102 protein-coding genes, 1 tRNA gene, 1 rRNA gene and 1 riboswitch (1 of these 105 running past the window's edge) are annotated in these 109,938 nt (G+C 69.9%); of the genes, 89 read left to right on the top strand and 15 right to left on the bottom strand.

Annotated features, from left to right (window positions below):
- Positions 1 to 4: 4 nt before the first annotated feature.
- The 5 genes from rrf to G9U51_RS04550 all read left to right on the top strand — a co-directional run bounded on the left by rrf (position 5) and on the right by G9U51_RS04550 (position 3,109).
- Positions 5 to 122, top strand: a 5S ribosomal RNA gene (gene rrf, locus G9U51_RS04570).
- 235 nt (positions 123 to 357) lie between these two features.
- Positions 358 to 759 carry a hypothetical protein gene (locus G9U51_RS04565; protein ID WP_166193800.1) on the top strand — a complete coding sequence of 134 codons (402 nt, stop codon included), beginning with the start codon at positions 358 to 360 and terminating at the stop codon, positions 757 to 759.
- 50 nt (positions 760 to 809) lie between these two features.
- Positions 810 to 1,604, top strand: coding sequence for a tetratricopeptide repeat protein (locus tag G9U51_RS04560; RefSeq protein ID WP_166193797.1), 795 nt, complete (start codon positions 810 to 812; stop codon positions 1,602 to 1,604).
- A gap of 128 nt (positions 1,605 to 1,732) precedes the next feature.
- Positions 1,733 to 2,068, top strand: a complete 336-nt coding sequence (locus G9U51_RS04555; RefSeq protein WP_328823309.1) for a single-stranded DNA-binding protein — start codon at positions 1,733 to 1,735, stop codon at positions 2,066 to 2,068.
- Positions 2,069 to 2,092: 24 nt separating this feature from the next.
- Positions 2,093 to 3,109 (top strand): HAD-IIA family hydrolase, encoded by a 1,017-nt coding sequence (locus G9U51_RS04550; RefSeq protein WP_166193791.1) that lies wholly within the window; start codon positions 2,093 to 2,095, stop codon positions 3,107 to 3,109.
- Between the two features lie 206 nt (positions 3,110 to 3,315).
- Here the strand turns inward: G9U51_RS04550 and G9U51_RS04545 are convergent, their stop codons facing one another.
- Together G9U51_RS04545 and G9U51_RS04540 are read right to left on the bottom strand one after the other, a co-directional pair.
- Positions 3,316 to 3,690 carry a hypothetical protein gene (locus tag G9U51_RS04545; RefSeq protein WP_166193788.1) on the bottom strand — a complete coding sequence of 125 codons (375 nt, stop codon included), beginning with the start codon at positions 3,688 to 3,690 and terminating at the stop codon, positions 3,316 to 3,318.
- Positions 3,691 to 3,821: 131 nt separating this feature from the next.
- Positions 3,822 to 4,934, bottom strand: coding sequence for a hypothetical protein (locus G9U51_RS04540; protein WP_166193785.1), 1,113 nt, complete (start codon positions 4,932 to 4,934; stop codon positions 3,822 to 3,824).
- Here G9U51_RS04540 and G9U51_RS17260 point away from each other — a divergent pair.
- The 8 genes from G9U51_RS17260 to G9U51_RS04510 all read left to right on the top strand — a co-directional run bounded on the left by G9U51_RS17260 (position 4,933) and on the right by G9U51_RS04510 (position 12,586).
- Positions 4,933 to 5,286, top strand: a complete 354-nt coding sequence (locus G9U51_RS17260; protein WP_235945447.1) for a hypothetical protein — start codon at positions 4,933 to 4,935, stop codon at positions 5,284 to 5,286. The genes G9U51_RS04540 and G9U51_RS17260 overlap by 2 nt on opposite strands.
- Positions 5,283 to 5,582 (top strand): hypothetical protein, encoded by a 300-nt coding sequence (locus tag G9U51_RS17255; RefSeq protein ID WP_235945446.1) that lies wholly within the window; start codon positions 5,283 to 5,285, stop codon positions 5,580 to 5,582. Before G9U51_RS17260 ends, G9U51_RS17255 begins: the two co-directional genes overlap by 4 nt.
- Positions 5,579 to 6,370, top strand: a complete 792-nt coding sequence (locus G9U51_RS17250) for a TlyA family RNA methyltransferase (protein WP_328823308.1) — start codon at positions 5,579 to 5,581, stop codon at positions 6,368 to 6,370. Before G9U51_RS17255 ends, G9U51_RS17250 begins: the two co-directional genes overlap by 4 nt.
- Before the next feature lie 2 nt (positions 6,371 to 6,372).
- Entirely contained in the window at positions 6,373 to 7,266 is an 894-nt protein-coding gene (locus tag G9U51_RS04530) for an NAD kinase (protein ID WP_166193779.1), read from the top strand.
- An 11-nt stretch (positions 7,267 to 7,277) separates the two neighbouring features.
- Positions 7,278 to 8,975: a DNA repair protein RecN gene (gene recN / locus G9U51_RS04525; RefSeq protein WP_166193776.1), complete on the top strand. Its 1,698-nt coding sequence runs from the start codon at positions 7,278 to 7,280 to the stop codon at positions 8,973 to 8,975.
- A gap of 94 nt (positions 8,976 to 9,069) precedes the next feature.
- Complete coding sequence (locus G9U51_RS04520) at positions 9,070 to 10,773, top strand: CTP synthase (protein WP_166193774.1); 1,704 nt, start codon at positions 9,070 to 9,072, stop codon at positions 10,771 to 10,773.
- Positions 10,770 to 11,438 carry an NUDIX domain-containing protein gene (locus G9U51_RS04515; RefSeq protein ID WP_235945445.1) on the top strand — a complete coding sequence of 223 codons (669 nt, stop codon included), beginning with the start codon at positions 10,770 to 10,772 and terminating at the stop codon, positions 11,436 to 11,438. The genes G9U51_RS04520 and G9U51_RS04515 overlap by 4 nt, the downstream gene beginning before the upstream one ends.
- Positions 11,411 to 12,586: a pyridoxal phosphate-dependent aminotransferase gene (locus tag G9U51_RS04510; protein ID WP_328823307.1), complete on the top strand. Its 1,176-nt coding sequence runs from the start codon at positions 11,411 to 11,413 to the stop codon at positions 12,584 to 12,586. Before G9U51_RS04515 ends, G9U51_RS04510 begins: the two co-directional genes overlap by 28 nt.
- Positions 12,587 to 12,766: 180 nt before the next feature.
- Here the strand turns inward: G9U51_RS04510 and G9U51_RS04505 are convergent, their stop codons facing one another.
- From G9U51_RS04505 to argG, 3 genes are all read right to left on the bottom strand, one after another.
- The gene (locus tag G9U51_RS04505) at positions 12,767 to 14,254 is read right to left on the bottom strand and encodes a peptide MFS transporter (RefSeq protein WP_166193772.1); all 1,488 of its coding nucleotides are present in this window, start codon (positions 14,252 to 14,254) and stop codon (positions 12,767 to 12,769) included.
- A 72-nt stretch (positions 14,255 to 14,326) separates the two neighbouring features.
- A complete protein-coding gene (locus G9U51_RS04500; RefSeq protein WP_328823306.1) occupies positions 14,327 to 15,277 on the bottom strand; it encodes an aldo/keto reductase in 951 nt (316 codons plus the stop codon).
- A 327-nt stretch (positions 15,278 to 15,604) separates the two neighbouring features.
- On the bottom strand, positions 15,605 to 17,020 hold the full coding sequence (gene argG, locus G9U51_RS04495) for an argininosuccinate synthase (protein ID WP_166193770.1): 1,416 nt from the start codon (positions 17,018 to 17,020) through the stop codon (positions 15,605 to 15,607).
- A gap of 174 nt (positions 17,021 to 17,194) precedes the next feature.
- Between argG and G9U51_RS17600 the strand changes: the two genes are divergently transcribed.
- From G9U51_RS17600 to G9U51_RS04480, 4 genes are all read left to right on the top strand, one after another.
- Entirely contained in the window at positions 17,195 to 17,329 is a 135-nt protein-coding gene (locus G9U51_RS17600) for a hypothetical protein (RefSeq protein WP_268921469.1), read from the top strand.
- A gap of 81 nt (positions 17,330 to 17,410) precedes the next feature.
- Positions 17,411 to 17,716, top strand: a complete 306-nt coding sequence (locus G9U51_RS04490; RefSeq protein WP_166193768.1) for a hypothetical protein — start codon at positions 17,411 to 17,413, stop codon at positions 17,714 to 17,716.
- Positions 17,717 to 17,936: 220 nt separating this feature from the next.
- Complete coding sequence (gene aspS / locus G9U51_RS04485; RefSeq protein ID WP_166193766.1) at positions 17,937 to 19,823, top strand: aspartate--tRNA ligase; 1,887 nt, start codon at positions 17,937 to 17,939, stop codon at positions 19,821 to 19,823.
- Positions 19,816 to 20,667, top strand: a complete 852-nt coding sequence (locus G9U51_RS04480) for a phosphotransferase family protein (protein WP_166193929.1) — start codon at positions 19,816 to 19,818, stop codon at positions 20,665 to 20,667. Before aspS ends, G9U51_RS04480 begins: the two co-directional genes overlap by 8 nt.
- A gap of 208 nt (positions 20,668 to 20,875) precedes the next feature.
- On the opposite strand, the gene G9U51_RS04475 is transcribed toward G9U51_RS04480, so the two are convergent.
- The 3 genes from G9U51_RS04475 to G9U51_RS04465 all read right to left on the bottom strand — a co-directional run bounded on the left by G9U51_RS04475 (position 20,876) and on the right by G9U51_RS04465 (position 23,842).
- The gene (locus G9U51_RS04475; RefSeq protein ID WP_166193764.1) at positions 20,876 to 22,078 is read right to left on the bottom strand and encodes an NAD(P)/FAD-dependent oxidoreductase; all 1,203 of its coding nucleotides are present in this window, start codon (positions 22,076 to 22,078) and stop codon (positions 20,876 to 20,878) included.
- A 52-nt stretch (positions 22,079 to 22,130) separates the two neighbouring features.
- Complete coding sequence (locus G9U51_RS04470) at positions 22,131 to 22,952, bottom strand: thioesterase family protein (protein WP_166193762.1); 822 nt, start codon at positions 22,950 to 22,952, stop codon at positions 22,131 to 22,133.
- 128 nt (positions 22,953 to 23,080) lie between these two features.
- A complete protein-coding gene (locus G9U51_RS04465; RefSeq protein ID WP_166193760.1) occupies positions 23,081 to 23,842 on the bottom strand; it encodes a GNAT family N-acetyltransferase in 762 nt (253 codons plus the stop codon).
- A gap of 18 nt (positions 23,843 to 23,860) precedes the next feature.
- Here G9U51_RS04465 and G9U51_RS04460 point away from each other — a divergent pair, with 18 nt between their 5' ends.
- From G9U51_RS04460 to aroB, 13 genes are all read left to right on the top strand, one after another.
- Positions 23,861 to 25,216, top strand: a complete 1,356-nt coding sequence (locus tag G9U51_RS04460; protein WP_166193758.1) for a replication-associated recombination protein A — start codon at positions 23,861 to 23,863, stop codon at positions 25,214 to 25,216.
- A gap of 498 nt (positions 25,217 to 25,714) precedes the next feature.
- Positions 25,715 to 26,752, top strand: a complete 1,038-nt coding sequence (locus G9U51_RS04455; protein ID WP_235945443.1) for an ABC transporter permease — start codon at positions 25,715 to 25,717, stop codon at positions 26,750 to 26,752.
- Positions 26,753 to 26,830: 78 nt separating this feature from the next.
- Positions 26,831 to 28,588 carry an ABC transporter substrate-binding protein gene (locus G9U51_RS04450; RefSeq protein WP_166193756.1) on the top strand — a complete coding sequence of 586 codons (1,758 nt, stop codon included), beginning with the start codon at positions 26,831 to 26,833 and terminating at the stop codon, positions 28,586 to 28,588.
- A gap of 88 nt (positions 28,589 to 28,676) precedes the next feature.
- The gene (locus G9U51_RS17755) at positions 28,677 to 29,669 is read left to right on the top strand and encodes an ABC transporter permease (RefSeq protein ID WP_166193753.1); all 993 of its coding nucleotides are present in this window, start codon (positions 28,677 to 28,679) and stop codon (positions 29,667 to 29,669) included.
- An 11-nt stretch (positions 29,670 to 29,680) separates the two neighbouring features.
- Entirely contained in the window at positions 29,681 to 30,760 is a 1,080-nt protein-coding gene (locus tag G9U51_RS04440; protein ID WP_166193751.1) for an ABC transporter ATP-binding protein, read from the top strand.
- Between the two features lie 112 nt (positions 30,761 to 30,872).
- Positions 30,873 to 31,943, top strand: a complete 1,071-nt coding sequence (locus tag G9U51_RS04435) for an ABC transporter ATP-binding protein (protein ID WP_166193923.1) — start codon at positions 30,873 to 30,875, stop codon at positions 31,941 to 31,943.
- A 316-nt stretch (positions 31,944 to 32,259) separates the two neighbouring features.
- The gene (gene alaS, locus G9U51_RS04430; protein WP_166193750.1) at positions 32,260 to 34,962 is read left to right on the top strand and encodes an alanine--tRNA ligase; all 2,703 of its coding nucleotides are present in this window, start codon (positions 32,260 to 32,262) and stop codon (positions 34,960 to 34,962) included.
- Between the two features lie 8 nt (positions 34,963 to 34,970).
- A complete protein-coding gene (gene ruvX / locus G9U51_RS04425) occupies positions 34,971 to 35,459 on the top strand; it encodes a Holliday junction resolvase RuvX (protein ID WP_328823305.1) in 489 nt (162 codons plus the stop codon).
- Positions 35,456 to 36,697, top strand: a complete 1,242-nt coding sequence (mltG, locus tag G9U51_RS04420) for an endolytic transglycosylase MltG (RefSeq protein ID WP_166193746.1) — start codon at positions 35,456 to 35,458, stop codon at positions 36,695 to 36,697. The genes ruvX and mltG overlap by 4 nt, the downstream gene beginning before the upstream one ends.
- Positions 36,670 to 37,527 (top strand): shikimate dehydrogenase, encoded by an 858-nt coding sequence (locus tag G9U51_RS04415; RefSeq protein WP_328823304.1) that lies wholly within the window; start codon positions 36,670 to 36,672, stop codon positions 37,525 to 37,527. The genes mltG and G9U51_RS04415 overlap by 28 nt, the downstream gene beginning before the upstream one ends.
- 146 nt (positions 37,528 to 37,673) lie before the next feature.
- Positions 37,674 to 38,894, top strand: a complete 1,221-nt coding sequence (gene aroC, locus G9U51_RS04410; protein ID WP_166193744.1) for a chorismate synthase — start codon at positions 37,674 to 37,676, stop codon at positions 38,892 to 38,894.
- A complete protein-coding gene (locus G9U51_RS04405) occupies positions 38,888 to 39,385 on the top strand; it encodes a shikimate kinase (protein ID WP_166193742.1) in 498 nt (165 codons plus the stop codon). The genes aroC and G9U51_RS04405 overlap by 7 nt, the downstream gene beginning before the upstream one ends.
- A complete protein-coding gene (gene aroB / locus G9U51_RS04400) occupies positions 39,382 to 40,458 on the top strand; it encodes a 3-dehydroquinate synthase (RefSeq protein ID WP_166193740.1) in 1,077 nt (358 codons plus the stop codon). The genes G9U51_RS04405 and aroB overlap by 4 nt, the downstream gene beginning before the upstream one ends.
- A gap of 60 nt (positions 40,459 to 40,518) precedes the next feature.
- On the opposite strand, the gene G9U51_RS04395 is transcribed toward aroB, so the two are convergent.
- Complete coding sequence (locus G9U51_RS04395) at positions 40,519 to 42,072, bottom strand: FMN-binding glutamate synthase family protein (RefSeq protein WP_166193738.1); 1,554 nt, start codon at positions 42,070 to 42,072, stop codon at positions 40,519 to 40,521.
- A 147-nt stretch (positions 42,073 to 42,219) separates the two neighbouring features.
- On the opposite strand from G9U51_RS04395, the gene efp reads away from it, so the two are divergent.
- The 24 genes from efp to G9U51_RS04275 all read left to right on the top strand — a co-directional run bounded on the left by efp (position 42,220) and on the right by G9U51_RS04275 (position 66,778).
- Positions 42,220 to 42,780, top strand: coding sequence for an elongation factor P (efp, locus tag G9U51_RS04390; RefSeq protein WP_166193736.1), 561 nt, complete (start codon positions 42,220 to 42,222; stop codon positions 42,778 to 42,780).
- Entirely contained in the window at positions 42,777 to 43,232 is a 456-nt protein-coding gene (gene nusB, locus G9U51_RS04385) for a transcription antitermination factor NusB (RefSeq protein ID WP_166193916.1), read from the top strand. The genes efp and nusB overlap by 4 nt, the downstream gene beginning before the upstream one ends.
- Before the next feature lie 51 nt (positions 43,233 to 43,283).
- A complete protein-coding gene (locus G9U51_RS04380) occupies positions 43,284 to 44,054 on the top strand; it encodes a heparan-alpha-glucosaminide N-acetyltransferase (protein ID WP_166193735.1) in 771 nt (256 codons plus the stop codon).
- Positions 44,055 to 44,413: 359 nt separating this feature from the next.
- Positions 44,414 to 45,424 carry a hypothetical protein gene (locus G9U51_RS04375; protein ID WP_166193733.1) on the top strand — a complete coding sequence of 337 codons (1,011 nt, stop codon included), beginning with the start codon at positions 44,414 to 44,416 and terminating at the stop codon, positions 45,422 to 45,424.
- Positions 45,425 to 45,660: 236 nt separating this feature from the next.
- Positions 45,661 to 46,266: a bifunctional pyr operon transcriptional regulator/uracil phosphoribosyltransferase PyrR gene (pyrR, locus tag G9U51_RS04370; RefSeq protein WP_166193731.1), complete on the top strand. Its 606-nt coding sequence runs from the start codon at positions 45,661 to 45,663 to the stop codon at positions 46,264 to 46,266.
- Positions 46,263 to 47,192: an aspartate carbamoyltransferase catalytic subunit gene (locus G9U51_RS04365; RefSeq protein WP_166193729.1), complete on the top strand. Its 930-nt coding sequence runs from the start codon at positions 46,263 to 46,265 to the stop codon at positions 47,190 to 47,192. The genes pyrR and G9U51_RS04365 overlap by 4 nt, the downstream gene beginning before the upstream one ends.
- 1 nt (position 47,193) lies before the next feature.
- Positions 47,194 to 48,480: a dihydroorotase gene (locus tag G9U51_RS04360; protein ID WP_166193913.1), complete on the top strand. Its 1,287-nt coding sequence runs from the start codon at positions 47,194 to 47,196 to the stop codon at positions 48,478 to 48,480.
- Positions 48,477 to 49,664 carry a glutamine-hydrolyzing carbamoyl-phosphate synthase small subunit gene (carA, locus tag G9U51_RS04355; RefSeq protein WP_166193727.1) on the top strand — a complete coding sequence of 396 codons (1,188 nt, stop codon included), beginning with the start codon at positions 48,477 to 48,479 and terminating at the stop codon, positions 49,662 to 49,664. The genes G9U51_RS04360 and carA overlap by 4 nt, the downstream gene beginning before the upstream one ends.
- 3 nt (positions 49,665 to 49,667) lie before the next feature.
- Positions 49,668 to 52,973 carry a carbamoyl-phosphate synthase large subunit gene (gene carB, locus G9U51_RS04350; RefSeq protein ID WP_166193724.1) on the top strand — a complete coding sequence of 1,102 codons (3,306 nt, stop codon included), beginning with the start codon at positions 49,668 to 49,670 and terminating at the stop codon, positions 52,971 to 52,973.
- Between the two features lie 3 nt (positions 52,974 to 52,976).
- Positions 52,977 to 53,798 carry an iron-sulfur cluster-binding protein gene (locus tag G9U51_RS04345; protein WP_328823303.1) on the top strand — a complete coding sequence of 274 codons (822 nt, stop codon included), beginning with the start codon at positions 52,977 to 52,979 and terminating at the stop codon, positions 53,796 to 53,798.
- Positions 53,795 to 54,748, top strand: a complete 954-nt coding sequence (locus tag G9U51_RS04340; RefSeq protein WP_166193707.1) for a nitronate monooxygenase — start codon at positions 53,795 to 53,797, stop codon at positions 54,746 to 54,748. Before G9U51_RS04345 ends, G9U51_RS04340 begins: the two co-directional genes overlap by 4 nt.
- 10 nt (positions 54,749 to 54,758) lie before the next feature.
- Positions 54,759 to 55,628, top strand: a complete 870-nt coding sequence (gene pyrF / locus G9U51_RS04335) for an orotidine-5'-phosphate decarboxylase (protein WP_328823302.1) — start codon at positions 54,759 to 54,761, stop codon at positions 55,626 to 55,628.
- Between the two features lie 308 nt (positions 55,629 to 55,936).
- Positions 55,937 to 56,251, top strand: a complete 315-nt coding sequence (mihF, locus tag G9U51_RS04330) for an integration host factor, actinobacterial type (RefSeq protein WP_166193700.1) — start codon at positions 55,937 to 55,939, stop codon at positions 56,249 to 56,251.
- Positions 56,251 to 56,817, top strand: coding sequence for a guanylate kinase (gene gmk / locus G9U51_RS04325; protein WP_166193697.1), 567 nt, complete (start codon positions 56,251 to 56,253; stop codon positions 56,815 to 56,817). Before mihF ends, gmk begins: the two co-directional genes overlap by 1 nt.
- Before the next feature lie 34 nt (positions 56,818 to 56,851).
- Positions 56,852 to 57,115 carry a DNA-directed RNA polymerase subunit omega gene (gene rpoZ / locus G9U51_RS04320; protein WP_166193694.1) on the top strand — a complete coding sequence of 88 codons (264 nt, stop codon included), beginning with the start codon at positions 56,852 to 56,854 and terminating at the stop codon, positions 57,113 to 57,115.
- Positions 57,116 to 57,127: 12 nt separating this feature from the next.
- The gene (locus G9U51_RS04315) at positions 57,128 to 58,456 is read left to right on the top strand and encodes a bifunctional phosphopantothenoylcysteine decarboxylase/phosphopantothenate synthase (RefSeq protein ID WP_166193691.1); all 1,329 of its coding nucleotides are present in this window, start codon (positions 57,128 to 57,130) and stop codon (positions 58,454 to 58,456) included.
- A 67-nt stretch (positions 58,457 to 58,523) separates the two neighbouring features.
- Positions 58,524 to 59,744 carry a methionine adenosyltransferase gene (gene metK, locus G9U51_RS04310; protein ID WP_166193688.1) on the top strand — a complete coding sequence of 407 codons (1,221 nt, stop codon included), beginning with the start codon at positions 58,524 to 58,526 and terminating at the stop codon, positions 59,742 to 59,744.
- 63 nt (positions 59,745 to 59,807) lie between these two features.
- Positions 59,808 to 61,832: a primosomal protein N' family DNA-binding protein gene (locus G9U51_RS04305; protein ID WP_166193685.1), complete on the top strand. Its 2,025-nt coding sequence runs from the start codon at positions 59,808 to 59,810 to the stop codon at positions 61,830 to 61,832.
- Positions 61,833 to 61,918: 86 nt separating this feature from the next.
- The gene (locus tag G9U51_RS04300) at positions 61,919 to 62,602 is read left to right on the top strand and encodes an HAD family hydrolase (RefSeq protein WP_166193682.1); all 684 of its coding nucleotides are present in this window, start codon (positions 61,919 to 61,921) and stop codon (positions 62,600 to 62,602) included.
- A 5-nt stretch (positions 62,603 to 62,607) separates the two neighbouring features.
- Positions 62,608 to 63,153, top strand: coding sequence for a peptide deformylase (def, locus tag G9U51_RS04295; RefSeq protein WP_166193679.1), 546 nt, complete (start codon positions 62,608 to 62,610; stop codon positions 63,151 to 63,153).
- A 2-nt stretch (positions 63,154 to 63,155) separates the two neighbouring features.
- Positions 63,156 to 64,082, top strand: a complete 927-nt coding sequence (fmt, locus tag G9U51_RS04290; protein ID WP_166193676.1) for a methionyl-tRNA formyltransferase — start codon at positions 63,156 to 63,158, stop codon at positions 64,080 to 64,082.
- A complete protein-coding gene (locus tag G9U51_RS04285; RefSeq protein WP_166193673.1) occupies positions 64,075 to 65,679 on the top strand; it encodes an RsmB/NOP family class I SAM-dependent RNA methyltransferase in 1,605 nt (534 codons plus the stop codon). Before fmt ends, G9U51_RS04285 begins: the two co-directional genes overlap by 8 nt.
- The gene (gene rpe / locus G9U51_RS04280; protein ID WP_166193670.1) at positions 65,679 to 66,335 is read left to right on the top strand and encodes a ribulose-phosphate 3-epimerase; all 657 of its coding nucleotides are present in this window, start codon (positions 65,679 to 65,681) and stop codon (positions 66,333 to 66,335) included. The genes G9U51_RS04285 and rpe overlap by 1 nt, the downstream gene beginning before the upstream one ends.
- Positions 66,335 to 66,778 carry an AAA family ATPase gene (locus G9U51_RS04275; protein WP_166193667.1) on the top strand — a complete coding sequence of 148 codons (444 nt, stop codon included), beginning with the start codon at positions 66,335 to 66,337 and terminating at the stop codon, positions 66,776 to 66,778. The genes rpe and G9U51_RS04275 overlap by 1 nt, the downstream gene beginning before the upstream one ends.
- A gap of 3 nt (positions 66,779 to 66,781) precedes the next feature.
- Here G9U51_RS04275 and G9U51_RS04270 read toward each other — a convergent pair whose 3' ends face one another.
- Positions 66,782 to 67,036: a DUF2630 family protein gene (locus G9U51_RS04270; protein WP_166193664.1), complete on the bottom strand. Its 255-nt coding sequence runs from the start codon at positions 67,034 to 67,036 to the stop codon at positions 66,782 to 66,784.
- 175 nt (positions 67,037 to 67,211) lie between these two features.
- Between G9U51_RS04270 and G9U51_RS04265 the strand changes: the two genes are divergently transcribed.
- From G9U51_RS04265 to G9U51_RS04220, 10 genes are all read left to right on the top strand, one after another.
- The gene (locus tag G9U51_RS04265; protein WP_166193661.1) at positions 67,212 to 67,556 is read left to right on the top strand and encodes an antibiotic biosynthesis monooxygenase family protein; all 345 of its coding nucleotides are present in this window, start codon (positions 67,212 to 67,214) and stop codon (positions 67,554 to 67,556) included.
- Positions 67,557 to 67,673: 117 nt separating this feature from the next.
- Complete coding sequence (locus G9U51_RS04260) at positions 67,674 to 69,197, top strand: HNH endonuclease signature motif containing protein (RefSeq protein WP_235945442.1); 1,524 nt, start codon at positions 67,674 to 67,676, stop codon at positions 69,195 to 69,197.
- A 141-nt stretch (positions 69,198 to 69,338) separates the two neighbouring features.
- Positions 69,339 to 69,476: riboswitch (FMN riboswitch) on the top strand.
- Between the two features lie 127 nt (positions 69,477 to 69,603).
- Positions 69,604 to 70,617 (top strand): bifunctional diaminohydroxyphosphoribosylaminopyrimidine deaminase/5-amino-6-(5-phosphoribosylamino)uracil reductase RibD, encoded by a 1,014-nt coding sequence (gene ribD, locus G9U51_RS04255; RefSeq protein ID WP_166193658.1) that lies wholly within the window; start codon positions 69,604 to 69,606, stop codon positions 70,615 to 70,617.
- Positions 70,617 to 71,219 carry a riboflavin synthase gene (locus G9U51_RS04250; RefSeq protein WP_166193655.1) on the top strand — a complete coding sequence of 201 codons (603 nt, stop codon included), beginning with the start codon at positions 70,617 to 70,619 and terminating at the stop codon, positions 71,217 to 71,219. Before ribD ends, G9U51_RS04250 begins: the two co-directional genes overlap by 1 nt.
- Entirely contained in the window at positions 71,216 to 72,535 is a 1,320-nt protein-coding gene (gene ribB / locus G9U51_RS04245) for a 3,4-dihydroxy-2-butanone-4-phosphate synthase (protein ID WP_235945441.1), read from the top strand. Before G9U51_RS04250 ends, ribB begins: the two co-directional genes overlap by 4 nt.
- Positions 72,532 to 73,005, top strand: a complete 474-nt coding sequence (gene ribH, locus G9U51_RS04240; protein WP_166193652.1) for a 6,7-dimethyl-8-ribityllumazine synthase — start codon at positions 72,532 to 72,534, stop codon at positions 73,003 to 73,005. Before ribB ends, ribH begins: the two co-directional genes overlap by 4 nt.
- 24 nt (positions 73,006 to 73,029) lie before the next feature.
- A complete protein-coding gene (gene pnuC, locus G9U51_RS04235) occupies positions 73,030 to 73,767 on the top strand; it encodes a nicotinamide riboside transporter PnuC (RefSeq protein ID WP_166193649.1) in 738 nt (245 codons plus the stop codon).
- Between the two features lie 91 nt (positions 73,768 to 73,858).
- Positions 73,859 to 74,122, top strand: a complete 264-nt coding sequence (locus tag G9U51_RS04230; protein WP_166193646.1) for a phosphoribosyl-ATP diphosphatase — start codon at positions 73,859 to 73,861, stop codon at positions 74,120 to 74,122.
- A 7-nt stretch (positions 74,123 to 74,129) separates the two neighbouring features.
- A complete protein-coding gene (hisG, locus tag G9U51_RS04225) occupies positions 74,130 to 74,975 on the top strand; it encodes an ATP phosphoribosyltransferase (protein WP_166193643.1) in 846 nt (281 codons plus the stop codon).
- The gene (locus G9U51_RS04220; RefSeq protein ID WP_166193640.1) at positions 74,972 to 75,412 is read left to right on the top strand and encodes a PH domain-containing protein; all 441 of its coding nucleotides are present in this window, start codon (positions 74,972 to 74,974) and stop codon (positions 75,410 to 75,412) included. Before hisG ends, G9U51_RS04220 begins: the two co-directional genes overlap by 4 nt.
- Here the strand turns inward: G9U51_RS04220 and G9U51_RS04215 are convergent.
- Positions 75,409 to 75,945, bottom strand: coding sequence for a nucleoside/nucleotide kinase family protein (locus G9U51_RS04215; protein ID WP_166193637.1), 537 nt, complete (start codon positions 75,943 to 75,945; stop codon positions 75,409 to 75,411). The two genes, G9U51_RS04220 and G9U51_RS04215, sit on opposite strands and share 4 nt — an antisense overlap.
- Before the next feature lie 23 nt (positions 75,946 to 75,968).
- Between G9U51_RS04215 and hisF the strand changes: the two genes are divergently transcribed.
- On the top strand, positions 75,969 to 76,724 hold the full coding sequence (hisF, locus tag G9U51_RS04210) for an imidazole glycerol phosphate synthase subunit HisF (protein WP_166193634.1): 756 nt from the start codon (positions 75,969 to 75,971) through the stop codon (positions 76,722 to 76,724).
- On the opposite strand, the gene G9U51_RS04205 is transcribed toward hisF, so the two are convergent.
- Positions 76,721 to 77,362 carry a TIGR03085 family metal-binding protein gene (locus G9U51_RS04205; RefSeq protein WP_166193631.1) on the bottom strand — a complete coding sequence of 214 codons (642 nt, stop codon included), beginning with the start codon at positions 77,360 to 77,362 and terminating at the stop codon, positions 76,721 to 76,723. The genes hisF and G9U51_RS04205 overlap by 4 nt on opposite strands.
- 80 nt (positions 77,363 to 77,442) lie before the next feature.
- On the opposite strand from G9U51_RS04205, the gene G9U51_RS04200 reads away from it, so the two are divergent.
- From G9U51_RS04200 to G9U51_RS04105, 21 genes are all read left to right on the top strand, one after another.
- Positions 77,443 to 79,353, top strand: a complete 1,911-nt coding sequence (locus G9U51_RS04200; RefSeq protein WP_235945440.1) for an ABC transporter ATP-binding protein — start codon at positions 77,443 to 77,445, stop codon at positions 79,351 to 79,353.
- A complete protein-coding gene (locus G9U51_RS04195) occupies positions 79,350 to 81,128 on the top strand; it encodes an ABC transporter ATP-binding protein (RefSeq protein WP_166193628.1) in 1,779 nt (592 codons plus the stop codon). The genes G9U51_RS04200 and G9U51_RS04195 overlap by 4 nt, the downstream gene beginning before the upstream one ends.
- 306 nt (positions 81,129 to 81,434) lie before the next feature.
- A complete protein-coding gene (gene hisI, locus G9U51_RS17050) occupies positions 81,435 to 81,794 on the top strand; it encodes a phosphoribosyl-AMP cyclohydrolase (protein WP_407941421.1) in 360 nt (119 codons plus the stop codon).
- Complete coding sequence (locus G9U51_RS04190; protein WP_407941417.1) at positions 81,791 to 83,329, top strand: anthranilate synthase component I; 1,539 nt, start codon at positions 81,791 to 81,793, stop codon at positions 83,327 to 83,329. Before hisI ends, G9U51_RS04190 begins: the two co-directional genes overlap by 4 nt.
- Positions 83,326 to 83,889, top strand: coding sequence for a Trp biosynthesis-associated membrane protein (locus tag G9U51_RS04185; RefSeq protein WP_166193626.1), 564 nt, complete (start codon positions 83,326 to 83,328; stop codon positions 83,887 to 83,889). The genes G9U51_RS04190 and G9U51_RS04185 overlap by 4 nt, the downstream gene beginning before the upstream one ends.
- Positions 83,890 to 83,932: 43 nt before the next feature.
- Entirely contained in the window at positions 83,933 to 84,199 is a 267-nt protein-coding gene (locus G9U51_RS04180; protein ID WP_166193623.1) for an HGxxPAAW family protein, read from the top strand.
- Positions 84,200 to 84,215: 16 nt separating this feature from the next.
- The gene (trpC, locus tag G9U51_RS04175; protein WP_328823301.1) at positions 84,216 to 85,016 is read left to right on the top strand and encodes an indole-3-glycerol phosphate synthase TrpC; all 801 of its coding nucleotides are present in this window, start codon (positions 84,216 to 84,218) and stop codon (positions 85,014 to 85,016) included.
- A complete protein-coding gene (trpB, locus tag G9U51_RS04170; RefSeq protein ID WP_166193620.1) occupies positions 85,013 to 86,260 on the top strand; it encodes a tryptophan synthase subunit beta in 1,248 nt (415 codons plus the stop codon). Before trpC ends, trpB begins: the two co-directional genes overlap by 4 nt.
- Positions 86,257 to 87,051, top strand: a complete 795-nt coding sequence (gene trpA / locus G9U51_RS04165) for a tryptophan synthase subunit alpha (protein WP_166193617.1) — start codon at positions 86,257 to 86,259, stop codon at positions 87,049 to 87,051. The genes trpB and trpA overlap by 4 nt, the downstream gene beginning before the upstream one ends.
- Positions 87,051 to 87,938, top strand: coding sequence for a prolipoprotein diacylglyceryl transferase (gene lgt, locus G9U51_RS04160; RefSeq protein WP_407941420.1), 888 nt, complete (start codon positions 87,051 to 87,053; stop codon positions 87,936 to 87,938). Before trpA ends, lgt begins: the two co-directional genes overlap by 1 nt.
- A gap of 156 nt (positions 87,939 to 88,094) precedes the next feature.
- Positions 88,095 to 92,630, top strand: a complete 4,536-nt coding sequence (gltB, locus tag G9U51_RS04155; RefSeq protein WP_166193611.1) for a glutamate synthase large subunit — start codon at positions 88,095 to 88,097, stop codon at positions 92,628 to 92,630.
- Entirely contained in the window at positions 92,623 to 94,080 is a 1,458-nt protein-coding gene (locus tag G9U51_RS04150; RefSeq protein ID WP_166193608.1) for a glutamate synthase subunit beta, read from the top strand. The genes gltB and G9U51_RS04150 overlap by 8 nt, the downstream gene beginning before the upstream one ends.
- A gap of 77 nt (positions 94,081 to 94,157) precedes the next feature.
- Complete coding sequence (pyk, locus tag G9U51_RS04145) at positions 94,158 to 95,612, top strand: pyruvate kinase (protein ID WP_166193605.1); 1,455 nt, start codon at positions 94,158 to 94,160, stop codon at positions 95,610 to 95,612.
- A 79-nt stretch (positions 95,613 to 95,691) separates the two neighbouring features.
- Positions 95,692 to 95,774: transfer RNA gene (locus G9U51_RS04140), tRNA-Leu, on the top strand.
- A gap of 275 nt (positions 95,775 to 96,049) precedes the next feature.
- Entirely contained in the window at positions 96,050 to 96,649 is a 600-nt protein-coding gene (locus tag G9U51_RS04135) for an ANTAR domain-containing response regulator (protein WP_166193892.1), read from the top strand.
- Between the two features lie 174 nt (positions 96,650 to 96,823).
- Positions 96,824 to 98,044, top strand: a complete 1,221-nt coding sequence (locus tag G9U51_RS04130; protein ID WP_166193602.1) for a branched-chain amino acid ABC transporter substrate-binding protein — start codon at positions 96,824 to 96,826, stop codon at positions 98,042 to 98,044.
- Positions 98,045 to 98,116: 72 nt separating this feature from the next.
- On the top strand, positions 98,117 to 99,106 hold the full coding sequence (locus G9U51_RS04125) for a branched-chain amino acid ABC transporter permease (RefSeq protein ID WP_407941419.1): 990 nt from the start codon (positions 98,117 to 98,119) through the stop codon (positions 99,104 to 99,106).
- 55 nt (positions 99,107 to 99,161) lie between these two features.
- Positions 99,162 to 100,322, top strand: coding sequence for a branched-chain amino acid ABC transporter permease (locus G9U51_RS04120; protein ID WP_166193596.1), 1,161 nt, complete (start codon positions 99,162 to 99,164; stop codon positions 100,320 to 100,322).
- Positions 100,322 to 101,323 (top strand): ABC transporter ATP-binding protein, encoded by a 1,002-nt coding sequence (locus G9U51_RS04115; protein WP_166193593.1) that lies wholly within the window; start codon positions 100,322 to 100,324, stop codon positions 101,321 to 101,323. The genes G9U51_RS04120 and G9U51_RS04115 overlap by 1 nt, the downstream gene beginning before the upstream one ends.
- Positions 101,310 to 102,026, top strand: a complete 717-nt coding sequence (locus G9U51_RS04110; protein ID WP_166193590.1) for an ABC transporter ATP-binding protein — start codon at positions 101,310 to 101,312, stop codon at positions 102,024 to 102,026. Before G9U51_RS04115 ends, G9U51_RS04110 begins: the two co-directional genes overlap by 14 nt.
- 100 nt (positions 102,027 to 102,126) lie before the next feature.
- Positions 102,127 to 102,705, top strand: a complete 579-nt coding sequence (locus tag G9U51_RS04105; protein ID WP_166193587.1) for a GNAT family N-acetyltransferase — start codon at positions 102,127 to 102,129, stop codon at positions 102,703 to 102,705.
- A gap of 14 nt (positions 102,706 to 102,719) precedes the next feature.
- Here the strand turns inward: G9U51_RS04105 and G9U51_RS04100 are convergent, their stop codons facing one another.
- The gene (locus G9U51_RS04100) at positions 102,720 to 103,157 is read right to left on the bottom strand and encodes a PaaI family thioesterase (RefSeq protein ID WP_166193584.1); all 438 of its coding nucleotides are present in this window, start codon (positions 103,155 to 103,157) and stop codon (positions 102,720 to 102,722) included.
- Between the two features lie 19 nt (positions 103,158 to 103,176).
- Between G9U51_RS04100 and polA the strand changes: the two genes are divergently transcribed.
- The gene (gene polA, locus G9U51_RS04095) at positions 103,177 to 105,849 is read left to right on the top strand and encodes a DNA polymerase I (RefSeq protein ID WP_171715563.1); all 2,673 of its coding nucleotides are present in this window, start codon (positions 103,177 to 103,179) and stop codon (positions 105,847 to 105,849) included.
- Positions 105,850 to 105,974: 125 nt separating this feature from the next.
- Positions 105,975 to 106,451: a tetratricopeptide repeat protein gene (locus G9U51_RS04090; protein ID WP_166193558.1), complete on the top strand. Its 477-nt coding sequence runs from the start codon at positions 105,975 to 105,977 to the stop codon at positions 106,449 to 106,451.
- A 95-nt stretch (positions 106,452 to 106,546) separates the two neighbouring features.
- Here G9U51_RS04090 and G9U51_RS04085 read toward each other — a convergent pair whose 3' ends face one another.
- On the bottom strand, positions 106,547 to 107,485 hold the full coding sequence (locus G9U51_RS04085; RefSeq protein WP_166193555.1) for a nucleotidyltransferase family protein: 939 nt from the start codon (positions 107,483 to 107,485) through the stop codon (positions 106,547 to 106,549).
- Entirely contained in the window at positions 107,482 to 109,443 is a 1,962-nt protein-coding gene (locus G9U51_RS04080; protein ID WP_166193552.1) for an acyltransferase family protein, read from the bottom strand. The genes G9U51_RS04085 and G9U51_RS04080 overlap by 4 nt, the downstream gene beginning before the upstream one ends.
- 137 nt (positions 109,444 to 109,580) lie before the next feature.
- Between G9U51_RS04080 and G9U51_RS04075 the strand changes: the two genes are divergently transcribed.
- Positions 109,581 to 109,938, top strand: the 5' portion of a protein-coding gene (locus tag G9U51_RS04075; protein WP_166193549.1) for a hypothetical protein. The gene runs 233 nt beyond the window's last position; 358 of the gene's 591 nt are visible here — the first part of the coding sequence; the start codon lies at positions 109,581 to 109,583; its stop codon lies off the right edge, out of view.

Raw genomic sequence — 109,938 nt, 5'->3', positions numbered from 1 at the left:
GCGTTACGGCGGTCATAGCGAAGCGGGAAACGCCCGGTCACATTCCGAACCCGGAAGCTAAGCCCTTCAGCGCCGATGGTACTGCACCCGGGAGGGTGTGGGAGAGTAGGACACCGCCGGACAACTCTCAGGCCGAGCCTGGGTGCTCCTGCCGCGAAAGCGGCGGTCGAGCCCCAGGCTCGGTTCATTTTCAGCTCATTTCACCCGACGGCGAGGCGCTCCTATGCTGGGAGCCGACGAGGTCGTCATACATCGATGCACAGTGGGAGCAGGTCGTGTCGCCGAAGGACAACAACGACGAGTCGCGCGAGCGACCGCAGGATCGCGCCAGCCGGTGGGCTCGGGCCGAGTCTCCCGGTGACAACACCAGCTCGGACGCTGCGTCGGCCGGGTCCGGTGAGCGGCGGCCCGGTCGAGACGACACTGGCCGAAGCGGCGACGATCGGCGCGAGGGGCGTCCGCAGCGCGACCGTGGTGACGGTCCGGCGCGGGGCCGGAGCTACAGCAGCGGTGACCGGCGTAGCAGTGATCGACGCGATGACCGACGTGGCGGGGACCGTCGTGGCAGCGGTCGCGGGGATCAGCGCGGCCGCGGGGTGCGGTCCGACCGGTCGGACCGCAGCGGGGGTGCACCTCGCCGCGGAGCCGGCGGGCGTCCGGCACGCGGCGGCGACCGGCGCGATGACCGTCGCGACGAGCAAACCCGCGGACCCCGTAGCTGGGACCGTGGCCCCGCCGGAGACAAGCCGACTCGGCTGACTGAGCCGCCGCTGCCGGAGGACATCACCGGCAAGGAACTCGAGCGCGAGGTGTGGACCCAGCTGCGCACGCTGTCCAAGGAGAATGCCGAGGGCGTCGCCAAGCACCTGGTCGCCGCGGCTTCTGCCCTGGAGGAGGACCCCGACCTCGCTCTCGTGCACGCCGAGCATGCCGCCCGACGCGCCGGACGAGTGCCGGCCGTGCGTGAGGCGCTGGGCCTGGTGCGCTACCGGCGCGGGGAGTTCACCGACGCGCTGCGGGAGTTCCGCACGGCGCGGCGACTGTCCGGCTCCGACCACCTGTTGCCCTACATGGTCGACAGCGAACGCGGCCTCGGCCGGCTCGAGCGCGCGCTCGATCTGGCGAATTCGCCTGAGGCGGGACGCCTGGGCACCGACGACGCGATCGAGCTCGCGATCGTTGTCTCCGGTGTTCGGCGCGACCTCGGTCAGCCGGAGGCGGCACTGGTGGGCCTGCGCATTCCGGCGCTGCAGCACGCGAAGAACCAGCCGTGGGCGGCGCGTCTGCTCTATGCGTATGCCGACGCGCTCCTGGACGCCGGTCGCGAGGATGAGGCGAAGGAGTGGTTCGCCAAGGCCGCGGAAGCTGACGCGACCGGCCAGACCGACGCGGACGAGCGGCTCGCTGCTTTGCATGGCTTCGAGGCCGGTGAGGTGGTCGACCTGCTGGCGGACGAGGATGAGCCGGACGCGCCGATCGATGGCAATGCTGCGCAAGCAACGGACGAGCACGGTGCTGGTCCGGGCATCGCTGACCCGCAGCCGGTGGAGCAGGATGCAGCCGAGGGTGAGCCATCGACCGGAAGCACCGACCCGCAGCGGTGAGAGCGAGGTTGTCCACAGCGGGACTGTGTCGCTAAGTCGGGTTATCCCCACCCGGCCTGGCCTCTGCTAGCGAGGGTCCCGCTGAGCCTCGACGCTGGGACTCCAATGGTCAATCCGGAGGAGGCATGGTGGATGACGTCAACGAGATCAGGCTCGTCGGCCGGGTGAGCGGGGAGCCGCTGGTGCGCGAGCTGCCGAGCGGGGACGAGGTCGTGACCTTCCGTCTCGTGGTGCGACGTGATGGCAAGCGTCGGCCGGGCGCGCCGACTTGCGACACCCTCGATGTGGCGTGCTGGAGCGCGAGTTCGCGGCGAACAGCACGAGCGTTGGCCGACCAGCAGGTCGTCGAACTCAGCGGAGCACTGCGCCGGCGCTTCTGGCGCACGCCGGGTGGACCGGCGAGCCGTTACGAGGTCGAGGCCTCGAGCCTGCGGGCCCGCAAGGGTGCCGTCGTGTCGAGCTGATCGGCGGCCCGGGACAATGGCGGCATGGCTGCTGCTCTGCTTGCTTCCTACGACGGTCTGGTCTGTGACCTGGACGGTGTCGTCTACCGCGGTCCCGATCCGGTGCCGCATGCCGTGGAGTCTCTCGACAACGCCCGCACTCAGGGCGTGCCGACGATCTATGCGACGAACAACGCCTCACGTCCGCCGGCTGCGGTCGCCGCCCATCTGCGCGAGCTCGGCCTCACGCTGACCGACGACGAGGTGATCAACAGCTCGGTGGCCGGCGCGGAATACCTCCGGACGCAGCTGACCGACGGTGCGACAGTGCTTGCCGTCGGGGGAGTGGGTGTCGCGGAAGCGTTGCGGCACAACGGCTTCGAACCCCTCACCCCTGCCCAGACGATCGAGGGGGGCCGGCCGAAGCTGGCCGCCGTGCTGCAGGGCTACGGCCCGGAGGTCACGGCGACCGATCTGGCCGAGGCGGCCTACGCCATCCAATCTGGGGCGCGGTGGGTCGCGACGAACTCGGACCTCACCTTGCCGACGGCGGTGGGCACGGCTCCGGGCAATGGCTCACTGGTGGCGGCGGTGCGCAACGCCGTCACGGTCGATCCGGAGGTCGTCGGCAAGCCGGGACCGTTGATGTATCGACTGGCTGCCGACCGGTTGGGCACGACACCGGCGCGCACTCTCGGCATCGGCGACCGGCTGGAGACTGATGTTGCGGGTGCGTCGGCGGCGGGAATGTCCTGCCTGCACGTGCTCACCGGTGTGCACGGCCCGCGCGACCTCGTCGCGGCGACGGCCGACCTTCGCCCGCGATATGTCGCCGAGGACCTGCGCGCCCTGCACGAGCCGTATGACGAGCCGCAGCGCGATCGCGGCGGGTATGCCGTCGGGTCGCTGCATGCTCGCTTGACCGGCTCGGGCGACACGGCGCGGGTCGAGTTCGAGGGTGAGGGCGGGCGCATCGAGCGGCTGCGGGTGGCGTTGCGGGTGTTGTGGGACGCGATCGACGCCGGCCAGGTCACTGCCGAGGACGCCTGCGGCCTGGTCTGACCCGGCAGTACGGTGTGGGGCAACCACAACGTTCGGTCCGAGGAGACGACATGGCTGCAGAAGGTGTGCGCGCTGCACTCCAGTTGGTGACAGGTGCAGGCGAGCTGACCCGCGCGAAGGCGGTGGAAGCGGCGAACACCCTGCTGTCGGCCTCCGGTCTCGGCGGCCCGGCCGCAAAGGCGTCGCAGGTGGCCGGACAGGTTAGTTCACTCGCCGACGAGTTGTTCGCCGCTGCCGAGGCGAACCGCGAGTTGGTGCGCGACACCATCCGGGCCGAGGTGCAGGCCCAGCTCGAGCGGGTCGGCCTGTCCACGGCCGGCGAGTTGGCAGTGGCGCGGACGGAAATCGATCGGCTGAGCAAGGAGGTCGGTGGGCTGCGTCGCTCGCTCGCCGACCGTGGCACGGCGGTCGTTGCCGGCGCGGGTCGCGCGGTGAGCCGCGCTGTGCCGGGTCGTCGGAGTGAGGAGCAGCGCGTCACCTCCACGGCCGCGCCGAGTCGGCCGCGCGGAGCGGGTCGCGCCACCGCCGCCGCCCCGTCGCGGGCCACCGTCGCCAGCAATGCGGCGGCCGCGAAGCGGCAAGCGGTGAATCCCGCGCAGGCCGCGGCCGAGAAGGGATCGGCCAAGCAGGCCGCAACGTCGGCACCCGCCGCCACGACGAAGAAGACTGCGTCGAAGGCTGCGAAGAAGGCTGCCGCGAAGAAGACTGCTGCTCAGGGGTCCAAGAAGTCCACGGCCAAGAAGTCCACGGGGAAGAAGTCTGCGGCCGCGAAGTCGACGGCGAACAAGTCTGCGGCGGCGAAGTCGACGGTCAAGAAGTCCACGGCGAAGAAGTCTGCGGCGGCGAAGAAGTCGAGCACGAGCGCCTCGGCCCCCGCGGCGAAGAAGTCAGTGGCCAAGAAGTCGACGGCGTCGAGCCCGACCACCAAGAAGACCACGGCCAAGAAGTCGAGCGCGAGCAAGAGCACGTCGGCACCTGCGGCGAAGAAGTCGAGCACGAGCAAGAGCGCCTCCGCCCCCGCGGCGAAGAAGTCCACGACGCAGAAGACGGCTGCCACCACGTCCGCGGCCAAGAAGTCGGCAGCGTCGAGCCCGAGCGCGGCGACCAGGAAGACGACGACCGGCAAGAGCGCTTCGCCGTCCCCGGCGAAGAAGTCGAGCGCGAGCAAGAGTCCCTCGCCGTCGGCTGCCAAGAAGTCGACGGCGTTGAGCCCGGCCACCAAGAAGACCACGGCCAAGAAGTCGAGCACGAGCAAGAGTGCCTCGCCGACCACGGCAAAAAAGACTTCGACTGCGAAGAAATCAGCCGCCAAGCAGGCCGCCGCGAAGAAGACGTCACCAACGACGACCGCTGCGAACACGGGTGCCACGACGTCCACCACGTCTGCCACAACGACCCCGGCGAACAAGAGCGCCGCGAGGAGCACCGCCAAGAAGTCGGCCGCGAAGAAGAGCGCCGCGAAGAAGAGCGCCGCGAAGAAATCGGCTGCGAAGAAGAGCACGGCGCAGAACCCGACGACCAGGAAGACGACCGCGGCGAAGAAGAGCGCTGCGCAGACGTCAACCCCGAATCCGGCCAAGAAGGCGGCGAGCAAGAGTGCCGCCACCACGCCGGCGACTCCGAGCCACGCGTCCTCGACCCCCGCGACCAAGACCGCGTCCTCGAGTCCCGCGACTAAGACCGCGTCCTCGAGTCCCGCGACTAAGACCGCGTCTTCGAGTCCCGCGACTAAGACCGCGTCCTCGGGCCCCGCGACCAAGACCGCGAGCTCGACCCCGACCGTCGAGTCGTCGGCTCGTGGCGCTGCCCCCACGCCGGCGAGCATGTCGCGCGCGACCGGCGACGACGCCCGCACCCCGGACGCCCCACTGAGCTCGCCCTCCTTGCCTGCGGACAGCCCGGTCGAATCCACTCCGGCCTCGTCGGCGACTAACACCCCGGCGGCCACGCCAGACGCGGCCACCCGAGAAGCCGCCGCTGCGCGGGAAGCCGCCGCCGACACCGCCGTGCCCGGTATGCCGGCGACCGGCACCGATGCGGGCGACACCACCGCCGCTGGTGCAGCCGCTGCTGGCACTGGTGCGGCACGTACCACCGAGAGCGCGGACACCCAGACCGAGACCGTGCCGAGCAGCTCCGGCTCCGGTGCGACGCGCCCGTCGGGGAGCGATTCGTGAGCGACGGCACCTCGGACGCGCAGATCGACCAGGCGCTCGCCGACCTGCGCCCGGTCCCTCCGGGCGACGCACCCGCGCACGCGAGTGGCCAGGGCGACGCACCAGCGCACGCGAGTGGCCAGGGCGCGGCAGCCACGAGTGGGATCGACGCGGAGGTCGCAGCCACGAGCGCGACCGACCCGGAGGCCGCAGCCACGAGCGGGACCGACCCGGACGACGAGCTCGACGCCGCGATCGAGCAGGCGAGCAAGGCCCACGACGTCCTGCGCGAGCGGCTGTCCGCCATCCAGCAGTGACCCGGCTGGACGCCGAACTCGTTGCCCGCGGCCTGGCCAGGTCGCGCGCCGTTGCGGCAGAGCTCATCGCCGCGGGCCGGGTGTCGGTCGACGGGACGGTCGTGCACAAGGCCGCAGCCAAGGTCACCAGCACCCAGCGGCTCGACGTCTCCGGTGAGCAGGACCCGTGGGTGGGGCGGGCGGCATACAAGCTGATCGCGGCACTCGAGGCGTTCCCCCAGGTGCGGTTCGACGGGCGGCGGGTCATCGACGTCGGCGCCTCGACCGGCGGCTTCACGCAGGTGGCGCTGCACCACGGCGCGACCCGGGTCGAGGCAATCGACGTCGGGCACGGCCAGCTCGCGGCCGAGGTGCGGTCCGACCCGCGAGTCACCGACCGCAGCGGGATCAACGTGCGCGACCTCGATCCGCACGAGGTGGGCGGCCCCGCGCCCGTCGTTGTCGCCGACCTCAGCTTCATCTCGCTGCACCTGGTGCTCGACCGCCTCGGCGCGCTGCTCGCGGAGGGCGGCGACCTCGTCATACTCATCAAGCCGCAGTTCGAGGTGGGCAAGGAGCGGCTCGGTCGAGAGGGCGTCGTGAAGTCTGTTCAGCAGCGACGCGAAGTCGTCGAGGCCGTGCTCGCCGATCTGCCGACCCACGGCCTGCACGCCCACGGCCTGGCTCACAGTCCCGTCGCGGGCAGCAATGGCAACCGCGAATACCTGCTGTGGGCCCGGCACGAGCAGGCAGGCAAGATGGGCTCGGCGCAGATCGCCGAGTTCTTGTCCTCGATCGAACGGGAGTGACCGTGACGCGACGCATCCTCCTGATCGGCCACCCGCGCCGGCCGGAGGCGCAGCACATCGCCCGCACCCTCGTGCGCGAACTCGCCGCCAACGACATCCAGGTCACCGGCTGCGAGGACGAGCTCGCTGCCTTCGGCGTCGTCGACGAGCCCAATGTGTATGACGGCGACGCGGACCCCGCGGGGTGCGAGCTGGCGGTGGTGCTCGGCGGCGACGGCACGATCCTGCGCGGCGCGGAGCTGGTCCGCGAGGCCGGTGTGCCCCTGCTGGGCATCAACCTCGGTCACGTCGGCTTCCTCGCCGAGGCCGAGCCGGAGGACGTGCACCGCACCGCGCGCGGCATCGTCGAGCGCACCTGGACGGTCGAGGAGCGTGAGACGCTCGAGGTCGAGGTGAGCCACCAGGGGGAATCGCTCTGGACCAGTTGGGCGCTCAATGAGGCGTCGGTCGAGAAGGCCGCCCGCGAGCGGATGATCGAGCTCACCGTCGAGATCGACGGTCGGCCGCTGTCCACCTGGGGCTGCGACGGCGTGGTGATGGCGACGCCCACCGGCTCCACCGCCTACGCCTTCTCCGCCGGTGGCCCGGTCATGTGGCCCGGCGTCGAAGCGATCTTGATGGTGCCCCTGTCCGCGCACGCGTTGTTCTCTCGCCCGCTGGTCTTCAGCCACGACGTGCGGATCGCCGTCGAATTGCTCTCCCAATCGGCCGGCGGTGCGGTGCTGTGGTGCGACGGCCGACGCAGCACCGACCTGCCGCCGGGCGCCCGCATCGAGGTGCGCCGCAGCCCACTGCCGGTGCGCCTGGCACGGCTGAGCCCCGCCCCGTTCACCGACCGGCTGGTCGCGAAATTCGACCTGTCCGTCTCCGGCTGGCGCGGCACCGGCGATCGGTAGGCAGCCCAAAAGTGTTGCAAGAACTGCGGATTCGCTCTCTCGGCGTGATCGACGACGCCCTGCTCGAGTTGTCACCCGGGCTCAATGTCGTGACCGGTGAGACCGGCGCCGGCAAGACCATGGTCGTCCAGGGCCTGGGCCTGCTGCTCGGCGGCCGCGCCGACCCGGGGCTGGTGCGCGAGGGCAGTCCGCGCGCGGTGATCGAGGGCGTGCTGGATCTGCCGAAGGACCACATCGCCCGGCAGCGCGCGGTCGACGCCGGCGGTGACGACGATCCCGAGGAACCCCTGCTGCTCGCCCGCACCGTCGCCGAGAAGGGGCGTTCGCGGGCCACCGTCGCCGGGCGCAATGCGCCGGTCGGCGTGCTCGCCGAGATCGGCGAGGCCGTCGTCGCCGTGCATGGCCAGGCCGACCAGTGGCGGCTGAAAAGCCCCGATCAACACCGCGAAATGCTCGACAAATTCGGAGGGGACACGGTCGGCGAGGCGCTCGCGGCATACCGCACGGCGTATGCCGAGTGGCAGGCCGCGCGCGCCGAACTCGAACGCCTGCGCGGCGCGTCCCGCGAACGGGCCCAGCGCCTCGACCAGCTCACCGCCGCGCTGGAGGAGATCGAGGCGATCGATCCGCAGCCCGGAGAGGATGACGAGCTCGCCGCGGAGGCCGGGCGGTTGGAGCACCAGGACCAGCTGCGCGAGGCTGCCGCGCGCGCTCACAACGCGCTCGTCGGGGAGGATGATGCGACCGGTGGCACCGACGTGCTCAGCCTGGTTGCGTCGGCGCGGCAGGCGCTCGAGCAGGCGGCCGCGCTCGACCCGCGAGCCGACGAACTGCGTGCGCGGGCGCACGAGGTGGCCGTGCTGGTCACCGAGCTCGCGACCGATGTGGCGTCCTATCTCACCGATCTCGACGCCGACCCTGCCCGCCTGCAGGTCGTGCAGGAGCGGCGGGCCGATCTGGGCCGGCTGCTGCGCAAGTATGGCGATTCGGTCACCGAGGTGCTCGCCTGGTCGCGTGACGCGGCTGCCGAGGCTGCGACCCTGGCCGGCTCCGACGACCGGATCGCCGAGCTCACCACCCAGCTGACTGCGCTGGACGATGCCCTGGCGGCTGCGGCGGACGAGCTGTCCCAGCGGCGCCGGCACGCGGGCGAGCAACTCGCCAGCCAGGTGAGCGAGGAACTCGCGCATCTGGCGATGGGCAAGGCGGTGCTCGGCGTGGGCGTCGAGTCCACGCCCGGTCACTACACGGTGCACGGCATCGACCAGGTCGAGATCACCCTCGCCGCCACACCGAGCGCCAAACCGCGCAATGTGGCGCGGGCCGCGTCGGGCGGTGAACTCTCCCGAGTGATGCTCGCGTTGGAGGTCGTCACTGCCGACGGCACGATCCCGACCTTCGTTTTCGACGAGGTCGACGCCGGTGTGGGCGGGCGGGCCGCGCTCGACATCGGGGCCCGGCTGCACCGCCTGGCCGCGCACGCGCAGGTCATCGTCGTCACCCACCTCGCGCAGGTCGCGGCGTATGCCGATCGCCACCTGGTAGTGCACAAGCAGGACGACGGCCATGTCACCCACAGCGACGTGCGCGCGGTGGAGGGCGAGGAGCGGGTGGCCGAGCTGGCCCGCATGCTCGGCGGGGGCACCGGCAAGGCGGCGCTGGCCCACGCCCGCGACCTGCTCGCCGAGGTGCGGTCGACGGCCGGGTGACACGCCGGCATACGGGAGAATTTTTCGTTGTGTGACAACGGCATTCGCGGGTGGTGGTGACCGAGGGTCTGTGGATGACCTAGACTGGCAGTCCGTGGCGGACCAGACCAAGCACATCTTCGTGACCGGAGGCGTCGCCTCTTCGCTCGGCAAGGGCCTGACGGCCTCCAGCCTCGGACATCTCCTGCGAGCTCGCGGCCTTCGGGTGACGATGCAGAAGCTCGACCCCTACATCAATGTCGACCCCGGCACGATGAACCCCTTCCAGCATGGCGAGGTCTTCGTCACCGAGGACGGCGCCGAGACCGACCTGGACATCGGGCATTACGAGCGCTTCCTGGACGTGAACCTCGCCGGCAGCGCCAATGTCACCACCGGCAAGGTCTACAGCCGGGTGATCGCCAAGGAGCGGCGCGGCGAATATCTGGGCGACACCGTCCAGGTGATCCCGCACATCACCAACGAGATCAAGGAACAGATGCGGGCGCAGGCCGGCCCGGACGTCGACCTGATCATCACCGAGATCGGCGGCACCGTCGGCGACATCGAGTCGCTGCCCTTCCTCGAGGCCGCCCGCCAGGTGCGCCAGGACCTCGGGCGCGGCAATGTGTTCTTCCTGCACGTGTCGCTCGTGCCCTATCTCGCGCCCAGCGGGGAGCTCAAGACCAAGCCGACGCAGCACTCGGTGGCGGCGCTGCGCCAGGTCGGCATCCAGCCCGACGGGCTGGTGCTGCGCGCCGACCGGGAGATTCCGCAGCCGATCAAGGACAAGATCTCGCGGATGTGCGATGTCGACTCCGAGGCATGCGCCGCGGCCGTGGATGCGCCGAGCATCTACGACATCCCCAAGGTGCTGCACCGGGAGGGGCTCGACGCTTATGTCGTGCGCCGTCTCGACCTGCCGTTCCGGGATGTCAACTGGTCCAGTTGGGACGGGCTGCTCGCCCGGGTGCACGACCCCGAGCACGAGGTCGAGATCGCGCTCGTCGGCAAATACATCGACCTGCCCGACGCCTATCTGTCGGTGACCGAGGCGATGCGTGCCGGTGGCTTCCACCACGACGCCAAGGTGCGCATCCGCTGGGTGCAAAGCGATGAGTGCATCACCGACGCCGGCGCGGCCAAGGCGCTCGGTGGCGTCGACGCCGTGCTCGTGCCCGGTGGTTTCGGTGTGCGCGGGATCGAGGGCAAGGTCGGCGCGCTGAAATGGGCGCGTGAGCGGCAGGTCCCGACCCTCGGCATCTGCCTCGGCCTGCAGTGCATGGTGATCGAGTTCGCCCGCCACGTCGCCGGCATCGAGGGCGCCTCCTCGACCGAGTTCGACCCGCAGACGCCCGACCCGGTGATCGCCACGATGGAGGAGCAGAAGGCCTTCGTCGAAGGCGCCGGCGACCTCGGTGGCACGATGCGCCTCGGCGCGTATGACGCTGTGCTGCAAGACAATTCAGTGGTAGCAACGGCGTACGGCTCGACCCAGGTGGCCGAGCGGCACCGGCACCGCTACGAGGTCAACAATGCCTATCGCGACCAGCTGGCAGCAGCCGGTTTGTCGATCTGCGGCACCTCGCCCGACGGCACCCTGGTGGAGTTCGTGGAGCTGCCGCGCGATGTGCACCCCTATTACGTCTCCACCCAGGCTCACCCGGAGTTCCTCTCGCGGCCCAACCGGGCCCACCCGCTCTTCGCCGGGCTGGTCGGCGCGGCGATCGACGCCCAGAAGGCCGCCCGCCTGGTCGAGGTGGAGCGGCCCAAGCCGGCGGAGTCGGACGAGGAGTCCGGCGTGACCTCGAAGGCATGACCGAGTCCGGTATGCCGCACGGCCGGCTCCCAGCGGATCTCGCCGACCGCTTTGCTCCCGCCCGCGTTGTGTCGCGGTCGACGGCCTTCGAGGGGCGGGTTTGGGATGTCGTCACCGACCGGGTGGACCTCGGCGCTGCTGGTGAGGTGACGCGGGACTATGTGCAACACCCGGGTGCGGTGGGTGTCGTGGCCATGCGTGGCGCCGGCGGGACGGAGGAGGTGCTGCTGATCCAGCAGTACCGTCACCCGGTCGGCACTTATGACTGGGAGGTCCCGGCCGGGCTGCTGGACGTGCCGGGGGAGGACCCGCAGGCGGCGGCCGCGCGCGAACTGTCCGAAGAAGCCGACCTCGCGGCCGACACCTGGCACGTGCTGGTGGATCTGTTCACCTCACCCGGCGGCCTCTCGGAGAACATCCGCTACTACCTCGCACGCGACGTCAAGCCTTGTGTCGCAACGGATTTCGAGCGCGCCGGGGAAGAGTCGGATATGCCGACCGGCTGGTTGCCGCTCGACGATGCGGTGACCGCCGCGCTCGCCGGGCGGATGCACAACGGGCCGGGCATCGCCGCACTGCTGGCAGCCGCCGCGGCCAGGGCGCGCGACTGGCGCGACCTGCGACCGGCTGATGCCCCGTGGCCGGTGCACCCGGCATACCGCTGATGCACGTCTCCTCGCGTTCGCAGGTCGCGCCGTTCCACGTGATGGAGCTGATCGCGGCGGCGACCCGGCGGCAGGAGATCCATGGGGATGCGCTGCTGCTGTGCGTCGGTCAGCCGTCGACGGCCGCCCCCCAGGTGGTGCTGCGCTCGGTTGAGCGAGCGCTGCGCGAGCAGACGCTCGGTTATACGCCGACGGTCGGCATCCGGCCGCTGCGTGAGGCCGTCGCCCGGCACTACGGCGAGTGGTATGACGTGGACGTCGACCCGGACTCGGTGGTGATCAGCACGGGATCGTCGGGTGGTTTCAGCACGATCTGCCTCGCCGCCTTCGACCCGGGAGACGTCGTGGCGATGACCAGGCCGGGCTATCCGGCATACCGCAACACGTTGCAGGCCCTCGGGTGCACAGTGCTGGATCTGGAGTGTGGTCCGCAGACGCGGTTTCAGCCGTCGGTGGCCCAGCTGGAGGCGCTGCCGGAGCGTCCGGCCGGGCTGATCGTGGCGAGCCCGGCCAATCCGACCGGCACGGTCATCGATCCGAATGAGCTTGCGGCACTTGCGGATTGGTGCGCCGCGCATGACGTGCTGTTGCTGTCGGACGAGATCTATCACGGGCTGAGCTTCGGCCGGCAGTGCGCGACCGCGTGGCAGTTTTCGCGGGACGCCGTGGTGATGGGCTCGGTCAGCAAGTACTGGTCGATGACCGGCTGGCGGGTGGGCTGGAACCTGCTGCCGCCCCGCCTGGCCCGCGCGGTCGACCTGTTGCAAGGCAACCTGGCGATCTGTGCGCCGGCGGTGTCGCAGGTGGCCGCCGTGTCGGCCCTCGGCCCGGACGCGCGGACCGAGCTCGACCTGCACGTGGCGCGCTATGCCCGCAACCGTGAGGTCGTGCTCGAGCGGCTGCCGGAGCTGGGCGTGACCTCGTTCGCGCCGCCGGACGGCGCGTTCTATGCGTGGTGCGATATCGGGCATCTGACGTCGGACTCGCAGCGCTGGTGCCACGAGGTGCTGGCGCGCACTGGGGTCGCCCTGGCGCCCGGCATCGACTTCGACCCGGTGGACGGTCACCGGTTTATGCGGCTGAGCTTCTGCGGATCGACCGAGGACCTGCACGAAGCCTTCGACCGCCTGCGAGCCTTCCTCGGCTAGCTCATCCTCGGCGTGTCGCGGTCAACGGGCGACGGGGACGCGCCGGGGGTGGGGTGTTCTTCGGCGTGTCGCGGTCAACGGGTGACGGGGACGCGCCGGGGGTGGGGTGTTCTTCGGCGTGTCGCGGTCAACGGGCGACGGGGACGCGCCGGGGGTGGGGTGTTCTTCGGCGTGTCGCGGTCAACGGGCGGCGGGTTCGGCGTCGACGATGTGGCGGTTCACCCAGGGCGCGGCGATGAAGAGCAGCACGCCGACGACGAGCGCCATCAGCCCGAGCGTCAAATAGAACTGCGTGTCGGAGAATCCCGCCATCGCCCGAATCAGCTGTGCCGCAAGGGATTGCCCGGTCGCGGAGGAGAGATACCACAGCGACATCGCCTGGCTGCCGAAGGCCACGGGGGCGAGCGCACTGGTCGCCGACAGACCCACCGGTGACAGGCACAGCTCGCCCAGCGTCTGGATCAGGAAGACACCCGCCAGCACGAAGACCGGTGCGCTCGGACCGCGATAGTGGGCACTGGCAGCCGACAACACCACGAACGACAGACCGCCGAGCGCGACGCCGATCGCGAACTTCGCCGGCGTCGACGGGAAGCGGCCCGCGCGCCGCGACCAGAGGGCCGCCATGACCGGCGCGAGCAGCACGATCGCCACCGGGTTGACCGACTGGAACCACTCCGGCTGCACGTGCAGGCCGCCGAGCGACAGGTCGGTGCGGTTGGCGGCGAAGTCAGCCATCTTGCCCGCCGCCTGCTCGAAGATCATCCAGAAGAACACCGCCGCCAGCCACATCGGCAGGTAAGCCCGCAGGTGGCTGCGCTCGCGAGGTGTCACCTTGGGGCTGCGGAACATCGCCACGAAATAGCCGACCGAGGCGATGACGCTCAACAACGAGATGGCGTCGATCGACGCCTCAAGGAGGCTGGACCGCCATAGTCTGGCCAGCCCGACCAGGGCCACGACCAGCAGGATCGAGCCACCGATCAGCAGGGGTACACGCCGTCTTTCGTTGTCCTTCAACGGATTCGGTATGACGTCGCTCTCGCGAGCCACCGACCGCCGCCCCACCACGAAGAGCGCCAGCGCGATCGCCATACCGACGGCGGCAGCAGTGAAGCCGGCGTGATAGCCCCAGTGGTTGCGCAGGAAGGACACGACGAAGGGCGCGAAGAAGGCACCGAAGTTGACCGACATGTAGAAGATCGAGAAGCCGCTGTCGCGACGCGGATCGCGCGCGGTGTAGAGGTGGCCGACCATCGTTGCGGTGTTCGGCTTGAGCAGGCCGGTGCCGAGGGCGACCAACGCTATGCCCAGCCAGGAGAAGGCCGCCACGGGCACGGCGAGGCACAGATGACCGGCCATGATGACGACCCCGCCATACAGCACGCAGCGCCGCGCACCGATCAGCCGGTCGGCCGCCCAGCCGCCGACGATCGACAACAGATAGACGGCCGCGCCGTAGATCGTGACGACGGCCTGGCCGAGCGAATCCTCAACTCCCAGACCACCATTCGCGACCGTGTCGACCAGGTAGTAGAGCAGGATCGCGCGCATCCCGTAGTACGAGAAGCGCTCCCACAGCTCGACATTGAACAGGGTCGCGAGGCCCCGGGGATGACCCAGGAACGTGGCGCCCTGCCGATTCGGCGAGGTGGTCGCCGACGACATACGGACTCCTCTGTCAGCACAAAAGACGGAGGGTCCACCTTGACAAACGACGGTGCGGGCTCGCCCACCGGGTCAGTGTGCGGCGTCCAGCCTGGCGAGGTGATCGGCGCTCAGCGGCAGCTCCGCGGCGGCCAATGCCTGGTCCAGTTGCTCAAGCGTGCTCACTCCGACGATCGGGCGCGCCTGCGGCGTGGAGTGCAGCAGCCAGGAGAGCACGACCTGGCCGCGGGTGGCGCCGAGTTCGCTTGCGACAGAAGAGAGTTCGGCGAGCCGAGCCGTCGTGCCCGGGTGGTCGTAGACGTCCGGGAACGGCCGGTCGGCTCGGTCGTAACTGCCCTGCACGAGCGGGGAATAGGCCCACAGTTCCAGCTCCGGATGGGTCTGCAGGTAGTCGATCGTCTCGTCGGTGACGAACCCGAACCGATGATCCTTGCCCGGCACCTGGGTGTCCGGACGCGGTCGCACGTATGACGTGGTCAGCTGCAGCGCGGTGAAGGGCTCGACACCCTGCTCGCGGGCGAGGGCGCGCGCCTGCTCGACCCGCCAGGTGGGGTGATTGGAGATGCCGAGGCGATCGACCTGGCCAGCACGCACCGCGGCGCCCATGGCGGCGACCGTCTCGGCCAAATCGACGCGGCGGTCCTCACCGTGCGCCCAATAGAGGTCGACCCGGTCCAGGCCGAGCCGCTCCAGCGACGCCGCCAGTTGCCGCTCGATCACCGGTGCCGAAAGTCCTTGTGGCACATCGAATTTGCCAGGCACCTGGGGCTCCATGCCGACCTTGGTCGCGATGACCAGCTCCTGCCGTATGCCGGGGTTCGCGGCGAGCCACCTGCCGAGGACCGCCTCACTCTGGCCGCCCGCACCGGTGCCGCTGGCCCAAAAGGCGTAGCAATCGGAGGTGTCGATAGTGCGTCCGCCCCGCTCGACGAAGCGGTCGAGCAGCGCGAAGGACTCCTTGTCGTCGTTGCGGGTGCCGAAGTACATCGCTCCGAGCACAAGGTCAGCAGTGGAAACAGTCACCCGCCGATCGTAATCAGCCCGCGCGCACGTCGCCCCGGCTGCCGTCGCTCCGGCCGCCGTCGGTCCCTCAAGGCGTGGTCGGAGGGGCGAGAGGGTCGCTATAACAACCGCTGCCCTCTACTACCGATGTAGAAGTCGCTACATCGGTAGTAGGGGAATCCGGCGGCAATAGCGACCGGATTCCTCTACTACGGGTGTGGGTGCGCGTCGGCGTCTCTACAACGGTAGTAGAGGGATTCGGCGGCTGTAGCGAGCGGATTCCTCTACTACGGGTGTGAGGTGCTCAGGCTGTGAGGCGCACGGGGACGCCGGGAGCGGGTGTCAGGGTCAGTCGGTGCCGAGGTCGAACGCCGCCCGGTCGAGGGCGTCGTCGTCGGCGTCGGCCGAGGGGTTGCTTGAAATCGCTTGTGCCCCACCGGATTCCAGCTCACCGACCAGCTCGCTCTCGCGGGCTGGGAGCGAGCCCTGCTCGGCATACAGCTCGAGCTTGGAGCGGGTGTCGGCGATGTCGAGGTTGCGCATGGTGAGCTGCCCGATGCGGTCGGTCGGGCCGAAGGCGGCGTCCTCGGTGCGTTCCATCGACAGCTTGTCCGGGTGATAGCTGAACGCCGGCCCGGTGGTGTCGAGGATGGAGTAGTCCTCGCCACGGCGCAGCCGCAGCGTGACCTCGCCGGTGACCGCCGACGCGACCCAGCGCAGCAAACCCTCGCGCAGCATCAACGACTGCGGGTCGAACCAGCGACCTTCGTAGAGCAACCGGCCGAGGCGCCGGCCGTCGTTGTGATAGGCCGCGACGGTGTCCTCGTTGTGGATCGCGGCGACCAGCCGCTCGTAGGCGATGAACAGCAGCGCCATACCCGGCGCCTCGTAGATGCCGCGCGACTTGGCCTCGATGATGCGGTTCTCGATCTGGTCCGACATGCCCAGGCCGTGCCGGCCACCGATGGTGTTGGCCTCGTGCATGAGGGCGACCACATCGTCATACGACTGCCCGTTGATCGTGACCGGGCGGCCGCGCTCGAAACCGATGGTGACGTCCTCGGTCGGGATCGCGACGCCCTCGTCCCAGAACGCCACGCCCATAATCGGCTCGACGATCTCCATCGAGGTGTCGAGGTGCTCCAGGCGCTTGGCCTCGTGCGTCGCGCCGAGGATGTTGGCGTCGGTGGAGTAGGCCTTCTCGGTGCTGTCGCGGTACGGAAAGTTATGTGCCACAAGCCATTCCGACATTTCCTTGCGGCCGCCGAGCTGGGTGACGAAGGCGTCGTCCAGCCATGGCTTGTAGATGCGCAGCTGCGGGTAGGCGAGCAGGCCGTAGCGGTAGAACCGCTCGATGTCATTGCCCTTGAAGGTCGACCCGTCGCCCCAGATGGACACCGCGTCGTCGGCCATCGCGCGCACCAGCAGCGTGCCGGTCACTGCGCGGCCCAGGGGAGTGGTGTTGAAGTAGGTGCGGCCCGCGCTGCGGATGTGGAAGGCGCCGCACGCGACCGCGGCCAGCCCCTCCTCGACCAGCAGCCGCTTGCAGTCGACCAGGCGGGCGAGTTCGGCGCCATACTGCGTCGCGCGACCCGGGACGCCGTCGATGTCCGGCTCGTCATACTGGCCGAGGTCGGCGGTGTAGGTGCAGGGGATGGCGCCGTTCTCGCGCATCCAGGCGACCGCGCAGGAGGTGTCGAGACCTCCGGAGAAGGCGATGCCGACGCGCTCGCCGACGGGCAGGGAGTTCAAAACCTTGGACACGCCGCCAGGGTAGTGGGCGGCTGGTATGCCGGGCCGGTCGCGTCTGCGCTTTAGTCGCCGTCGATCAACGCGCGGTAGCGGCGCCGGTCGTGCGCCATCTGCCAGCCCGGGTCGTCGTCCCGCGGTCGCCAACTGCCAGGTTCGCCCCGGAAGTCGTAGGGACCAGCGTGGATCGTGAGCGGCGTCCGCGACACCTTCGGCGGCGAGCTCGGCTCGAGCAATATCGCCTGGGGTCTGGGGTGGTCGGTCGTGCTCTTCGTCCTCGGCATGTGGTGGGCCACCAGCGTCTTCCGCAAGGAGAACGCCTGACGGTCCTTCCCCGGGCGGTCGCGGGGGTCTACATTTCGTCTCACGATCCGCCTCGCGGATCGCTCGATCGGGGGAGTCACGATGAACAAGGTCACCAGGGAGGCGGCGGGCGTCGGCGCGTTGGTCGCCTGTCTCATCGGGTATGGCGCGCTGCAGGGCGGCGACTCCACCGAGGGCGTCGGGCAGTTATTCGGTGGCTCGAGTAGCGCGTCGCAGTACAGCGACGGCCGGCCGATCACCGACCCGGTGCTCGCGTCGGCGGTGGTGCAGGCGATGAAGGCCGGGATGAGCTACGAGGCGGCGGTGGCCAACTTCGCCGACATGGACCCGGGCACCCCGCCGCCGACCAAGGCCGAGGCGCTCGCGGCTCTCGCTCGCGCGAAATAGCGGCCGGGCGCCTGCGGGCGGTCCGGCCACTCGCATGCCTGGGGCTCCACTTGCATGCCACGCACCCACTTGCATGCGGTGATCACGGCATGCAAGTGGGGTTTCGGCATGCAAGTGAGGTTGGGGTCTGCAGGTGCCGCATCAGGCGACCGCGGAACCCCCGTAGACTGCACGGTCGGGCGACCAGACCGCCATACCCGCTGATTCGAAGGAAATCCACGTGCTTCGCACCCACCAGGCCGGGACGCTGCGTGCGTCCGACGCCGGCACCACCGTCACCCTCACCGGCTGGATCGGCCGCCGTCGTGATCACGGTGGCGTGGCCTTCCTGGACCTGCGCGACGCGAGCGGGATCGTGCAGGTCGTGGCGCGCGACGAGGTGCTGACCGGGGGAGCGCACGACCTGCGCAACGAATACTGCGTGCAGGTGACCGGCACCGTGCAGCCGCGCGACCCCAAGGACGTCAACCGCGACCTGCCGACCGGTGAGGTCGACGTCGTCGCCGACCGGATCGAGGTGCTGTCGCCCTCGGCGGCGCTGCCCTTCCAGATCGACGAGCGGGTGACCGTGGGTGAGGAAGCGCGGCTGAAGTACCGCTATCTCGACCTGCGCCGTCCGGCCCAGGGTGACGCAATTCGCTTGCGCAGCAAGGTGAATGCCGCTGCCCGCTCCGTTCTGGCCGACCGTGACTTCGTCGAGATCGAGACCCCGACGCTGACCCGCTCGACGCCCGAAGGCGCCCGCGACTTCCTGGTGCCCGCGCGGCTGTCGCCCGGCTCGTGGTACGCCCTGCCGCAGAGCCCGCAGCTGTTCAAGCAGCTGCTCATGGTCGCGGGGATGGAGCGCTACTACCAGATCGCGCGCTGCTATCGCGATGAAGACTTCCGCGCCGACCGGCAGCCGGAGTTCACCCAGCTCGACATCGAGATGAGCTTCGTGGAGCAGGAGGACATCCTCGAGCTCGGCGAGGCGATTGCGGTGGCGCTGTGGCGAGTCATCGGAGTCGAGCTGCCGACGCCGTTCCCGCGGATGACCTATGCCGAGGCGATGGCGAAATACGGCTCGGACAAGCCCGACCTGCGCTTCGGCAACGAACTCGTCGAGTGCACGGATCTGTTCTCGGACACCACTTTCCGGGTTTTCCAGGCGCCGTATGTCGGTGCCGTGGTGATGCCCGGCGGAGCGTCGCAGCCACGTCGCCAGCTCGACGCCTGGCAGGAGTGGGCCAAGCAGCGCGGCGCCAAGGGGCTGGCCTATGTGCTGGTGCAGGACGACGGCGAGCTCACCGGCCCGGTCGCCAAGAACCTCTCCGACGCCGAGAAGGCCGCGCTGCCCTCGCACGTCGGCGCCAAGCCCGGCGACTGCATCTTCTTCGCCGCCGGCGAGACCAAGCCGTCGCGTGCGCTGCTCGGTGCCGCCCGGCTCGAGATCGGCCGTCGCTGCGACCTGATCGACACCTCCGCCTGGTCCTTCCTTTGGGTGCTCGACGCGCCGCTCTTCGAGCCGGCCGCCGACGCGGTCGCCTCCGGTGACGTGGCGGTCGGGTCGGGGTCCTGGACGGCCGTGCACCACGCCTTCACCATGCCGAAGAAGGAGTTCATCGACACCTTCGACACCGACCCCGGCTCGGCGCTCGCCTATGCCTACGACATGGTCTGCAATGGCAACGAGATCGGCGGCGGCTCGATCCGCATCCACCGCCGCGACATCCAGGAGCGCGTCTTTTCGGTGATGGGCCTGTCCCCGGAGGACGCCCAGGAGAAGTTCGGCTTCCTGCTCGACGCCTTCCAGTTCGGCGCCCCGCCGCACGGCGGCATCGCCTTCGGCTGGGACCGCATCGTCGCGCTGCTCGCCGGCACCGACTCGATCCGCGAGGTCATCGCCTTCCCGAAGTCCGGTGGTGGCTACGACCCGCTGACCGCCGCGCCCGCCCCGATCACGCCGGAGCAGCGCAAGGAGGCAGGGGTGGACGCCAAGCCCCGCGTCGTGAGCGCCGACCCGAACGAGGACACGAACGCAGTGAGGGGAAGAGGCGCGACAGAAAACATCACGACGGACGCCCCGAACACCAGCGCCGACCTGCCCTCGGGTAACTCTCCTGCCTGATCCCTCGTCGCGGCGCCCCGAGCCGACCGACCCGCGCGGGCTGCTGCCCGACCGGTATGCCGGGCTGCCGCTGCGCCGTCTCGGTGCGGGCTGGGACAACGTCGGCTACGCCCTCGGCGACGACCTGCTCATGCGAGTCTCGCTGTTGGTCACCCCGTCTGCCCGGGCCGCGGCTGTCACGCGAGATCGCTTGCTGCTCAACGCAATTCCATCGTATGCCGGGGTCACGATCCCGTCAGTGACATGGGCCGACCCACCTGCCGGGGTCACCATCGGACCGCTGGTCACCGGTGCGGTCGCGGCCACCGTGCCGACCCTCGACCCGGAGGTGTTTGGAGCTTCGGTGGGGCGTTTCCTGCGCCACCTGCACGACGTGCCCGTGACCGCCATACCGGTGGATCTGTCGACGTGGTCGGCCCGGGTGGGTCACGCGCGGGCGGCGGCCTCGGTTGCCGACCTGCCTCTGGCGCCGGCCGATCGCGCCCTGATCGACAGTGTGCTCGCGCGGCCACTGCCTGCGCCTGTCCCGCCGGTGCTGGTGCACAACGATCTCGGCGAGGATCACCTCTTCGTCGGCGAATCCGGCGAGCTGTCCGGGGTCATCGACTGGAGCGATGCGGCCGCGGATGACCCGGCCCGCGACTTCGCGCTCGTGCTCTTCGACTTCGGCGAGCGGGCGTTCCAGGCGGCGCTGTCGGCGTATGGCGGCGACCTCGCCCTCGCCGACCGGGCGCGGTGGTTTGCCGCGCGGGCTGGGGTCGAGGGCGTCGGCCATCGGATCCGGCATGGCGAGGGCGGGGTCCGCGAAACGCTCGATCGCATCGCCGCCTGCTATCCCGGCTGACGACAACCACCCGCTCGCGCGGCGACAACTGCCCGCTCGGCGCCGAGTGACGTTTCGCGAGGTATTGGTGACGCTTCGCGAGGCATTTGTGACGTTTCGCGAGGCATTTGTGACGCTTCGCGAGGAACTGGTGACGCTTCGCGAGGCACTAGTGACGTTTCGCGAGGAACTGGTGACGTTTCGCGAGGAACTGGTGACGTTTCGCGGGTTAGCGCTCGAGGTCGGCGTCGCTGACGCGGGTGCCGACGAGTTCGCGCAACCGGTCGATGGCATCCCAGTCGTTCACATGCATCGCCGCCACCACCAGGTCACCGCGCAACCAGAACGCCCGGAACACCCGGTCACCCACCGGCCCCTCCTTGTCGCCGGTGATCACGACCCGGTCGAAACCCTCGGGGCCGGGGTCGCCGACATACTCCATGCCGAGCTGGTACTGGTCGGTGAAGAAATACGGCAGGTCATCGGCCACGGCATCACCGCGCGCGATGTTCTTCGCCACGGTTTCACCGTGTTTGATCGCGGTGTCCCAGTGCTCGACGCGCACCCGGCGGTGCAAGGTGGGGTGGTCGACATTCGCGATGTCACCGACGGCGTAAACATCGGCAGCCGAGGTGCGCAGGTGTTCGTCGACGAGCACGCCGTTGTCGGTCGCGATGCCGGCCGCCTCAGCCAGCGCAACGTCTGGCGTCACCCCGACACCGACGACCAACGCATCCACGCTGGTCGACCCGTCCGCCGTCTCGACGACGAGTTGGTCGCCGTCGCGCCGGATGCCGGTGATTGTGGAGTTAAGCCGCAGGTCGACGCCGTGCTCGCGGTGCAACTGGGCGAACAGCTCACCGACCTCCTCGCCGACGATCCGCGCGAGCGGCACCGGCACCGTGTCCCAGACGATCGCTTCAGCCCCGGCATTGCGCGCGGCGGCCGCGGTCTCCAGCCCGATCCAGCCGGCCCCGATGAACCCGATGGTTGCGCCCTTGGTGAAGAGCGTGCGCAGTGCTTGGGAGTCCTCGATGGTGCGCAGGTAGTGCACCGGCCCGCCGGCGTCATCGGCGAGCCCGAACGCACGCGGTTGCGACCCGGTCGCCAGCACCAGCGCGCTGTAGGCCTCCTCCTTGCCGTCGGCGGTCACCGTGTGCGCCTCGGGGTCGATCGCGGTGACGCGCGTGCCCGTGCGCACCTCGACGTCGTTGTCGCGATACCACTGCTCGTCCTTGGGATAGACCGCGTCGAGCTCGTCGTTGCCGAGAAGGTAACCCTTGGACAACGGCGGCCGCTCGTAGGGGAGGTGATCCTCGGCGGCGAAGACCACGATCGGCCCGGCATACCCCTCATCGCGCAGGGAGCTGACGGCGGTCGCGGCGGCCAGGCCACCGCCGACGATCACGACGGGTGCGTTCTGCTCGTTCATCGTTCCTCCTGGGCGTTGCGTCGGTGTTGTCTCGACCGTATGCCGAGTGGGTTCAGTCCTGCGGTGGTCGGTAGGTCGCGAGTTGGCGGGCCACCGCGACGAGGGCTCCGCTGCTGTCCCAGATCTGGGCGTCCTCGATCTGCGTGCCGCCGGCGGCGTATGGCGTGTGCGTGCGCACCCGCAGGGGGCCGGGTGTGGGTCGGCGCAGCACGTGGCCGGTGAACTCGACGGTCGGCACCCAGCCCATGATGCCGAGGTCGAAGGCGGTTGGGGGCATGGCGTCCAGCACCAACAGCAGGCTGAGGGCATCCGGCTCGCGGCCGTCGGTGAACTCGAACCAGCCGCGCATCTCGCCGCGGCCGGCGGGTTTGCCCTCGGCCCAGGTGGTGGTGGTCGGGTCGAGCGCGAGGCTAATCCGTTGCAGCAGCGTCGAATGCGTGAGCACGGGGGCCTCGCTCGTGCGCAGGCAGTCGTCCGGATCGGGCAGCTCGATCGGCGGCTCGATGACCACCGGGTCGGTCGTCGACACGCTGAGGTCTCCGACCGTGACGAGCGCGCGAGCACGCTCGGCGCCGTCCTGGGACAGCGTTGCGGCGACGGATCCGAACCGGCGCCCCGCCCGGACGATCTGCACCGTCACCTCGGCGGGTCCCGGCGCAGTGGGTGCGGAGAAGACCGCGGCCAGGCTGACCGCGTCCGGCAGCGCGGACAGCTGCGGGTGCGAGGTGGCCGCCTTGGCAAGCAGCGACATCACCAGACCGCCGTTGACCGCCTCGCCGATGCGCCAGCGGTCATCGATCGTGGCGGTGAATCGCGCTGTGCCACCGTCGGATTCGGCGCTCACCAGGGTGGTTGCGTCGTCGAATTCGCTCATCGTTTCCGTCCTTCGGGTGGGTGGTGTTGACGTCTCGCGAGGAACTAGTGACGTTTCGCGAGAATCTGGTGACGTTTCGCGGAGATCTAGTGACGTTTCGCGAGGCATTACTGACGCTTCGCGGAGAACTACTGACGTTTCGGGGAGAGGCTGCGGGAGGCCCACTCGACCGCGGTGGTGTAGCCGAGGCCGTGGTAGAGGCGGCGGGCGACGTCGTTGTGGGCGTACATGCCGAGCGTGCACACCCCATCGGACTCAACCGCACGACGCGTGAGCGATGCGGTCATGGCGGCGCCGAGACCTCGGCCGCGCGCATCGGGATGCACGACGATGCCGACCAGATGTGGTGCACCCGCACCGGTGCGGTGCATCGCCGCAGCCCCGAGCAGCCGCCCGTCCTCGCGCACGCCGACCCATGCTTCGGTGACACCCTCACCCGGTCGCGACTCGGCGGTCGGATTGCCGATCTCGTTGAGCGCCAAGATGTCTCGCGCATCGGCGGAGTCGTTCAGCGGCACGAGCAGCGCCTCGCCAGGGAGCACCGGGGGCAGGGTGGTGGTCCACATCCAGTCCCAGTCGCCACCGGGCAGCAGGTCGAAATGTCGCTCGGCCGCCGCCAGCGCACCGCGCTCGACGCTGAGCGAGCTGACCTCGCTGGGCAGGCCACGCTGAGCCAGCAGCCCGAGCAACCGGTCGACGTCGCCGAGCGGGCCGAGGACGTTCATCCCGATCCGGCGGTTGAAGTGCCGCTGGCGCAGGAACGCGGTCGCCTCGCCCCAGGCCCACGCTTCGCGCAACAAGTCCGGTGCGATCTCCCAGCGCACGAACGGGTGATCGCCCACCCGCGCCCGCAGTTGCTGCGCATCCAGCGTGACCGGACCACTCGTCATACGACTAGCGTGGCAGCGATGTCCGACGACCTGTTCACCGCCTCCGATTCGGGCGAGTCCGCGGCGAGCACGCCGCCGCTCGCGGTCCGGATGCGACCGCGCACGCTGGAGGAGGTGCGCGGGCAGGGCGACATCCTCAAGCCGGGGAGCCCGCTGCGCCGGCTGGTCGAGGGCGCGCAGGGCAGCGCCGGACCGATCTCGGCGATTCTGTGGGGTCCTCCGGGCACGGGCAAGACGACGCTCGCGCATCTCGTCGCCGGTGCGACCGACCGGCGGTTCGTCGAACTCTCGGCGATCAACGCCGGCGTCAAGGATGTGCGCGCGGTGATGGATCAGGCGACCCGCGACCGCAGTCTCTACGGCCGGCAGACCGTGCTCTTCCTCGACGAGATCCACCGGTTCAGCAAGGCGCAACAGGACGCGCTGCTGCCCGGTGTGGAGAACCGGCTGGTCGTGCTCGTGGCCGCCACCACCGAGAATCCGTCCTTCTCGGTGATCGCGCCGCTGATGTCACGCTCGGTCTTGATCACGCTGAAGTCATTGGGGGACAACGACATTCGCGAGTTGGTCGCGGCGGCCGTCACCGATGAGCGCGGGCTGGACGGCCAGTTCACCCTCGCTGACGATGCTGCCTTTCACCTGGTGCGGATGGCGGGCGGCGATGCCCGGCGGGCGCTCACGACCCTGGAGGCGGCAGCGGGAGTTGCGCTTGACCGGCATACGGGACAGGCCCCGACACCGATCACGCTCGAGGATGTCGAGCAGGCGATGGCGAGCGCGGCGGTGCGCTATGACCGCACGGGCGACCAGCATTACGACGTGGCGTCGGCGTTCATCAAGTCGATGCGCGGCAGCGATGTCGACGCGGCGCTGCACTATCTGGCTCGGATGCTGGAGGCGGGGGAGGACCCACGGTTCATCGCGCGCCGGATCGTCATCTCGGCGAGCGAGGAGATCGGCATGGCCGACCCGACCGCGCTGCAGACGGCCGTGGCCGCGATGCACGCCGTCGCGCAGATCGGTATGCCGGAGGCGCGGCTCACGCTCGCGCAGGCGGTGATCCACAACTGCCTCGCCCCGAAGTCGAACGCCAGCTACGCGGCGATCAACGCGGCCATCGCGGACGTGCGGGCCGGCAAGGTGGGTCCGGTGCCGGTTCATCTGCGGGGGAGCGGGTATGCCGGGGCCGAGCGGCTGGGGCACGGTGAGGGTTACCGCTATACCCACGACGAGCCGAGCGGTGTCGGTGCGCAGCAGTTCCTGCCTGATGTCCTCGCCGGCGAGGCGGACTACTACCACCCGTCCGATCGGGGCTGGGAGGGCAACCTGCGCGAGCGCTGGGCGAACCTGCGCAAGCTGATCCGCGGGAAGTAGTCGCCGCCCTTCGTGGGTTGAGGAAGGCCAACGAAGGCGGCCGCCTCGAAACCCCGCCCTCGTGGGTTGAGGAAGGCCGACGAAGGAGGCCGCCTCGAAACCCTGCCCATCGTGGGTTGAGGAAGGCCGACGAAGGAGGCCGCCTCGAAACCCGTCCACCGGGTTTCGACGCGCTCGCTCCTTCGTCGCTCGCTTGCTCAACCAGCGAAGAAGGGGGAACTCGAGCGGGTAGGGGCGGCGAACGGCGTTGTGGCACAGCGTGTTATGGGTACTCGTGAGTAAGCGCGGGGTGCGACGACGGGGGCCTTCGGTCACGGGACGGACGCGGTGCGGTTACGCGGTGATGTCGAAGGTAACGATGAGATGACAACACGTGTCCGGGTGCTGGACATCTGGGAACCATGTGGCAAGTTGTCGTCTCGGTGAGACCCGGACCACACACCGGAACGCACCGTCCGCTTGGGGGAAGAAGCCGACCACAGTCGCGATGGAGGATCCATGAGCCTTGGCCCGATGCAGAGCGCCGACGAAGCGATCGTCGAGTCCTCCGCCTCATCGGGGGCCCCGGCCACCGGCACCCGCCGCGGCCGCCGGGGCAAGAAGGACAACACCTCCGGCAAGTCGCCCACCCAGATCGCCTGGGCTCGGCTGAAGAAGGACCGGGTCGCGATGGTGTGTGCGGTGATCGTCGTGTTCTTCGTGCTGATGGCACTTCTCGCGCCGGTGCTCGCGGGCATCGAGGGTCAGGATCCGAGCACTCAGCACTCCAATTTGGTCGACACGGACGGATTCCCCACCATCGGCCCGAACTCCGAGCATTGGCTCGGTGTGACGCCGCGCATCGGCCGCGATGTCTTCGCCCGCTTCGTCTATGGCGCCCGTCCCTCACTTGCGATCGCGACGCTGGCGTCAGTGATCTCCACAGCAATCGGCCTGGTGATGGGCATGCTCGCCGGTTTCTTCGGCGGCTGGGTGGACCGGGTGATCTCGTGGCTGATCGACTTCGTGCTGTCGCTGCCGTTCCTGCTCTTCGCGATCGCCATCGTGCCGATCGCGCAGTCGTGGTTCGGCAACCCGTTCACGATCAGCCAGTCCACGATCTCGACCGTGCGGTTCTTCTCGCTGCTCTTCGTGTTGTTCTTCTTCTTCTGGGCCGGCCTCGCTCGCCTGGTGCGTGGTGAGGTGCTCGCGATGCGTGAGCGCGAGTTCGTGCAGGCCGCGCGGGCGCTCGGCGTGCCGACCCGCCGCGTCCTCTTCAAGGAGATGCTGCCCAACCTGATCGGCATCATCATGGTCTCGCTGACGACGGCGATTCCTGGCTTCATCGCTGCGGAAGCCGGTCTGTCCTATCTCGGTGTCGGCCTGGTGGATCCGACGCCGTCCTGGGGTGGCATGGTCGCCGACGCGCAGAACTACTTCCAGGCCGATCCGCTCTACCTGTGGGTGCCGGTCGGCGCCCTCGCCACCCTCGTCTTGGCGCTGTCCCTGCTCGGCGACGCCGTCAACGACGCCTTCAACCCGAACACTCGCCGATAAACCCCCGGCGCGGCACCCGTCGCGCCACCTCGAGCCCTTTCCGGTGCTGGCCGGGAAGCAGATATAAGGAGACACACCATGCGCTGGACGAAGGTCGTCGCGTTGGCTGCCGCGGGCACACTCTCGCTGGCCGCCTGTGGAGGCAGCCCCTCCTCGAACAAGCCCAACAACGCCGGCAAATCAGGAAGCAGCAGCAGTTCTGAGGGCCCAGCGAGCGCTGGCCTCGACCCGTCGGCAAAGGGTCCGGCTCCGGACATCCAGGGCGCGAAGAAGGGCGGCACGCTGACCGTCGCCTACTCGTCGGTGCCGGAGACCTTCGACCCGACCGAGTCCTACTACCAGGACACCGGTGCGATCCTCGGCCAGCTGGTGCTGCGTAGCCTCACCACCTACAAGGTCGAGAACGGTAAGTCGGTGCTGGTGCCGGACCTCGCCACCGACCTGGGCAAGGTGTCCTCGGACGGCCTGACCTGGACCTTCACGCTGAAGGACGGGTTGAAGTACTCCGACGGCAGCCCGATCAAGGCCGCCGACTTCGTCTACGCCGTCAAGCGGTCGTTCGCGCAGGACGAACTCGCCGGTGGCCCGACCTATGTCAACACCTATCTGAAGGACGGCGACACCTACAAGGGCCCGTTCAAGGACAAGAGCAAGCCATTCGCCGGTGCCTCGGCGCCGGACGACAAGACGGTCGTCTTCCATCTCAAGCAGAAGTGGCCGACGCTGCCCTACTACGCCGCGTTCAGCCAGGTGTCCCCGATCCCGGAGGGCAAGGACACCAAGGAGAAGTACGGCACCAACCCGCTCGCTCAGGGTCCGTACATGTTCGACAAGTACACCAAGGGCCAGGAGCTGAAGCTCAAGAAGAACCCCAACTGGGACCCGAAGAGCGACCCGGCTCGCCGGCAGTACGTCGACGCGTACGACTTCAAGTTCGGTGTCGACGCGATCCCGACCCAGCGGGCGATCCTCGCGAGCAATGGCACCTCGGCGACCACCCTGAACTGGGACTCGGTCGACTCGTCGCTGCTGTCGCAGGTGCAGGGCCAGAACTCCAGCCAGCTGGTGACCGGCCCGGACCCGTGCGTGAGCTACTCCAACCTCGACACCCGCAAGGTGCCCCTCGAGGTCCGCAAGGCTTACGCGGTGGCCTACCCGTTCGACCAGATCCGCAAGGCGGCAGGCGAGAACTCCCTCACCTACGCCCCGGCGACGTCGTACATGGGCCCGCAGGTCCCCGGCTTCACCAAGTACGCGCCGGTGAACGGCTTGACCGGTCAGGGCCAGGGTGACCCGGCCAAGGCCAAGCAGATGCTGCAGGCCGCGGGCAAGCTCGGGTTCGAGATCTCGTATTACTACGCGAACAACAACCCGATCGCCGTTCAGTCCAACGCCGCGAAGAAGGCCGGCCTGCAGGCCGCCGGCTTCAAGGTCAAGGACGTGGGCGTGCCGAAGACCGACCTGCGCAAGCGGATCGCGGAGACCGACGGCAAGGTCAACAGCGGCCAGGGCCCGCGTGGCTGGTGCTACGACTGGCCGCAGGGTGACTCGGTCTATCCGGCGCTGTTCACCACGGCGGTCCAGAAGTCCGGTCAGAGCGTCGGCTTCCTCGCCGATAAGGGCCTCGACGCCGAGATCAACGCGGCGCTGGCACTGCCGGCCGAGCAGCAGGGCGCAAAGTGGAGCGCCATCGACAAGGAGATCGCCGAGAAGTTCCTCCCGGCTGTCCCCACGGACTACGGCAAGGCGAACTTCCTGTTCGGCAAGCAGGTCCACAACGTCCAGAACGACCCGAACCGTGGTATGCCGGACCTGGCGCAGATCTGGGTTGGCTGAGTAGTCATCAGCTAGTCCATCGCACAACACCGGCGGGCGCCGTCCAGCGGCGCCCGCCGGTCCCCACGTCCGACCAGGAGTAAGCCAGGTGCTCGTCTACATTATCCGCCGGATCCTGCTGATGATCAGCGTGGTCTTCGCGGCGGTCACATTGACCTTCGTCCTCTTCTTCCTCGCCCCGAACGACCCGGCCGGAGCAATCTGCGCCAGCCCCAACTGCAGCCCGGCTCGGATCGCCGAGATCGAGAAGAGCATGGGCCTGGACCGTCCGAAGGTGCAGCAGTACGGCGAATACATGAAGGGCATCGTTGCCGGTCGCGATATCACCAGCGGCGGTTTCAAATATCGCTGCGACGCGCCCTGTCTCGGCTGGTCCTGGATCCAGAATCAGTCCGCGACCGACATGGTCAAACTCGCCTTCCCGGTCACCGTGTCGATCATGCTCGGTGGTGTGGTCGTCTACAGCATTCTCGGCCTGCTGGGTGGGGTGATCGCCGCGCGCAACAGAGGCAATTGGCTGGATCGGCTGATCGTCGCGATCAGTCAGTTCGTGCCGTCGATCCCGTATTACATCCTGGCGCTGCTCTTCTATCTCTACCTGATGGTGTTGCATCCGATCCTGCCGCAGTCCGACTACACCTCACCGTTCGACAATCCGGTCGCCTGGGCCACCGGGCTGCTGGGGGTGTGGTTCATCTACGGCGTGATTCAGTCCACCGCTTACGTCCGGTATGTTCGCGCGCTAATGATCGACTCACTGTCGGGTGACTTTGTGCGCACCGCACGCTCCAAGGGTCTGTCGGAGCGGAAAGTGGTCATCAATCACGCGTTACGCGCAACCATGGCGCCCTTCTTGACTCTGGTGGGCCTCAACATTGCCGCCGACCTCAGCGGGGCGGTCTTCACCGAGTCGATCTTCGGTCTGAACGGAATGGGCCGGCTGGCCATCCAGTCGTTCAACCAGTCCGACCTGCAGGTCATCTCCGCGGTCGTGGTGGTCGGTGCGGTTGTGGTGTCCTTGGGCAACCTGATCGTCGACCTGCTCTACGGCCTGGTCGACCCGCGCGTGAAGCTGAACTGAGGGAGGAACGCATGTCTGTTATCGACGATGCGGCGCAATCGCGCCGCCCCGCGCTCGATCCCGACGCCCCCGTCGTCCTGTCGGTCAAGGACCTGCAGGTGCAGTTCCCGACTGAGGACGGCCTGGTCAATGCCGTCAACGGCGTGACCTACGACGTGAAGCTCGGCCAGACGCTCGCCATCGTGGGCGAGTCCGGCTCCGGCAAGTCCGTGTCCAGCATGGCCGTCATGGGCCTGCACGACATGAAGCGCACGCGGATGAGCGGCTCGATCATGCTCGACGGCCAGGAGCTGGTCGGCGCATCGAACGAGACCTTCCGCAAGCTGCGCAGCGAGACCGTGGCGATGATCTTCCAGGATCCGCAGTCCTCGCTGCACCCCTTCAAGCGCATCGGCGCCCAGATCGCCGAGGCCTACCGCACCCATCACAAGGTGTCCAAAGCCGTTGCGATGAAGCGATCGGTCGAGATGCTGGACCGGGTCGGCATACCGAATCCGCAGCGGCGGGCCAAGCAGTACCCGCACGAATTCTCCGGCGGTATGCGCCAGCGCGCGATGATCGCGCTCGGGCTGGTGAACGACCCGAAGCTGCTGATCGCGGACGAGCCGACCACGGCGCTCGACGTGACCGTGCAGGCTCAGATCCTGGACCTGCTGAACGACCTGCAGCGCGAGTTCGGTTCGGCGATCATCATGATCACCCACGACCTGGCGGTCGTCGCGGAGGTCTCGGACCACGTGCTGGTGATGTATGCCGGCCGCGGCGTCGAATACGGCACCACCAAGGAGGTGCTGGCCAGCCCGCGGCATCCCTACTCCTGGGGTCTGCTCAGCTCGGTGCCCTCGCTCACCTCCGACCCGGCGCAACCGCTGAACCCGGTGCGCGGCAACCCGCCGAGCCTGCTCAACCTGCCTTCGGGGTGCTCGTTCAACCCGCGCTGCGACTTCAAGTCGCGGGTGCCGGGCAACAAGTGCGAGACCGAGCTGCCCGACTTCATGCCGGTGCCGGGGGAGAAGGGCCGCCTGTCGCGGTGCTTCCTCGCCGAACCCGCCGAGATCTTCGCGACCGAGATCGCGCCGAACCTGGAGTGATGCCTTGACCGACGAGACCACCACCGCTGCCGGTGGCAGCACGGCGATCGACCCGGCCACCGTCGGCGGCAAGGGGCCGATTCGCACCACGGACGGCGAAGCCGTCGACCTGATGAAGCAGACCGACCCGGTCGTGCACCCGCGCCGGGATAACTCGCGCGAGCCGCTGCTGATCGTCAAGGACCTGGTCAAGCACTTCCCGGTGCGCGAATACTCCGGGCTGTTCCCGACCACCTTGCAGACCCGCGCGGTCGACGGCGTGAGCTTCGACCTCGCGGCGGGTGAGACGCTCGGGCTGGTCGGCGAGTCGGGGTGTGGCAAGACCACCACCGGCCGCCTCATCACCCGGCTGATCGAGCCCACCAGCGGGACCATCGAGTTCCAGGGCAAAGACATCAGCCACATGAAGGAGAAGGACCTGCGGCCGCTGCGACGCGACCTGCAGCTGATCTTCCAGGATCCCTACGGTTCGCTGAACCCCCGGTTCACCGTGCAGACCATCATCGGCACGCCGCTGGAGATCCACGGCCTGGTGCCGAAGAACAAGGTCAAGGAGCGGGTGCAGGAGCTGCTTGAGCTCGTGGGCCTCAACCCTGAGCACGTCAACCGCTACCCGAACGAGTTCTCCGGCGGTCAGCGCCAGCGCATCGGCATCGCCCGCGCGCTGGCCGTGGAGCCGAAGGTGATCGTGGCGGACGAGCCGGTCTCCGCGCTGGATGTGTCGATCCAGGCGCAGGTGATGAACCTGATGTCCAACCTGCGCCGTGAGCTCGGCATCGCGTTCGTCTTCATCGCCCACGACCTCGGCGTGGTCCGGCACTTCTGTGACCGGGTCGCGGTGATGTACCTCGGCAAGGTGATGGAGCTCGGCGACCGCGAGGACATCTACGGCGCCCCGCAGCATCCCTACACCCAGGCGCTGCTGTCGGCTGCGCCGGACATCAATGTCGTGCGTGGTCACGTGCCGGACGAGCGGATCCGGCTGGTCGGCGATGTGCCGAGCCCGATCGACCCGCCGAGCGGTTGCCGCTTCCGCACCCGGTGCTGGAAGGCGCAGGAGATCTGTGCGGTGGAGGAGCCGCCGCTGGAGCCGGCGAAGGGCAAGCCCGAGCACACCATCGCGTGTCACTTCCCCGAGGTGAAGACCAACCTCACCGCGGAAGTCGAGGAGACCTCGGCCTAACCGGGTTTCGACTCCGGCTCGCAAGCTCGCCTGCGCTCAACCGGCGACGGGCGGTGGTTGGCTCGCGAGCTCGCCTGCGCTCAACCGGCGATTCTCGGTGCGGTGAGTGACCGGGTCGCCAGCCCGGTAAAGTTCGACGGGTGAAGACCAGTCGGACGCCCACGAGCGTGACCCGAGCGGGGTCGGCGCCGGTCCACGGAGCGCGAGCTACCTAGGGCCGCACCGGCCCCGTTCCCGCGCGCTCACGCCGTCGTATGCCGCCCGTGTGCCGCGCGCCGTCCTGCTCCGCCCCTTCAGCATCCGATAGAGGAATCCCATGGAAACCGCCGAGATCCGGCGCCGTTGGCTTGCGTACTTCGAGTCCCGCGACCATCACGTCGTCCCGAGTGCACCCCTGATCTACGACGACCCCAACCTGCTGTTCGTCAACGCCGGCATGGTGCCGATGAAGCCCTACATGCTGGGCCAGCAGACCCCGCCGTGGCCGCGCGCCACCAGCGTGCAGAAGTGCGTGCGCACCGGCGACATCGAGGAGGTCGGCAAGACCTCCCGGCACGGCACGTTCTTCCAGATGAACGGCAACTTCAGCTTCGGCGACTACTTCAAGCAGCGCGCTATCGAACTCGCCTGGGGCCTGGTCACCACGCCGCAGTCCGAGGGCGGCTACGGCCTCGACCCCGAACGGATCTGGCCAACGGTCTTCCAGGACGACGACGAGGCGTTCGCGATCTGGCGCGACCAGATCGGCATACCGGAGCAGCGGATCACCCGACGCGACCGCAACGACAACTACTGGCACATGGGCGTGCCCGGCCCCGGCGGCCCGTGCTCGGAGTTGTTCTACGACCGCGGCCCGGAGTATGGCGCCGAGGGCGGCCCCGCGGTCGACGAGGACCGCTACATGGAGTTCTGGAACCTCGTGTTCATGCAGGACGACCTGTCCGCGGTGCGCAGCAAGGCTGATTTCGACATCGCCGGCCCGCTGCCGACCCGCAATATCGACACTGGCATGGGCCTGGAGCGGATGGCGACCCTGCTGCAGGGCGTCGACAACCTCTACGAGATCGACGAGGTCTTCCCGGTGCTCGATCGGGCGGCCGAACTCACCGGCAAGCAGTATGGCGCGCACTCCCAGCACGACGCCGCGCACAGCCACCCCGACGACGTGCACCTGCGGGTCGTCGCCGACCACGTGCGCTCCTCGCTGATGCTCATCGGCGACGGGGTCACCCCGGGCAACGAGGGCCGCGGTTACGTGCTGCGCCGGATGCTGCGCCGCGCGGTGCGGGCGATGCGGCTGCTCGGCTACACCGAGCCGGCGCTGCCGCAACTGCTGCCGGTGAGTATGGAGCGGATGAAGGCGTCCTACCCCGAGCTGGAGACCGACTTCGCGCGGATCAGCCAGATCGCGTATGGCGAGGAGGAGGCCTTCCGGCGCACCCTGGTGCAGGGCACCCAGATCCTCGACACCGCGGTGACCAAGGCCAAGCAGACCGCCGCGTCCACCGGCTCAACCACGGCGCGGCTGCCGGGGGAGCGGGCCTTCGCGCTGCACGACACCTACGGCTTCCCGATCGACCTGACCCTGGAGATGGCGGCCGAGCAGGGCGTCGAGGTCGACGAGCAGGGCTTCCGCCGGTTGATGACCGAGCAGCGGGAGCGCGCCAAGGCCGACGCGAAGGCGAAGAAGAGCGGCCACGCGGGCACCGAGGTCTGGCGCGAACTGCGCGAGCTCGGTGCGACCGATTGGCTTGCCTACCAAGGGCTTTCGACCGAAGCCACGGTGCGAGGCCTGGTCGTCGACGGCCAGCGGGTCGAGGAGTTAGCGCCCGGCCAGACCGGCCAGCTGGTGCTGGACCGCACGACCTTCTATGCCGAGTCCGGCGGCCAGATCGCCGACTCCGGCGTCATCACCGGACCGCGGGGCGACCTCACGGTGCAGGACGTCCAGCGCCCGGTGAAGGGCCTGGTCGTGCACACCGTTATCGCCGGCGAGCAGGGCGTCCAGGTCGGCGACGCGGTCGAGGCCAAGGTCGATCCCGAATGGCGGGTGTCGGCCTGCCAGGCGCACTCCGGCACGCACGTCGTGCACGCGGCGCTGCGCCAGGTGCTCGGCCCCTCGGCGCTGCAGTCCGGCTCCTACAACAAGCCTGGCTATCTGCGCCTGGACTTCGCGTGGAACTCCGCGCTGTCCGCGGCGACCCGCTCGGAGATCGAGGAAGTCGCGAATCTCGCTGTGCGACAAGACCTTCCGGTGTCTGCGCAGTTCATGACACTGCCCGAGGCGCGCGAGTGGGGAGCCCTCGCGCTGTTCGGCGAGACCTACGACGAGCAGGTCCGCGTCGTCGAGATCGGTGGCCCGTGGTCGCGTGAGCTGTGCGGTGGCACCCACGTGCAACATTCCTCCCAGATCGGCGCGCTCACTCTCACGGGCGAGTCGTCGGTCGGCTCCGGCGTGCGCCGGGTCGAGGCCTTCGTCGGCATGGACGCCCTGCGCTATCTGGCCAAGGAGCGCGCGCTCGTCGCCGAACTGTCCTCGATGGTCAAGGTCGCTCCCGGCGAGTTGCCCGAGCGGGTCAGCGACCTGCTGCAGCGGGTCAAGGACGCCGAGCGGGAGATCACCAAGCTGCGCCAGCAGCAGGTGCTCGCTCAGACCGCCGACCTCGCGCAGAACGCCAAGGACGTGCATGGTGTGCGCCTCGTCGCGCATGACGCGGGTGAGATCGGCGGCGACGACGTGCGCTCGCTGGTGCTCAAGCTGCGCGAAGACCTCGGCGACGGCGCACCCGCGGTCGTGGCGGTGACCGGCACCGGTGGTGGCCGGCCGGTCGTGGTCGTGGCCACCAACAGCGGTGCTCGCGACCAGGGCGTGCGGGCCGGCGACCTGGTCAAGGTGGCGGCCTCGGCTCTCGGCGGCGGTGGCGGCGGCAAGCCCGACCTCGCTCAGGGCGGCGGCCAGGACCCGACCAAGGTCGGCGCGGCGCTGCGCGAGATCGAACAGGCGCTGGCGGCCCGATGAGGCCTGGGGTGCGGATCGGGATCGACGTGGGCTCGGTGCGAGTCGGCGTCGCCCGGTCCGACCCGGACGGCCTGATCGCCACGCCGCACGACACCTTCACCCGCGACGCGAGTGGGGACGCCGATGTGCGTGCCGTGGCGGCGCTCGCCGCAGAAATCGCAGCCGTCGAGGTGGTCGTGGGCCTGCCGCGCTCGCTCGACGGCAGCGAAGGAGCCGCGGCCGCTGCCGCCCGCGACTGGGCGGCACGATTGCAGCGGCAGGCGCCCGCACTCGGCATACGGTTGGTGGATGAACGGCTCACCACCGTGGACGCCCACCGGGCGATGCGAGAGGCGGGTCGCACGACACGGCAGACGCGGTCCGTGATCGATCAACAGTCTGCTGTCATGATCTTGCAGGCTGCTCTGGACCAGGAGCGGTCGACAGGACGGCCAGCCGGGCTCGTGGTGGGGGGACGCAAACCGCGGCATCGTCGACGCGAAGGGCGAGGTGCATGAACGACTCCGGTCTGACCGACTCCATCTTTGGAGACGGCGACGGGCGGTCCCCCCAGGCGCGCCCGGAAGGTTCCCCGCCGGAGCGGGTGGCCCTGCCCGGCGGCGGCCCACGGCCCACCCGCTCCTCCCGTCGCCGCACCGAGCCCTCCCGGCCACCCACCTCCGAGGCGGTCAAGCGGCGCCGTGGGTGTGCGGTGATGCTCGTCGCTCTCGTGGTGGTGCTCGCCGGCATCGGCCTGGCGCTGCGGCATCTGGGTGACGGGCTGCTGCCGTCGTTCGGCACCCAGAAGGCCGCCGGCGGCGACTACAGCGGCAGCGGCAGCGGGTCGATCGAGGTCATCGTCAACAGCGGTGACAGCGGCTATGCCATCGGCCGAACGCTGGAGAAGGCCGGGGTCATCAAGTCCGCCGACACCTTCGCGGCGGTCGCGGCGAGCAACCCCGATTTCGCCAAGATCCAGCCCGGCACCTACAAGATGCGGCAGCAGATGAGCGCCTCCTCGGCGTTGTCGCTCATGCTCGAGCCGGGCACCAAGCTCGCCGGCGGCGTCACGATCCCCGAGGGTCTGTGGAAGAACGAGATCTTCGCGATCCTCGCCAAGAAGACCGGCACCCCGCTGGCCGACTACAAGAAGGTGCAGCCCGCCACCCTCGGCCTGCCGTCCGCGGCCGGCGGCAATATGGAGGGCTATCTGTTCCCCTCCACCTACGACTTCCCCAAGGGCATGTCGGCGCAGAACCAGCTGAAGACCATGGTCGCCGAGGGCGCCAAGCAGCGGAAGGCGCTCGGCATACCGGATGGGGACGTCAAGAAGGTGCTGACGATCGCCTCGATCGTGCAGGCCGAGTCCGGTGCGAGCACCGACGAGCCGCGAATCGCCCAAGTGGTCGTCAACCGGATGAAGCCGAACCCGGAGACCAACGGCTTCCTGCAGATGGACTCGACCATCCACTACGCCGAGCAGAAGCGCGGCACGCTGCAGGTCACCACGCAGGAGACGAAGTTCCCCAGCATCTACAACACCTATCTGCACCCGGGGCTGCCGCCGGGGCCGATCAACAACCCGGGCGTGTCGGCGATGAAGGCCGCGCTCAAGCCGACGCCGGGGCCCTGGCTGTACTTCGTCACGGTCAACCCGCAGACCGGTGAGACCTTGTTTGCGACCAACCTCGCCGACCAGCAGAAGAACACCGCGAAGTACACCGCGTGGTGTCAGTCGCACCCGGGCAAGTGCTGATCCACCGGGCCGCGGTGCTCGGCAAGCCGGTCGCGCACTCGCTCTCGCCGGTGTTGCACCGGGCCGCGTATGCCGCGCTCGGGCTCACCGACTGGCGGTATGACGCCTACGAGGTCGACGCTCCCGGGCTGGCGGACTTCATCGGCGGGCTGGGGCCGTCGTGGCGCGGACTGTCCCTGACCATGCCGCTCAAGGAAGAGGCGCTGCTCGTTGCCTCCGGCTCGAGTGCGGTGGCGCTGCGCACCGGCGCGGTCAACACCCTGCTGCGGACCCCGGAGGGCTGGCGTGGTGAGAACACCGACGTGCACGGCATCCGCACCGCGCTCGCCGAGGCGGGTGTGGCCGGCACCGAGCGGGCTATCGTGCTCGGCTCGGGCGCGACGGCCCGATCGGCGCTGGCGGCGCTCGCCGACCTGGGGGTGAGCACCGTGGTGCTCGGGGTGCGCAACGCGGCGCGCGAATCGACGCTGGCCCAGGCCCGGGATCACGGGATGACGGTGGCCGAAGCATCCTTCGAAGAGGCCGCCGGTCTCGCGGCGCAGATCCCGCTGGTGCTGAGCACCCTGCCCGCGGGTGCGGCCGACGGTTTCGCCGCGGCGGCGGGCTCGGTCCCTGACGGTGCGGTCTGGATGGACGCGGTGTATGCCGGGTGGCCGACCCCGCTCGCCTCCGCGGGCGAGGAACTCGGTGCTCGGGTGGTCTCCGGGCTGGAGATGCTGGTGCACCAGGGGGCGGAACAGGTGCGGCTGATGACCGGGCTGGAGCCGCCGGTCGAGGCGATGCAGCAGGCCGGGCGTGCGGCCTTGGGCGCGACCTCCCTACACCCGTAGTAGAGGAATCCGGTCGCTATAGCGATCGCGCCTCCGAGGCCGCCCCCACGACACCCGTAGTAGAGGAATCCGGCGGCTATAGCGACCGCCCCTCACCCTCTGGACGGCTGCGCTGACCGCCGGCCCGACATGGAAAGATGCCCCGCATGCTGCGTTGGTTGACCGCGGGTGAGTCGCACGGACCGTCACTGACCGCCATCCTCGAAGGGCTGCCGGCCGGGGTGCGCGTGACGAGCGCCGAGGTGGCCGACGCCCTGGCCCGCCGCCGCCTGGGTTATGGCCGCGGCGCCCGGATGAAGTTCGAACGCGACGAGGTGTCTTTCGTCGGCGGTGTCCGGCACGGCGTGACGATCGGCTCGCCGGTCGCCATCGCCATCGCCAACACCGAGTGGCCGAAATGGGAGGCCGTGATGGGCCCCGACCCGGTGTCGGAGGACTCCTTGGCCGCGGCATCCGACATCGGCGCGCCCCAGGAACTCGCCCGCAACCGTCCGCTCACTCGTCCGCGACCAGGCCACGCCGACCTGGTCGGGATGCAGAAATACGGCTTCGACGAGGCGCGCCCTGTGCTCGAACGTGCTTCGGCCCGCGAGACGGCCGCGCGCGTCGCGCTGGGAGCGGTGGCATCGGCATACCTCGATCAGGCCTTCGGGATCCGGCTGGTCTCGCACACGGTCGCGATCGGTGAGGCGGGGGTGGCCGACGAGACTGCGCTGCCCGGCGCGGACGACGTCGCGGCGCTCGACGCGGACCCGGTGCGCACCCTCGACGCGGATGGTTCGGCGGCGATGGTCGCCGCGATCGACGCGGCCAAGAAGGACGGCGACACCCTCGGCGGCGTCGTCGAGGTGCTCGCGTATGGCGTGCCGCCGGGCCTCGGCTCGCATGTGCACTGGGACCGGCGGCTGGACGCGCGGCTGGCCGGTGCGTTGATGGGGATTCAGGCGATCAAGGGCGTCGAGGTCGGCGACGGTTTTCGCACGGCGGCGCGCCGTGGCTCGCGCGCGCACGACGAGATCGAGCGGACTGCGGGCGTCATCCACCGGGCGTCCAACCGCGCGGGCGGCACCGAGGGCGGTATGTCGACCGGCGAGCCCCTGCGCGTGCGCGCGGCGATGAAGCCGATCTCGACCGTGCCGCGGGCGCTGCGCACCGTGGACGTCGCGACCGGTGAGGCGGCGACCGCGATTCACCAGCGTTCGGATGTGTGCGCGGTGCCGGCCGCTGGGGTCGTGGCCGAAGCGATGGTCGCGCTCGTCCTGGCCGATGCTTGCCTGGAGAAGTTCGGCGGCGACAGCGTGGCCGAGAGCGCGCGCAATCTGCAGGGTTATCTCGCCTCGATCCCGGAGACGATGCGCTCGTGGTGAGCCCTCGCGTGGTGCTGATCGGGCCGCCGGGTGCGGGCAAGACGACCGTCGGGCAGTTGTTGGCGACGCGGTGGGACCTGCCGTTCGTCGACACCGATGAGGTCGTCTCGCGCGACCGGGGGCAGTCGATCAGCGACATTTTCGTCGCCGAGGGGGAGGCGGCCTTCCGTCGTTATGAGGAGGCTGCGGTGCGCTCGTCCTTGAACGGCCCGGGAGTGGTGGCGCTCGGGGGCGGCGCTGCGGTGCAACCCTGGGCGGCCGCGGCGCTGGCCGATCTGCCCGTGGTGTTCCTCGACGTGACGATCGCCGATGCGTCCGGGCGGATCGGCTTCGACACCTCGCGTCCGCTGCTCGCGGTCAATCCGCGCGCCAGCTGGACCCGGATGATGAACGAGCGGCGGCCGGCATACGAAACCGTCGCGCGCTGGCGAGTCGACACGGCCGGCCGCACACCCGAGCAGGTCGCCGATGCGATCGAGGCGCTCGCGTGAGCACGATCTCGGTCGCCGGGCGGTATGACGTGCTGGTCGCCCCGGGTGCCCTCGCATCGGTGCCGTCCGCGGTGCCTGAGGGGGCACTGCGGGTGTTGCTGGTGCACGCGCCGCCGCTGGCTGCGGCCGCGTCCTCGGTGGCGGACGCACTGCGCGCCCGCGGTCTGGCGGTTGTGGTCGAGGCCCTGCCGGACGCCGAGGCGGCCAAGACGTTGGGGGAGTGCGGCCGGTTGTGGTCGGTGCTCGGCCAGGCCGGCTTCACCCGCACCGACGTGGTGGTGGCGCTCGGGGGTGGGGCCACGACGGACCTGGGTGGTTTCGTCGCCGCGGGCTGGCTGCGCGGCGTGCCGGTGGTGCAGGTGCCGACGACGCTGCTCGGCATGGTCGACGCGGCGGTCGGCGGCAAGACCGGCATCAACACCCCCGAGGGCAAGAACCTCGTCGGCGCCTTCCACGAACCGGCCGCGGTGATCGCCGACCTGTCGCTTCTGGCCACCCTGCCGCACGCCGACCTGGTGGCCGGGATGGCCGAGGTGATCAAGTGCGGTTTCATCGCCGACCCGCAGATCCTGTCGCTGGTGGAAGCCGACCCTGCAGCGGCGCTGGATGTCACCGGGCCCGCGCTCGCCGAACTCGTGACCCGCGCCATCGAGGTCAAGGCGCGGGTGGTCGCGGCGGACCTGCGGGAGTCCTCGCTGCGCGAGATCCTCAACTACGGCCACACCTTCGCGCACGCGATCGAGCAGACCTCGGGTTATCGCTGGCGGCACGGTGATGCGGTGGCCGTCGGCATGGTCTACGCCAGCGAACTCGCTTGTCGCGCAAGGCTTTTGGATGCTTCCGTGGTTGAGCGGACCCGCTCGATCCTCACCTCGGTCGGCCTGCCGATCCGGTATGACGGGGACGCTTCCTGGGAAACGCTGCTCCAGGTGATGGCGCGTGACAAGAAGACGCGTGGCGCGGTGCTGCGATTCGTCGCCCTCACCGCGGTCGGCTCGCCGACCCGGCTGGAGGGGCCGGCGCCGGAGATGCTGCGCGCGGCGTTCGACGCGGTGACGGTTCGCGGGGCATAAGTGACGGTTCGCGAGGCATAAGTGACGGTTCGCGGGGATTTGGTGACGTTTCGCGGGGATTTAGTGACGGTTCGCGGTGGCTTCGCCGGTCTCGGGGACCATCAGCGTGGTGATCTCCTGCTGCAATCCGGGCGACAACTGCCCCCAGCCCGGCTCGTAGCCGTAGACCTCGCGCAGCGGCACACCGTGGCGTTCGCCGAAGAGCAGCTCCAGGTCGTCGGGCGTGATGAGTGACGGGTGCAGCACCCCCACCGCCTCGCTCACCTTCAGCAGGTCACGCCGCAGCGACTGCAGATAGGCCGTCACCCGCGGCGCCTTCACCGCCGGGTCCAGACCGTGCGCGAGCCAGGAGTTCTGGGTGGCGACGCCGGTCGGGCAGGTGTCGGTGTGGCATTTCTGGGTCTGCAGGCAACCGACCGCCAGCATCGCCTCGCGGGCCACGTTGATCATGTCGGCGCCGAGCGCGAACGCGGCGGTGGCCGACAGCGGCAGCCCCAACTTGCCCGACCCGACGAAGGTGAGCTGGTCGGTCAACCCGGCCCGCGCGAAGGCGGCATACACCCGGGTGAACCCGACATAGAACGGCAAGGCGACCCCGTCGGCGAAGACGAGCGGTGCGGCGCCGGTGCCGCCCTCGCCGCCGTCGATGGTGAGGAAGTCCACGCCGCGGTCGCCCTTGGCCATCTGCGCGGCCAGCTCGTCCCAGAAGTCGTGGTGCCCGACGGCGGACTTCACCCCGACCGGCAGCCCGGTCTCGCTCGCCAGCCGTTCGACGAAGTCCAGCAGGCTGTCGCAGTCGCGGAATTCGGTATGCCGGGACGGGCTGATCACGTCCTGACCTTCGGGTACACCCCGGATGGCCGCGATCTCGGCGGTGACCTTCGCCGCCGGCAGCACCCCGCCGAGGCCGGGTTTGGCGCCCTGGGACAGCTTGATCTCCAGCGCCCGCACCGGCGCGGACGCCACGACATCCTTGAGCCGCTCGATGTCGAACCGGCCCCGCTCGTCGCGGCAGCCGAAATAGCCGGTGCCGATCTGCCAGATCAGGTCGCCGCCTTGCCGATGATGCTCGGACAGCCCGCCCTCGCCGGTGTTGTGCAAGGCACCCGCGGCCTTGGCTCCGCGATTGATCGCGGCGATCGCGTTGGCCGACAACGAGCCGAAACTCATTGCCGAGATGTTCACCACCGAGCCCGGGCGGAAGGCCTTGGGCCGGTTGCGCGGACCGCCCAGCACCTTCGCGCTCGGCAGGTCGACGGTCTCGCTGTGGTGGTTCGCGGTCGGCTGGTCGACGACGGCGAAGGTGCGGTGCTTGATAATCAGGTAGCCCTCGGCATCCTCGACGTCGTTGTCGGTGCCGAAGCCGATGTAGTTGTTCTCACCCTTGGCGCTGGCGTAGATCCAGCTGCGCTGCGCCCGGCTGAACGGCCGCTCCTCGTCATTGCCGGCGACGATGTACTGCCGCAGCTCCGGCCCGATCGTCTCCAACAGATAGCGGCCGTGGCCGAGGACGGGATAGTTGCGCAGCAGCGAGTGCTTCTTCTGGAACAGATCGTGGGTCGCCACCGCCGCGAACGCCGCAGGGACCAGGCCGAACCAGCGCGCTTTGCTCATGAGCCGCAGTCTGCTCCTTCTCCGCCCGTCCGTGGGGAGCCTCGCGCCGCGCGATTTCGGCCGTATGCCGCCCGCTCGGTAGACTGGCGCGGATCCCTGAACGACATACCCCGGGCGCCGCTGCGCCCGCACGACGAAGGACAACGCGTGGCATCGACGAACGACCTGAAGAACGGCCTGGTGCTCAACCTGGAGGGCCAGCTGTGGTCCGTGGTCGAGTTCCAGCACGTCAAGCCCGGCAAGGGCCCGGCGTTCGTGCGGACCAAGCTGAAGAACGTGCTGTCCGGCAAGGTCGTCGACAAGACCTTCAACGCGGGCGTCAAGGTCGACACTGCGAGCGTCGACCGCTCCGACATGACCTTCCTGTACAAGGACGGCAACGACTTCGTCTTCATGGACACCAAGACCTACGACCAGATCCACATCCCGGCCGAGACTGTCGGCAAGGCCGCCGACTACCTGCTGGAGAACCAGGAAGCGATCGTCGCCCAGCACGACGGCAGCGTGCTGTATGTCGAGCTGCCGGCCGCGGTGGTCCTGGAGATCAGCCACACCGAGCCGGGCCTGCAGGGCGACCGTTCCAGCGGCGGCACCAAGCCGGCCACCCTGGAGACCGGCGCCGAGATCCAGGTGCCGCTCTTCCTGGAGACCGGCACCAAGGTCAAGGTCGACACCCGCGACGGGTCCTACCTGGGCCGCGTCAACTGAGCGTGTCCTCCTCCGCCTCTTCCGCCCGAGCCGGCCGCAGCGCGCGCAGCAAGGCCCGCAAGCGCGCGCTCGACCTGCTCTTCGAGGCCGAGCAGCGCGGCGTCAATGCCGTCACCCTGCTCGACGAGCGGGTGGCGGCCCCGGTCACCCAGGCGCCGCTGCCGGCATACACCGGGGACCTGGTGCGCGGCGTCGTCGAGCACTGGGCCGCGATCAACGAGGCGCTGACGACCTACAGCCGCGGCTGGACCCTCGAGCGGATGCCCGCGGTCGATCGCGGGATCCTGCGGCTCGGGACCTTCGAGATCGTCTGGGCCGACGAGGTGCCCGACGAGGTTGCCGTCGCCGAGGCGGTGGCGCTGGCCTCGGAGTTGTCGACCGACGAGTCGCCGGCCTTCGTCAACGGTCTGCTCTCACGGATCGCACAGGTCAAACCTACGCTCGCCTCGTAGTCTCGCTTGCCGGCGCGGAACGGTCAGTGGGATCGTGCCGTCGGAGAGGGCATGGCGATGAGCACGTCGATCGAACGCGCACCCGCACCGGTGGCCGCGGCTGTGGCGACCCCGCGACTGGTCGTCATCGACGCGCTGCGCGGCGTGGCGATCCTGGCCGTGGTGGCCTATCACTTCGTCTGGGACCTCGGGAATTTCGGGTACCTGCCCGGGCAGTGGTGCAGCACCCCGGCCGGCGTGCTCACCGGGAGGATCATCGCCGGCAGCTTCCTCGGCCTGGTCGGGGTGAGTATGGCGCTGGCCCACCAGCACGGTTTCCGCGCCCGGTCGTTCTGGCGGCGTGAGGCACAACTGCTGGCGACCGCTGCGCTCGTGACGATCGTGACCTTCGTGGTGATGCCCGCCGAAGTGGTGACCTTCGGCATCCTGCACAACATCGCCCTCACCAGCCTGCTGCTCGTGCCCTTCCTGCGGGGGTCGCGGGCGCTCGCGCTGGGATGTGCGCTGCTGGCGTTCGCGCTGCCGTCGCTGGTGACCATCGAAGCGGCGCCGGCGTGGTGGACCTGGACCGGGCTCGCCGCCCACCCGACGCCCTCGCTGGACTATCAGCCCCTGCTGCCGTTGCTGGGCGTCTCGCTGCTCGGCCTGATCGCCGGCCGCACGCTGGTGTCCTCGCCGCGGCTTGCAGTGGCGGTGGGCCGCCTGGGGCACGATCCGGTGAGCCGGTCGCTCGGGCGAGTCGGCCGGCATACCTTGGCGATCTACCTGATCCACCAGCCGGTCATGTATGGCGCGTTCTGGCTGGTGCAGTACCTGCGCTGAGCCCGCCGCGCACCGGCCGCACCCCATCGCCGCCCGAGCGGGCACTCATCGCCGCCCGAGCGGGCAGTTATCGCCGCCCGAGCGGGCAGTTATCGCCGCCCGAGCGAGCAGTTATCGCCGCCCGAGCGAGCAGTTATCGCCGCCCGAGCGGGCACTCATCGCTGGGCGGGGCCGGTTGCGAGTGTCCGCGGATGCGCTGCAGGGGTAGTGCGTTGGTGCGGACGCAAGGGGGTTTCGACGCGGGCTCAACCGGCGAGTTGTGAGGACGCTGGGCGGGTCAGCCGTTAGCATCCGCATCCAACGAGCGGGACCGCGGAGGTTCGCCGGCACTGGGAGGCGTGGCGCAATGGGGTTGAGGGATGGCGCGCGCAGCGCTGGCGGTGGTCGTCGTCGGGGTGATGTCGCTCAGCGGATGCTCCACCGACGCGGCGGTCAAGTCCTCAAAGGCATCAACCGCGACCGTGACGACGAGCACCGCGGCGACCAGCGCGTCCGCGACGAGCACATCTGCGGCTGGGCCGGCTAGCGGCATACCGTCCGCCGCTTCCCCGTCCGGCATACCGTCGGCGACGAGCGGTGGGGCGAGCACGTCGTCCGCTCTCGACCCGCAGCAGGCGGCGAAGGCGGTAGAGGCTCGCGACCTGCAAAATGACGTGTCGCTCACCGACCCTGACATGCACGCGATCGTGCGCGGAGACGTGGTGGTGCTCGGCACGATCGGCACCGCGCGGCTCGCCAATGTCGCCACCGACGTCGACGATCTCGCCGGGCGGGTACGGGATCGGACGAGCAGCACGACGCGGCCGCTGCTCGTGCTCGTGCCGGCGACCGAGGCGGAGTTCACGGCCTGGACGGGTGGTGAATCGACCGACAACGAGGACGGCATCACCTTCGTGCAGGCTGGCGTTGATCCGTTCGTCGTGCTGTCGCCGTCGGTCATCGCGAATACCGACACCGACACAACGGCATACCGGCGTTTCGTCATCGCACACGAATTGGTGCACGCCTACACCCAGCCGGCCCAGACGCTGCGGCTGTGGGTTGGCGAGGGATACGCGCAGATGGTGGCCGGCGAACTGACCGAAAGCGACTACGGGGCCGACGACATTCCGATGGCCGCGCATCTGCCGAAGGACGCGGAGTTCACGGCGGAGGATCCGCGGACTGCGGCGGACGCCTACTGGCTGGCGAGTGACTTCTTCTACTACCTGGCCAGCCAATGGTCGCTCGAGGAGTGCACCGCGTTCTACACCGCGGCCAACTCATCCTCGGTCGAAGCCGCCTTTCAGAAGGTCTTCAAGCGTCCGCTCAGCGCGGTGACCGCGGACTGGGTGAAGAGCTACGAGGCGGCTGCGGAGGGCGCCGCCTGAGCCGTGCGCGTCCGCGGATGCGCTGCAGGGGTGGTGCGTTGCTGCGGACGCTGGGCGGGGCCGGGTGCGAGTGTCCGCGGATGCGCTGCAGGGGCCGTGCGTTGGTGCGGACGCCGGGCGGGGCGGGTGTGGGGGCGGACCGTGGTCGGGAGGGCGGGGAGCCTCCGGTAGGGTGGTGGCCGTTCGACATCCTTTAACGATTCCGTCCTGTGAGGCGGCGAAGGAGGTCCTGACGCGTGGTACCCACGCACGGCCCGCAACCCCCGGCGGAGGCGTCGCAGTCGCAGACTCCGCCTCCCGGGCGCAGCGTCCTTTCCGGTGATGACATTTCTCGCGCCTTGCGCCGCATCGCCCACGAGATCCTCGAGCGCAACAAGGGCGCCGACGACCTGGTGATCCTCGGGATTCCCGCGCGGGGCGTCGAACTGGCCCAGCGCCTCGGCGCAGCGCTCGAGCAGGTCGAAGGTCGCCCGGTCCCGGTCGGCACGATCGACGTCACGATGTACCGCGACGACCTGCGCCGTCACCCGGTGCGCGCAGCGCAGCCCACCACCGTCCCCGGCGACGGGATCGACGACAAGGTCGTGGTGCTGGTCGACGACGTGCTCTACTCCGGTCGCACCGTCCGGGCCGCACTCGACGCGCTCGGCGACCTCGGCCGCCCACGAGCGGTGCGCCTCGCCGTGCTGGTCGACCGCGGCCACCGCGAGCTGCCGATCCGCGCCGACCACGTCGGCAAGAACCTCCCGACCGCGAGCAGCGAGCGCGTCTACGTGCGCCTCGCCGAGCACGACGGCACCGACGAGGTACGTATCGGTGGCCCGAAGGAGGAGCAGCGATGAAGCACCTCCTCTCGGCCGGCGACCTCAGCCGCGATCAGACGCTGGCGATCCTGGACAGCGCCACCCAGATGCACGACGTCCAGCGCCGGGAGGTCAAGAAGCTGCCCGCCCTGCGCGGCCGCACGGTCGTCAACCTCTTCTTCGAGGATTCGACGCGCACCCGGTCCTCCTTCGAGATCGCCGGCAAGTGGCTGTCCGCCGATGTCATCAATGTGTCCGCCAAGGGCTCGTCGGTCAGCAAGGGCGAATCGTTGCGCGACACCGTGCTGACCGTCGCGTCGATGGGCGTCGACGGTCTCGTCATCCGGCACCACGCCAGCGGCGCCCCGGCCCAGGTCGCCCAGTGGGTCGATGCGGCGGTCGTCAACGCCGGCGACGGCACCCACGAGCACCCGACCCAGGCGCTGCTCGACGCGTACACGATGCGCCAGCGCCTCGGCGACCTCGACGGCGCGCGGGTCGCCATCGTCGGTGATCTCACCCACTCCCGGGTGGTGCGCTCAAACCTGTTGCTGCTCAACACCTTGGGAGCCAAGGTCACCCTCGTGGCGCCGCCGACCCTGATGCCCAGTGGCATCGCCGAATGGTCGGCCGCGGAGGGCTTCGCCACGTCATACGACCTCGACGAGGTGATCGGTGAGGTCGACGCCCTGATGATGCTGCGGGTGCAACGCGAACGGATGAGCGGCGGCTACTTCCCGACGCCGCGCGAATACACCGTCGGCTACGGCCTGACCCGCGACCGGCTGCGCCGGCTCGGTCCGGACGCGGTGATCTGTCACCCCGGACCGATGAACCGCGGCCTGGAGATCAGCGCGGAAGCCGCGGACGAGGCGCGCTCGGCGATCCTGGACCAGGTGTCCGCCGGTGTCGCGATCCGCATGAGCGTGCTCTACCACCTGCTCGGAGGTTCCGGTGACGAGTGAGATGTATGTCGTGCGCGGCGCCAAGGTGCTCGGCGGCAAGGCGGCGGACCTGCTGATTGAGGGCGGCGTCATCCGCGAGGTCGGGACGATCGACGCGCCCAAGAAAGCGAGGGTCGTCGACGCCGACGGGCTGGTCGCTCTGCCCGGTCTGGTCGACCTGCACACGCACCTGCGCGAGCCGGGACGTGAGGACGCCGAGACCGTCGCGACGGGTTCGGCCGCCGCCGCCGCTGGGGGATTCACCGCGGTGCTCGCGATGGCCAACACCAACCCGGTGACCGACACCGCCGAGGCCGCCGACCACATCCTCGACCTCGGCCGGCGCGCCGGACTGGTCGACGTGCAGCCGGTCGGCGCGGTCACCAAATCCCTTGCGGGACAAGAGCTTGCCGAGCTCGGGCTGATGGCCCGGTCGCGAGCCCAGGTGCGGGTCTTCTCCGATGACGGGCGGTGTGTGCACGACGCCCGGCTGATGCGGCGCGCCCTGGAATACGTCAAGGCCTTCGACGGGGTGATCTCCCAGCACAGCCAGGACCCCCGGCTCGCCGATGGGCAAGCGTGCTGTCACGAGGGCGAGATCTCGGGGCGCCTCGGGTTGCCCGGGTGGCCGGCGGTCGCCGAGGACGTCATCGTGGCGCGCGACGTCATGCTGGCCCGGCATACCGGCTCGCGGGTGCATGTCGCGCACGTGTCGACGGCCGGGTCGGTCGAGGTGATCCGCTGGGCCAAGGCGCAGGGGATCGCGGTGACCGCCGAGGTGACCCCGCACCACCTGATGCTCACGACCGACCTGGTCGAGGGTTATGACCCCACCTTCAAGGTCAACCCGCCGCTGCGGCCCGACGAACACGTCGAGGAGCTGCGAAAAGCGTTGGCAGACGGGACGATTGACGCGGTGGCGACCGACCATGCCCCGCACGCGCGGCACGACAAGGAGCATGCCTTCGCCGAGGCGGCGTTCGGGATGCTCGGCCTGGAGCAGGCGCTGCAGGTGGTCAACACGGTGATGGTGCAGCCCGGGCTGATGAGCTGGGAGCAGGCCGCGCAGGCGATGTCGGTCAACCCGGCCCGGATCGCCCGTCTCGAAGGCCACGGTCGCCCGCTCGCGGCGGGTGAACCGGCCAATCTCGCCCTGGTCGACCCCGCCGCCTCGGTGACCATCGATGCCGCCGACTCCCAGTCCCTTTCGCGCAACAACCCCTGGCACGGCAGGACGCTCACCGGCGCGGTGCACGCGACCTTCCTGCGCGGCCGCCCGACCTATCTCGACGGCGAGGTGCAACAGTGAATTCTCCTGAGACGCAACATCTTTCGCTCACCGGACGCGATGCCGCGGTGCTCGTGCTGGAGGACGGCACCCGCTTCGAGGGCGAGTCCTATGGCGCGACCGGCACGACCTTCGGCGAGGCGGTCTTCTCCACCGGGATGACCGGCTACCAGGAGACCCTCACCGACCCGAGCTACTACGGCCAGGTCGTCGTGATGACCGCGCCGCATGTCGGCAACACCGGCGTCAACGACGAGGACGAGGAATCCCGCCGGATCTGGGTCAGCGGGTATGTCGTGCGCGACCCGGCCCTGCGCCCGTCGAACTGGCGGGCGCAGCGCACCCTGGAGGACGACCTGCGCGAGCAGGGCGTGGTCGGCATCTGTGGCATCGACACCCGGGCGCTCACCCGCCACCTGCGCGAGCGCGGTGCGATGCGGGTCGGGATCTTCTCCGGTGCGGACGCCGGCAGCGCCGACCCGGTCGCCCAGGTGCAGCAGCAGCCTCGGATGGAGGGCTCGGAACTAGCCTCCAAGGTCGCCACCCCCGAGCCGTATGTCGTTGCGGCACAAGGGGAAAAGCGCTTCACCGTCGCGGCGGTGGACCTCGGGATCAAGGCGATGACGCCCGAGCTCATGGCCCAGCGCGGCATCGAGGTGCACGTGCTCCCGGCGACCTCGACCATCGACGATGTGCGCGCGGTCAATCCCGACGGCGTGTTCTTCTCCAATGGCCCCGGAGACCCGGCCACCGCGCCCCAGGTGGAATTGCTGCGGGAGGTGCTGCGGGCCGGCATACCGTATTTCGGGATCTGCTTCGGCAACCAGTTGCTCGGGCGAGCGCTCGGCTTCGGCACCTACAAGCTGAAGTACGGTCACCGCGGCATCAACCAGCCGGTGCTCGACCGGGCGACCGGCAAGGTCGAGATCACCGCGCACAACCATGGCTTCGCCGTGGACGCACCGCTCGCCGGCGAGACCCAGGCGCCGGCGGACGCCGCCTTCGGGCGCGTGCGCGTCTCGCACATCTGCCTCAACGACGACGTCGTCGAGGGGCTGGAATGCCTTGATATCCCTGCGTTTTCGGTGCAATACCACCCGGAGGCGGCAGCGGGACCGCATGACGCGGCATACCTGTTCGACCGGTTTGTAGACCTCCTCCAACAAGAGACGAACCGCACCTCCGAGGCCGGAAAGGACCACTGAGCAGTGCCCAAACGCGAGGACATCAAGAGCGTCCTGGTCATCGGGTCCGGCCCGATCGTGATCGGCCAGGCCTGCGAGTTCGACTACTCCGGCACCCAGGCCTGCCGGGTGCTGCGCGAGGAGGGGTTGCGGGTCATCCTGGTCAACTCCAATCCGGCGACGATCATGACCGACCCGGAGTTCGCCGACGCGACCTATGTCGAGCCGATCACCCCCGAGGTGGTCGAGGCGATCATCGCCAAGGAGCGCCCCGACGCGGTGCTGGCGACGCTCGGCGGCCAGACGGCGCTCAACACCGCGATCGCGCTGCATGACGCGGGGGTGCTGTTGAAATACGACTGCCCGCTGATCGGCGCGAATGTCGAGGCGATCGAGCTCGGCGAGGATCGCGAGCGGTTCAAGGGTGTCGTCGAGCGCTGCGGCGCCGAGTCGGCGAAGTCGATCATCTGCCACACGATGGACGAATGCCTCGCTGCGGCAAAGGAACTCGGCTACCCGATGGTCGTGCGACCGTCGTTCACGATGGGCGGCCTCGGGTCCGGTTTCGCGTATGACGAAACCGACCTGCGGCGCATCGCCGGGGCGGGGCTGCACGCCAGCCCGACCACCGAGGTGCTGCTCGAGGAGTCCATCCTCGGCTGGAAGGAATACGAGCTCGAGGTCATGCGCGACCACGCCGACAACGTGGTCGTGGTCTGCTCGATCGAGAATCTCGACCCGATGGGTGTGCACACCGGCGACTCGATCACCGTGGCGCCCGCGCTGACGCTCACCGATCGGGAGTACCAGCGCCTGCGCGATATCGGCATCAAGGTGATCCGCGAGGTCGGCGTCGACACCGGCGGCTGCAACATCCAGTTCGCGGTCAACCCGGAAAACGGCCGGATCATCGTCATCGAGATGAACCCGCGCGTGTCGCGATCGTCCGCTTTGGCTTCCAAGGCAACGGGATTCCCGATCGCCAAGATCGCGGCGAAGATGGCGATCGGCTACACCCTCGACGAGGTGCCCAACGACATTACCCGCGAGACCCCGGCGTCCTTCGAGCCGACGCTGGACTACATCGTGGTCAAGGTGCCGCGGTTCGCCTTCGAGAAGTTCCCGGCCGCCGACCCCACGCTGACCACGACGATGAAGTCGGTCGGCGAGGCGATGGCCATCGGCCGCAATTTCACCGAGGCGCTGCAGAAGGCGCTGCGCTCGATGGAGCGCAAGGAGTCGACCTTCCACTGGGACCCGGCGCGGCACCCGAGCGAGGAGCAGGGTCGCGAGTTGCTGCAGCAGGCGGCCACGCCGACCGATGGACGAATCGTGTTGGTGCAGCAGGCTCTTCGGGCCGGGCTGTCGGTCGAAGAGGTGCACGATGTCACCAAGATCGACCCCTGGTTCCTCGACCAGATCCAGCTGATCAACACCGTCGCTGAGCGGATCGCGGCCGCCGACCGGCTCAGCCCGCAGTTGCTGCGGCTGGCCAAGCGGCACGGCTTCTCCGACGCCCAGCTCGCTCAGCTGACCGCGACTCCCGAGGCGGTCGTGCGCGGGGTGCGGCACGCCCTGGGGGTGCGGCCGGTCTACAAGACCGTCGACACCTGCGCCGCCGAGTTCGCTGCGCAGACGCCCTATTACTACAGCTCCTACGACGAGGAGACCGAGGTGCTGCCGCGCGAGCGGCCCGCGGTGATCATCCTCGGCTCCGGCCCGAACCGCATCGGCCAGGGCGTGGAGTTCGATTACTCCTGCGTGCACGCGTCCTTCGCGCTGCGCGACGCCGGCTACGACACGGTGATGGTCAACTGCAACCCCGAGACCGTCTCGACCGACTACGACACCTCCAGCCGGCTCTACTTCGAGCCCCTCACGCTGGAGGACGTGCTCGAGGTCGTGCACGCCGAGCGCGCAGCCGGACCGATCGCCGGCGTCATCGTGCAACTCGGTGGGCAGACCCCGCTCGGGCTGGCCAAGGCGCTCAAGGACGAGGGCGTGCCCATCGTCGGCACCTCGCCCGAGGCCATCGACCTGGCCGAGGACCGGGGCGCCTTCGGCCGGGTGCTCGCCGAGGCAAAGCTGCCCGCCCCCAAGCACGGCATCGCCTACTCGGCGTCCGAGGCTCTCACCGTCGCCCAGGAGATCGGTTACCCGGTCCTCGTGCGGCCGTCATACGTCCTCGGCGGTCGCGGCATGGAGATCGTGTATGACGACGACACCCTGGCCGTGTACGTCACCCGGGCGACCACCGCCTCACCCGAGCACCCCGTGCTGGTCGACCGCTTTCTGGACGACGCGATCGAGATCGACGTGGACGCGCTGTACGACGGCGAGCAGATGTATCTCGGCGGGATCATGGAGCACATCGAGGAAGCCGGGATCCACTCCGGCGACTCGGCGTGCGCGCTGCCGCCGGTGACGCTGGGGGCCGAGGAGATCGAGCGGGTGCGCGAGTCGACCCGGCGGCTGGCCGAAGGCATCGGCGTGCGCGGTCTGATGAACGTGCAGTTCGCCCTCGCCCAGGACATCCTCTATGTGCTGGAGGCCAACCCGCGCGCCAGCCGGACGGTGCCCTTCGTGGCCAAGGCGACCGGCGTGCCGCTCGCGAAGGCGGCCGCCCGGGTGATGCTCGGCGCCTCGATCCGCGAACTGCGCGAGGAGGGGCTGCTGCCCGCCGAGGGCGACGGGAGCACGCTGCCGCCGGATGCGGCGATCGCGGTCAAGGAGGCGGTGCTGCCGTTCAAGCGCTTCCGCACCCGCACCGGCGATGTCGTCGACAGCCTGCTTGGACCGGAGATGCGCTCGACCGGTGAGGTGATGGGCATCGACGCCGACTTCGGCGCGGCCTTCGCCAAGAGCCAGCTCGGGTCGGTCACCGGCCTGCCCAAGGAGGGCACGATCTTCGTGTCGGTGTCCAACCGCGACAAGCGCGCGATGATCTTCCCGGTCAAGCGCCTGGCCGACCTCGGGTTTACGCTGCTCGCCACCGCGGGCACGGCGGATGTGTTGCGCCGCAACGGGATTCACGCCGAGGTCGTGCGCAAGCACAGCGAGGGTCGCGGCGCCGACGGTGAGCGCACGATCGTCGACCGGATCCTCGACGGCGACGTGGAGATGGTCGTCAACACCCCGTCGGGGCAGGGTGCGCGGGCCGACGGCTACGCCATCCGGGCGGCGACGACGAGCATGGACCGGCCGATCATCACCACGGTGCAGCAGCTCGCCGCCGCGGTGCAGGGCATCGAGGCTCAACTGGCCGGACCGGTGCGGGTCAAGCCGCTGCAGGCCCACGCGCGCGACCTCGACCTCTACGGGCGCGGGTAGCCCGTGCAGCGCGCACCCCGGGCCGAGGTCATCGCCACGCGGCGGATGGGCGCCTTCCGCCACCACACGCTCGTGGCGCCGGACATCGCCGACCGCGCCCGGCCGGGCCAGATGGTGTCGGTGGCGATCGGCGGCCCGGCGTCCGCGCTGGTGTCCCGGCGCACGCTGCCGATCGCGGCCGCCTCGCCGAGCGGCACCTATGGCGGCACGGTCGACGTCATCGTCGACCCGGGGCTGGACGCCGGTATGGCGTGGCTGGGTGACCTGCGCGCGCACGACGAGGTGGCCATGATCGGTCCGGTGGGCCGGGCCTATCCGCTGCCGACCTCCGGGGTGGACGTGCTCGTCGTCGGCGTGGGCGCGTCGGCCGCGCCGGTGGGCTGGCTGGCGGCGCACCTGCGCGATCGAGGGTGCCGGGTCGACCTCACCCTCGCCGGTCCGGACGACCGGCATCTGGTCGGCGTCATCGAGGCGCGCCGCATCGCCGGCAGCGTCACGGTGCTCACCGGAGCGGACCCCGAGCTCGGTGCGGACCTCGCGGCGCGCGTGCGAACTCAATTGCGCACCAGCGAAATTGCCGTTGTGTATGCCGCCGGCCGGGCGCGCCACCTGGCACCCGTGGTCGAGGTCGCCCGGCCGTTCGGGGTCGTCGTGCAGTGCTGCGTCGACGAGGACATGCCGTGCGGCACCGGCCTGTGCGGCAGTTGCGAAATCCCGGTGCGCGCCGACGACGGAATGCGGCATACGATCCGCGGCTGCACCGAGGGCGCGGTGCTGCGCGGGGACCGGGTGGACTGGGCTGCGCTCGCCGAGGAGCTGGGATGAGCGACATCGGCACCGAGGTGGAGATCGGTGGGCTGAGACTGCGCGTTCCGGTCATCGGAGCGGCCGGGTGCGTGGCCTTCGGCCGCGAACTCGTGCGGCTCGGTGTGCAGGACGACCTGGGCGCGATCGTCACGCCGTCGCTCACCGCGCGCACGCGCGCCGCCGCGCACCGGGCCGTGCTGCGCGAGGCGCCCAGCGGCCTGCTGGCGCCGACCGTGCGCCCGTCATACGGCGTCGAGCGACTGCGCCCGACCGCGCTCCCGTGGGACCACGAAGGGGTGCCGCCGGTGATCGTCTCGCTGGCGGGCAACACCAGCGGTGATTTCGCCGAGGTGGCGTCCGGGCTGCGCCGGGGGAGCCTGATGCGGCGGGTCGCGGGCGTCGAGATCCAGCTCGCGTCCGTGGACGCCAAGAACTCGCATCGGCCCTTCGCGTATGACGAGTTCGGCGCGACGAAAGTCGTTGCGCGAGTGCGGGAATCGGTGCCGAGCGGGGTGCCGATCTTCGCCAAGCTGTGCGCCGACGTGACCGACCTGGTCGAGGTGGCGCGGGGCTGTGTGAAGGCCGGTGCGAGCGCGCTGGTGGTGACCTCGCCGGTGCGCGGCTTGTTGCTCGACCCGGCGACGCTGCGCCCGGTCATCGATCCGGCGTCCAGCGGACTGTCCGGCCCGGCGCTGCTGCCGATCACGCTGCGGGCCGTGTGGGATCTGCGGGCGGCGGTGCGCTCGGGTCGGCTGCCGCCGATCCCGTTGGTCGCGGTGGGCGGCATCCGGTCGGGTCAGGACGCGGCCGCGGCACTGGCGGCCGGGGCCAGCGCGGTCCAGTTGGGCACGGCGTTGCTGCACGACCCCGACGCCGCTGCCGCCGTCGTCGCCGGCCTCGTCGAAGCGGTGCGCGAGCGCGGCTTCGACCATGTGCTCGACCTCATCGGCATCGCGCACGATCACTAGGAGATGGACTGTGGCACAAGCAGATTCGCAGCGATTCGGGGCCAGGCTGGAAGAGGCGGTGGACCAGTTCGGGCCGCTGTGCGCCGGCATCGACCCGCACGAAGCGCTGCTGGACGCGTGGGGACTGAGCGTCGATGCGGAGGGGCTCGGTGAGTTCGCGGACCGCTGCGTCGAGGCGTATGCCGGCCGGGTCGCCCTCGTCAAACCGCAGGCGGCCTTCTTCGAGCGGTTCGGCGCGGCGGGGGTGGCGGTGCTCGAACGCACCCTCGATGCGTTGCGTGAGGCCGACACCCTGACACTGTTGGACGTCAAACGCGGAGACATCGGCAGCACGATGGCGGCATACGCCTCGGCTCATCTCGGACCGCAGGCGCCGACGCACGCCGACGCGATCACGGTGAGTCCGTTCCTCGGGTTCGGCAGTCTGGACCCGGCGCTCGACCTGGCCGAGGCGTCCGGGGACGGGGTGTTCGTGCTGGCGCTCACCTCCAACCCCGAAGGGGGGCAGGTGCAGCACGCGCGTGGCGACGACGGACGCACGGTGGCCGAGTCGATCATCGCGGCGGTGACCGAACGCAACGCGGGGGAGGGCCGCTTCGGCGACACCGGGCTGGTCGTCGGTGCGACGACGGGCAAGGACATCGCCGACCTGGGTCTGGCCGAGGCGCTGGCGGCGTCCCGGGCGCCGCTGCTCGCGCCGGGGCTCGGTGCTCAGGGCGCCACCGCCGACGGCATCGCCCGCGCGTTCGGTCCGGCGGCCGGGTTGGTGCTGCCGACGAGTTCCCGCGCGATCCTCGCCGCGGGGCCGGACCTGTCCGCGCTGCGCGATGCGGTCACCCGGACGGCGGGCGAGGTCGCCGCCGCCCTCCCACAGCCGTAGTAGAGGAAAGCGGTCGCTATAACCACCGGATTCCCTTACTACCGCTGTAGAAGACCTCGACACCGGTAGCAAGGGGAAGCGGTCGCTATCGCCGCCGGATTCCTCTACTACAGGTGTGGTGAAGACCGGGCGGAGGCGGGTCGCTATAGCCGCCGGATTCCTCTACTACAGGTGTGGCGAACGCCGGGAGACGGGCGCGACGGTGGGTTCCGGCGTTCGCGTTGCCGCCCACGACGCCCGTCGCTAGGTTGCTCGGCATACTCTGTCCGCCAGACTGGCTTCGCCGACCACCCCGAGGAGACCGACCAGTGGCCCTGCCGCAGCTCACCCCCGAACAACGAGCCGAAGCCCTGCAGAAGGCTGCGGCCGCGCGGCGGGAGCGGGCGGCGGTGAAGAACCGCCTCAAGAACGCCGAGGGGTCACTGCGCGAGGTGATCGACGAGGGTCGCACCAACGAGGTGATCGGCAAGATGAAGGTGTCGGCGCTGCTGGAGTCGCTGCCCGGGGTCGGCCGGGTGCGCGCGAAGCAGATCATGGAGGAGATCGGCATCGCCCAGACCCGTCGCGTGCGCGGCCTCGGTGCGCACCAGGTCAGCGCGCTGCTGGAGCGTTTCGACGCCTGATGTCGACGCTGTTCGTACTCGCCGGTCCCACCGCGGTCGGCAAGGGCACGGTCGCGGCCTACGTCCGCGAGCATTTCCCGCAGGTGTGGCTGTCGGTCTCGGTGACCACCCGCCCACCGCGGCCGGGGGAGGTCGACGGGGTGCACTACCACTTCGTCGGCGACCAGACCTTCGCCGACATGGTCGCCGCCGGTGAGCTGCTGGAGTATGCCGTCGTCCACGGGCGGGCGTCATACGGCACCCCGCGCCGCCCGGTCGAAGAAGCGCTCGCCGCGGGCCGGCTGCCGCTGTTGGAGATCGACCTGCAGGGAGCACGGCAGGTGCGCGAGCGTATGCCGGGGGCGTACTTCGTCTTCCTGGCCCCGCCGAGCTGGGACGAACTGGTGCACCGGCTGATCGGCCGCGGCACCGAGTCCGAGGAGGAGCAGCAGGTCCGCCTCGCCACCGCACGCACCGAACTGGCGGCGCAGGCGGAGTTCGATACGACCATCGTGAACGACGATGTCGAGCGCGCTGCCGGGGAACTCGTACACTTGATGGAGCAGCACGCTCACCGAGCGCGCTGAGCACCCCCGAGAAGCAACGAAACGAGAGTTCCACGTGTCCGGCACCAAGGCCGCCCCCGAGGGCATCACCAACCCGCCGATCGACGACCTGCTGACGGTCGCCGACTCCAAGTACGCGCTCGTCATCCTCGGCGCGAAGCGGGCCCGCCAGATCAATGCGTACTACTCGCAGTTGTCCGAGGGCCTGCTGGAGTATGTCGGCCCGCTGGTCGACTCTCAGATCAACGACAAGCCGCTGTCCATCGCGCTGCGCGAGATCAACGAAGGGCTGCTCGACGTCGAGCAGGCCGAGGCCTGATCAGCCGCGTCGATGCGCATCGTCCTCGGAGTCGGCGGCGGGATCGCGGCCTACAAGGCGGCCACGCTGCTGCGGTTGTTCTCCGAGGCCGGGCACGAGGTCACCGTCGTGCCCACCGCGGCGGCGCTGCACTTCGTCGGCGCTCCCACCTGGGCGGCGCTGTCCGGCCGTCCCGCGGCGACCGAGGTGTGGGACAACGTGCACGAGGTGCCGCATGTCCGCCTCGGCCAGCAGGCCGACCTCGTGGTGGTTGCGCCGGCGACGGCTGATCTGCTCGCCCGGGCCGCGCACGGGATGGCCGACGACCTGCTCACCAACACTCTGCTGACGGCACGCTGCCCGGTGGTGCTCGCCCCGGCGATGCACACCGAGATGTGGCTGCACCCGGCGACCGTGGCCAATGTGGCGACCCTGCGCGAGCGGGGCGTCGACGTGCTCGACCCGGCGTCCGGCCGGCTGACCGGTGCCGACACCGGCCCGGGCCGGCTGCCCGAGCCGCAGCAGATCTTCGAGCACTGCGCGCGCTATCTGGGGCACGGTGGTTTCGACGCGGGGCTCGCAAGCTCGCCCCTTGCTCAACCAGCGAAGGGTGAAGAGCGCGCAAGCTCGCCCCTTGCCCTTCGACAAGCTCAGGACAGCGCTCAACCAACGACGAGTGAGTACCTCGCGGGGCGGCGGGTGGTGGTGACCGCCGGCGGAACCCGCGAGGCGATCGATCCGGTCCGCTTCATCGGCAACCGGTCCTCGGGCAAGCAGGGGTATGCCGTGGCTCGCGAGGCCGCTCGCCGAGGCGCCCAGGTCACCTTGATCTCGACGGTCGACACGCCGGCGCCGGAGGGCTGTGACCTGGTCCCGGTCGAGTCGGCCGAGCAGTTGCGGGAGGCCGTGCTGTCCGCCGGGGGCGATGTCATCGTCATGGCGGCGGCGGTCGCCGATTTCCGTCCCGCGACCCCGGCAGCCAGCAAGATCAAGAAGGGCTACGGCGCCGACGATCCGGACGCGCCGGTCATCGAGCTCGTCCGCAATCCCGACATCCTGGCCGACCTGGTCGCCGCCCGCGGAGGCGAGCGGACGCCATACATCGTCGGTTTCGCGGCTGAGACCGGCGACGCGGACGGCGACGTGCTCACCCACGCCCGGGAGAAACTCGCCCGCAAGGGGTGCGACCTGCTCGTCGCCAACGAGGTCGGTGACGGCGTGACCTTCGGCCAGGACGACTCGACGGTGTACCTGCTGCGGCCGGGCACCGACGAGGTCGTCACCGTGGGACCGGCGAGCAAGGACGACATCGCCGCCGCGATCTGGGACATCACACGAGTTGGCCTATCCCGCCGCATATGATGCGCGCGACGCGTTGCCTCAACGCGCGTCAGCCAGCAGCCGCTGCACCCGATGAAGGAGATAGCCCTTGGCACGTCTGTTCACCTCCGAGTCCGTTACCGAGGGACATCCGGACAAGATCTGCGACCAGATCAGCGACTCGATCCTCGATGCGATGCTCGCCCAGGACCCGAACTCGCGGGTCGCCGTCGAGACGATGGTCACCACCGGGCTGGTGCACATCGCCGGTGAGGTTCGCACCGAGAGTTATGTCCCGATCGCCAAGCTGGTGCGCGACACGATCGTCGAGGTCGGCTACGACTCCTCCGAGAAGGGCTTCGACGGCCACTCCTGCGGCGTGTCGGTGTCCATCGGAGAGCAGTCGGTCGACATCGCCCAGGGCGTGGACCACGGCCACGAGAACCGCGTCGGCGGCGGCAGCGACGAGCTGGACGCCCAGGGCGCCGGCGACCAGGGCCTGATGTTCGGCTACGCCTGCGACGACACCGAGCAGCTCATGCCGCTGCCGATCTTCCTGGCCCACCGCCTCTCCGAGCGCCTCACCCAGGTGCGCAAGGACGGCACGCTCGGCTACCTGCGCCCGGACGGCAAGACCCAGGTCACCATCGCGTATGACGGCGACAAGGCCGTCGCGCTCGACACCGTGGTGCTGTCCACCCAGCACGAGAAGGGCGTCGACCTGGAGGGCCAGCTCGAGCCGGACATCGACCAGCACGTGATCCGGCCGGTGCTGGAGTCGCTCGCCGCGTCGGGCGTGCAGCTGGACAGCTCGGCCTACCGCAAGCTGATCAACCCGACCGGCACCTTCGTCATCGGCGGTCCGATGGGCGATGCCGGCCTCACCGGCCGCAAGATCATCGTCGACACCTACGGCGGCATGGCCCGCCACGGCGGTGGCGCGTTCTCCGGCAAGGACCCCTCGAAGGTGGACCGGTCGGCCGCCTACGCGATGCGCTGGGTCGCCAAGAATGTCGTGGCCGCGGGCCTGGCCTCGCGCTGCGAGGTCCAGGTCGCCTACGCGATCGGCAAGGCCCAGCCGGTCGGCCTCTATGTCGAGACCTTCGGCACCGAGACCGCCCCGCTGGACAAGATCCAGAACGCGATCGGCAAGGTCTTCGACCTGCGCCCGGCCGCGCTCGTGCAGGAGCTGGACCTGCTGCGCCCGATCTACAAGCCGACCGCGGCCTACGGCCACTTCGGCCGCACCGAGGCTGCGGGCGTGGACAACGCGTTCACCTGGGAGCGCACCGACAAGGTCGAGGACCTGCGGCGCGCGGTGGCCGGCTGAGTCATCCACAGCACCGACGAGGCGAGGACACGCGGTGTCCTCGCCTCGTCGTATAACTGACCCGTGACCGATCAGCCGCACCCCGGGACGCCGGAGCAGTTGCAGCTGCTCAAGACCGCCTCCCGGCGGCGGCCCACCGCGACCGCCGGGCCGACGGCGAGTGAGCTGCCGGTCGCGGTCGTGCTCGCCGAGGTGGGGCTGGCGCATCTGGACCGCACCTTCGAATACTCCGTGCCGGCCGATCTGGCCGAGGCCGCCCAGCCGGGTGCGCGGGTGCGGGTGCGCTTCGGTGGGCAAGAGCTCGCCGGCTATGTCGTCGACCGCACCGCGACCGCCGAACATGTCGGCGCGCTGGTGCCCCTGCGCCGGGTGGTGTCGCCGGAGCCGGTGCTGACCCCCACGCTGCTGGCGCTGTGCCGCGAGGTCGCGAGGCGGTATGCCGGCAATGTCGCCGACGTGGTGCGCCTCGCCGTGCCGCCGCGGCACGCCCGCGCCGAGGCCGCGCTGGCTGCCTCGGTGGACCCGCCCGTCGTCACGGCACCGGACCCGTCCTGTTGGAGCAGGTATGCCGCGGGTCCCGCTCTGCTGCGCCGGATCGCGGCGGGCGAGGCTCCCGCGGCGTCCTGGCTGGCGGCCCCCGGCGAACCGGCCTGGCCAGCCTCGGTGGCCGCGCTGGCGGCGACGGCGCTCGCGGCCGGCCGGGGCGCCTTGATCGTCGTGCCGGATCACCGCGATGTGGTGCGGGTGGCGGCCGCGCTGGAGGAGGCGGTCGGCCGCGATGCCTTCGTCAAGCTCACCGCCGATCAGGGACCGCAGGCGCGCTACACCGCCTGGCTGAAGGTCCTGCGCGGGCACGTGCGGTGCGTCGTCGGCACCCGCGCCGCCGCCTTCGCACCGGTGGCGGACCTGGGCCTGGTCGTCTGCTGGGACGACGGGGACCCCCTGCATCTTGAGCCCAGGGCGCCCTATCCGCACGTGCGGGAGGTGCTGCGGGTGCGGCACGAGCAGGAGCGGGCGGCATACGTCCTGGGGGGTTTCGCGCGATCGGTGGCGGTGCAGCAATGGCTCGACGACGGCGTCGTGCGCGAGGTGGGCGGGCGGCCGGCCCGCACGGAACTCCCGCGGGTCAGCGTGGCCGGCGATGAGCGCGAGCAGGTGCGGCACGGCCCGGCCGCGAACGCCCGCATCCCGTCGGCCGCGTGGGAGGCCGCCCGACGTGGGCTGGCGGCCGACGGCCCGGTGCTGGTGCAGGTGCCGCGGCGCGGCTATGTCCCGCGGCTGCGCTGTGCCGAATGCCGCGAGCCCGCGCGCTGCCCCACCTGCCAGGGCCCGCTGCAGCAGGAGGACGCCGACGGTGCCCTGGTCTGTGGGTGGTGCAACCGGGAGGTGACCGGTTACCGCTGCCCGGAGTGCGAGGGCACCCGGCTGCGCGCGACCGTCGTCGGCGCGCGGCGCACCGCCGAAGAGCTCGGGCGGGCCTTCCCCGGTGAGGTGGTGCGGCGCTCGGGCGCCGGCCAGATCGTGCTGGACACCGTGCCGCACGAGGCCTCGCTGGTGATCTCCACCCCGGGCGCGGAGCCGGTCGCCGACGGCGGGTATGCCGCGGCCATCCTGCTCGACGGCTGGGCGCTCACCGAGCGTCCCGGTCTGCAATCGGGCGAGCAGGCCCTGCGGCAATGGCTGGCTGCGGCGGCGCTGGTGCGGCCCGGCGGGCCAGTGGTGCTGTGCGGCGCCGACCCCGCGCTGCCGGTCGTGCAGGCACTGGTGCGATGGGCGCCCGGCTGGTTCGCCCAGCGCGAGTGCGAGCAGCGGGCCGAGCTCGGGCTCCCGCCGACCACCTGGGCCGCGATCGCGACGGGTGGCAAGGCCGCGTTGGAGTTTGTCGCCGAGGACCTGGCCAAGACGCACGACGCGGTCGGACCGGCGCCGATCCCCGGTTCCCACGACTGGCGGCTGCTGTTGCGGGCGCCGCTGGCCGCCGCGATCGAGGCCGCGCGGGCGGTCGCGGTGCTGCGCGCGCATCGTGCGTTGCAGCGGGATCGCTCCGGGGTGAGCGTGCGCGTCGACCTGGACGGGTCGGCGCTCTGAGGTGCGCGTCGACGCTCTGAGGTGCGCGTTGACCTGGACGGGTGGTTGCGCTGAGGCGCCGTGCCGACCGCTAGCCTGGACTGGTCATGGACGACCCCGCACTCGACGCGGCCGAGCTGGCCGATCTCGACGACCCCCGCTTCGCGCCCTCACCGCCGGCCGCGGTCGTCTTCGACCTCGGCAATGTGTTGATCCGCTGGGATCCGCAACGGGCCATCGCGGCGGAGGTCGGCGACGCGCAGGCCAGTGCCTTCCTCGACGATTTCGACTTCCACGGTTTCAACCTCGAGCAGGACGCCGGCCGGCCGTGGGCCGAGGCGATCGCGGAGGCGACGGATACGCATCCGCACTACGAGCGGGAGCTCACGGCATACCGCACGAATTTCGGGGAGTCGGTGCGCGAACCGATCGAGGGCACCGTGGCGATCCTGCGCGAGCTGCACTCCGCGGGCGTGCGGCTGTTCGCGCTCACCAACTGGTCGGAGGAGACCTTCCCCGAAGCGCTCAAGCGGCACGACTTCCTGGAGCTCTTCGACGACATCGTGGTGTCCGGTGAGGAGGGCGTGGTCAAGCCCGACCCGGAGATCTACGAGGTGCTGGCCGAGCGCCTGCAGCATGTCGCCGGGCTGGAGGACTGCGTCTTCATCGACGACTCGCTCGCCAATGTGCAGGGCGCGATGCTGGCCGGACTGGACGCGGTGCAGTTCACCGATCCGGACACGCTGCGCTCGGAGTTGCGGGCCCGCGGGCTGCCGCTCAAGGCGAGCTGATCACGTTGTCCGTCAAGCCGATTCGACTCTTCGGCGACCCCGTGCTGCGGACGGTCGCCGAGCCTGTCGTCGACTTCGACGCCGAGCTGCGCACCCTGGTCAAGGACCTCGCCGACACGATGATGCACGCGCCCGGTGCCGGTCTCGCGGCGCCGCAGATCGGCGTGCCGCTGCGGGTGTTCACCTACTACGTCGACGGCGAGCTCGGGCACCTGATCAACCCCGACCTGACGTTGTCACAGGAGCAGCAGGTTGACGACGAGGGTTGCCTGTCGATCCCGGGCATCTACCTGCCGACGCCGCGGGCGCTGCATGTGGTGGCGCGCGGCTTCGACCAACACGGCGAGCCGGTGGTGCTCGAGGGGACGCGGCGGCTGGCGCGCGCGGTGCAGCACGAGACCGACCATCTCGACGGCGTGCTCTTCGTCGACCGGCTGGACACCGCGACCCGCCGTGCGGCGATGAAGCAGATCCGCAATGCCGAATGGGCCGGTATGCCGGGCCCGATCGTGCGCGAGAGTCCGCATCCGACCTACGGACGGGCCTGGTAGCCGTGCGGGTGGTCTTCGCCGGAACCCCGGAGGCGGCGGTGCCGTCGCTGCGGGCGCTGCTGGGTTCACGGCACGAGGTGGTGGGGGTGGTGACCCGGCCGGACGCGCCGGCCGGGCGCGGCCGGTCGCTGCGGCCCTCTCCGGTGCGCGTCGTGGCCGAGGAAGCCGGGGTGCCGGTGCTGACGCCGCAGCACCCGCGCGAGCCGGCCTTCGTGGCGGCGCTGGCCGACCTGCGCCCGGACGCGTGCCCCGTCGTGGCGTATGGCGCGCTCGTGCCGCGCGCCGCTCGCGAGGTGCCGCGCCACGGCTGGATCAACCTGCACTTCTCGCTGCTGCCGGCCTGGCGCGGAGCGGCGCCGGTGCAGCACGCGCTGCTGCACGGCGACGAGGTCACCGGGGCGACGACCTTCGTGCTGGACCAGGGCATGGACACCGGGCCGGTGCTCGGCACGATGACCGAGCCGATCGGTCCGTCGGACACCGCGGGGGAGTTGTTAGGACGGCTGGCCTCGGCGGGGGCCGGCCTGCTGGTGGCGACCCTGGACGGGCTCGAGGACGGCTCGGTGCAGGCGGTGCCGCAGCCGGCCGATGGCGTGTCGATGGCCCCGAAGATCGAGGTCGCTGACGCCGAAATCCGTTGGCACGAGCCAGGATTCGCGGTGGACCGGCGGATCCGCGCCTGCACTCCGGCGCCCGGCGCGTGGACGACCTTCCGCGGCGCGCGGCTCAAGGTGCTCGCCGCGCGGCCGGCCCCCGATGACGGTTTGGCGGCTGGTCAGCTGCGGGTCGGCAAGCAACAGGTCGTCGTCGGTGCGGGCAGCGGGGCGGTCGAATTGCTGCAGGTGCAGCCGCACGGCCGCAAGGCGGTGACCGGCGCCGACTGGGCGCGCGGCGCACGGATCGAGGACGAGGAGCGGCTCGGTGGCTGACGAGAGGCGAGGAGGCTCGCGCGACGATCGGCGGGGCGGCGGTGGCCGCAGTGGCGGCCGTCGGGACGACGATCGGCGCGAGAGTCGCGAGCAGCGGGAGGAGAGGTTTCGCACCGAGCGGCGCGACGACCGCGGCCGTCAGCGCTCGCAGGCTCGGCGCGGCAACCAGGGTTACCGCAGCGCAGCCGCGCCGTCCCAGCGCCGCCGGGCGGGCGACCCGGCCCGGCGCGCCGCCTGGGATGTGCTGCGGGCCGTCGACGACGGCGCCTATGCCAACCTCGAGCTGCCAAAACTGCTGCGCCACAACGGAATTGGTGGCCGTGACGCCGCCTTCGCCTCCGAGCTGTGTTATGGCTCGTTGCGGATGCGCGGCTTCTATGACGCGGTGATCGAGCGCGCGGCGGGCCGGCCGGTCAGCCAGATCGACGCGCCCGTGCTGTCGACGATGCGCCTCGGCGCCCACCAGTTGCTCGGCATGCGGGTGCCCTCCCATGCCGCGGCCTCCGAGACCGTCGCGCTGGCCCGTGAGGTCAACGGCGCGGGCGCTGCAGGCTTCGTCAACGCGGTGCTGCGCCGCATCAGCGAACGTTCCCGCGAGGACTGGGTCGCCGAGGTGACCGGCGGGCTCAGCGGGGACGCGGCTCTCGCGATCGAGCATTCGCACCCGGAATGGATCGTGCGGGCCCTGCGCACCTCGCTCGGCGAGCAGGCCGCCGAGCTGGAGGATCTGCTGGTCGCCGACAACGAACCCGCCGCGGTGTCGCTCGTCGCGCGCCCCGGCCTGGCCACGGTCGACGAACTCGTCGCCGCCGGCGCCGTGGCGTCCTCGATGTCGCCGGTCGCCGCCACCTGGGAGGGCGACCCCGGCGCGCTGCCCGCGGTGCGCGAAACCCGGGCGGCGGTGCAGGACGAAGGGTCCCAATTGCTCGCGCTGGCGATGGCCGCGGTGCCGGGGACCGGACGTGACCACGAGGAGTGGCTGGACCTGTGCGCCGGTCCCGGCGGCAAGGCGGCACTGCTCGCGACCTTGGCGCATGAGCAGGGTGCCGTGCTCTTCGCCAACGAGGTCAACCCCAAGCGCACCGAACTCGTCCGTCGCACCATGGCCGCGGCACTGGATGCTGGCGCCGAGGTGATGATCGGCACCGGCGACGGGCGCGAGCTCGGTGGGGAGGAGCCGGATACCTACGACCGGGTCCTGGTCGATGCGCCTTGCACCGGGCTCGGAGCGCTGCGCCGCCGGCCGGAGGCCCGCTGGCGCAAGACCGTCGCCGACCTGGGTGACCTCACCGTGCTGCAGGGGGAGTTGCTCGACTCGGCGATCCGGGCGACCCGACCAGGTGGCGTCATCGGCTATGCCACCTGCTCGCCGCACCTGGCCGAAACCGTCCAGGTCGTGCGCGACGCACTCACGGCCCATCCAGAGGTGACGGCCGAGGATGCCCGGCCCTACTTCCGTGCCGCCGACGGCTCGGCCATCGAGGGCGTCGGCGACGGGCCGTGGGTGCAGCTGTGGCCACACCGCCACCACACCGACGCCATGTTCTTCGCTCTCCTGCGCAAATCGCCTGTCGCACAACCAGATTCGGAGTCTTGATGCAGATCGCCCCCAGCATCCTGAATGCCGACTTCGCCCGCCTGGGCGACGAACTGCAGCGGATCGCCAACGCCGACTGGGCCCACATCGACGTCATGGACAACCACTTCGTCCCCAACCTGACGATCGGGTTGCCCGTCGTGGAGTCGTTGCTGGCGGTCAGCCCGATCCCGCTCGACTGTCACCTGATGATCGACGATCCCGACCGGTGGGCCCCGGCATACGCCGAGGCGGGGGCGGGGAGCGTGACCTTCCACGTGGAGGCCGCCAAGGATCCGGTGCGGCTCGCGCGCAACCTGCGCGCGGCCGGTGCGCGCGCGTCAATGGCACTCAAGCCGGGCACGCCATTCGGGCCGTATGCCGACCTGCTGCCCGAGCTCGACATGATCCTGGTGATGACCGTCGAGCCGGGTTTCGGTGGCCAGAGTTTCATGGCCGATCAGATGCCCAAGGTGCGCGAAGTGCGTTCTGCCGTCGAGCGATTCGGCGGCGAGGTGTGGATCCAGGTCGACGGGGGCGTGTCAGCCAAGACCATCGAGCAGTGTGCCGAGGCGGGTGCGGATGTCTTCGTGGCGGGCTCGGCCGTCTACGGCGCCGACGATGCCGCCGCGGCCGTGGATGAGCTGCGCCGACTCGCGCTCCGGCATACGCACTGATGGCCCGGATCCTGCTGACCGGCATGTCCGGAGCGGGCAAAACCTCGGTGCTCGAGGGTCTCGGTCGGCGGGGCCATCCGATCGTCGACACCGACTACGACGGCTGGGAGCTGCCGGGCGCGCTCTGGGACGAAGCACGGATGGCGCAGCTGCTCGAGACGCACCCGACGATCGCGGTCAGCGGGACGGCGCAGAACCAGGGTCGCTTCTACGACCGGTTCGAGCAGGTCGTCTATCTCTACGCGCCGCTCGACGTGCTGCTCGCGCGGGTGCGGTCACGCACCAACAATCCCTACGGTCGCACCACGGAGCAGCAGGCCGAAATCGCCGAGTATGTCGAGACGGTCGAGCCGCTCATCCGCCGGTCGGCGACCGTCGAGCTGGACGCGACTCGGCCGCTGCCCGAGTTGATCGACGCGGCTGAGGCGCTGCTGCTCGGTTGAGGGCTACTGCTGGTAGCCCTCGACGACCGTGGCCGACTGCTCGGTCGCGTCATCGGGGTTCTCGCCGAACTCGCGGCGGGCGTCGCGGCGGCGCAGCAGGTCCCACAGCCGGTCGAGGGTGGTCTCGGCCGCCTGCAAGCGCTGCCGCTCCTCGGCGGCGGTGATCTCGCCGCGACCGAGCTTCTCGCGCAGCGTGCGCTCCTCCTGCACGAGGGCGTCGATCTGCTGGTGAATCTGGGCGTCGTCAAAAGTGGCCATGCCCGATCTTGGCATGTCTGCCGGGCGCTACTTGCAGACCGTCCGGCCACTCGCATGCGTTGCGCGCACTCGCATGCCGTGATCAGCGTCTGCGGGTGAGGTGACGGCATGTGAGTGGCGTGGGCGCCTGCGGGTGGGCTCGCGGATCCGGCGTCGTCGTGGTGGGCTTGGGGTCATGAGCGAGCAGGAGACCGGGCGGACGCTGGGGGTGGAGTGCGAACCGCCATACACCGCAGTGATTTTCAGCTCCCTGCGCACCGATGGAGACCACGGCTACGCAGCGGCCGCAGAGCAGATGGAACGGCTGGCGGCGCAGCAGCCCGGTTATCTCGGGATCGAATCGGCGCGCGACCCGGCGACCGGTTTCGGCATCACGGTGAGCTACTGGCGCACGGCGCAGGACGCGCGGGCGTGGAAGGGTATTGCGGAGCACGAGCGGGTGCAGGCCACCGGCCGCCGGGTCTGGTATCGCGACTACACCGTGCGCATCGCGACGGTCGAGCGCGAGTATCGCAAGTGAGGTCGGAGAGGCTGTCAGACCTCGGGTCTAGGGTGTGAGCACAGGGTTCGAGACGGGAGGTCTCGACCGTGGAAGGCGTTGAGGGACAACGCTTTTAGCTCAACTGAGGGGGTCGTCATGGACGACGATGAGGTATGCCGGACCCGCCCGGCCGAGGGTCAGGGTCACCAGTCGGGGGCACCGCCGGGGCGGGTCTCGCCAGGGGCCGGACCGGTTGCCGTCGCTGCGGTGCGAGAGGCGGTTGCCGCTGTGCCGACGGTGGGTGCTGCGGTATTCCAGCTCGGCGACGCCGACCTGATCGCTGCGAGCAGGCACGTGGTGGCCCTGATGCAGCTGGCCGAGCAGGCCGCTGTGGCGTTGAGCCGGGAGGCGATGGAGCGTGGGCTGATCGCCCGATCGACCAGTGCTGGTGCGGCCCAGTGGCTGATGGGTCTGACCGGTCCGGCCGGCGACATCGATGCGGCGGCCAGTGACCAACCTCCCGTGCCCGGGCTGGAGCCGGCTGACGCGCGCCGGATCGCGTTCCTGGCCGCTGAAACTCGGTCGGCCGAGAACGCCGTGATCGCCGACGCGCTCCAGGACGGCCGGATCAGTGGCGCCGCTGCGCGGACCGCCATCGAGCAGGTCGACGCAGTCGTCGCGGTGCTGCCGGGGGCCACCCGCGAACAGGTATTCGGCTATTTCCTGCAATTGCCGCCAGGCTCCGGGACGCGTGGCATCCGGGAGCTGACTCGTCGGCTGGTCGCGACCTTCGGCCGGACCGAAGACCTGGACAAGCTCGAGGACGACCAGCAGGCCGCGGAGCGGGTGACCTGGACCGACTTGCCGAACGGGATGGTGCAACTGCTGGCCGAGCTGTCAGCCGGTCATGCCGCCGAACTGCGGCACGCGATCGACGCGATGTCAGCGCCGGTGCCGGGCGGTGGTGCGGATGGGAGCTCGGCTGGCTCGGCGGCGCACGGCGGTGTGGATCGGGGTTCGGCCGGCTCGGCGGCGCACTGTGGTGCCGATCGGTCGGGCCGGGGTGCCGGAGCCGGTGACGGCGCACCGGACATCGACCAGCCCGACCCCCGGTCGCCGGGCAAGCGGCGAGCGGATGCGTTGATGGCGTTGGCGGCAGCGGGTGCGCGCCGGATCGATGACGGAGGTGGGCTGGACGGCATGACGAGTTGTGGCACGGCCCGGCTCGTCGTCACCATCGGGCACGACGCACTCACCGGCGCGTTGGCGGGCTGCGGTCGCACCGAATCGGGAGCGAGCCTGGATCCCACCACGGTGCGCCAATTGGCCTGTGATGCCGACCTGATTCCGATGGTGCTGGGCACCGAGGGTGAGCCGTTGGATGTCGGCCGCACGAAGCGCCTGTTCGACCGGGGGTTGCGGCGCGCGATCATCCATCGCGACCAGCACTGCACCTTCCCCGGCTGTGATCGGCCACCCAGCTGGTGCGAAGCTCACCACGTCACGCCGTGGTGGGCCGGCGGGCACACGGCGTTGGCCAATGCGGCCCTGCTGTGTCGGCGCCATCACACGATCGTGCACCGGGACGGTTACACCGCCACGGTCACGGCGACGGGGGTCGCTTGGGACCTCACGCCGGGACGGATGGGAGGTGACCACCGCGCGCGGTCGGCCGCCTGACCGGACTTAGCGCGACGAGTTCGCCGCGCACTGACCCCGGGGGTCCGGCGTGGTCGGGAGATCGAGATCACAGCCGGCGACGCAGGGCGATTTCCCGGGAGCGCGTCGAGGCCGCCGCGCGGGCGGTCTATCATCGAGTCGAACGTGCTCCGGGGTCAGTGAAACTCTGAGCCGGCGGTGACAGTCCGCGACCCGTGCCGATGGGGTAACCCCGTCGAAGCGGTTGACCTGGTGGAACTCCAGGACCGACGGTGAAAGTCCGGATGGGAGGCGCACGCGGGCAGGCCATGTCAATGGTCGGCCCGGCGACGGGTATGCCGTGACGGCAGACCCGCGCTGCTCGTCACCCCGGAGTCCGCAGGCGGACGACAGTCCGCACCACGGACGACCGGGAAGGAACGGGCAGGTGACCTCAGCCCAGCAGGACCAGCAGTGGATGCGTGCTGCCCTGACGCTGGCCGCTCGTGGTCCGGTCGCCGACGTCAACCCGCGCGTCGGTTGTGTGATCGTGCGCGACGGCGAACTCGCCGGCGAGGGATTCCACCAGGGCGCGGGCACCGACCACGCCGAGGTCGCGGCCCTGCGCGCGGCGGGCACGACCCGCGGCGCCACCGCCTATGTCACCCTCGAGCCCTGCGCGCACACCGGACGCACCGGCCCATGCACCGAGGCGCTGCTGGCGGCCGGCATCGCGCGTGTCGTGATCGGCGCGACCGACCCCAATCCGATCGCGGCCGGAGGCGCCGACCGGTTGCGTGCTGCCGGAGTTCGCGTCGACGAGGGCGTGCTGGCTGCCGAGTGCACCGAGCTGAATCGCACCTGGACGTATGCCGTGCGCGTCGGCCGGCCGTTCGTCACCTGGAAGCTCGCCGCCACCCTCGACGGACGGGTCGCCGCACGGGACGGCTCCAGCCGGTGGATCACCGGGGCCGGCGCCCGCGCGGAGGTGCACGAGCTGCGCCATCGGGTGGGCGCAATCGCGGTCGGCACCGCGACGGTCGTCGCCGACGATCCCGCGCTGACCGCCCGTCCGGCGAGCGGTCCGAGCGACCGGCAACCCTTGCGCGTGGTGGTGGGGAATCGCGAAATCGACTCGGCCGCAAAGGTTTTCGACGATTCGTCCGAGACGCTGCAGGTGTCGTCGCATGACCCCAGCGTGGTGCTGACTCACCTGCACGAACGCGGCATCCACCATCTGCTGCTCGAAGGCGGCCCGACGCTCGCCGCGGCCTTCGTGCGCGCCGACTGTGTCGACGAGATCGTCGCGTATGTCGCCCCTGTCCTGCTCGGTGCTGGACCGGCGGTTGTCGGCGACCTCGGCATCGACACCATCGACGCGGCCTCCCGCTGGCAGCTCACCTCGGTGAGCCAGGTCGGCGATGACGCCCGTCTCACCCTCCGACGGAAGGAGAACCCCTGATGTTCACCGGAATCGTCCAGGAGACCGGGGTCATCACCCGGTTGCGGCAGACCGGCGACTCGGCCGTGCTGTCCGTGCAGGCGCACGCCGTGCTGGACGGCATCGCCCACGGCGCTTCGGTCGCGGTCGACGGCGTCTGCGTCACGGTCACCGATTTCACCGCGACGGGTTTCACCGTCGACCTGATGGCCGAAACCCTGCGCCGCACCTCGCTCGGTGGGTTGCGACCCGGCGACCGGGTCAACCTCGAGCGGGCGATGCCGGCGAGCGGCCGGTTCGACGGGCACATCGTGCAGGGCCATGTCGACGGCACCGGTCGGATCCGCCGGGTCACCCCGACCGAGCACTGGACCGAGGTGGAATTCGCTGCCCCGGCGGACCTGCTGCGCTACATCGTGGAGAAGGGCTCGATCACCGTCGACGGGATCTCGCTCACCGTCACCGGCGTGACCGACGAGGCCTTCACGGTGGGGCTCATCCCGACCACCTTGCGGCTGACTGCGTTGGGAGACAAGGGAGTTGGCGCAGTCGTCAACCTCGAGACCGATGTGCTCGCCAAATATGCCGAGCGGCTGCTCGCGACCGCAGGAGCGACCCGATGAGCGCGCCGGAGCGCGGGCCGGAGAGCGGGCCGGAGCGCGGGCCGATGGGCGCGCCGGAGCGCGCACCGGAGAGCGCCCGTGAGGGGCGATCCGACGAGCCGGCCGGCGCGACGATCGCCGAAGCGCTCGACGCCCTGCGGGCCGGCCACCCGGTGCTGGTCACCGACGACCTCGACCGCGAGAACGAAGGCGATGTGGTGCTCGCCGCGCAGACGCTGAGCACCGAATGGGTCGGCTGGACGATCCGGCATACCTCGGGCTATCTGTGCGCCCCGATGACGGCCGAGCGGGCCGATGAATTGCAGCTGCCGCTGATGGTGACCGACAACGCCGACCCGCTGCGGACGGCATACACCGTGTCGGTGGACGCGGCCGCCGGGGTGACCACCGGCATCTCCGCCGCCGACCGCGCGCGCACCGCGCAGGTGCTGGCCGACCCCACGGCCACCGCCGCCGACCTGGTGCGTCCGGGTCACCTGATCCCGTTGCGCGCCAGGCCCGGGGGCGTGCTGGAACGCCGCGGCCACACCGAGGCCACGGTCGACCTGTGCCGTCTCGCCGGGCTCGCGCCGGTCGGTGTCATCGGTGAGCTCGTGCACGACGACGGCAGCATGATGCGGCGCGACGATGTCGCGGATCTCGCTGCGCGAGAAGGCATTCCGGTGATCACGATCGCCGCTCTCGTCGAGCATCGCCAGCGGCACGACCGGGTCGAGCGGGTCGCCGTCACCAGCGTGCCCACCGCTCACGGCCGGTTCGAGGCGATCGGTTACCGCGACCGGCTCACCGGCGACGAGCACCTCGCGCTCGTCTCGCCGCGCGGCCTCGGTGACGCACCGCTCGTGCGGGTGCACAGCGAGTGCCTCACCGGAGACGCTCTCGGCTCGTTGCGCTGCGACTGCGGGGCGCAGCTCGACCAGGCCCTCGCCCAGGTCGCGAGCGACGGCGGCGCGGTGGTCTACCTGCGCGGGCACGAGGGCAGGGGAGTGGGTCTGCTCAGCAAGCTCGCCGCCTATGCCGCCCAGGACACCGGCTGCGACACCGTCGATGCCCAGGTCGCGCTCGGCCTGCCGATCGACGCCCGCGACTACACCCCGGCCGCGGCCATCCTGCACGATCTCGCAGCGACCGAGATCCACCTGCTGTCCAACAACCCCGACAAGCGAAACAGCCTGCGCGACAGGGGAATCGAGGTGATCAGCGTGCAACCGCTGGTCACCCGCCCCACCGCCGACAATGTCGACTATCTGCGCGCCAAACGAGACCGGATGGGGCACGACCTGCCCCACGATCACCTGCAAGGAGCAACCGCATGAGCGGGCATGGAGCCCCCACGATCACCGTCGACGGCCACGGCCTGCGCGTCGCGATCGTCGCCTCGTCCTGGCATGACACTGTGATGAACGGCCTGATCGCCGGCGCCCAGCGGGCGCTCGACGAGGCCGGTGTCACCGACCCGACCCTGGTGCGGGTGCCGGGCAGTTTCGAGCTGCCCGTCGCGGCCGCCCGGCTCGCGCGCGACCACCACGCGGTCGTCGCCCTCGGCGTCGTGATCCGTGGCGGCACACCGCATTTCGACTATGTCTGCCAGGCCGCCACCCTCGGGCTGACGACCGTGGCGACCACGACCGGCATACCGGTCGGCTTCGGGGTGTTGACCTGTGACACCGACGACCAGGCGCTCGACCGCGCCGGTCTGCCGGGGTCGAGCGAGGACAAGGGCCACGAGGCCGCCCTCGCCGCGATCAGCACCGCCCGCACCCTCGCCCAACTCGCTGTCCGCTGACCCACCGCACGAAGGACATCACCGATGCTCACCCTGGCCGCCGCCGCCCAAGGCGACACCAATATCTTCCAGCGCATCATCGACGCCGCCCTGCCGATCGGGAAATACCAGTTGCACTGGCTCGAGCTCGTCGGCGTGCTGATCGGCGTCGCCTCTGCGTGGTTCGGCATGAAGCGCAAGGTCATCGCCTGGCCGGTCGGCATCGTCGCCAACGTGATGCTGTTCTTCGTCTACATCGGCGCGGCCTTCGGTGCCGACTCGCGCATCCCGCTTTTCGGCCAGTCCGGCCGGCAGGTCTTCCTCTTCTTGACCTCGGTCTACGGCTGGTGGCGCTGGTATGAGCACAAGAAGCGCCGCTCGGCGAACGCGCCGGCGATCACGCCGCGCTGGGCCACCACCACCGAGCGGCTCGCGATGGCGGGCGCCTGGCTCGTGCTCACCGTCGTGGCCCACCAGGTCTTCGTCTGGCTCACCAACCTCGCCCCCAACCCGTATTGGACGCCGCAGTGGTGGTTCTTCTGGTGTGACGCCTGGGTCTTCGTCGGCTCGATGGTCGCGACCTACGCGATGGCCCGCGGCTGGAACGAGTTCTGGCTGTGCTGGATCGCGGTCGACCTGGTCGGTGTGCCGATGGGCTTCGCGACCGGCTATGTCCCCACCGCGGTGATGTACATCTTCTACGGCCTGTTCGTGCTCTACGGCTTCTGGCAGTGGGTCAAGGTCACCCGCGCGGCCCGGGGCGCCGAACCCCAGCCGGTCTGAGCCTGGCCGCGCCTGGATCGGGGCGCGGCACCGGTCCGCACCGCGAACGGGGCGGCGGGTCGGCATACGGCCACAAGTATCGTGACCTGCCGTGAAGACCTTCGAGCAGCTGTGGGCCGAGCTCGGCCGCAAGGCCGCCGACCGTCCCGAGGGATCGGGCACGGTCGCCGAACTCGACGCCGGCGTCCACGCGATCGGCAAGAAGATCGTCGAGGAGGCCGCCGAGGTGTGGATGGCCGCCGAGCATGAGGGCACTGACCGCACCGCCGAGGAGATCAGCCAGCTGCTCTACCACCTGCAGGTGCTGATGCTTGCGCGCGGCATCGACCTCGACGACGTCTACGCCCACCTGTAGGAGAACCATGCTGCGTGTCGCCATGCCCAACAAGGGCGCCCTGGCCGAGTCGGCCGCCGAGATGATGCGCGAGGCCGGTTATCGCGGTCGCCGCGAGTCCAAGGAGCTCGTCGTCGTCGACCAGGACAATGACGTCGAGCTGTTCTTCCTGCGCCCGCGCGATATCGCGCTGTATGTCGGGTCCGGCACCCTCGAGGTCGGCATCACCGGCCGCGACCTGCTCCTGGACTCCGGTGCGGAGGCCCGTGAGGTGCTGCAGCTCGGCTTCGGTGCCTCGACTTTCCGGTATGCCGGACCGCCGGGCGTCGCGTCGTCCGTCGCCGACCTGGGTGGCCGGCGGGTTGCGACCAGCTTCCTCGGGTTGGTGCGAAATGACCTGTCGGACAAGGGAATCGACGCCGAGGTGGTGCGGCTCGACGGTGCGGTGGAGACAGCGGTGACGCTCGGCGTCGCCGACGTGATCGCGGATGTGGTGGAGACCGGCACCACCTTGCGCAATGCCGGGCTCGCGGTCTTCGGCGACCCGATCCTGCAGTCCGAGGCGGTGCTGATCCGCCCCTCTGGCGGTGGCGACAACCCGGCGGTCGATGTGCTGGTGCGTCGGCTGACCGGCGTGCTGACCGCACGGCGCTACGTGATGATGGACTACGACATCCGCGTCGAATTGGTCGAACAGGCCTGCGCCCTCACCCCCGGATTGGAGTCGCCGACCGTGTCGCCGCTGCACGACCGCGGCTATGTCGCCGTGCGGGCGATGGTGCCGCGCAGTCGCACCAACCAGGTGATGGACGAGCTCTACGAGGTCGGCGCCCGCGCCATCCTCGTCACCGAGATCGCGGCGTGCCGGCTATGACCGGCCAGCCCTACGCGGTCTTCCGCCCTCGCCGCGGCCGCTATGTCGCGTGGGGCGCCGCGGTGCTCATCGTGATCTGCTTCACGGTGCTCGGCTTCGTCATGCCGCGCGACAAGGGCGGCGTGGCCAACCAGCTCGCCTTCGTGATCTTCGGCCTGCTGATCGCTGCCGTGCTCAGCCGGTTCGCCCGGGTGCGCGCGGTGCCGAGCGAGCGCGGCCTGGTCGTGCACAACCTGCTCGTCACCCGCGAGCTGGAGTGGGCCGAGATCCTCGACGTGCAGTTCGGGGGCGGGCCGCCGTGGCTGCTGCTCGACCTGGCCGACACCGAGCAGCTGGCGGTCATGGGCGTGCAGCGCGCGGACGGGGAGTATGCCGTGCGTGAGGCACAGCGGCTCGCGGCGCTGGTCGAGGCGCACAGCAGCTCCGACCGGGACTAACCCTCGATCACCTCGTGGGCGTGCTCCCACGGCCGGTCCGGCCCGAAGAGCTCGTCCTCCTGACGAGCCCACGCGTCCCAGTGCGGCGCGAAGCCGTCGCCGTCCCTGGCCAGCGCCCGCTCCCGCCGCAGCGGAGCCGGCACCTCCAGCCAGACCCGCACGTCGAGCAGATCGCGGGCCGCGCGGATGGTCGAGAACACTCCTTCGACCACGACATACACCGCGGGCTCGACCCGTCGGCGTGACGCGTATTCGCCTGTCTCCCAATCAAAGACGGGGTATGCCGCGTGCTCGCCCCGGGCGAGCGGCCGCAACACCCGCTTGACCAGCAGTCGGTTGCCGGCAGCGCCACCGGACCACCCGTCATACAGCTCGTCCAGGTGGACGACCTGCGCGTGCAGGCGCTTGGCGACCAGGCCGGCGAGGGTCGTCTTGCCGGCGCCCGCACGGCCGTCGATGCCGACGAGCACGGGGGTCGGCCGCGGCGGCACCATGACCGCGCGGCGGACGACCCGGTCGACTGGGGAGAGCACGGGCACAGATTAGGCTGCCGTGCGTGACTGTGGCGGTGCGCGTGATCCCGTGTCTGGACGTCGATGCCGGGCGCGTGGTGAAGGGCGTGAACTTCGACAACCTGCGCGACGCCGGCGACCCGGTGGAGCTGGCCACGACCTATGACGAGCAGGGTGCCGACGAGCTCACCTTCCTCGACGTCACCGCGAGTTTCGCCGGCCGGGACACCACCTATGACGTCGTCGGGCAGACCGCCGAGCAGGTCTTCATCCCGCTCACCGTCGGTGGCGGCGTGCGCTCGGTGCAGGACGTGGACCGGCTGCTGCGCGCGGGCGCGGACAAGGTCGGCATCAACACCGGCGCCATCCACCGCCCCGAGGTCATCGGCGAGATCCGCGAGCGGTTCGGCGCGCAGGTGCTGGTGCTCAGTGCCGACGTGCGGCGCGATGGCCGCGGCGGCTTCGAGGTGACCACCCACGGTGGACGCAAGTCCGCGGGGCTGGAGGCGATCGGCTGGTGCGCCCGGGCGGCCGAGCTCGGAGCCGGTGAGATCCTGCTCAACTCCATGGACGCCGACGGCACCGCCGAGGGCTTCGACCTGGAGCTGATCGAGGCGGTGCGCCGCGAGGTGGACATCCCGATCGTCGCCAGCGGTGGCGCCGGGCGGGTCGAGGATTTCGTCGCGGCGGTCGAGGCGGGCGCCGATGCGGTGCTGGCGGCGACGGTTTTCCACTTCGGCCAGCTCACCATCGCCCAGGTCAAGGACGCGCTGCGAGCGGCGGGCTACCCGGTCCGTTAGAGGCCGCGGGCGGTCTCCCGGTATGCCGCCACGTCGTGGTCGGCGCCGTCGAGCTCGGTGTCCGCGTGTGCTCCGCGGCCGTAGATCTCCAGCAGCACCTCCGAGGGCGCACCGATGATCACCACATTGCCGTGGTCATCCTTCGGGCCGCGCAATTGCTGCCGCCCGAAGTCACCGCAGTCGGCGACGACCCCGGTGCGCACCGAGCGCAGCGCCAGCGGGGCGATCCGCGGCAGCGCGGCATACAGCGACTTCTGCTCGTCCTCGGACAGTTCGCGACGCGGCCGCCCCTCCTGCGCGCGCAGCACGTCCTCGTGGTGGATGAAGAACTCCACCAGGTTGCCGGCCTCGTCCACCGGCGACAGCGCGAACGGGCTCCAGCGCGGCGGTCCCTGCCGGACGGTCTCGACGAGCTCCGCGAACGGGCGCTGGGCGAAGGAGGACTGGATCTTGTCCAGCCGGCCGGCCAGCGGGGCGAGGAACATGCCAAGCGCCGCGTCCGGGCGCCGCTCGCGCAGGATCAGGTGCGCGGCCAGGTCGCGGGTCTGCCAGCCCTTGCACAGGGTCGGCGCGTCGGGACCGACGGCGGTGAAGGTGTCGCAGAGGGCGTCGCGTTCGGCGCGGGCAAAACGGGCCATAGCCGCACATCTTGGCCCACCCGCCGCACCCGCGTACACCCCGGGCAGCGCGCCGCGGACGTCCCGGCATGATGGGCCGTATGCCGCCGACCCCCTCCGCCCCGACCGGCGGCTCGCTTCGCCGGGGTGCGCGGATCATCGCCACCGGCTTCCGGCGGCAACCGCGCTGGCTGGCGATCGCGGTGATCGGCTCGGCGCTCTACGGCGTGATGACCGTCTACACCGCCCGCGTCATCGGCCACCTCACCGCGACGGTGGTCACGCCGGCGGTCAACGCGCGCCGGGTCACCGACGACCAGCTGTGGACGATCGCCTGGGAGCTGTCGATCGTGGTGGCGCTCAACGTGATTGGCGTGATCCTGCGGCGGGTCGCGGCGGGCCTGGCGTTCTTCAACCTCAACGCGACCTACCGCCGCGAGGTGACCCGGCAATACCTGCGGCTGCCGCTCGCCTGGCACCACCGGCACCCGAGCGGCCAACTGCTGTCCAACGCGAATGCCGACGTCGAGGCGGCCTGGAACATCTTCCAGCCGCTGCCGATGGCCCTCGGCGTGCTCGTCATGCTGGTGGTCGGACTCTGGGAGATGTTCACCACCGATCTGTGGCTCGCCCTCGTCGGGGTGCTGGTCTTCCCGCTGCTGTTCGCGGTCAACCTGGTCTTCCAGTCCCGGATGGCGCCGCGCGCGACTCGGGCGCAGGAGCTGCGGGCGGTGGTGAGCGAGGTCGCGCACGAGAGCATCGAAGCCGGGATGCTCGTCAAGGCCATGGGCCGCGAGGAGCGCGAGACCGAGCGGTTTGCCGCGCGCACCAACGAATTGCGCGCCGCCGCGATCGAGGTCGGCCGGGTGCGTGGCACCTTCGACCCGATCGTCGAGGCGATTCCCACCATCGGCACCCTCGCGGTCCTCGCGGTCGGCACTGCCCAGGTCGCCGCGGGGCGGATCACCGCGGCGCAGGTGGTGCAGATCGCCTATCTGTTCTCGGTGCTCGCCTTCCCGGTGCGCTCCTTCGGCTGGGTGCTCGGCCAGTTGCCGCAGAGCCTGGTCGGCTTCGACCGCCTCCAGCGAGTGCTCACCGCGCGCGGCGAATTCGGCTACGGCAACCGCTCGCTGCCCACCGCCGGGCCTGCGCATGCCGTTGCCGAGCGGGTCACCTTCAGCTACGCACTCACTGGCCAGGACTCCCTCGGGTATGCCGAGGCCGAGACCCCCAGCGAACACTTCCTGGCCGTCGACGACGTCAGCCTCGACCTCACGCCAGGCTCGACGACCGCGCTGGTCGGGCCGACCGGCGCTGGCAAGTCCACGCTGACCGACCTGATGGTGCGCCTCGTCGACCCCGATGCCGGGGAGGTGTCGATCGACGGGACGGCGCTCCCGCAGGTGCGCCGGGGCGGCATACCGCAGTCGGTTGCCCTGGTGCCGCAGCAGACCTTCCTCTTCGACGACACGGTTGAGGGCAATGTCACGCTCGGCGAGCCGCACGGCGCCGAGCAGGTGCGGGACGCGCTCGCGGTCGCGCAGGCCACCGGCTTCGTCGACGCGCTGCCGGAGGGCGCGCAGACCCGGGTGGGGGAGCGCGGCGCCAGCCTGTCGGGTGGTCAGCGACAGCGAATCGCGTTGGCACGCGCGGTGATTCGACGTCCGCGGCTGCTGGTGCTCGACGACGCGACCTCGGCGATCGACCCAGCGGTGGAGACCGCCATCCTCACCGGCCTGCGTGAGCGCAGCGCCGGCACCACCGTCCTCGTGGTCGCCTACCGGATGTCCACGATCGCCCTGGCGGACAGCGTGATCTTCCTCGATCGTGGCCGGATCGCCGACCGCGGCACGCACGCGGAGTTGATGCAGCGCTGCGAGGGCTATCGCACGCTCGTCACGGCATACGCCCGCGAAGCGGCCGAGCGCGAGGCGATCGCGGCCGACGAGGAGCCGGGTGACCAGGGCGCTGTGGGCGACTCCCTCGCAGGCGAGGAGGAGCCGGCCCGATGAGCGTGCGCACCGGTCAGGAGCTCAGCACCTGGCAGACCCTGAGGCGCGGCTTCGCGCTGTCGCCCGAGCTGCGTCGCGGCGTGGGCGTGACGATCGCGCTCGCCGTCGTCTCGACCCTCGGCCGCATCCTCGTGCCGATCGCGGTGCAGCAGACCATCGACCGCGGCATCCTCGCTGCCGGCGGCCCGGACCCGCGGCTGGTCACCACCTTGATGCTGGTCACCGCGCTCGGCGTGGTGCTCGCCGGCTGCGCGGCATACCTGGTCAACCTGCGGCTGTTCCGCTCGTCCGAAGGCGGCCTGGCAACCTTGCGGATCACGGGCTTCCGGCATCTGCACGACCTGTCGATGCTCACCCAGAACGCCGAGCGCCGCGGTGCGCTCGTCGCGCGTGTCACCACCGATGTCGACCAGATCTCCCAGTTCGTGCAGTTCAGCGGGCTGATGCTGCTCATGGCGGTGCTGCAGTTGCTCGTCGCGAGCGCGCTGATGCTCGTCTACAGCCCGCCGCTGGCGCTGGTGGTGTGGCTGTGCTTCCTGCCGCTGGCCTTCGTGTTGCGCACCTTCCAGGGCATGGTGGGGCGCGCTTACACCGTCGTGCGCGAACGGGTCGGCGACATGCTCGCGGCCATCTCGGAGTCGGTCGTCGGTGCCGCCACGATCCGGGCGTATGGCGTGCAGGACCGCACCGCCGAGCGGATCGACCGCACGGTCGAGGCCCATCGCCGCGCGGCGGTCGGCGCCCAGATCCGGGCGGTGGGTGCCTTCACCGCCGGACAGTTCGTGGCCGGCATGACCACGATGATCGTGCTGCTGATCGGCACCGTGCTCGCCACCCACGGCCGGCTGACACTCGGCGAACTGTTGGCCTTCCTCTTCATCGTCAACCTGTTCACCCAGCCGGTGCAGACCGCCACCGAGAACCTCAACGAGCTGCAGAATGCCGTGGCCGGCTGGCGGCGGGTCATCGGGCTGATCGACACCCCGGCCGACGTGCGCGACCCGGGCGACGAGGGCGTAGACCTGCCGCGCGGGCCGATCACGGTCGACTTCGACGGCGTGCGGTTCGGCTATCCCGGTGGCGTCGAGGTGCTGCACGGCATCGACCTGCACATCGGCCCCCGCCAGCGCGTCGCGATCGTCGGAGAGACCGGGTCGGGCAAGACGACCCTGGCCAAGTTGCTCACCCGGCTGATGGACGCGAGCGACGGCGAGGTCCGTCTGGATGGTGTCGACATCCGGCGAATCCGCTTCTCCTCGTTGCGTTCTCGGGTGGTGCTGGTGCCGCAGGAAGGCTTCCTCTTCGACGACACGCTGGCGGCCAACCTGCGGTTCGGGGCGCCCGAGGCCACCGACGACGAACTGCACCTGGCGATCACCGAACTCGGTCTGGACGCCTGGCTCGCCACGCTGCCGCACGGCCTGCAGACCCGGGTCGGGCAGCGCGGCGAATCCCTGTCCGCGGGCGAACGCCAACTGGTCGCCCTCGCGCGGGCCTATCTCGCCGACCCCGACCTGCTGCTGCTTGACGAAGCCACCTCCGCGGTCGACCCGGCCACCGAGGTGCGCATCCAGCGCGCTCTCGAATCGCTCACCTCCGGGCGCACCTCGATCGCTATCGCGCATCGCCTCTCCACCGCCGAGGCGGCCGACCTCGTGGTCGTGGTGGACCGCGGCCAGATCGTCCAGCTCGGCCCGCACCGCGAGCTGGTGCAGGCGACGGGGAGCGTCTACGCCCGGTTGCACGCCAGTTGGGCGACCCAGCAGACGCACTGACGTCGCGCTCGCCGGGCGTGTCCGCGCCAGTGCACGAACGGTGGCGCGTTGCTGCGGACGCTGTGGCGGGGCCGGTTGTGTCCGCGCCGGCGCACGAACGGTGGTGCGTTGCTGCGGACGCTGTGGCGGGGCCGGTCGGTGGTGTCCGCGCCGGCGCACGAACGGTGGTGCGTTGCTGCGGACGCTGAGCGTGGGCTTCGGTTGTGTCCGCGCCGGCGCACGAACGGTGGTGCGTTGCTGCGGACGCTGGGCGCCCCGCTGGGCGGCGCGGGACCCGAACAGCCGGGCACCCCGGCATACGGGACAATGGCAGGTATGCCGTCCCCGCTGCCCGCCGACCTTGCCGCGCGCCTCAAGCGCGACGCCCAGGGGCTGGTCGCCGCGATCGTCCAGCAGCACGACACCGGCGAGGTGCTGATGCTCGGCTGGATGGACGACGAGGCGCTGCGCCGCACGCTCACCGAGGGCCGGGTGACCTTCTGGTCGCGCAGCCGCGGCGAATACTGGCGCAAGGGCGACACCAGCGGACACGTCCAGCACGTCAAGACCGTCAGCCTCGACTGCGACGGCGACGCCCTGCTGGTCCGCGTCGATCAGGTCGGTGCGGCCTGCCACACCGGCGAGCGCACCTGCTTCTTCACCGAGCTCCCCGTGGCGCAGGCGTGAGCGACATCCACGCCGACCTGGAGTTCGGCCGCACCTGGCCGAGCGCATCCCTCTTCGCCGAGCTCGCCCTCGACCGCCGGGTGATCCCGGTGGTGCGGCGGCTCCTGGCCGATGCCGAGACCCCGCTCGGGGTCTACCGCAAGCTCGCCGCCGACCGCCCGGGCACCTTCCTGCTTGAGTCGGCCGAACACGGCGGGGTCTGGTCGCGGTATTCGATCGTCGGTGTCCGCTCGCACGCCACCCTCACCGAAGCGGGCGGCAAGGCGACCTGGATCGGCGACCCGCCGGTCGGCATACCGGCCGAAGGCACACCCACCGACGTGCTGCGCGACACCCTGAAAGCCCTTGCGACACAAGCGATTCCAGGTCTTCCGCCGCTCACTGGCGGCATGGTCGGCGCGGTGACCTATGACGCGGTCCGGCGCTGGGAGCGACTGCCCGACGAGGGTGAGGACCGGCTCGGCCTGCCGGAGCTGTCGATGCTGCTCGCGGTGGACCTGGCGGTCATGGACCACCAGGACAACTCGCTGCTGCTGGTCGCCAACGCGATCAACTACGACGACACCGACGAGCGCGCGGCCGAGGCGTATGCCGCAGCCGTCGCCCGCCTCGACGAGATGACCGAGGCGCTGCTGGTCGCCGCACCGAGCACGGTCACGGTGCCGCAACAGGTCGCGCTCAGCCCGCAAAGCAGCCACACCCGCGAGCAGTACCACGACATGGTCGAGACCTGTAAGGAGGCGATCCGCTCCGGGGAGGCCTTCCAGATCGTGGTCAGCCAGCGCTTCACCGTGCCCTGCGAGGCGGACGCGCTGGACGTCTACCGGGCGCTACGAGCGAGCAACCCGAGTCCTTATATGTACCTCCTGCGGCTGCCGCTGCCGGGCGGCAGCAGTTACGACATCGTCGGCTCCAGCCCCGAGGCGCTGGTCAAGGTGACCGGCCGCGAGGTCATCACCCACCCGATCGCCGGGTCGCGGCCGCGCGGCAAGACCCCCGAGCAGGACCAGGAGCTCGCCGACGAATTGCGCGCCGACCCCAAGGAGCGCGCCGAGCACCTCATGCTCGTCGACCTGTCCCGCAACGACCTGCAGCGGGTCTGCGACGCCGGCACGGTGGACACCGTCGAGTTCATGAACATCCGGCACTACAGCCACATCATGCATCTGGAGTCGACCGTCGTCGGCCGCCTGGCCGCGGGTGCGAGCGCGTATGACGCCCTCGTGGCCACCTTCCCGGCCGGCACCCTGTCCGGCGCCCCGAAGCCGCGGGCGATGCAGATCGTCGACCGGCTCGAGGGTCTGCGACGCGGGGTGTATGGCGGGGTCGTCGGCTATTTCGACTTCCATGGCGACATGGACCTGGCCATCGCGATCCGGACCGCCGTGCTGAAGGACGGCTTCGCGCACGTGCAGGCGGGCGCGGGCATCGTCGCCGATTCGGTGCCGGAGAGCGAATACCAGGAGACCATCACCAAGGCCGCGGCCGCGCTGCGTGCCGTCGCCACCGCGACCGGAATGGCGCCGCCGCGATGACCAGCCGGCGCACCGTGATCATCGTGGGCGTCCTCGGGGTCGTGCTCGCCCTGATCGCCGCCAGCCGCACCTGGGTCTCGGGCACCCTCAACGACGCCGTGCTGCAGGGCACCCGGGTGAATGTGTCCGGCGGCAAGGCGGCGCCCACCCTGATCGCCGGCGCCCTGGTCGGCGCGGCGGCCTTCCTTGCCATCCTCACCACCGGACGCGTGGCCCGCCGCATTGCCGCGGTCCTGGCCGTGCTCGGCGGCCTGCTGTGCGCGACCGGTGTGGTCATGGTGATCAGCGACCCGAGTGCACCCTTGCGTGACCAGGCCTCGGCGGCCACCGGTCGCACCGGCGCGGTCGGCGTCGATGCGACCCTCAACGGCTGGCCGTGGCTTGCGCTGATCGGCGGTGTGCTCATCACCGTCGCCGGCCTCGCGTCGCTGCTGCTCGCCGGCCGCTGGAGTGGCCTCGGCCGCTCCTATGACGCGCCGGCCGCACCTCGCGCCAAGGACGACTGGGACGCGCTGTCCGAAGGAGACGACCCGACGGCAGCCGGCGAGACACAGCCCTGACACAATGGGTGGTCGTCACCAGCACCCGCCTCAAGGAGCATCCATGGCCGAGACCGATCACGTCGACCACGGCAATAGCGTCGCTGCCTGGACGGGCGTCAGCCTGCTCATCCTCGGTGCCCTCTTCGTCGGCATCGGCATCTTCTTCGCGTCCTCGCTGTGGTGGATCATCGGCATCGTCGTGGCGGCGGTCGGGCTCGTGGCGGGACTGGCGCTCAAGGCCGCCGGGTTCGGCAACCAGAACCGGGAAGAGCAGCACGACGCGGTGCCGACCGGGGCGACCGACCCCGAGTCGGCCGCGCGCGGCTGAACCGCGGCTGAACACCGTGCCGACCGTTCTGGACCAGATCATCGACGGAGTCCGTGAGGACCTCGCCGAGCGCATGCGCGCCACCCCGATGCCGGAGCTGGTGGAGCGCGCCGCGGCCCAGCCGAGCGCTCTCGACGCCGCCGAGGTGCTGGCCGCTCCCGGCCCGGTCAAGGTGATCGCCGAGGTCAAACGCAAGAGTCCCAGCAAGGGTGAGCTCGCCGGCATACCCGATCCGGCGGCGCTCGCCGCGGCCTACGAGGCCGGTGGGGCGAGCGTCATCTCCGTCCTCACCGAGCAACGCCGCTTCGGTGGCAGCCTCGCCGACCTGGACGCGGTCCGCGAGCGGGTGTCGATCCCGTTGCTGCGCAAGGATTTCGTCGTCACCGAATACCAGGTGCTCGAGGCGCGCGCCCACGGCGCCGATGTGGTGCTGCTCATCGTCGCTGCGCTGCCCGGCAACCAGTTGCGCGACCTCTTCCAGCAGGTGCTGGACCTGGGCATGACCGCCCTCGTCGAGGTGCACGACGAGACCGAGGCACTGCGTGCGGCCGATCTCGGCGCCCGCGTCATCGGCGTCAACGCCCGCAATCTGAAGACCCTCGAGGTCGACCCCAGCGTCTTCGGCCGGGTTGCCGCGCACCTGCCGGACACCGCGGTCAAGGTGGCCGAGTCCGGCATCACCGGCCCGGGCGATGTCGCCGGCTATGTCGCCGACGGCGCCCGCGCGGTGCTCGTTGGCGAGACCCTCGTCAAGCAGTCCTCGCCCGCCGCCGCCGTCGGGTGGCTGCGCGGGCTGTCCGCCCAGGAGGCCGTATGACGACCGCGGACTTCCCGCGCGTCGGCCGGTTCGGGGCGTTCGGCGGCCGCTACGTGCCCGAAGCGCTCGTCGCGGCGCTGGAGGAGCTCGAGGAGCACCGCACCAAGGCGATGCACGACCCGGAGTTCCTCGGCGAACTGGCCGAGCTCCAGCGCACCTACACCGGCCGGCCGAGCATCATCACCGAGGTGCCGCGGTTCGCCGAGCACTGCGGCGGCGCCCAGGTCGTGCTCAAGCGCGAGGACCTCAACCACACCGGCTCGCACAAGATCAACAACGTGCTGGCCCAGGGCCTGCTCACCAAGCGGATGGGCAAGACCCGGGTGATCGCCGAGACCGGCGCCGGCCAGCACGGCGTGGCCACCGCCACCGCCGCGGCGCTGATGGGGCTGGACTGCACGATCTACATGGGCCGGGTCGACACCGAGCGGCAGGCACTCAATGTCGCCCGGATGCGGCTGCTCGGCGCCGAGGTGGTGCCGGTCGACCACGGCTCGCGCACGCTCAAGGACGCGGTCAACGAGGCCTTCCGCGACTGGGTGACCAATGTCCACAACACGCACTACGTGCTGGGCACGGTCACCGGGCCCTATCCCTTCCCGGAGATGGTGCGCGACTTCCACCGCGTGATCGGGGTGGAGGCCCGCCAGCAGGTGCTCGACGCCTACGGCCGGCTGCCCGACGCGGTCCTCGCCTGCGTCGGCGGCGGCTCCAATGCGATCGGCATCTTCCACCGCTTCATCGACGACCGCGACGTGCGCCTCATCGGGCTCGAAGGCGGGGGAGAGGGCATCGAGTCCGGCCGCCATGCCTCCCGCTTCAGCGGTCAGGGCACGCCCGGCGTGCTGCACGGCGCCTACACCTACGTCCTGCAGGACGACGACGGCCAGACCATCGAATCCCACTCTGTCTCAGCGGGATTGGACTATCCGAGCGTCGGTCCCGAGCACGCCTTCCTGAAGGACGCCGGCCGGGCTGAGTACTACCCGGTCACCGACGAGGAGGCGATGGAGGCCTTCCGGCTGCTCGCCCGCACCGAGGGCATCCTGCCCGCGATCGAGTCGGCGCACGCGCTGGCCGGTGCGATGCGGATCGGGCGCGAACTGGGCCGGGACGCCCTGCTGCTGGTCAACCTGTCCGGCCGGGGCGACAAGGATGTGCACACCGCCGGGCAGTGGTTCGGGCTGATCGACAACGACGCCGAGGACGCCGCAGAGACCGACGACCCCAAGGAGCAGGTGTGACCGCGGTCGCCGACGTCCTCGCCACCGCGAAGGCCGAGGGCCGCGCCGCCCTGATCGGCTACCTGCCGGTCGGCTTCCCCAGCGTGCGCGACTCGATCGAGGCGATGCTCGCCATGCACGACGCCGGTGCCGACGCGATCGAGATCGGCCTGCCCTACAGCGACCCGCTCATCGACGGCCCGATCATCCAGACCGCCGCGAGCAAGGCGCTCGCGGCCGGGGTCCGGGTCGCCGACGTGATCGCCGCCTCACGCGAGCTCGCCGCGGCCGGGGCGCCCCATGTCGTGATGAGCTACTGGAACCCCGTGCTGCGGTATGGCGTCGACCGCTTCGCGGCCGATCTGGCCGAGGCCGGGTGCTCGGGCATGATCACGCCCGACCTGGTGCCGGACGAGGCCGCCGACTGGATCGAGGCGGCGCGCAAGCATGACCTCAACCGGGTGTTCCTGGTGGCGCCCACCTCCAGCCCGGAGCGGATCGCCAGCACCACCGCGGTCACCAGCGGGTTCGTCTACGCCCAGTCGATCATGGGGGTCACCGGCTCGCGCGCGGTGCGCGGCGAGGAGGCCAAGGCCCTGGTCGACCGCATCCGCGAACACACCGACCTGCCGATCGGCGTCGGCATTGGCGTCTCCAATGCCCAGCAGGCCGCCGAGATCGCCGCCTTCGCCGATGCGGTCATCGTCGGCACCCTGCCCGTGCGGCAGCTGGTGGAGAGCGAGACGGTCGCGGACGGCATACGACGACTGCGCGAGGTGATCGGAGAGCTCGCCGAAGGCGTGCGCCGGTGATCGCCGAGAGCTATCTGCCGAGCCCCACCCAGGGGGTGCTGTGGCTCGGGCCGATCCCGCTGCGCGGCTACGCGCTGTGCATCCTGGCCGGCATCGTCGCCGCCATCTGGATCTGCGCGCGCCGGCTGAAGGACCGCGGCATCAACCCCGACCACGCCCTCGGGGTGGCCTGGTGGGCGGTGCCCTTCGGCATCGTCGGCGGCCGGCTCTATCACGTCATCACCACGCCGCAGCCCTATTTCGGCAAGGGCGGCAACCCGATCGACGCGCTCAAGATCTGGAATGGCGGCCTCGGCATCTGGGGTGCGGTCGCGCTCGGTTTCGTCGGCGCGTGGATCGGGTGCCGCAAGCTCGGCGTGCCGCTGCTCGCGTATGCCGACGCCGCCGTCCCCGGTGTGGCCCTCGCCCAGGCGATGGGCCGCTGGGGCAATTGGTTCAACAACGAGCTCTATGGCCGCGCGACCGACCTGCCGTGGAAGCTGCAGATCCACGAGTGGGACGAGAGCAAGGGCGCCGCGGTGCGCGATGCCGCCGGGAAGCCGATCGTGCTCGGCTACTTCCAGCCGACCTTCCTCTACGAGTCGATCTGGTGCCTGCTGCTCGCGCTGGTCATCGTGCTGGTGGACCGCAAGCGGGCGCTCGCGCGCGGTCGGGCGTTCGCGCTCTATGTCGCCGGTTATCCGCTCGGCCGGATCGTCTTCGAGCTGATGCGCAGCGACCCGGCCAACCGCATCCTCGGCCTGCGGGTCAACGTGTGGATGTCGCTGATCATCTTCGCGCTGGGGGTGTGGCTGTGGGCGCGGTTCAAGCGCAATCCGGTCGACACTGCCGCCATTGGCAGCGACGCGGCCGTCTCGGATCGCGAGACCAACCGTCCCACCTTGTGAGCGCGCAGCACCGGTCGGTAGTCTGACGCCGATACATGCCGGCCAATGACGTCCAGCGTGCGCAATTTCCGATCGCGCCGTTCGTCAGCCAGCAGGGCCACCCGCCCCGCCACCTTGCCGTACGGCGCTCGACCCGGTGAAGGACGGTGGCGCCCGATGGGCCAGAGCTATTCCGCAGCGGTCCCGGCCAAGCACGGCCTCTACGACCCCGCCAACGAGCACGACGCGTGTGGCGTCGGCATGGTCGCCACCATGCGGGGCTGGGCGGGACACGACATCGTCGACCACGCCCTCACCGTGCTGGAGAACCTCGAGCACCGCGGCGCGACCGGTGCCGATCCTGCGGTCGGTGACGGCGCCGGCATACTCACGCAGTTGCCGGACGCCTTCCTGCGCGAGGTGCTGCCCTTCGAGTTGCCCGAGCTCGGGCGGTATGCCGGCGGCATCGCCTTCCTGCCCACCGACCCGGACGCGCAGTGGCGGATCGGCGAGCGCTTCGCCGAGATCGCCGGCGAGGAGGGCCTGCGGGTGCTCGGCTGGCGTGATGTGCCGACCAACGCCGAGGGCATCGGCCAGGCCGCGATCGAGGTGATGCCGGTCTTCCGGATGGCCTTCGTCGCCGGGACCGACGACGCGAGCGGACTCGACCTGGAGCGGCGCGCCTTCGCGTTGCGCAAGCGGATCGAGCGCGAGACCGAGGCGTATTTCCCGTCCTTCTCCTCGCGCACCATCGCCTACAAGGGCATGCTCACCACCGCTCAGCTCGAGCGCTTCTATCCCGACCTGGCCGACGAGCGGTTCGTCACCGAGCTCGCCCTGGTGCACCAGCGCTTCTCGACCAACACCTTCCCGTCCTGGTCGCTCGCACATCCCTACCGGATGATCGCCCACAACGGCGAGATCAACACCGTGCGCGGCAACCGCAACTGGATGACCGCGCGCGAGTCGACCCTGGCCAGCCCGCTGTTCGGCGGCGACATGAGCCGGCTGTTCCCGATCTGCGCCGACGAGGTGTCCGACTCCGCCTCCTTCGACGAGGTCGTCGAGCTGCTGCACCTGGGTGGCCGCAGCCTGCCGCACGCGGTGCTGATGATGATCCCCGAGGCCTGGGAGAACCACGCCTCGATGGACCCGGCCCGCCGCGCGTTCTACGAATACCACTCAATGCTCATGGAGCCGTGGGACGGCCCGGCCTGTGTGGCCTTCACCGACGGCACCCTCATCGGCGCGGTGCTCGACCGCAACGGGCTGCGCCCGGGCCGGTATGCCGTGACCGACGACGGGCTGGTCGTGCTCGCCTCCGAGGCGGGCGTGCTCGACCTGGACCCCGCGCGCGTGGTGCGCAAGGGACGGCTGCAGCCGGGGCGGATGTTCCTCATCGACACCGCCGAGGGCCGGATCGTCAGCGACGACGAGCTCAAGCAGCAGCTCGCCACCGAGCAGCCCTATGAAGAGTGGCTGCACGCCGGGGTCATCCGGCTGGACCAGCTGCCCGAGCGCGAGCACGTCTGGCACACCCCGGCCTCGATCGTGCGGCGCCAGCAGACCTTCGGCTACACCGCCGAGGAGTTGCGGGTGCTGCTGCGCCCGATGGCCGCCAAGGGCGCCGAGGCGCTCGGCTCGATGGGCACCGACAGCCCGATCGCGGTGCTGTCCGACCGTCCCCGGCTGGTCTTCGACTACTTCAGCCAGCTGTTCGCCCAGGTCACCAACCCGCCGCTGGACGCCATCCGCGAGGAGCTCGTCACCTCCCTCGGCACCACGATGGGCCCCGAGGGCAACCTGCTGGAGGTGCTGCCGCAGCACGCCCGCCAGGTCGAGCTGCCGTTCCCGGTGATCGACAACGACGAGCTGGCCAAGATCGCCCACATCAACGCCGAGGGCAATTTCCCCGGCTTCGCGACCTACACCATCCGCGGCACCTACAACGTCGAGGGCGGCGTCACCGCGCTGCGCGCCCGGCTGCGCGGCATCTGCGCCGAGGTGTCCCAGGCGATCGAGGACGGTTACCGCTTCGTCATCCTGTCCGACCGCGACAGCAACTCCGAGTTCGCGCCGATCCCGTCGCTGCTGCTCACCTCGACCGTGCACCACCACCTGATCCGGGAGAAGAACCGCACCCAGGTCGGCCTGGTCGTCGAGGCCGGTGACGTGCGCGAGGTGCACCACGTGGCACTGCTCGTCGGGTATGGCGCGGCCGCGGTCAACCCCTACCTGGCGATGGAGTCGGTCGAGGAGCTCGTGCGGCGCGGCGAGATCGCCGATGTCACCGCCGAGCAGGCGGTGAAGAACCTCATCAAGGCGCTCGGCAAGGGCCTGCTCAAGGTCATGTCCAAGATGGGCATCTCCACCGTGGCCTCCTACCGCGGCGCCCAGGTCTTCGAGGCACTCGGGCTGTCCCAGGAGCTGATCGACGAACACTTCACCGGCACCACCTCGCGACTCGGCGGCATCGGCCTGGAACAGATCGCGCGCGAGGTGGCCGAACGGCACGCCACGGCATACCCCAAGAGCGGGCAGCGGCAGTCGCACCGCACGCTCGAGGTGGGCGGCGAATACCAGTGGCGCCGTGAGGGGCCGCCGCATCTGTTCGACCCCGAGACGGTCTTCCGGTTGCAGCACTCCACCCGCAGCCGCCGCTACGACATCTTCAAGCAGTACACCCAGCGGGTGAACGACCAGTCCGAGCGACTGATGACGCTGCGTGGGCTGTTCTCGTTGCGCGGCGACCGGCCCTCGATCCCGATCGAGGAGGTCGAGCCGGTCAGCGAGATCGTCAAGCGATTCTCGACCGGCGCGATGAGCTACGGCTCGATCAGCGGCGAGGCACACGAGACCCTCGCGATCGCGATGAACCGGCTGGGCGGCAAGTCCAACACCGGTGAGGGCGGAGAGGACCTGGACCGGCTGCAGGACCCGAGCCGCCGCTCGGCGATCAAGCAGGTCGCCTCGGGGCGATTCGGTGTCACCTCGGTCTACCTGACCGAATCCGACGACATCCAGATCAAGATGGCGCAGGGCGCCAAGCCCGGTGAGGGCGGCCAGCTGCCCGGCAACAAGGTCTACCCGTGGGTGGCGACCACCCGGCATTCGACGCCGGGTGTCGGCCTGATCAGCCCGCCGCCGCACCACGACATCTACTCGATCGAGGACCTGGCCCAGCTGATCCACGACCTGAAGAACGCCAACCCGAGCGCGCGCATCCACGTCAAGCTGGTCGCGCAGATGGGGGTGGGCACGGTCGCAGCCGGTGTGTCCAAGGCGCACGCGGATGTCGTGCTGATCTCCGGTCACGACGGTGGCACCGGCGCCGCGCCGCTGACCTCGCTCAAGCACGCCGGCGGTCCGTGGGAGCTCGGCCTGGCCGAGACCCAGCAGACGCTGATGCTCAACAAGCTGCGCGACCGGATCGTGGTGCAGGCCGACGGCCAGCTCAAGACCGGCCGCGATGTGGTGATCGCCGCGCTGCTCGGCGCCGAGGAGTTCGGCTTCGCGACCGCGCCGCTGGTCGTGAGCGGCTGCATCATGATGCGGGTCTGCCACCTGGACACCTGCCCGGTCGGCATCGCCACCCAGAACCCCGAACTGCGGGCGCGCTACACCGGCAAGCCGGAGTTCGTGGAGACCTTCTTCGAGTACATCGCCGAGGAGGTGCGCGAACTGCTCGCCGAGCTGGGCTTCCGCTCCCTGGAGGAGGCGGTCGGGCACAGCGAGCTCATCGACACCCGCCGCGCGGTCGACCACTGGAAGGCCGCGGGGCTGGACTTGTCGCCGATCCTTGCGCGCGCCGACGTGCCCGAGGACTCGCCCCGGCATCGCGTCATCGAGCAGGACCATGGCCTGGCCAAGGCGCTCGACCAGGAGCTGATCCGGCTGTCCGGTGATGCCCTGGAGCGGCGCGAGCCGGTGCGCATCGACCTGCCGGTCCGCAATGTCAACCGCACCGTCGGCACGATGCTCGGCCATGAGGTCACCAAGCGGTATGCCGAGGGCCTGGCCGACGGGACCATCGACGTCACCCTGCGCGGGACGGCCGGGCAGTCGCTCGGTGCCTTCCTGCCTGCGGGCATCACGCTGCGGATGTATGGCGAGGCGAACGACTATGTCGGCAAGGGCCTGTCGGGCGGGCGCGTCGTGGTCCGGCCGCTGCCGGAGGCGTCCCTGGTCGCCGAGCTCAATGCGGTGGCCGGCAATGTCATCGGCTATGGCGCGACCTCGGGCGAGATCTTCCTGCGCGGCATCGTCGGCGAGCGCTTCTGCGTGCGCAACTCCGGCGCCACCGCGGTGGTGGAGGGCGTCGGCGACCACGCCTGCGAATACATGACCGGCGGCACCGTGGTGATCCTCGGCCCGACCGGCCGGAATGTCGGAGCCGGTATGTCGGGCGGCGTCGCCTACGTGCTCGACCTGGACGAGAGCCAGGTCAACCGGGAGCTGGTCGACGTCGGTCCGCTGCGAGAGCGCGACCTGCCGGTCGTGCACGACCTGATCAAGGCCCACCAGGAGTGGACCGAGTCCACGGTGGCCGCCAAGCTGCTCGCGGCCTGGCCGGAGTCGGCCGATCGCTTCTCGATCGTGCTGCCGCGTGACTATCAACGAGTCCTGGACGTGCGTGAGGAGGCCGAGGCCGAGGGTCTCGACCTGGACGGCACGGAGGTCTGGGGACGCATCATGGAGGTGTCGAATGGCTGACCCGCGTGGATTCCTGAAGACCCGGGAGCGCGAGCTTCCCAAGCGTCGCCCGGTGCCGGTGCGCATCAAGGACTGGAAAGAGGTCTACGAGGAGCAGGAGCTGTCGCAACTGCAGCGACAGGCCGGCCGGTGCATGGACTGCGGCATACCGTTCTGTCACCAGGGCTGCCCGCTCGGCAACCTCATCCCGGAGTGGAACGACCTGGCCTGGCGCGGTGACTGGGCGGACGCGATCGAGCGGCTGCACGCCACCAACAACTTCCCGGAGTTCACCGGGCGGCTGTGCCCAGCGCCGTGCGAGACCGCCTGCGTGCTCGGCATCTCCCAGCCCGCGGTGACGATCAAGCAGGTCGAGCTGACCACGATCGAGGAGGCCTTCGCGCGCGGTGGCGTGGAGCCGCAGCCGCCGGTCCGGCTGACCGCCAAGACCGTTGCGGTCGTCGGCTCCGGCCCGGCCGGGCTGGCCGCCGCCCAGCAGCTCACCCGGGTCGGGCACACCGTCGCGGTCTACGAGCGGGCCGACAAGCCGGGCGGTCTGATGCGCTACGGCATCCCCGAGTTCAAGATGGAGAAGTCGGTGCTCGACCGCCGGCTGGACCAGATGGTCGCCGAGGGCACCCGGTTCCGCTGCGGCGTCACCATCGGCGAGGACATCACCTGGGAGCAACTGCGGCAGCGGTATGACGCCGTCGTGGTCGCCACGGGTGCCACCATCCCGCGTGATCTGCCGGTCCCCGGGCGTGAGCTCGACGGGGTGGTGCAGGCGATGGACTTCCTGCCGCCGGCCAACCGGGTCGCGCTGGGGGAGAGCGTCGAAGGCCAGGTGACCGCCGAGGGCAAGCACGTCATCGTCATCGGTGGCGGCGACACCGGTGCCGACTGCATCGGCACCTCCCACCGGCAGGGCGCCGCCTCGGTGACCTCGCTGGAGATCATGCCGCGCCCCGGCGAGGAGCGCTCGGCCGCGCACCCGTGGCCGACCTACCCGATGATCTTCCGGGTGGCGAGCGCGCACGAGGAGGGCGGCGAGCGGCTCTACGCGATGAGCACCAAGGAACTCGTCGATGACGGCAATGGACACGTGAAAGCGTTGCGGCTCAGCGAAGTTCGCTCCGGTGACAACGGTTTCGAGGAGGTCGAGGGCACCGAGCGGGAGATCCCGGCGGACCTGGTGTTGCTCGCGATGGGCTTCACCGGCCCGGAGGGCGAGCAGATCGTCGACCAGATCGAGGTGGAGCTCGACGAGCGCAGCAATGTGGCGCGCGACGGGCGGTTCATGACCAACGTGCCGGGTGTCTTCGTCGCCGGCGACGCAGGGCGTGGCCAGTCGCTCATCGTGTGGGCGATCGCCGAAGGCCGCTCGGTCGCGCGGGCAGTGGACGAATATCTCACCGGCCGCTCCGAGTTGCCCGCGCCGATCGGTCCGACCGACCGGGCGCTCGCGGTCTGACCGGACGCTCGCGAAGTTACCCGGCCGTACCGCGGACGCCCTCGGCCGGGCGGTATGCCGTCGATAGGGTTGAGGTCATGCGCCGAGCCAAGATCGTGGCCACGATGGGGCCTGCCTCAGCCACTCCCGAACGCCTCGCCGAACTCGTCGCCGCGGGGCTGGATGTCGCCCGGCTGAACCTCTCCCACGGTTCGCACGAGGACCACGCCGCCGTCTACGACATGGTGCGGCAGGCGAGCGACGCGAGCGGCCGCGCGGTCGGCATACTCGCTGATCTGCAGGGTCCCAAGATCCGCACCGGCCGGTTCGAGCTCGGCCCGATCGTGCTCGAGCGCGGCGACACCTTCACGATCACCGTCGACGACATCCAGGGCGACAAGGACCGGGTCTCGACGACCTACAAGGGCCTGACCGGCGACGTCCGCCCCGGCGACCGGATCCTCATCGACGACGGCAAGGTCGAGCTGCGCGCGGTGCAGGTGACCCCGACCGACGTGGTCACCGAGGTGGTCGAGGGCGGGGTCGTGTCCAACAACAAGGGCATCAACCTGCCCGGCGTCGCGGTGAGCGTGCCGGCGCTGTCGGACAAGGACGAGGCGGACCTGCGCTGGGCGCTGCGCCGCGGGGTCGACTTCGTCGCGCTGTCCTTCGTGCGCTCGGCGCAGGACATCGTGCGGGTGCACGAGATCATGACCGAGGAGGGCGAGCACCGCCCGGTCATCGCCAAGATCGAGAAGCCGCAGGCGGTCGAGAACCTCGCCGCGATCATCGACGCCTTCGACGGGGTGATGGTCGCGCGCGGCGACCTCGGGGTGGAGCTGCCGCTGGAGGATGTGCCGATCGTGCAGAAGCGCGCGGTCGAGCTGTGCCGCCGGCAGGCCAAGCCGGTCATCGTCGCGACCCAGGTGCTGGAGTCGATGATCGACAACCCGCGCCCGACCCGCGCCGAGGCCAGCGACTGTGCCAACGCGGTGCTCGACGGCGCGGACGCGATCATGCTGTCGGGGGAGACCAGCGTCGGCAAGTGGCCGGTCGAGGCGGTGCGCACCATGGCGCGCATCATTGAGTCGACCGAGGACCACGGCCTGGACCGCATCCCGCCGCTCGGCACTCACCCGTCGACCAAGGGCGGCGCCATCGCGTTCGCTGCGGCCGACATCGGCCAGACGCTGGGCGCGAAATTCCTCATCTGCTTCACCACCACCGGCGACAGTGCCCGCCGCATGTCCCGGCTGCGCTGCCCCATCAGCACGCTCGCCTTCACCCCGAACTCGCTCACCCGCTCGGTGCTCACCATGAACTGGGGTGTCGAGACCTTCCTGGTGCCCAGCGTCCGGCATACCGACCAGATGGCGATGCAGGTAGATGAGACGCTGCTCGCCTCCGGGCACGTGGTCGAGGGCGACCTGGTCGTCATCGTCGCCGGCTCACCGCCCGGCATCCCCGGCTCGACCAACGCGCTGCGGGTGCACAAGATCGGCGACGCCAAGAACAAGGTGGCGCCGGCCTACGGCGACCTCGCGGGCGGCTGACCCGCGGGCGCGGTGGCCCCGGCATACGGGCCTCGCGGGCGGCTGACCCGCGGGCGTGCCGTATGCTGTTCCGGCCCTCGCCGGGGTGGTGGAATGGCAGACACGGAGCACTCAAAATGCTTTGCCCGCAAGGGCGTGCGGGTTCAAGTCCCGCTCCCGGCACCCAGTTCTTTCCCCGTATGACGTGCGCGCACCAGCCGCCGCATCTCAGGTGGCGCCCGCCGGCAACTCGCATGCGCCCACGCGACTTGCATGCCGAGAACCCACCTGCAGACCGTGACCACGGCATGCGAGTGCGCTCACCGCATGCAAGTGGCCGTGCGGCATGCGAGTGCAGTGAGTGTCTGCGAGTGGCCGCGCAGCCCGGCCCGGCATACGGTGAAACAGGCACGTAACCCGGCTCTGGCAGGCTGAGGCACGTGAGCGAACAGACCGATATGCCGAGGGTGCTCGTCGCCGAGGACGAGGCGATCATCCGGATGGACCTGGCCGAGATGCTGCGCGAGGCGGGCTATGACGTCGTCGCCGAGGTGGGCGACGGGCGCTCGGCTGTGCAGCAGGCGCGCGTGCTCAAGCCCGACCTGATCGTGATGGACATCAAGATGCCCGAGCTCGACGGCATCAGCGCGGCCCAGGAGATCAACGCCGAACCGGTTGCGCCGATCGTCATGCTCACGGCGTTCTCCGACAAGGAGCTGGTCGAGCGGGCGACCGATGCGGGCGTGATGGGCTATGTGCTCAAGCCGTTCACCATCGACGATCTGCGCCCGGCGCTCACCGTCGCGGCCAGCCGCTGGCAGGAGCAGCGGGCGCTGCAGTCCGAGGTCGCCGACCTGGGGGACCGGCTGGAGACCCGCAAACAGCTCGACAAGGCCAAGGGCGTGCTGATGAAGCGCCTCGGACTCGATGAGGCGGCCGCCTTCCGCTGGCTGCAGAAGACCGCGATGGACCGCCGCCTCGGCATGCGCGAGGTGGCCGAGGCTGTGCTCGCCGGCACCGGCGAAGAGTCGCGCACACCAGGTCAACCGCAGGTATGACGAGGGTCACGAGTCGGTAACGAACCATGCCGCAGTGACGGCGCGTCATAGGCGGGGAGCCCGTGCAGTGATTAGTGTTCCGCACAGTCTCGAGCGGCCCGGTCGGGCAGCTTCTGAGCCCCCATCACAGCGGATGTGTCCGACCGGACACCCCGAGAAAACACGGAGGACGCCATGTCCCGAATCCTCAAGGGCGCCGCAGCCTTCGCGGCCCTCTCGCTGAGCGTCGCCGGCTGCGCGAACAGCAGCAATGGTGGCAGTGGCGGTGGTGGCGCAGGCGCATCCGGCCTGAAGACGCTCGCCGCGCAGGACAAGATCGACGCGCCGAGCGACGCGGTCAAGCCCGCCGGTGACGGCAAGGCCAAGTGCGCCGGCACCACGACCATCGCGTTCATCGGTGCCCAGACCGGGCCCAACGCCCAGCTGGGCATCAACGAATACAACGGCATTCAGCTGGCCATCAACGAGCACAACAAGGGCAACTCCGGCTGCCAGGTGCAGTTCAAGAAGTTCGACACCGAGGGTGACCCGGCCAAGGCCACCGGCCCGGTGACCCAGGCGGTCGGCGACAAGAACATCATCGGCGTCGTCGGCCTGCCCTTCTCCGGCGAGTCCAAGGCGACCAACAAGATCTTCGAGCAGGCCGGCCTGGTGCACATCACCGCCTCGGCCACCAACCCCACCTTGTCCAAGCAGGGTTATAAGACCTTCTTCCGTGGCCTCGGCAACGACAACGTCCAGGGCCCGGCGGTCAAGACCCTCGCGGACAAGCTCGGTGCCAAGAAGGTCTTCGTGGTCCAGGACGACTCCGACTACGGCATCGGCCTGGCCGGCACCGCGACCAAGGCGCTCGGCGGCATGGTGGCCGGCAGCGACAAGGTCACCACCGGTCAGAAGGACTTCTCCTCGACCGTGCAGAAGATCATCTCCTCCAAGGCGGACGCGGTGTTCTACTCCGGCTACTACGCCGAGGGTGCGCCGCTGGACAGCCAGCTGGTCGGCAAGGGCTTCAAGGGCGCCTTCATCGGCCCCGACGGTGTGAAGGACCCCGAGTTCATCAAGCAGGCCGGCTCGGCGGCGAGCAACGCCTACTTCACCTGCCCGTGCATCCCGGGTGACCTGATCCCGTCCTTCGCCAGCGCCTACAAGGGTGTCGCGAACGGCCAGGCTCCGGGCACCTACTCGGTCGAGGCGTATGACGCCGCGACGATCCTGCTCACCGGCATCGACAAGGGCAACACCACCCGGGCCAAGCTGCTGGACTTCGTGAAGAACTACAACGGCGCGGGCCTGTCGAAGAACTACAAGTGGGACGCCACGGGTGAGCTATCCGACCTCGCGGTCTACGGCTACAAGGCTGACGGCAAGAACATCGTTTCGGTCGGCAAGCTCTGACGGACGCCTAGCACCTGGGGCCCGCCTGCATGTGGCAGGCGGGCCCCGAGCGCAGAATCGAGGACTCTTTTGCTGCATGCCCTCGTCGCCGAAAGCTGGTTGACCTTCCACTGGAGCGACTTCCTCAGCAACTTCTGGAACGCGACCTTCGACGGCCTCACCTTCGGGGCGATCTACGCGCTGGTCGCGCTCGGTTACACGCTGGTCTACGGCGTGCTCAACCTGATCAACTTCGCCCACTCCGAGGTCTTCATCGCCGGCGCGTATGCCGTGATCTTCACCCTCTCGGGCCTCGGCTTCGGCCCATCGCCACCCACGCTGAGTCCGATCGCCATCATCGGCGACCTGCTGGTCGCGCTGCTCGCTGGCGCGCTGACCTCCGCGATCGTGGCGCTGCTGGTGGAGCGGATCGCCTACAAGCCGTTGCGGGCGCGCAATGCGCCCCGCCTGGTCTTCCTGATCACCGCGATCGGTATGTCGTTCGTCATCCAGTACGCCTTCTTCCTGTGGCGCGGCGCGGTCGCCGAGCCATCGGTGACGATGTACCAGGACAAGGCGATCTTCATCGTCTTCGGCAGCACGATCTACCTGAGCCAGCTGATCATCGTCGGCGCTGCGGTGCTGATGATGGTCGGCATCGACCAGTTGATCCGGCGCACCCGGATCGGCCGCGGCATCCGCGCGGTCGCGCAGGATCCGGACACCGCGACGCTGATGGGCGTCAACCGCGAGCGGATCATCATGACGACCTTCGTGATCGGCGGCGCGCTCGCCGGCGCGGCCGCGCTGTTCTACGTCATGAAGGTGCCCCAGGGCGTCATCTACAACGGCGGCTTCATCCTCGGCATCAAGGCGTTCACCGCCGCCGTCCTCGGTGGCATCGGCAATATCCGCGGCGCGCTGCTCGGTGGTCTGCTGCTTGGCATGATCGGCAACTACGGCGCCTACCTGCTCGGCGACGCCCAGTGGATCGACGTGGTGTCCTTCATCGTCCTCGTGCTCGTGCTGATGGTGCGGCCCGATGGCATCCTGGGCTCCAACCTCGGAAAGGTCCGCGCATGACCACCCCACGAAGTTCTCACTCCTTCGTCGCTCGATACTTCGCGAGGACCCCGGCATGACCAGTCCCATCGAGGATGTCGCCGCTTCGCAGGCGCACGCCGACGAACAGGCCGAGGAGACTCGCAAGCCGACCCGGTTCGCCGGTCTGCAGCGCTGGTGGAACGGCCTGGCCCGGCCCCAGCAGTGGCTGGTGCTCGGCCTGGTTGCCGTGCTGCTCTACGCGCTGCCCCTGCTCAACCCACCGCTGCTCACCACGCCCGGGTACGACTTCCCGATCGTGCTGTGCGACATGGCCCGGTTCGCGCTCGTCGCGCTCGGCCTCAATGTCGTGGTCGGTCAGGCCGGTCTGCTGGACCTGGGGTACATCGGCTTCTTCGCCGTCGGGTCGTATGTCGCTGCCCTGTGGACCAGCACCGACTCCACCATGGTCAAGATCCCTTATCTGGCCACGTTGCCGCTGGCGATGATCGTCACCGGTTTTGTCGGGGTGGTGCTCGGCCTGCCGACGCTGCGGCTGCGCGGTGACTATCTGGCGATCGTGACCCTCGGCTTCGGTGAGATCATTCGGCTGCTGGCCACGATCATCCCCGCCCTGAAGGGCAACACCGGCTTCCAGAACATCGGCTCGCCGCCCGGTGCCTGGAACGGCAAACCGGTCTTCACCATCACCAACGGCACGCCGTGGTTCTGGCTGTTCCTCACCGTGATCATCGTCGTCACCCTGCTGCTCGGCAATCTCGAGCGCTCCCGGGTCGGCCGTGCCTGGATCGCGATCCGCGAGGACGAGGACGCCGCCGAGGTGATGGGCGTGCCGACCTTCAAGTTCAAGCTGTGGGCGTTCACCATCGGCGCCGCGATCGGCGGCCTGTCCGGTGCGCTGTTCGCCGGTCAGATCGGCTTCGTCAACAACCAGAAGTTCGACGTGGCGACCTCGATGTTGTTCATCGCCGCCGTGGTGATGGGCGGCGCGGGCAACAAGTTCGGCGCCATGATCGGCGGCGCGATCGTCGCCTATCTGCCCTACCGGTTCGGCTTCATCGCGGACAAGAAGTACCTCATCTTCGGTGTCGTGCTGGTGATGCTGATGATCTTCCGGCCGCAGGGCCTGTTCGGTGCGCGCAACCATCTGCTCGCCTACGGCCGCTCGATCAAGCGGCAGGCGGCCCGGTTGCGCCGAGACGCCCGCGGCGACGCGGCGCTGAAGGAAGGTGCCTGATGGCCAGCCACGACAACGACATCCCCGGCGACGAGGCACCCGAACAGCACGAGCGCACCTATTCCACCGGGCATCTCAGTCTCGACAAGTCCGGCGAGGACGCGAGCGGCACGCCAGCGGACGGCATACCCACCGATTCGCCCGAAGCGCCACCGGACCTGGACAGCGAAGCCGCCCAGATCGTCCACCAGGACCGCGACATCGCCGTCGCCGTCGGCGACAACCTGGTCGAGATCCGCGACCTCACCGTGCAGTTCGGCGGCCTGACTGCGCTCGACGCGGTGACCTTCGACATCCGGCGCGGTGAGATCCTCGGGCTGATCGGCCCCAACGGCGCCGGCAAGACGACCTGCTTCAACGCCATGACCGGCGTCTACAAGCCGACCAGCGGCACGGTCACGCTGGAGGGCAAGCCGCTGCGCGGCATGAAGAAGCACGCGATCACCCGCGCCGGGTTCGCGCGCACCTTCCAAAACATCCGCCTCTTCGGCGAGATGACCGCGCTGGAGAATGTCGTTGTCGGGCTCGACGCGCGCCACCAGACCAGCGTCCTCGGTGCGCTGGTCCGCTCGCCGCGGCATATCCGCGAGGAGAAAACCTCGATCGAGCACGGTATGGCGTTGCTCGAGTTCGTGGGGATCGCCGACAAGGCGGGGGAGTTGGCCCGCAACCTGCCCTATGGCTACCAGCGGCGCCTGGAGATCGCCCGGGCGCTGGCGACCGAGCCCAAGCTGCTGTGCCTGGATGAGCCGGCCGCCGGTTTCAACCCCGCGGAGAAGGAAGAGCTGATGGCGCTCATCCGCACCATCCGCGACGACGGTTACACCGTGCTGCTCATCGAGCACGACATGAAGCTCGTCATGGGGGTGTGCGACCGCATCGTGGTGCTGGAGTTCGGCAAAAAGATCGCCGACGACGTGCCCAAGGCGATCCGCGAGAACCCGGCCGTCATTGCGGCATACCTCGGAGTGGAGGAAGAAGACGCCGATGGCGCTGCTTGAGATCAACGACCTGACCGTCCACTACGGGCGCATCCAGGCGCTGCACGGGATCTCGATCACGGTCGAGGAGGGTGAGATCGTCTCGCTCATCGGCGCCAACGGTGCCGGCAAGACCACGACGATGCGGGCGATCGCCGGGCTGCTGGGCAGCTCCGGCGGCTCGATCACCTTCGAGGGCAACGACATCACCAAGATGAAGGGCCACACCCGCGTCGCCCACGGCATCTCGCTCACGCCCGAGGGCCGCGGCATCTTCCCGGCGATGACCGTGGTGGAGAACCTCGACATGGGCGCCTACGCCCGCAAGAAGGACCCCAAGGCGTATGCCGAGGACCTCGAGCGGGTCTTCGGGTTGTTCCCCCGGCTGAAGGAGCGCGCCAAGCAGCTCGGCGGCACGATGTCCGGCGGTGAACAGCAGATGCTCGCGATCGGCCGCGCGCTGATGGCCCGGCCCCGGGTGCTGTTGCTCGACGAGCCGTCGATGGGCCTGGCCCCGCAGTTCATCCGGCAGATCTTCGCGATCATCGAAGAGGTCAACAAGCAAGGCACCACGGTGCTGCTCGTGGAGCAGAACGCCAACCAGGCGCTCAAGCGTGCCGACCGTGCTTACATCCTGGAAACCGGGGCGATCACCCGCGAAGGAACCGGCGCCGAACTGGCTGCCGACCCGGCCGTCAAGGCCGCCTATCTGGGCGCCGACTGAGTCGCTGCCGGCAACCTGCGCAGGGGCCTTCCCGGCCCGCGCGGTGGGGGCGTAGTGTTCGCGGTCGGCATACCTTTCCTTTACCCCCGAGGTGATCCGATTGACCCGACCCACCGTGCGCGTGCGCCGCGTCGTCGCCGACGACCAGGACGACTTCGAGCGGCTGTGGATCGAGTCTCGCGATGCCTTCGGGCAGGACCGCGAGTGGGCGGAGCGGATGGTCCAGGACGGCAAGGTCACCGAGGCCCTGCAGCGTGAGGAGACCCAGGTGGTGCTCGCGACCTTCGACGGCGAGCCGGCCGGCTTCCTGATCGCCGCGCCGGAACGTTCGCCGGGGCTGATCAGCGAGTCGTCCTTGTGTGTGGACGAGCTCTATGTCTCACCGAAGATGCGCAAGCACGGCATCGCCAAGGCGCTGCTGGCGACCGTGCCCAAATGCGCGGAGGAGGCCGGCCTGGAGCAGATCGTCGGCCGAGTTCCGGTGTCGCACAAGGAGATCAACCGTTTCTTCGCCCGGCTCGGCTTCACCTCGACGACCGTGCTGCGCGCGACCACGCCGGGCGCGTTGCGCCGCCATCTGTCACCGGAGCCGGGGCGCCGCCTGGCCGCGATGACCGTCGCCCGGCGCCGTCGCACCCAGCGGGCGCGCGCCGAGGCGCGGTTCAACGCCGCCGGCTAGCGCCGGCATACGGCTCACGTCGCCTTAGGCGCCGAGTCCCGCAGCAGACAGGTGATCCGGCTGGTGCACACCCGCTTGCCCTCGTCGTCCACGATCTCGACGTCGTATGACGCGAGCGTGCGCCCCAGCGACAGCGCGGTGGCCGTCGCGGTCACGAAACCCGAGCGTGCTCCGCGGTGGTGCGTGGCGTTGATGTCCAGCCCGACCGCGATGCGTCCTTCGCCGGCCTGCAGCGCCGCACCGACCGAGCCGACAGTCTCGGCGAGCACCACGCTCGCGCCGCCGTGCAGCAACCCATAGGGCTGGGTGTTGCCCTCGACCGGCATCCGGGCGACCACCCGCTCCGGGCTGGCTTCGAGGAACTCGATGCCCATCCGGTCGCCGAGCGTGCCGGCGTTCATCTGGTTGAAGGCATCGATGAGGGTCTGGTCCACGGTGGGCTTGTCGGTCATGGGGCCTAGGCTGCCATGCGTGAAGCGACTGTTGCTGCTGGATGGACATTCGCTGGCGTATCGCGCGTTCTTCGCGCTGCCGGTGGAGAACTTCTCGACGACCACGGGCCAACCGACCAATGCGGTCTACGGCTTCACGTCGATGCTGATCAACGTGTTGCGGGATGAGCAGCCGACGCACGTGGGCGTGGCCTTCGACAAGGCCCGGCAGACCTTCCGCACCGAGCAATACGCCGACTACAAGGCGGGCCGGGCGACGACGCCGGACGAGTTCCGCGGGCAGGTGTCGCTGGTGCGCGAGATCCTCGACGCGCTGCGCATCACCTATCTCGACCTCGACGGTTACGAGGCCGACGACATCCTGGCCACCTGGACCACCTCGGCGCTCGAGGCCGGCTTCGAGGAAGTGCTGATCTGCTCCGGCGACCGCGACACCCTGCAGCTGGTCACCGACCGGGTGACCGTGCTCTACCCGCGCAAGGGCGTCTCCGACCTGGCCCGGATGACCCCGGCCGCGGTGGAGGAAAGATACGGCGTCGCCCCCGAGCGCTACAGCGACCTGGCCGCGCTCGTCGGCGAGTCGAGCGACAATCTGCCCGGTGTGCCCGGTGTCGGTCCCAAGACCGCCGCCAAGTGGATCGGGCTGTATGACGGCCTGCCGGGCATCGTCGACCACGTCACCGAGATCAAGGGCAAGGCGGGGGAGTCCTTGCGCGAACATCTCGACGGCGTGCTGCGCAACCGGCAGCTCAACCAGCTGGTGCGGGACCTGCCCCTGGAGGTCACCGTCGACGACCTCGAGCGCCGGGTCTGGGATCGCCAGGAGGTGCACACCGTCTTCGATGGCCTGGAGTTCCGGGTGCTGCGCGACCGGCTCTTCCAGACCCTCGAGGCGGTCGAGGACGAGGCGGAAGAGGCCATCGAGGTCGACGGCATCGTGCTCGCACCCGACGAGGTCGCGGGCTGGGTCGCCGAGCATCTGGCCGGCACCGACCGCGCTGGCATCGAGGTCATCGGGCGCTGGGCCCGCGGCGAAGGAGAGGCCGACGCTCTGGCGGTGGCCGCAGCCGGGGGACAGGCGGCATACATCGACCTGGGTTCCCTGGAAGGGGAGGGGGAGCAGGCCGTCCGCGACTGGCTCGCCGACGAGCAGCGTCCCAAGGCGATGCACGACGCCAAGCCACAGGCGCAGTCGCTGGCCGCCAGCGGGCTGCCGGTCGAGGGCATCACGAGCGACACGGCGCTGGCCGCCTATCTGGTGCGGCCGGACCAGCGCAGCTACGACCTGGCCGATCTGGTGCTGCGGCACCTGAAGCGCGAGCTCGGCCCGCAGGAGGACACTGGCGGCCAGGCGACGCTCGACTTCGGCGGCACCGACACCGCGGCGATGGAGGCCATGCAGCGCGCCGCGGGCGTGCGCGATCTGGCCGCCGCGCTGGACACCCAGGTGGAGGAGATCGGGGCGATGTCGCTGCTGCGCGATGTCGAGCTGCCGCTCACCGGGGTGCTCGCTCAGATGGAGCGGGCCGGCATCTACGCCGACCCGGATGCGATGTCGACGCTGGAGTCGGAATATGCCGACGGGGTGCGCGAAGCCCAGCAGGACGCGTATGACGCGATCGGCGGCGAGCAGATCAACCTCGGCTCGCCCAAGCAGCTGCAGGTGGTGCTCTTCGAGACCCTCGGTATGCCGAAGACCAAACGCACCAAGACGGGGTACACGACCGACGCGGACGCGCTGACCGAGCTCTACGGCAAGACCGAGCATCCCTTCCTCGAGGCGCTGCTACGGCACCGCGACGCGGCCAAGCTGCGGGTGACGGTCGAGGGCCTGATCAAGTCGGTCGCGGCGGACGCACGGATCCACACGACCTATATGCAGACGATCGCGGCGACCGGCCGCTTGTCGTCGACCGAACCCAATCTGCAGAACATCCCGATCCGCACCGAGGCGGGGCGGCGGATTCGTGAGGTGTTCGTCGTCGGCGAGGGTTATGAGTCGTTGATGTCGGCCGACTACAGCCAGATCGAGATGCGGCTGATGGCGCATCTGTCCGGTGACGAGGGGCTGATCGAGGCCTTCCGCACCGGTGAGGATCTGCACCGGTTCGTCGGCTCGCGGGTGTTCCACGTCGAGCCCGAGAATGTCACCACGCAGATGCGCGCGAAGGTCAAGGCCATGTCCTACGGCCTGGCCTACGGACTGTCGGCCTTCGGGCTGTCCAAGCAGCTGTCCATCAGCACCGCCGAGGCCAAGGACCTGATGGACGAATACTTCGAGCGCTTCGGCGGCGTGCGCGACTATCTGCGCCAGGTCGTCGACGACGCGCGGCTGGTCGGTTACACCGAGACGATGCTCGGGCGGCGGCGCTATCTGCCCGACCTCACCAGCGACAACCGGCAGCGCCGCGAGATGGCCGAGCGGATGGCCCTCAACGCACCGATCCAGGGGTCGGCCGCCGATGTCATCAAGATCGCGATGTTGCGGGTGCACGCTGCGCTGGCCGAGGCCAAGCTCGACTCCCGGATGTTGCTGCAGGTCCACGACGAGCTCGTGCTCGAGATCGCACCGGGCGAGCGGGAGCAGGTGGAGGAGCTGGTGCGGCGGGAGATGGGTGCCGCGATGGACCTGGACGTGCCGCTCGATGTCAGTGTCGGGGTCGGCCGATCCTGGCACGACGCCGCCCACTAAAGACGCCCACCGCGCGCGGGCTCACGCCGCCCCAAAAGTTGACATGATGTGGACTCACTGGCCGCGTTGGACCGGATAGCCGGCTGAGTGTCCCGGGCAAGTGGGGTATTCGGGTAGGCGAGGGTATGGAGATGCTGATGGGAATGAGCACCGTGGAATCCGACCGCGAGGCGGCACGTCGGCTTGCGGAAGAGTCAGACGCTGACCCCAACGATGCCGAGCTTGCCCTTCAAGCAGCCCTGACCCTGGACAAAGTCTCGCGCGAGGCAACAGCCGTCGACTATTACGAGCGGGCGATTGATCTCGGCTTGGTCGAAAAGAACGAATTACTCGCTACAGCTTGTCTTGTCTCGTCGTTTCGGAATTTGCACCGCTATGACGCGGCCCTAGCCAGACTTGACATCGCGGCAGCGCGTTGGCCCCAACATGTGGCGCTCGAGTCATTGCGCGCGCTCGTGCTGCTCGACTCTGGGGAACCAGACCGGGCGATGTATACGCTCGGCCAAGTGCTTATTGCTGTCACTGAAGGAGAACTTGACGAAACGTACACAGCGCTTCTGCGGTCAAAATTTAGGGGTTTGCTTCACAAGCGCCGTGGGTAGCTGGGGCTCCCTGTTCGGCCAATATAGGCGAGCCGGACCCATCAGATACGAGGGTCCAAAAGTGGCCGGTCGGGCGGCGATAAGTGGCCGCTCGGTTAGGTGAGGACGGCGCCGGAGGCGCGCGTGCCTGCGGCGATAGCGGCACCGAACTGCACGACGCAGTCCACCAGCGCACATCCCGCACCGACCCGTGCGCCCGGCAGCACCACGGTCCCGGTGAGCCGCACGTCGGCCTCGACCACGGCCTCCGGACCGACCCAGCTGCCGCCGCCGACGACGGCCGAGCGTGCGACCCGCGCGGACGGGTCCACCGCCGGCGCTCCCGCCGCGATGCGGTCGGCGGTCGCCTGCCGCAGCGCCACTGGGGTGCCGACGTCGAGGCAGTAGGCATCCTCGGCATACGCGGTCACCAGGTCACCGCGTGCGAGCAGCGCGGGGAAGACCTCCCGCTCCAGGCTCACCTCGCGGTCGTCGGGCACGTCGGTCAGGGCGGACGGGCGCACGACATAGGTCCCGGCGTTGACCAGGCCGGGCACCGGGGCGGGGGGCTTCTCCCGGAAGGCGACCACCTGTTCGCCCTCGAGGGTCAACAGCCCGAACGGTCGGGCGTCAAGGACATTGCGCGCGTGCACGCAGACGCTCGCACCGGAACGTTCGGAGGCGACCACCTGCGCCCCCAGGTCGTGCCCGGTCAGCTGGTCGCCATTGGTCACGATGACCCGCTCGGGCGGCGTGGGCAGCGTGCGCAGCGCCCGGGCGAGCGCGCCGCCGGTGCCGAGGGGGGCGGGTTCGCGCACGAAGCTCACCCGCACGCCGTATGCCGACCCGTCCCCGACCGCCGCTGCCAGCGCGTCCCCCGCGTAGCCGCTGGCGATCACCGCCTCGTGGACACCGTGACCGGCCAGCCAGGCCAGTTGGAGCCCGAGCAAGGGGGTGCCGGCCACCGGGAGCGCCGGCTTGGGCAACACCTCGGTCAGCGGGCGCAACCGGGAGCCGAGGCCGCCGGCGAGCACCACCGCGACCGGCATATTCATCGGATCAGGCGTTGGAGCTGCGGGGCGAGCCAGGACCACATGATCGGCCCGGACTCTTCGGTGAAGTGCAGCCCGTCCTTATAGAGCGGCGCGTCGTTGATCTTGTCGTGATAGCCGCCGGTGCACAGGAAGCCGTATTGGTCGATGACCGGCACCTTGTTAGCCGTGGCCCAGGTGCGGACCTGACCGTTGATCCAGATCACCCTCGGCGTCTGGTTGATCAGCGCGAACTCCTTGTTCACATCGGCGAACGGCAGGTTGTGGCACGCCAAGGTGGTGACCGCGAACTTCTTGGCGCCGGCCTGCAGGCTCTTGTCGCGCACGGTGGTGAGCGAGTCGCTGATGAAGCGTGCGTATTCGGGGGTGCCGAAGCGCACCGTGCGACCGTTCAGCTGATAGTCGCTGACGAAGCTTTGCGGCACGAAGAACAGGGCGAGCGAGGGTTTGCCGTTGGTGATCGGCACGGTCCATCGGCCCTGCCAGGCGCGGCATTGGGGGGTGATCTGCTGCGGCTCGCCACCGATCAGCTTGGTGCCCGGGAAAGGATCGCAGCCGTCATTGACAGTGGTCTGCACGTAAATGTCCGGGTGAGCGCTTTGCGGATAGACCGCGGCCAGGCTGTCCGGGATGGAGTTGCCGATCAGGGTCACCACGTGCGGCTTGGCCAAGGGCACGTAGGGCGCGGGCGTGTAGGTGAGCGGGGTACTCGCGATCTTGCTCGTGTCGCCGACGATCTCGGTGTCACCCCACGCCGATCGGGGCATGAGGAACGCGCCGAGCACGATCAGCGGGACCGCGCACCACGCGAGCACCCGGCTCGGCGCGGGCCGCCCGGGCAGCAGCCCCGCGAAGCCACGGCGGCGGATGGGCGTCTCGACATACCGATAGGTCAGATAGGCCAGCCCGACCGACAGGGCCGCCTGGATCATCGCGCGCGGCAGCCACGGCATGCTGAGGCGCTGGGGGTTGAGGAAGACGATCACCGGGAAGTGCCACAGGTACAGCGAGTAGCTGATCAGCCCGAGCCGGCGCAGCGGCTCGACGCTCAGCAGGCGTTGCACGGGGGAGTGGTAGCGCCCGGCTGACGCGGCGATCGGGATCACCGCGATCAGGCACAGCGCCGCCAGCAACCCCTGGAAGATCGCCGAGAACGAGTCGTCGACGACGACGCAGGCGGCCAGGAAGATCACCAGCGCCGGCACCGCGGCCCAGGCAGCAAACCGGTCGAGGGCGCCCGGACGGGTCGTGCGGCGGCCGAAGTCGTGCCGCCCGAGCAGCACACCCGCGGCCGCGCCGATCAGCAATTCGAAGGCTCGGGTGTCGGTGCCGTAGTAGACCCGGCTCGGGTCGGTGCCGGGCTGGTAGAGGGCGACCATCCGCCATACCGACACCGCGGCGAGCGCCAGCAGGATCGCGGCGAGCACCCGCCGGCGCTTCATCCGCCCGCGCACCCGGGCGGTGATCGCGAGCAGCACGCTCAGCAACAGCGGATAGATGAGGTAGTACTGCTCCTCGATCGACAGCGACCAGGTGTGCTTGAGCGGACTCGGCAGCGACAGCGTCTCGAAATACGCGTCATCGGACAGCAGCATCCGCCAGTTGGCGACGTAGAACAGCGCCGAGAGCGTGTCGAGGGCCACCGAGGCGCGCCGCGACGCGAGGGTCCACACCGAGGACAGTGCCAGCACCGCCAGCAGCATGGTGACCAGCGCCGGCAGCAGCCGGCGGGCGCGCGCGGTCCAGAACCCGAGCAGGTCGATCGAGCCCCAGCGGTCGTGCTCGGCCATCAGCAGCGAGGTGATGAGGAAGCCGGACAGCACGAAGAACAGGTCGACGCCCAGCCAGCCGCCGCGCATCCAGCTGACCCCGAGGTGGAACAACACGACGGTGGTCACCGCGATCCCGCGCAGACCGTCCAACGCCGGGCGATACGGCAAGGACTTGTGCTGGTGTGCCACCGGACTCCCCGTGAATCGAGACGCGAAACTCTCGCAGTCTAACTTCGCCGACCTGCTCGTATGCCGGTGACGTCGCAGGTCGGCGGGGCTTTCTCGAACCGCCGCGCAATCCGATACCGGCGGGTAGCATGCGGGCCATGCCGAGCCACGACGACAAGACCCGCTCCGTGCTGCAATTGCGGACCGGCACCAAGATCTGCATCCTGATCGGGCTGGCCCTGCTGGTGCTCGCCGTCTACTTCTACCTCGTGCCGATGTCGCTGCGCACGACCTCCGGTGGCGTCTTCGAGTGCGGCTCGGCCTCCAGCCCGCCGTCTGAGCAGTTCGCCAAGAACGTCTGCCAGAACCTCACCGACGAGAACAAGTACAAGGCCTTCGCGGCCGGGCTGATCGGCCTGCTCACCCTCGCGCTCGGCACCTGGTTCTTCGGTGTCGACAAGGCGACCCAGGAGCGCCGGGCCCGACCGGGCTGGGACGACGAGGACGACGAACCGC

The sequence above is a fragment of the Metallococcus carri genome (assembly GCF_011440275.1).
In the GTDB taxonomy this organism is placed as follows: Bacteria; Actinomycetota; Actinomycetes; order Actinomycetales; family Dermatophilaceae; genus Metallococcus; species Metallococcus carri.
The sequence above is the reverse complement of the archived record's forward strand: the minus strand, read 5'-3'. Positions and strand labels throughout refer to the sequence as shown.

Excerpts from the sequence above, each read along its gene's own strand:
- G9U51_RS04550 (WP_166193791.1), top strand. The coding sequence starts at position 2,093 with ATGGCTGCTGCTCTGCTTGCTTCCTACGACGGTCTGGTCTGTGACCTG.
- G9U51_RS17260 (WP_235945447.1), top strand. The coding sequence starts at position 4,933 with ATGTCGCGCGCGACCGGCGACGACGCCCGCACCCCGGACGCCCCACTG.
- G9U51_RS04540 (WP_166193785.1), bottom strand. The coding sequence starts at position 4,934 with ATGCTCGCCGGCGTGGGGGCAGCGCCACGAGCCGACGACTCGACGGTC.
- G9U51_RS04515 (WP_235945445.1), top strand. The coding sequence starts at position 10,770 with ATGACCGAGTCCGGTATGCCGCACGGCCGGCTCCCAGCGGATCTCGCC.
- G9U51_RS04505 (WP_166193772.1), bottom strand. The coding sequence starts at position 14,254 with ATGTCGTCGGCGACCACCTCGCCGAATCGGCAGGGCGCCACGTTCCTG.
- G9U51_RS04490 (WP_166193768.1), top strand. The coding sequence starts at position 17,411 with ATGAACAAGGTCACCAGGGAGGCGGCGGGCGTCGGCGCGTTGGTCGCC.
- G9U51_RS04475 (WP_166193764.1), bottom strand. The coding sequence starts at position 22,078 with ATGAACGAGCAGAACGCACCCGTCGTGATCGTCGGCGGTGGCCTGGCC.
- G9U51_RS04470 (WP_166193762.1), bottom strand. The coding sequence starts at position 22,952 with ATGAGCGAATTCGACGACGCAACCACCCTGGTGAGCGCCGAATCCGAC.
- G9U51_RS04465 (WP_166193760.1), bottom strand. The coding sequence starts at position 23,842 with ATGACGAGTGGTCCGGTCACGCTGGATGCGCAGCAACTGCGGGCGCGG.
- G9U51_RS04460 (WP_166193758.1), top strand. The coding sequence starts at position 23,861 with ATGTCCGACGACCTGTTCACCGCCTCCGATTCGGGCGAGTCCGCGGCG.
- G9U51_RS04455 (WP_235945443.1), top strand. The coding sequence starts at position 25,715 with ATGAGCCTTGGCCCGATGCAGAGCGCCGACGAAGCGATCGTCGAGTCC.
- G9U51_RS04450 (WP_166193756.1), top strand. The coding sequence starts at position 26,831 with ATGCGCTGGACGAAGGTCGTCGCGTTGGCTGCCGCGGGCACACTCTCG.
- G9U51_RS04440 (WP_166193751.1), top strand. The coding sequence starts at position 29,681 with ATGTCTGTTATCGACGATGCGGCGCAATCGCGCCGCCCCGCGCTCGAT.
- G9U51_RS04435 (WP_166193923.1), top strand. The coding sequence starts at position 30,873 with ATGAAGCAGACCGACCCGGTCGTGCACCCGCGCCGGGATAACTCGCGC.
- alaS (WP_166193750.1), top strand. The coding sequence starts at position 32,260 with ATGGAAACCGCCGAGATCCGGCGCCGTTGGCTTGCGTACTTCGAGTCC.
- mltG (WP_166193746.1), top strand. The coding sequence starts at position 35,456 with ATGAACGACTCCGGTCTGACCGACTCCATCTTTGGAGACGGCGACGGG.
- aroC (WP_166193744.1), top strand. The coding sequence starts at position 37,674 with ATGCTGCGTTGGTTGACCGCGGGTGAGTCGCACGGACCGTCACTGACC.
- G9U51_RS04395 (WP_166193738.1), bottom strand. The coding sequence starts at position 42,072 with ATGAGCAAAGCGCGCTGGTTCGGCCTGGTCCCTGCGGCGTTCGCGGCG.
- G9U51_RS04380 (WP_166193735.1), top strand. The coding sequence starts at position 43,284 with ATGGCGATGAGCACGTCGATCGAACGCGCACCCGCACCGGTGGCCGCG.
- G9U51_RS04375 (WP_166193733.1), top strand. The coding sequence starts at position 44,414 with ATGGCGCGCGCAGCGCTGGCGGTGGTCGTCGTCGGGGTGATGTCGCTC.
- G9U51_RS04365 (WP_166193729.1), top strand. The coding sequence starts at position 46,263 with ATGAAGCACCTCCTCTCGGCCGGCGACCTCAGCCGCGATCAGACGCTG.
- G9U51_RS04360 (WP_166193913.1), top strand. The coding sequence starts at position 47,194 with ATGTATGTCGTGCGCGGCGCCAAGGTGCTCGGCGGCAAGGCGGCGGAC.
- G9U51_RS04340 (WP_166193707.1), top strand. The coding sequence starts at position 53,795 with ATGAGCGACATCGGCACCGAGGTGGAGATCGGTGGGCTGAGACTGCGC.
- gmk (WP_166193697.1), top strand. The coding sequence starts at position 56,251 with ATGTCGACGCTGTTCGTACTCGCCGGTCCCACCGCGGTCGGCAAGGGC.
- G9U51_RS04315 (WP_166193691.1), top strand. The coding sequence starts at position 57,128 with ATGCGCATCGTCCTCGGAGTCGGCGGCGGGATCGCGGCCTACAAGGCG.
- G9U51_RS04300 (WP_166193682.1), top strand. The coding sequence starts at position 61,919 with ATGGACGACCCCGCACTCGACGCGGCCGAGCTGGCCGATCTCGACGAC.
- rpe (WP_166193670.1), top strand. The coding sequence starts at position 65,679 with ATGCAGATCGCCCCCAGCATCCTGAATGCCGACTTCGCCCGCCTGGGC.
- G9U51_RS04275 (WP_166193667.1), top strand. The coding sequence starts at position 66,335 with ATGGCCCGGATCCTGCTGACCGGCATGTCCGGAGCGGGCAAAACCTCG.
- G9U51_RS04270 (WP_166193664.1), bottom strand. The coding sequence starts at position 67,036 with ATGGCCACTTTTGACGACGCCCAGATTCACCAGCAGATCGACGCCCTC.
- G9U51_RS04265 (WP_166193661.1), top strand. The coding sequence starts at position 67,212 with ATGAGCGAGCAGGAGACCGGGCGGACGCTGGGGGTGGAGTGCGAACCG.
- G9U51_RS04260 (WP_235945442.1), top strand. The coding sequence starts at position 67,674 with ATGGACGACGATGAGGTATGCCGGACCCGCCCGGCCGAGGGTCAGGGT.
- G9U51_RS04250 (WP_166193655.1), top strand. The coding sequence starts at position 70,617 with ATGTTCACCGGAATCGTCCAGGAGACCGGGGTCATCACCCGGTTGCGG.
- ribB (WP_235945441.1), top strand. The coding sequence starts at position 71,216 with ATGAGCGCGCCGGAGCGCGGGCCGGAGAGCGGGCCGGAGCGCGGGCCG.
- ribH (WP_166193652.1), top strand. The coding sequence starts at position 72,532 with ATGAGCGGGCATGGAGCCCCCACGATCACCGTCGACGGCCACGGCCTG.
- pnuC (WP_166193649.1), top strand. The coding sequence starts at position 73,030 with ATGCTCACCCTGGCCGCCGCCGCCCAAGGCGACACCAATATCTTCCAG.
- hisG (WP_166193643.1), top strand. The coding sequence starts at position 74,130 with ATGCTGCGTGTCGCCATGCCCAACAAGGGCGCCCTGGCCGAGTCGGCC.
- G9U51_RS04220 (WP_166193640.1), top strand. The coding sequence starts at position 74,972 with ATGACCGGCCAGCCCTACGCGGTCTTCCGCCCTCGCCGCGGCCGCTAT.
- G9U51_RS04205 (WP_166193631.1), bottom strand. The coding sequence starts at position 77,362 with ATGGCCCGTTTTGCCCGCGCCGAACGCGACGCCCTCTGCGACACCTTC.
- G9U51_RS04200 (WP_235945440.1), top strand. The coding sequence starts at position 77,443 with ATGCCGCCGACCCCCTCCGCCCCGACCGGCGGCTCGCTTCGCCGGGGT.
- G9U51_RS04195 (WP_166193628.1), top strand. The coding sequence starts at position 79,350 with ATGAGCGTGCGCACCGGTCAGGAGCTCAGCACCTGGCAGACCCTGAGG.
- hisI (WP_407941421.1), top strand. The coding sequence starts at position 81,435 with ATGGCAGGTATGCCGTCCCCGCTGCCCGCCGACCTTGCCGCGCGCCTC.
- G9U51_RS04185 (WP_166193626.1), top strand. The coding sequence starts at position 83,326 with ATGACCAGCCGGCGCACCGTGATCATCGTGGGCGTCCTCGGGGTCGTG.
- G9U51_RS04180 (WP_166193623.1), top strand. The coding sequence starts at position 83,933 with ATGGCCGAGACCGATCACGTCGACCACGGCAATAGCGTCGCTGCCTGG.
- trpB (WP_166193620.1), top strand. The coding sequence starts at position 85,013 with ATGACGACCGCGGACTTCCCGCGCGTCGGCCGGTTCGGGGCGTTCGGC.
- gltB (WP_166193611.1), top strand. The coding sequence starts at position 88,095 with ATGGGCCAGAGCTATTCCGCAGCGGTCCCGGCCAAGCACGGCCTCTAC.
- G9U51_RS04150 (WP_166193608.1), top strand. The coding sequence starts at position 92,623 with ATGGCTGACCCGCGTGGATTCCTGAAGACCCGGGAGCGCGAGCTTCCC.
- pyk (WP_166193605.1), top strand. The coding sequence starts at position 94,158 with ATGCGCCGAGCCAAGATCGTGGCCACGATGGGGCCTGCCTCAGCCACT.
- G9U51_RS04135 (WP_166193892.1), top strand. The coding sequence starts at position 96,050 with ATGCCGAGGGTGCTCGTCGCCGAGGACGAGGCGATCATCCGGATGGAC.
- G9U51_RS04130 (WP_166193602.1), top strand. The coding sequence starts at position 96,824 with ATGTCCCGAATCCTCAAGGGCGCCGCAGCCTTCGCGGCCCTCTCGCTG.
- G9U51_RS04120 (WP_166193596.1), top strand. The coding sequence starts at position 99,162 with ATGACCAGTCCCATCGAGGATGTCGCCGCTTCGCAGGCGCACGCCGAC.
- G9U51_RS04115 (WP_166193593.1), top strand. The coding sequence starts at position 100,322 with ATGGCCAGCCACGACAACGACATCCCCGGCGACGAGGCACCCGAACAG.
- G9U51_RS04110 (WP_166193590.1), top strand. The coding sequence starts at position 101,310 with ATGGCGCTGCTTGAGATCAACGACCTGACCGTCCACTACGGGCGCATC.
- G9U51_RS04100 (WP_166193584.1), bottom strand. The coding sequence starts at position 103,157 with ATGACCGACAAGCCCACCGTGGACCAGACCCTCATCGATGCCTTCAAC.
- G9U51_RS04090 (WP_166193558.1), top strand. The coding sequence starts at position 105,975 with ATGGAGATGCTGATGGGAATGAGCACCGTGGAATCCGACCGCGAGGCG.
- G9U51_RS04085 (WP_166193555.1), bottom strand. The coding sequence starts at position 107,485 with ATGAATATGCCGGTCGCGGTGGTGCTCGCCGGCGGCCTCGGCTCCCGG.